Origin of the sequence: Rhizobium sp. C4 (assembly GCF_021026315.1) — a bacterium.
Lineage (GTDB): Bacteria > Pseudomonadota > Alphaproteobacteria > Rhizobiales > Rhizobiaceae > Ensifer_A.
The window spans coordinates 1-109,761 of record NZ_JAJNCX010000003.1; the positions used below are offsets into that span (position 1 = coordinate 1).

112 protein-coding genes, 1 tRNA gene and 1 other RNA gene (1 of these 114 only partly in view) are annotated in these 109,761 nt (G+C 61.9%); 62 read left to right on the plus strand and 52 right to left on the minus strand.

Going from position 1 to position 109,761, the window contains the following annotated elements:
* Window positions 1–305: 305 nt before the first annotated feature.
* Window positions 306–1,268, minus strand: coding sequence for an NAD(+) diphosphatase (gene nudC, locus LQK84_RS06335; RefSeq protein WP_230827857.1), 963 nt, complete (start codon window positions 1,266–1,268; stop codon window positions 306–308).
* Window positions 1,265–1,675, minus strand: a complete 411-nt coding sequence (locus tag LQK84_RS06340; protein ID WP_442966895.1) for an HIT family protein — start codon at window positions 1,673–1,675, stop codon at window positions 1,265–1,267. The genes nudC and LQK84_RS06340 overlap by 4 nt, the downstream gene beginning before the upstream one ends.
* 131 nt (window positions 1,676–1,806) lie before the next feature.
* Here LQK84_RS06340 and ffs point away from each other — a divergent pair.
* The 3 genes from ffs (at window position 1,807) to LQK84_RS06355 (ending at window position 4,194) form a co-directional block, all read left to right on the plus strand.
* An RNA gene (gene ffs / locus LQK84_RS06345) (signal recognition particle sRNA small type) lies at window positions 1,807–1,904 on the plus strand.
* A 53-nt stretch (window positions 1,905–1,957) separates the two neighbouring features.
* Window positions 1,958–3,841, plus strand: coding sequence for a DNA polymerase III subunit gamma/tau (locus tag LQK84_RS06350; protein WP_230827859.1), 1,884 nt, complete (start codon window positions 1,958–1,960; stop codon window positions 3,839–3,841).
* Between the two features lie 29 nt (window positions 3,842–3,870).
* Window positions 3,871–4,194 (plus strand): YbaB/EbfC family nucleoid-associated protein, encoded by a 324-nt coding sequence (locus LQK84_RS06355; protein WP_230827860.1) that lies wholly within the window; start codon window positions 3,871–3,873, stop codon window positions 4,192–4,194.
* Window positions 4,195–4,363: 169 nt separating this feature from the next.
* On the opposite strand, the gene LQK84_RS06360 is transcribed toward LQK84_RS06355, so the two are convergent.
* The 3 genes from LQK84_RS06360 to LQK84_RS06370 form a co-directional block, all read right to left on the minus strand.
* On the minus strand, window positions 4,364–4,777 hold the full coding sequence (locus LQK84_RS06360) for a hypothetical protein (RefSeq protein ID WP_230827861.1): 414 nt from the start codon (window positions 4,775–4,777) through the stop codon (window positions 4,364–4,366).
* 133 nt (window positions 4,778–4,910) lie between these two features.
* A complete protein-coding gene (locus LQK84_RS06365) occupies window positions 4,911–5,324 on the minus strand; it encodes an SRPBCC domain-containing protein (protein ID WP_230827862.1) in 414 nt (137 codons plus the stop codon).
* 38 nt (window positions 5,325–5,362) lie between these two features.
* Window positions 5,363–6,397 (minus strand): histone deacetylase family protein, encoded by a 1,035-nt coding sequence (locus tag LQK84_RS06370; RefSeq protein ID WP_230827863.1) that lies wholly within the window; start codon window positions 6,395–6,397, stop codon window positions 5,363–5,365.
* Between the two features lie 77 nt (window positions 6,398–6,474).
* Here LQK84_RS06370 and LQK84_RS06375 point away from each other — a divergent pair, with 77 nt between their 5' ends.
* Both LQK84_RS06375 and LQK84_RS06380 read left to right on the plus strand, forming a co-directional pair.
* Complete coding sequence (locus LQK84_RS06375) at window positions 6,475–6,741, plus strand: AbrB/MazE/SpoVT family DNA-binding domain-containing protein (RefSeq protein WP_230827864.1); 267 nt, start codon at window positions 6,475–6,477, stop codon at window positions 6,739–6,741.
* Window positions 6,738–7,190 carry a type II toxin-antitoxin system VapC family toxin gene (locus tag LQK84_RS06380; protein WP_230827865.1) on the plus strand — a complete coding sequence of 151 codons (453 nt, stop codon included), beginning with the start codon at window positions 6,738–6,740 and terminating at the stop codon, window positions 7,188–7,190. The genes LQK84_RS06375 and LQK84_RS06380 overlap by 4 nt, the downstream gene beginning before the upstream one ends.
* On the opposite strand, the gene pheT is transcribed toward LQK84_RS06380, so the two are convergent.
* The 6 genes from pheT to rpmI form a co-directional block, all read right to left on the minus strand.
* Window positions 7,187–9,616, minus strand: coding sequence for a phenylalanine--tRNA ligase subunit beta (gene pheT / locus LQK84_RS06385; protein WP_230827866.1), 2,430 nt, complete (start codon window positions 9,614–9,616; stop codon window positions 7,187–7,189). The genes LQK84_RS06380 and pheT overlap by 4 nt on opposite strands.
* Window positions 9,617–9,664: 48 nt before the next feature.
* Complete coding sequence (locus tag LQK84_RS06390) at window positions 9,665–9,940, minus strand: DUF2442 domain-containing protein (protein ID WP_230827867.1); 276 nt, start codon at window positions 9,938–9,940, stop codon at window positions 9,665–9,667.
* Window positions 9,921–10,157 (minus strand): DUF4160 domain-containing protein, encoded by a 237-nt coding sequence (locus LQK84_RS06395; protein ID WP_230827868.1) that lies wholly within the window; start codon window positions 10,155–10,157, stop codon window positions 9,921–9,923. Before LQK84_RS06395 ends, LQK84_RS06390 begins: the two co-directional genes overlap by 20 nt.
* Window positions 10,158–10,161: 4 nt before the next feature.
* Window positions 10,162–11,244, minus strand: a complete 1,083-nt coding sequence (gene pheS, locus LQK84_RS06400) for a phenylalanine--tRNA ligase subunit alpha (protein ID WP_230827869.1) — start codon at window positions 11,242–11,244, stop codon at window positions 10,162–10,164.
* A gap of 145 nt (window positions 11,245–11,389) precedes the next feature.
* Window positions 11,390–11,794 carry a 50S ribosomal protein L20 gene (gene rplT / locus LQK84_RS06405; protein ID WP_230827870.1) on the minus strand — a complete coding sequence of 135 codons (405 nt, stop codon included), beginning with the start codon at window positions 11,792–11,794 and terminating at the stop codon, window positions 11,390–11,392.
* 39 nt (window positions 11,795–11,833) lie between these two features.
* A complete protein-coding gene (gene rpmI / locus LQK84_RS06410) occupies window positions 11,834–12,037 on the minus strand; it encodes a 50S ribosomal protein L35 (RefSeq protein WP_230827871.1) in 204 nt (67 codons plus the stop codon).
* A gap of 247 nt (window positions 12,038–12,284) precedes the next feature.
* Between rpmI and recF the strand changes: the two genes are divergently transcribed.
* The 3 genes from recF (at window position 12,285) to mbfA (ending at window position 15,422) form a co-directional block, all read left to right on the plus strand.
* On the plus strand, window positions 12,285–13,427 hold the full coding sequence (gene recF, locus LQK84_RS06415) for a DNA replication/repair protein RecF (RefSeq protein WP_230827872.1): 1,143 nt from the start codon (window positions 12,285–12,287) through the stop codon (window positions 13,425–13,427).
* Window positions 13,424–14,233 carry a molybdopterin-synthase adenylyltransferase MoeB gene (gene moeB / locus LQK84_RS06420; RefSeq protein WP_230827873.1) on the plus strand — a complete coding sequence of 270 codons (810 nt, stop codon included), beginning with the start codon at window positions 13,424–13,426 and terminating at the stop codon, window positions 14,231–14,233. The genes recF and moeB overlap by 4 nt, the downstream gene beginning before the upstream one ends.
* A gap of 202 nt (window positions 14,234–14,435) precedes the next feature.
* Window positions 14,436–15,422: an iron exporter MbfA gene (gene mbfA / locus LQK84_RS06425; RefSeq protein ID WP_230827874.1), complete on the plus strand. Its 987-nt coding sequence runs from the start codon at window positions 14,436–14,438 to the stop codon at window positions 15,420–15,422.
* 26 nt (window positions 15,423–15,448) lie between these two features.
* Here the strand turns inward: mbfA and LQK84_RS06430 are convergent, their stop codons facing one another.
* Complete coding sequence (locus LQK84_RS06430) at window positions 15,449–16,339, minus strand: DMT family transporter (protein WP_230827875.1); 891 nt, start codon at window positions 16,337–16,339, stop codon at window positions 15,449–15,451.
* Window positions 16,340–16,455: 116 nt separating this feature from the next.
* Here LQK84_RS06430 and LQK84_RS06435 point away from each other — a divergent pair, with 116 nt between their 5' ends.
* Window positions 16,456–17,844, plus strand: a complete 1,389-nt coding sequence (locus LQK84_RS06435) for an aminotransferase-like domain-containing protein (protein ID WP_230827876.1) — start codon at window positions 16,456–16,458, stop codon at window positions 17,842–17,844.
* 75 nt (window positions 17,845–17,919) lie between these two features.
* Here LQK84_RS06435 and LQK84_RS06440 read toward each other — a convergent pair whose 3' ends face one another.
* Entirely contained in the window at window positions 17,920–18,525 is a 606-nt protein-coding gene (locus LQK84_RS06440) for a transglutaminase-like cysteine peptidase (protein ID WP_442966896.1), read from the minus strand.
* A gap of 116 nt (window positions 18,526–18,641) precedes the next feature.
* Window positions 18,642–19,433 (minus strand): alpha/beta hydrolase, encoded by a 792-nt coding sequence (locus LQK84_RS06445; protein WP_230827877.1) that lies wholly within the window; start codon window positions 19,431–19,433, stop codon window positions 18,642–18,644.
* 173 nt (window positions 19,434–19,606) lie between these two features.
* On the opposite strand from LQK84_RS06445, the gene infC reads away from it, so the two are divergent.
* Window positions 19,607–20,143, plus strand: a complete 537-nt coding sequence (infC, locus tag LQK84_RS06450) for a translation initiation factor IF-3 (protein WP_230828292.1) — start codon at window positions 19,607–19,609, stop codon at window positions 20,141–20,143.
* Between the two features lie 148 nt (window positions 20,144–20,291).
* Window positions 20,292–20,849 (plus strand): NADPH-dependent FMN reductase, encoded by a 558-nt coding sequence (locus LQK84_RS06455; protein ID WP_230827878.1) that lies wholly within the window; start codon window positions 20,292–20,294, stop codon window positions 20,847–20,849.
* Between the two features lie 280 nt (window positions 20,850–21,129).
* Here the strand turns inward: LQK84_RS06455 and LQK84_RS06460 are convergent, their stop codons facing one another.
* The 4 genes from LQK84_RS06460 to LQK84_RS06475 form a co-directional block, all read right to left on the minus strand.
* Complete coding sequence (locus LQK84_RS06460) at window positions 21,130–22,563, minus strand: NAD(P)(+) transhydrogenase (Re/Si-specific) subunit beta (RefSeq protein ID WP_230827879.1); 1,434 nt, start codon at window positions 22,561–22,563, stop codon at window positions 21,130–21,132.
* Window positions 22,564–22,580: 17 nt separating this feature from the next.
* Entirely contained in the window at window positions 22,581–24,155 is a 1,575-nt protein-coding gene (locus tag LQK84_RS06465; RefSeq protein WP_230827880.1) for a Re/Si-specific NAD(P)(+) transhydrogenase subunit alpha, read from the minus strand.
* A 367-nt stretch (window positions 24,156–24,522) separates the two neighbouring features.
* Window positions 24,523–25,050 (minus strand): GNAT family N-acetyltransferase, encoded by a 528-nt coding sequence (locus LQK84_RS06470; protein ID WP_442966898.1) that lies wholly within the window; start codon window positions 25,048–25,050, stop codon window positions 24,523–24,525.
* Window positions 25,051–25,052: 2 nt separating this feature from the next.
* Window positions 25,053–25,625: a helix-turn-helix domain-containing protein gene (locus tag LQK84_RS06475; RefSeq protein WP_230827881.1), complete on the minus strand. Its 573-nt coding sequence runs from the start codon at window positions 25,623–25,625 to the stop codon at window positions 25,053–25,055.
* Between the two features lie 67 nt (window positions 25,626–25,692).
* Between LQK84_RS06475 and LQK84_RS06480 the strand changes: the two genes are divergently transcribed.
* On the plus strand, window positions 25,693–26,127 hold the full coding sequence (locus tag LQK84_RS06480; protein ID WP_230827882.1) for a hypothetical protein: 435 nt from the start codon (window positions 25,693–25,695) through the stop codon (window positions 26,125–26,127).
* Between the two features lie 124 nt (window positions 26,128–26,251).
* Here the strand turns inward: LQK84_RS06480 and LQK84_RS06485 are convergent, their stop codons facing one another.
* From LQK84_RS06485 to LQK84_RS06520, 8 genes are all read right to left on the minus strand, one after another.
* The gene (locus LQK84_RS06485; protein ID WP_230827883.1) at window positions 26,252–27,109 is read right to left on the minus strand and encodes a hypothetical protein; all 858 of its coding nucleotides are present in this window, start codon (window positions 27,107–27,109) and stop codon (window positions 26,252–26,254) included.
* A gap of 190 nt (window positions 27,110–27,299) precedes the next feature.
* The gene (locus LQK84_RS06490) at window positions 27,300–28,166 is read right to left on the minus strand and encodes a hypothetical protein (protein ID WP_230827884.1); all 867 of its coding nucleotides are present in this window, start codon (window positions 28,164–28,166) and stop codon (window positions 27,300–27,302) included.
* Window positions 28,167–28,298: 132 nt separating this feature from the next.
* Complete coding sequence (scpA, locus tag LQK84_RS06495) at window positions 28,299–30,485, minus strand: methylmalonyl-CoA mutase (RefSeq protein ID WP_230827885.1); 2,187 nt, start codon at window positions 30,483–30,485, stop codon at window positions 28,299–28,301.
* Between the two features lie 191 nt (window positions 30,486–30,676).
* Window positions 30,677–31,051: an endonuclease domain-containing protein gene (locus LQK84_RS06500; RefSeq protein WP_330166399.1), complete on the minus strand. Its 375-nt coding sequence runs from the start codon at window positions 31,049–31,051 to the stop codon at window positions 30,677–30,679.
* Between the two features lie 56 nt (window positions 31,052–31,107).
* Window positions 31,108–33,111 (minus strand): acetyl-CoA carboxylase biotin carboxylase subunit, encoded by a 2,004-nt coding sequence (locus LQK84_RS06505; protein WP_230827887.1) that lies wholly within the window; start codon window positions 33,109–33,111, stop codon window positions 31,108–31,110.
* Window positions 33,112–33,116: 5 nt separating this feature from the next.
* Window positions 33,117–33,494 carry a hypothetical protein gene (locus LQK84_RS06510; protein WP_230827888.1) on the minus strand — a complete coding sequence of 126 codons (378 nt, stop codon included), beginning with the start codon at window positions 33,492–33,494 and terminating at the stop codon, window positions 33,117–33,119.
* A gap of 5 nt (window positions 33,495–33,499) precedes the next feature.
* Window positions 33,500–34,414 carry a glutathione-dependent disulfide-bond oxidoreductase gene (gene yghU / locus LQK84_RS06515; RefSeq protein ID WP_230827889.1) on the minus strand — a complete coding sequence of 305 codons (915 nt, stop codon included), beginning with the start codon at window positions 34,412–34,414 and terminating at the stop codon, window positions 33,500–33,502.
* 77 nt (window positions 34,415–34,491) lie between these two features.
* Entirely contained in the window at window positions 34,492–36,024 is a 1,533-nt protein-coding gene (locus tag LQK84_RS06520; RefSeq protein ID WP_230827890.1) for an acyl-CoA carboxylase subunit beta, read from the minus strand.
* Between the two features lie 298 nt (window positions 36,025–36,322).
* Between LQK84_RS06520 and LQK84_RS06525 the strand changes: the two genes are divergently transcribed.
* The 3 genes from LQK84_RS06525 (at window position 36,323) to LQK84_RS06535 (ending at window position 41,123) form a co-directional block, all read left to right on the plus strand.
* Entirely contained in the window at window positions 36,323–37,729 is a 1,407-nt protein-coding gene (locus LQK84_RS06525; protein ID WP_230827891.1) for a helix-turn-helix domain-containing protein, read from the plus strand.
* A 1,142-nt stretch (window positions 37,730–38,871) separates the two neighbouring features.
* Window positions 38,872–40,104, plus strand: coding sequence for an NAD(P)/FAD-dependent oxidoreductase (locus tag LQK84_RS06530; RefSeq protein ID WP_230827892.1), 1,233 nt, complete (start codon window positions 38,872–38,874; stop codon window positions 40,102–40,104).
* Between the two features lie 17 nt (window positions 40,105–40,121).
* Complete coding sequence (locus LQK84_RS06535; RefSeq protein ID WP_230827893.1) at window positions 40,122–41,123, plus strand: 4-hydroxyproline epimerase; 1,002 nt, start codon at window positions 40,122–40,124, stop codon at window positions 41,121–41,123.
* 178 nt (window positions 41,124–41,301) lie between these two features.
* On the opposite strand, the gene LQK84_RS06540 is transcribed toward LQK84_RS06535, so the two are convergent.
* Window positions 41,302–41,703, minus strand: a complete 402-nt coding sequence (locus tag LQK84_RS06540) for a ketosteroid isomerase-related protein (RefSeq protein WP_230827894.1) — start codon at window positions 41,701–41,703, stop codon at window positions 41,302–41,304.
* A 125-nt stretch (window positions 41,704–41,828) separates the two neighbouring features.
* Here LQK84_RS06540 and LQK84_RS06545 point away from each other — a divergent pair, with 125 nt between their 5' ends.
* Together LQK84_RS06545 and LQK84_RS06550 are read left to right on the plus strand one after the other, a co-directional pair.
* Complete coding sequence (locus LQK84_RS06545) at window positions 41,829–42,419, plus strand: GNAT family N-acetyltransferase (protein WP_230827895.1); 591 nt, start codon at window positions 41,829–41,831, stop codon at window positions 42,417–42,419.
* Window positions 42,420–42,475: 56 nt separating this feature from the next.
* On the plus strand, window positions 42,476–43,381 hold the full coding sequence (locus tag LQK84_RS06550; protein ID WP_230827896.1) for a carbon-nitrogen hydrolase family protein: 906 nt from the start codon (window positions 42,476–42,478) through the stop codon (window positions 43,379–43,381).
* On the opposite strand, the gene LQK84_RS06555 is transcribed toward LQK84_RS06550, so the two are convergent.
* Together LQK84_RS06555 and LQK84_RS06560 are read right to left on the minus strand one after the other, a co-directional pair.
* A complete protein-coding gene (locus tag LQK84_RS06555) occupies window positions 43,342–44,574 on the minus strand; it encodes an RNA polymerase sigma factor (protein WP_230827897.1) in 1,233 nt (410 codons plus the stop codon). The two genes, LQK84_RS06550 and LQK84_RS06555, sit on opposite strands and share 40 nt — an antisense overlap.
* Before the next feature lie 7 nt (window positions 44,575–44,581).
* On the minus strand, window positions 44,582–44,947 hold the full coding sequence (locus tag LQK84_RS06560) for a YciI family protein (RefSeq protein WP_230827898.1): 366 nt from the start codon (window positions 44,945–44,947) through the stop codon (window positions 44,582–44,584).
* Window positions 44,948–45,131: 184 nt separating this feature from the next.
* Between LQK84_RS06560 and LQK84_RS06565 the strand changes: the two genes are divergently transcribed.
* From LQK84_RS06565 to LQK84_RS06575, 3 genes are all read left to right on the plus strand, one after another.
* Complete coding sequence (locus LQK84_RS06565; protein WP_230827899.1) at window positions 45,132–45,536, plus strand: DoxX family protein; 405 nt, start codon at window positions 45,132–45,134, stop codon at window positions 45,534–45,536.
* Window positions 45,537–45,617: 81 nt separating this feature from the next.
* The gene (lepA, locus tag LQK84_RS06570; protein WP_230827900.1) at window positions 45,618–47,444 is read left to right on the plus strand and encodes a translation elongation factor 4; all 1,827 of its coding nucleotides are present in this window, start codon (window positions 45,618–45,620) and stop codon (window positions 47,442–47,444) included.
* A gap of 539 nt (window positions 47,445–47,983) precedes the next feature.
* Window positions 47,984–48,688, plus strand: a complete 705-nt coding sequence (locus LQK84_RS06575) for a sugar transferase (RefSeq protein WP_442966925.1) — start codon at window positions 47,984–47,986, stop codon at window positions 48,686–48,688.
* Window positions 48,689–48,726: 38 nt separating this feature from the next.
* Here the strand turns inward: LQK84_RS06575 and LQK84_RS06580 are convergent, their stop codons facing one another.
* Both LQK84_RS06580 and LQK84_RS06585 read right to left on the minus strand, forming a co-directional pair.
* Window positions 48,727–49,185: a YbaK/EbsC family protein gene (locus tag LQK84_RS06580; RefSeq protein WP_230827901.1), complete on the minus strand. Its 459-nt coding sequence runs from the start codon at window positions 49,183–49,185 to the stop codon at window positions 48,727–48,729.
* A gap of 671 nt (window positions 49,186–49,856) precedes the next feature.
* Window positions 49,857–49,946 (minus strand) — tRNA-Ser (locus LQK84_RS06585).
* 349 nt (window positions 49,947–50,295) lie between these two features.
* Between LQK84_RS06585 and LQK84_RS06590 the strand changes: the two genes are divergently transcribed.
* The 3 genes from LQK84_RS06590 (at window position 50,296) to LQK84_RS06600 (ending at window position 52,562) form a co-directional block, all read left to right on the plus strand.
* A complete protein-coding gene (locus LQK84_RS06590; protein WP_230827902.1) occupies window positions 50,296–50,613 on the plus strand; it encodes a hypothetical protein in 318 nt (105 codons plus the stop codon).
* 85 nt (window positions 50,614–50,698) lie between these two features.
* Window positions 50,699–51,349: a peptide-methionine (S)-S-oxide reductase MsrA gene (gene msrA, locus LQK84_RS06595; RefSeq protein WP_230827903.1), complete on the plus strand. Its 651-nt coding sequence runs from the start codon at window positions 50,699–50,701 to the stop codon at window positions 51,347–51,349.
* 220 nt (window positions 51,350–51,569) lie between these two features.
* On the plus strand, window positions 51,570–52,562 hold the full coding sequence (locus LQK84_RS06600; RefSeq protein ID WP_230827904.1) for a BMP family lipoprotein: 993 nt from the start codon (window positions 51,570–51,572) through the stop codon (window positions 52,560–52,562).
* A gap of 146 nt (window positions 52,563–52,708) precedes the next feature.
* Here LQK84_RS06600 and LQK84_RS06605 read toward each other — a convergent pair whose 3' ends face one another.
* Complete coding sequence (locus LQK84_RS06605; RefSeq protein ID WP_230827905.1) at window positions 52,709–52,921, minus strand: SlyX family protein; 213 nt, start codon at window positions 52,919–52,921, stop codon at window positions 52,709–52,711.
* A gap of 115 nt (window positions 52,922–53,036) precedes the next feature.
* On the opposite strand from LQK84_RS06605, the gene LQK84_RS06610 reads away from it, so the two are divergent.
* From LQK84_RS06610 to deoA, 7 genes are read left to right on the plus strand one after another with little or no spacing between them, the layout of a single operon-like run.
* A complete protein-coding gene (locus LQK84_RS06610) occupies window positions 53,037–54,572 on the plus strand; it encodes an ABC transporter ATP-binding protein (protein WP_230827906.1) in 1,536 nt (511 codons plus the stop codon).
* Window positions 54,569–55,696, plus strand: coding sequence for an ABC transporter permease (locus tag LQK84_RS06615; protein WP_230827907.1), 1,128 nt, complete (start codon window positions 54,569–54,571; stop codon window positions 55,694–55,696). The genes LQK84_RS06610 and LQK84_RS06615 overlap by 4 nt, the downstream gene beginning before the upstream one ends.
* 2 nt (window positions 55,697–55,698) lie before the next feature.
* On the plus strand, window positions 55,699–56,667 hold the full coding sequence (locus LQK84_RS06620) for an ABC transporter permease (RefSeq protein WP_230827908.1): 969 nt from the start codon (window positions 55,699–55,701) through the stop codon (window positions 56,665–56,667).
* A gap of 1 nt (window position 56,668) precedes the next feature.
* Entirely contained in the window at window positions 56,669–57,061 is a 393-nt protein-coding gene (locus LQK84_RS06625) for a cytidine deaminase (protein ID WP_109855817.1), read from the plus strand.
* On the plus strand, window positions 57,058–57,858 hold the full coding sequence (locus tag LQK84_RS06630) for a purine-nucleoside phosphorylase (RefSeq protein WP_230827909.1): 801 nt from the start codon (window positions 57,058–57,060) through the stop codon (window positions 57,856–57,858). The genes LQK84_RS06625 and LQK84_RS06630 overlap by 4 nt, the downstream gene beginning before the upstream one ends.
* A 1-nt stretch (window position 57,859) precedes the next feature.
* Window positions 57,860–58,633 (plus strand): deoxyribose-phosphate aldolase, encoded by a 774-nt coding sequence (deoC, locus tag LQK84_RS06635; RefSeq protein ID WP_230827910.1) that lies wholly within the window; start codon window positions 57,860–57,862, stop codon window positions 58,631–58,633.
* Between the two features lie 11 nt (window positions 58,634–58,644).
* On the plus strand, window positions 58,645–59,952 hold the full coding sequence (gene deoA, locus LQK84_RS06640) for a thymidine phosphorylase (RefSeq protein WP_230828295.1): 1,308 nt from the start codon (window positions 58,645–58,647) through the stop codon (window positions 59,950–59,952).
* 58 nt (window positions 59,953–60,010) lie between these two features.
* Here deoA and LQK84_RS06645 read toward each other — a convergent pair whose 3' ends face one another.
* From LQK84_RS06645 to LQK84_RS06675, 7 genes are all read right to left on the minus strand, one after another.
* A complete protein-coding gene (locus tag LQK84_RS06645) occupies window positions 60,011–60,541 on the minus strand; it encodes a TIGR02281 family clan AA aspartic protease (RefSeq protein ID WP_230827911.1) in 531 nt (176 codons plus the stop codon).
* 220 nt (window positions 60,542–60,761) lie between these two features.
* The gene (upp, locus tag LQK84_RS06650) at window positions 60,762–61,391 is read right to left on the minus strand and encodes a uracil phosphoribosyltransferase (protein WP_230827912.1); all 630 of its coding nucleotides are present in this window, start codon (window positions 61,389–61,391) and stop codon (window positions 60,762–60,764) included.
* A 142-nt stretch (window positions 61,392–61,533) separates the two neighbouring features.
* Window positions 61,534–62,502 (minus strand): adenosine deaminase, encoded by a 969-nt coding sequence (locus LQK84_RS06655; RefSeq protein ID WP_230827913.1) that lies wholly within the window; start codon window positions 62,500–62,502, stop codon window positions 61,534–61,536.
* Window positions 62,499–63,719: a phosphopentomutase gene (locus LQK84_RS06660; RefSeq protein ID WP_230827914.1), complete on the minus strand. Its 1,221-nt coding sequence runs from the start codon at window positions 63,717–63,719 to the stop codon at window positions 62,499–62,501. Before LQK84_RS06660 ends, LQK84_RS06655 begins: the two co-directional genes overlap by 4 nt.
* A 254-nt stretch (window positions 63,720–63,973) precedes the next feature.
* Window positions 63,974–64,570, minus strand: a complete 597-nt coding sequence (locus LQK84_RS06665) for a TadE/TadG family type IV pilus assembly protein (protein ID WP_230828296.1) — start codon at window positions 64,568–64,570, stop codon at window positions 63,974–63,976.
* A 5-nt stretch (window positions 64,571–64,575) separates the two neighbouring features.
* Window positions 64,576–65,208: a TadE/TadG family type IV pilus assembly protein gene (locus tag LQK84_RS06670; protein ID WP_442966900.1), complete on the minus strand. Its 633-nt coding sequence runs from the start codon at window positions 65,206–65,208 to the stop codon at window positions 64,576–64,578.
* Between the two features lie 94 nt (window positions 65,209–65,302).
* Window positions 65,303–65,764 carry a pilus assembly protein N-terminal domain-containing protein gene (locus LQK84_RS06675; protein WP_442966901.1) on the minus strand — a complete coding sequence of 154 codons (462 nt, stop codon included), beginning with the start codon at window positions 65,762–65,764 and terminating at the stop codon, window positions 65,303–65,305.
* A gap of 450 nt (window positions 65,765–66,214) precedes the next feature.
* Here LQK84_RS06675 and LQK84_RS06680 point away from each other — a divergent pair, with 450 nt between their 5' ends.
* The 9 genes from LQK84_RS06680 (at window position 66,215) to LQK84_RS06720 (ending at window position 75,652) form a co-directional block, all read left to right on the plus strand.
* Window positions 66,215–66,388, plus strand: a complete 174-nt coding sequence (locus LQK84_RS06680) for a Flp family type IVb pilin (protein ID WP_230827916.1) — start codon at window positions 66,215–66,217, stop codon at window positions 66,386–66,388.
* Window positions 66,389–66,646: 258 nt separating this feature from the next.
* The gene (locus LQK84_RS06685) at window positions 66,647–67,159 is read left to right on the plus strand and encodes an A24 family peptidase (protein ID WP_230827917.1); all 513 of its coding nucleotides are present in this window, start codon (window positions 66,647–66,649) and stop codon (window positions 67,157–67,159) included.
* Window positions 67,160–67,372: 213 nt separating this feature from the next.
* Entirely contained in the window at window positions 67,373–68,170 is a 798-nt protein-coding gene (gene cpaB, locus LQK84_RS06690; protein ID WP_230827918.1) for a Flp pilus assembly protein CpaB, read from the plus strand.
* A 31-nt stretch (window positions 68,171–68,201) separates the two neighbouring features.
* Window positions 68,202–69,800 (plus strand): type II and III secretion system protein family protein, encoded by a 1,599-nt coding sequence (locus LQK84_RS06695; RefSeq protein WP_230827919.1) that lies wholly within the window; start codon window positions 68,202–68,204, stop codon window positions 69,798–69,800.
* Between the two features lie 11 nt (window positions 69,801–69,811).
* Window positions 69,812–70,558, plus strand: coding sequence for a CpaD family pilus assembly protein (locus tag LQK84_RS06700; RefSeq protein WP_230827920.1), 747 nt, complete (start codon window positions 69,812–69,814; stop codon window positions 70,556–70,558).
* Between the two features lie 34 nt (window positions 70,559–70,592).
* Window positions 70,593–71,894 (plus strand): AAA family ATPase, encoded by a 1,302-nt coding sequence (locus tag LQK84_RS06705; protein ID WP_230827921.1) that lies wholly within the window; start codon window positions 70,593–70,595, stop codon window positions 71,892–71,894.
* A 19-nt stretch (window positions 71,895–71,913) separates the two neighbouring features.
* A complete protein-coding gene (locus LQK84_RS06710) occupies window positions 71,914–73,425 on the plus strand; it encodes a CpaF family protein (protein ID WP_230827922.1) in 1,512 nt (503 codons plus the stop codon).
* A 59-nt stretch (window positions 73,426–73,484) separates the two neighbouring features.
* Complete coding sequence (locus tag LQK84_RS06715) at window positions 73,485–74,540, plus strand: type II secretion system F family protein (RefSeq protein ID WP_230827923.1); 1,056 nt, start codon at window positions 73,485–73,487, stop codon at window positions 74,538–74,540.
* A gap of 98 nt (window positions 74,541–74,638) precedes the next feature.
* The gene (locus LQK84_RS06720; RefSeq protein WP_230827924.1) at window positions 74,639–75,652 is read left to right on the plus strand and encodes a type II secretion system F family protein; all 1,014 of its coding nucleotides are present in this window, start codon (window positions 74,639–74,641) and stop codon (window positions 75,650–75,652) included.
* A gap of 110 nt (window positions 75,653–75,762) precedes the next feature.
* On the opposite strand, the gene LQK84_RS06725 is transcribed toward LQK84_RS06720, so the two are convergent.
* Window positions 75,763–76,575, minus strand: coding sequence for a tetratricopeptide repeat protein (locus tag LQK84_RS06725; protein ID WP_230827925.1), 813 nt, complete (start codon window positions 76,573–76,575; stop codon window positions 75,763–75,765).
* A gap of 313 nt (window positions 76,576–76,888) precedes the next feature.
* Between LQK84_RS06725 and LQK84_RS06730 the strand changes: the two genes are divergently transcribed.
* Entirely contained in the window at window positions 76,889–78,280 is a 1,392-nt protein-coding gene (locus LQK84_RS06730) for a leucyl aminopeptidase family protein (RefSeq protein ID WP_230827926.1), read from the plus strand.
* 57 nt (window positions 78,281–78,337) lie between these two features.
* On the opposite strand, the gene LQK84_RS06735 is transcribed toward LQK84_RS06730, so the two are convergent.
* Window positions 78,338–78,952: a cytochrome b gene (locus LQK84_RS06735; protein WP_230827927.1), complete on the minus strand. Its 615-nt coding sequence runs from the start codon at window positions 78,950–78,952 to the stop codon at window positions 78,338–78,340.
* A gap of 208 nt (window positions 78,953–79,160) precedes the next feature.
* Here LQK84_RS06735 and LQK84_RS06740 point away from each other — a divergent pair, with 208 nt between their 5' ends.
* Both LQK84_RS06740 and LQK84_RS06745 read left to right on the plus strand, forming a co-directional pair.
* On the plus strand, window positions 79,161–79,511 hold the full coding sequence (locus tag LQK84_RS06740; protein WP_230827928.1) for a MarR family transcriptional regulator: 351 nt from the start codon (window positions 79,161–79,163) through the stop codon (window positions 79,509–79,511).
* 6 nt (window positions 79,512–79,517) lie between these two features.
* Window positions 79,518–80,372: a C40 family peptidase gene (locus LQK84_RS06745; RefSeq protein ID WP_230827929.1), complete on the plus strand. Its 855-nt coding sequence runs from the start codon at window positions 79,518–79,520 to the stop codon at window positions 80,370–80,372.
* A 6-nt stretch (window positions 80,373–80,378) separates the two neighbouring features.
* Here the strand turns inward: LQK84_RS06745 and LQK84_RS06750 are convergent, their stop codons facing one another.
* The 7 genes from LQK84_RS06750 to LQK84_RS06780 all read right to left on the minus strand — a co-directional run bounded on the left by LQK84_RS06750 (window position 80,379) and on the right by LQK84_RS06780 (window position 88,035).
* A complete protein-coding gene (locus tag LQK84_RS06750) occupies window positions 80,379–81,335 on the minus strand; it encodes a 2-hydroxyacid dehydrogenase (protein WP_230827930.1) in 957 nt (318 codons plus the stop codon).
* Window positions 81,336–81,343: 8 nt separating this feature from the next.
* Window positions 81,344–82,972: an ABC transporter ATP-binding protein gene (locus LQK84_RS06755; RefSeq protein ID WP_230827931.1), complete on the minus strand. Its 1,629-nt coding sequence runs from the start codon at window positions 82,970–82,972 to the stop codon at window positions 81,344–81,346.
* Window positions 82,969–83,475, minus strand: coding sequence for a type II toxin-antitoxin system VapC family toxin (locus LQK84_RS06760; RefSeq protein ID WP_230827932.1), 507 nt, complete (start codon window positions 83,473–83,475; stop codon window positions 82,969–82,971). The genes LQK84_RS06755 and LQK84_RS06760 overlap by 4 nt, the downstream gene beginning before the upstream one ends.
* Window positions 83,475–83,765, minus strand: a complete 291-nt coding sequence (locus tag LQK84_RS06765; protein ID WP_230827933.1) for a hypothetical protein — start codon at window positions 83,763–83,765, stop codon at window positions 83,475–83,477. The genes LQK84_RS06760 and LQK84_RS06765 overlap by 1 nt, the downstream gene beginning before the upstream one ends.
* Before the next feature lie 65 nt (window positions 83,766–83,830).
* Window positions 83,831–84,973, minus strand: a complete 1,143-nt coding sequence (locus tag LQK84_RS06770; protein WP_230827934.1) for an ABC transporter permease — start codon at window positions 84,971–84,973, stop codon at window positions 83,831–83,833.
* 1 nt (window position 84,974) lies between these two features.
* A complete protein-coding gene (locus LQK84_RS06775) occupies window positions 84,975–86,069 on the minus strand; it encodes a microcin C ABC transporter permease YejB (protein ID WP_230827935.1) in 1,095 nt (364 codons plus the stop codon).
* Window positions 86,070–86,172: 103 nt separating this feature from the next.
* Window positions 86,173–88,035, minus strand: a complete 1,863-nt coding sequence (locus tag LQK84_RS06780) for an extracellular solute-binding protein (RefSeq protein WP_230827936.1) — start codon at window positions 88,033–88,035, stop codon at window positions 86,173–86,175.
* Window positions 88,036–88,232: 197 nt separating this feature from the next.
* Between LQK84_RS06780 and mepA the strand changes: the two genes are divergently transcribed.
* The 5 genes from mepA to LQK84_RS06805 all read left to right on the plus strand — a co-directional run bounded on the left by mepA (window position 88,233) and on the right by LQK84_RS06805 (window position 92,490).
* Entirely contained in the window at window positions 88,233–89,372 is a 1,140-nt protein-coding gene (gene mepA, locus LQK84_RS06785; protein WP_442966903.1) for a penicillin-insensitive murein endopeptidase, read from the plus strand.
* Window positions 89,373–89,460: 88 nt separating this feature from the next.
* Window positions 89,461–89,835, plus strand: coding sequence for a methylglyoxal synthase (locus LQK84_RS06790; protein ID WP_230827937.1), 375 nt, complete (start codon window positions 89,461–89,463; stop codon window positions 89,833–89,835).
* Between the two features lie 34 nt (window positions 89,836–89,869).
* Window positions 89,870–90,898 carry a glucokinase gene (locus LQK84_RS06795; protein WP_230827938.1) on the plus strand — a complete coding sequence of 343 codons (1,029 nt, stop codon included), beginning with the start codon at window positions 89,870–89,872 and terminating at the stop codon, window positions 90,896–90,898.
* Window positions 90,899–90,991: 93 nt separating this feature from the next.
* Window positions 90,992–91,801, plus strand: coding sequence for a 4-hydroxy-tetrahydrodipicolinate reductase (gene dapB, locus LQK84_RS06800; protein ID WP_442966926.1), 810 nt, complete (start codon window positions 90,992–90,994; stop codon window positions 91,799–91,801).
* Window positions 91,802–91,854: 53 nt separating this feature from the next.
* Window positions 91,855–92,490 carry a 2,3-bisphosphoglycerate-dependent phosphoglycerate mutase gene (locus tag LQK84_RS06805; RefSeq protein ID WP_230827940.1) on the plus strand — a complete coding sequence of 212 codons (636 nt, stop codon included), beginning with the start codon at window positions 91,855–91,857 and terminating at the stop codon, window positions 92,488–92,490.
* 665 nt (window positions 92,491–93,155) lie between these two features.
* Here the strand turns inward: LQK84_RS06805 and LQK84_RS06810 are convergent.
* On the minus strand, window positions 93,156–94,037 hold the full coding sequence (locus tag LQK84_RS06810; protein WP_230827941.1) for a methylated-DNA--[protein]-cysteine S-methyltransferase: 882 nt from the start codon (window positions 94,035–94,037) through the stop codon (window positions 93,156–93,158).
* Window positions 94,038–94,266: 229 nt separating this feature from the next.
* Between LQK84_RS06810 and LQK84_RS06815 the strand changes: the two genes are divergently transcribed.
* Both LQK84_RS06815 and LQK84_RS06820 read left to right on the plus strand, forming a co-directional pair.
* Entirely contained in the window at window positions 94,267–94,689 is a 423-nt protein-coding gene (locus tag LQK84_RS06815; RefSeq protein WP_230827942.1) for a thiol-disulfide oxidoreductase DCC family protein, read from the plus strand.
* Between the two features lie 53 nt (window positions 94,690–94,742).
* A complete protein-coding gene (locus LQK84_RS06820) occupies window positions 94,743–96,476 on the plus strand; it encodes an SDR family oxidoreductase (RefSeq protein WP_230827943.1) in 1,734 nt (577 codons plus the stop codon).
* Here the strand turns inward: LQK84_RS06820 and LQK84_RS06825 are convergent.
* Complete coding sequence (locus LQK84_RS06825; RefSeq protein ID WP_230827944.1) at window positions 96,439–96,951, minus strand: DUF2244 domain-containing protein; 513 nt, start codon at window positions 96,949–96,951, stop codon at window positions 96,439–96,441. The genes LQK84_RS06820 and LQK84_RS06825 overlap by 38 nt on opposite strands.
* A 22-nt stretch (window positions 96,952–96,973) precedes the next feature.
* Between LQK84_RS06825 and nth the strand changes: the two genes are divergently transcribed.
* A complete protein-coding gene (gene nth, locus LQK84_RS06830; RefSeq protein WP_230827945.1) occupies window positions 96,974–97,735 on the plus strand; it encodes an endonuclease III in 762 nt (253 codons plus the stop codon).
* Here the strand turns inward: nth and LQK84_RS06835 are convergent.
* Both LQK84_RS06835 and spdA read right to left on the minus strand, forming a co-directional pair.
* Window positions 97,728–98,438: a sulfate transporter family protein gene (locus LQK84_RS06835; protein WP_230827946.1), complete on the minus strand. Its 711-nt coding sequence runs from the start codon at window positions 98,436–98,438 to the stop codon at window positions 97,728–97,730. The two genes, nth and LQK84_RS06835, sit on opposite strands and share 8 nt — an antisense overlap.
* Before the next feature lie 83 nt (window positions 98,439–98,521).
* Entirely contained in the window at window positions 98,522–99,340 is an 819-nt protein-coding gene (gene spdA, locus LQK84_RS06840; RefSeq protein WP_230827947.1) for a 2', 3'cyclic nucleotide phosphodiesterase SpdA, read from the minus strand.
* Between the two features lie 229 nt (window positions 99,341–99,569).
* On the opposite strand from spdA, the gene LQK84_RS06845 reads away from it, so the two are divergent.
* From LQK84_RS06845 to fliF, 12 genes are all read left to right on the plus strand, one after another.
* Window positions 99,570–100,241: a FecR family protein gene (locus tag LQK84_RS06845; protein WP_230827948.1), complete on the plus strand. Its 672-nt coding sequence runs from the start codon at window positions 99,570–99,572 to the stop codon at window positions 100,239–100,241.
* Window positions 100,242–100,614: 373 nt separating this feature from the next.
* A complete protein-coding gene (locus tag LQK84_RS06850) occupies window positions 100,615–102,270 on the plus strand; it encodes a methyl-accepting chemotaxis protein (protein WP_442966905.1) in 1,656 nt (551 codons plus the stop codon).
* 72 nt (window positions 102,271–102,342) lie between these two features.
* The gene (locus LQK84_RS06855; protein ID WP_230827950.1) at window positions 102,343–102,630 is read left to right on the plus strand and encodes an STAS domain-containing protein; all 288 of its coding nucleotides are present in this window, start codon (window positions 102,343–102,345) and stop codon (window positions 102,628–102,630) included.
* Window positions 102,631–102,643: 13 nt separating this feature from the next.
* Window positions 102,644–103,009 carry a chemotaxis response regulator CheY1 gene (gene cheY1, locus LQK84_RS06860; RefSeq protein ID WP_109855772.1) on the plus strand — a complete coding sequence of 122 codons (366 nt, stop codon included), beginning with the start codon at window positions 102,644–102,646 and terminating at the stop codon, window positions 103,007–103,009.
* A gap of 21 nt (window positions 103,010–103,030) precedes the next feature.
* Window positions 103,031–105,352 carry a chemotaxis protein CheA gene (locus tag LQK84_RS06865; RefSeq protein WP_230827951.1) on the plus strand — a complete coding sequence of 774 codons (2,322 nt, stop codon included), beginning with the start codon at window positions 103,031–103,033 and terminating at the stop codon, window positions 105,350–105,352.
* Between the two features lie 30 nt (window positions 105,353–105,382).
* Window positions 105,383–105,850 carry a chemotaxis protein CheW gene (locus tag LQK84_RS06870; protein WP_230827952.1) on the plus strand — a complete coding sequence of 156 codons (468 nt, stop codon included), beginning with the start codon at window positions 105,383–105,385 and terminating at the stop codon, window positions 105,848–105,850.
* Entirely contained in the window at window positions 105,847–106,755 is a 909-nt protein-coding gene (gene cheR / locus LQK84_RS06875) for a protein-glutamate O-methyltransferase (RefSeq protein WP_230827953.1), read from the plus strand. Before LQK84_RS06870 ends, cheR begins: the two co-directional genes overlap by 4 nt.
* A complete protein-coding gene (gene cheB, locus LQK84_RS06880; RefSeq protein WP_230827954.1) occupies window positions 106,752–107,810 on the plus strand; it encodes a protein-glutamate O-methylesterase CheB in 1,059 nt (352 codons plus the stop codon). Before cheR ends, cheB begins: the two co-directional genes overlap by 4 nt.
* Window positions 107,810–108,199 carry a response regulator gene (locus LQK84_RS06885; RefSeq protein WP_112628459.1) on the plus strand — a complete coding sequence of 130 codons (390 nt, stop codon included), beginning with the start codon at window positions 107,810–107,812 and terminating at the stop codon, window positions 108,197–108,199. Before cheB ends, LQK84_RS06885 begins: the two co-directional genes overlap by 1 nt.
* Window positions 108,196–108,756, plus strand: coding sequence for a chemoreceptor glutamine deamidase CheD (cheD, locus tag LQK84_RS06890; RefSeq protein ID WP_230827955.1), 561 nt, complete (start codon window positions 108,196–108,198; stop codon window positions 108,754–108,756). The genes LQK84_RS06885 and cheD overlap by 4 nt, the downstream gene beginning before the upstream one ends.
* A gap of 25 nt (window positions 108,757–108,781) precedes the next feature.
* Window positions 108,782–109,174 carry a chemotaxis protein CheT gene (gene cheT, locus LQK84_RS06895; RefSeq protein ID WP_230827956.1) on the plus strand — a complete coding sequence of 131 codons (393 nt, stop codon included), beginning with the start codon at window positions 108,782–108,784 and terminating at the stop codon, window positions 109,172–109,174.
* A 183-nt stretch (window positions 109,175–109,357) separates the two neighbouring features.
* Window positions 109,358–109,761 carry the beginning of a flagellar basal-body MS-ring/collar protein FliF gene (fliF, locus tag LQK84_RS06900; RefSeq protein WP_230827957.1) on the plus strand. It continues 1,318 nt past the right edge of the window, so the window shows 404 of its 1,722 coding nt (coding positions 1–404); it begins with the start codon at window positions 109,358–109,360; its stop codon lies off the right edge, out of view.

Here is a 109,761-nt window from a genome sequence, read left to right on the forward strand (position 1 = left end):
CGCCCAAAACCACCCAAAGCCGACAAAGAACAACCCAAAAGCCCGGAAAATCAACAACCGGGCTCGAAAAGCTGCGTCTTCAATCCTCAAAATCCCAACAAGTGCGAGTTATGCAATGGTCCCCTTGTGGGAGAGGATAGATCGCCCCAAGAGGCGAAGCCGATTGGTTCGGCGATCTTGGTGAGGGGTAGATTGCGGTAAATGCCAGTGCACGAAAACGAACCCCTCACCGGCGATTTCTAACACTTAGCTAAAGCTAAGATGTTGAAATCGCTTCCTCTCCCACAAGGGGAGAGGAGGGTCTCTCAAGCCTCCGGCCAGTCCAGCCAGTCGCGCATCAGCCGATGCGCAATCGCGCCCTTGGGCGGCGCCGAGCCCGGCTCGCCCATCGTGCGCTTCAGCATCGCCTCTGTTTCCTCGCGCGTGAACCAGCGGCAATCGGCCAGTTCCTTCTGGTCAAAGGTGATGTCGCGGCTTTCCGCCCGGCCGAAACAGCCGATCATCAGCGAATGCGGCACCGGCCAGGGCTGTGACGCATAGATGCGGATCTGCCCGACCTGGATGGCTGCCTCTTCGAAGGTTTCGCGACGCACGGCGTTCTCGATCGTTTCGCCGGGTTCGACAAAGCCCGCTAGGCAGGAATACATGCCCTCGGGAAACTGCACATTGCGCCCCAGCAGGCAGCGATCATTCTCCTCGTCGATCACCAGCATGATGACGACAGGATCCGTGCGCGGGAAAAGCATGTTGCCGCAGGCCTCGCAGGCGCGCTTGTAACCGCCCGCCTTGGCGACCGTCGCCCCGCCGCATTTGCCGCAGAAACGATGCGTCATGTTCCAGTGCACGAGCGAGAAGGCCTGTGCGGCTTCCCCCAGCATCGCGCCTTCGAGAATATTCTCGCGATAGATGCCGCGCGCCGTCGCCGCCTTGTAGAGGTCCGGCAGCTGATCGGGATTGATCTTCACCGGCATGGCGATGCGCGGCTCGCCGGTCTCGCGATGGCCGAGCAGCACGGCATTGTCCGGGTCGGGATCAAGCGCTGCAAGCTCATAAGGCGCAAACAGCGGATCGAGCACCTGCCGGTCATGTTTCAGGATCATGCGGCCGTCGACGATCGCATAGGCGTGCACGCCCTCCGTGGCGAAGGCTCTCTCAAGACAATCGTCGTCACGGTTCTCCGTGTCGCGGATCAGGGCGTTTTCTGCAAAGGCGGTCAGGCTTGACGGCTCCGCATGCGGGGCCGCGAGATCGAAGATCGGACTTTTCATGAACTCAGCGCTTTCAGAATGGTGTCGGCAAGGTGTTTGCGCGCCTCCTGCTCATAGGGTACGGCTTCGCCGAAGCCCCAGATCGGTCCCGGCCAGTTGGCGTCGCCTTCATTGCGCGCGAGAACATGGACGTGAAGCTGTCGCACGATATTGCCGATCGCCGCAACATTGATCTTCGTGCATCGGGTGACGCTTTTGAGCGCACTGGCGACCAGATTGGTCTCGAAGGTCAGCATGGTCTGGTCGAGCGGCGTCAGTTCGAAAATCTCCGAAATGTCAGGGCGCTGCGGGATCAGCGTCAGCCAGGTCCAGCGGCTGTCATCGACAAGGCGCAACTGACACAGGCCAAGATTGGCAACCAGCGTCGCGTTGCGCGTGAGCCGCGCATCGGGTTCGAATTTCTCCAAGGCTGCACTCCCGTCGAATTTTCTTTTGGCGCAAGTGTATGCGTGATTTGCCACTGCCATCAAGCACGCGATACGGGGATTTTTCGTCATTCTGCTTGCATTTCGAATGAAGATTGCCGATATGGAGGTCGGGAGGCTGGTGGTGGACGGACCACTCGCCAACCGGGTCAGGTCCGGAAGGAAGCAGCCCTAACGAGTTCAGGCACGGGTCATCGTGCTGGCCTCCCACCTCTCATCTTGATGAATGCCCGGTTGCCGGGCGAAATTAAAAGGCAACGGGCCATGAGCGGCGGCGAAAAGGACACTCAGGAGCAAACCGGCTACCGGGTCCTCGCGCGCAAATATCGTCCCAAGGATTTCAATGACTTGATGGTCGGCCAGGAGCCGATGGTCAAGACCTTGACCAATGCGTTCGAAAGCGGCCGCATTGCGCAGGCCTATATGCTGACCGGCGTTCGCGGGGTCGGCAAGACGACCACCGCCCGCATTCTCGCCCGCGCACTCAACTACAAGACCGACACGATCGACAAGCCGACGATCGAGCTGAAAGAGCTTGGCATCCATTGCCAGGCGATCATGGAAGGCCGCCATCTCGACGTCGTCGAAATGGACGCTGCCTCCCACACCGGCATCGACGATATCCGCGAGATCATCGAGCAGGTGCGCTATCGCCCGGTTTCGGCGCGCTACAAGGTCTATATCATCGACGAAGTCCACATGCTCTCCACGCAGGCCTTCAATGGCCTGCTGAAGACGCTCGAAGAGCCGCCGGAACATGTGAAATTCATCTTCGCGACGACTGAAATCCGTAAGGTTCCAATTACCGTTCTGTCGCGCTGCCAGCGCTTCGACCTGCGCCGCATTTCTGCGGCCGACCTCGTGCATCTCTTCTCGACCATCGCGGGCAAGGAAGGCATCGAGGCCGAACCTGAAGCACTGGCGATGATCGCGCGCGCGGCCGAAGGCTCGGCTCGCGACGGCCTGTCGCTGATGGATCAGGCGATTGCCCATGGCGGCGGCGCGGTGATTGCCGAGCAGGTCCGCACCATGCTCGGCCTTGCCGACCGAGCCCGCGTGGTCGATCTCTTCGACACATTGGCGCGCGGCGATGCAGCAGCCGCGCTCAATGAATTTGCCGGCCAGTATGAGGCGGGGGCAAACCCCGTTGCCGTGCTCAACGATCTGGCCGATTTCACCCATCTGGTCACGCGCTTCAAATTCGCCCCGGCCTCCGCTGAAGATCCGTCGCTGAGTGAAGCCGAGCGGACGCGCGGCGCGGAATTTTCCAGGACGCTCGCCGTCTCGACGCTGTCGCGCATCTGGCAAATGCTCTTGAAGGGCATTCCGGAAACTGAAAGTGCCGCTCGCCAGCAGGCGGCGGCCGAAATGGTGCTGATCCGCATCGCGCATGCCGCCAATCTTCCCTCGCCGGAAGACGCGGCGCGTCGCCTCGCCGAATACGCCAATGGCAGCGCCGTCGATACGCCATCCGCAACGCGCCCGAATGGCGGCGGTGGCGGGGCCTCCATGCAGGGCGGCGGCCATGTGAATGCCGTCGGCCAGTCGATGAGCCCGCGCGGCTCCACCGGCGGCCCGACCGCCATGCTGCGCGCCGTTCCGAAAGCCGATCCGGTCGCAACACCGCAAACGGCAGCCGAGACGCAACCCGTCGAGGCCCCGCGCGCTGAGCAGCGCGCCGCGCCCGAAATGCTGGTCAAGATCGGCTCGCTGAAGGACATCGTCGAGCTTTGCTCCAAGAACCGCGAACCGGTTCTGCGCACGCTGCTGCGCCAGCATGTGCATATGGTGGGCATCGAGCCCGGCAAGCTGGAAATCCGGCTGGGCGCCGACGCGCCGCGTTCGCTGGTCAACGATCTTCAGGCCCGGCTTGAAAAATGGACCGGCATTCGCTGGCTGGTCATCCTGTCGCGCGACGAGGGCGAGCCGACGCTGGTTCAGCAGGAGGCGATGGAGAAGGAAACCCGTCTCCTCGACGCCCGCGCCGATCCGGATATCGCCGCCATTCTCGAGCGCTTTCCGGGCGCCAAGATCATGGACGTGCGCGTGCGCAAGGACGAGACGGAAGACGAGGAAAACAAGCCGGCGCCCGCCGATGCCGTCACCGAAGAAGGTGACGTGCTTCCCGGCGACGACGTGGAATTCTGATTTCTATTCAATAACATAAGGAGTTGGCTATGCGCGACATCATGGGTATGATGGGCAAGGTCAAGGAAATGCAGTCCAAGATGGAGAAGGTCCAGGCCGAGATCGCTGCCATGGACATCGAAGGCCAGGCCGGTGGCGGCATGGTGACCGTCCATCTCGACGGCAAGGGCGTCATGACCTCGATCAAGATCGATCCGTCCATGTTCAAGGAAGACGACGTCGAAATCCTCGAAGACCTGATCGTCGCCGCCCACAAGGCTGCCAAGGACAAGGGCGAAGCCCAGGCTCAGGCCAAGCTCTCCGAACTCACCGCCGGCATGCCGCTGCCGCCGGGCATGAAGTTCCCGTTCTGAGGACGAGCGCCATGCGGATCGAGCTGGAGCTGGATGCTGCATCTATTTCTTAAATATTTCGTCGGCTAAGCAATCAGCAACGCGCCTGAGCCGCATTGAAAAATGCCGGCCAAAGATCATGGCCGGCAAGGGTCTGGATGATTGATGGTCGCCGCTTGCGGGCTTCGGTTTAGCCGAAGCTCTGCAGGCAGAGCGAGGCGGCCTGACGGGTCGAGTCGTCCTTGATGATGTCGATACCGGCGATCGTGCCATTGTTGACAGAGACCTGAATGGTGCAGCTCTTCCGCTCGGATTTCGCCTCGACCTTGTTCTTCAGCGGATCGCCGATCATGACGCCGCTGACGCCGATGCCGAAGGAGCGTTCGTGCGCAGGCGTGACCTCGTCGCGGGTCACGCTCCATGTGAGCTTGGTGCCGCTGGCGGAGGCGGGTTTGCCGAACCGGCGTTCGAATTCCGCAACCGGCTTGCCTTCCCAGCGCTTGCTTAAATGCCCCTCGGCCTTCGGGCTCTGCGCTGTCTGGCAGGAGGCCAGCAAGGCGATGCTGGCAATGGCGATGAAGGCTCTGTGCAAATGTGTCGGCATGTCCGGTTCCAATCCTGCTTGAAATCGGGAATGGGAAGTTCTCGGTTCCCGTTCCCCTCAGGCAGTAAACCAGATTCGCGGGCGATTTGATCCATCGTCCGCGCAAATCTTCGTCGAAAGCCGTTAGTTCGTGTCAGCCCCGGGGCTTTGCTTCCACATGCCGCTTGAAATTGTCGAGGATCGCCTGCCATCCGGCGCGCTGCATGTCTTCGGGGTACTCACCATCCGAATCAAAGGCGACAGTGACCGTCACCCCGTCGGCATCCTCGACGAAATCGACACGCGCCTTGCGCTCTCCAAACGCATATTCGATCACGGCATAGGGGACGATCCGCGTATAGGTGCCGGCAAAATCGAAGCCCTGCGAGCCGTCCTTTGCCTCCATGCGCGAGGAAAACTGCCCGCCCTCATGCAGTTCCACGGTCGCCTTGGTCGTATGCCAGTCGTCGGAGGCCGCATTCCAGGCCACGATGTCGTCGGGGGTCGTGTAGGCGTGCCAGACGGATGCTATGTCAGCAGCGACTTTCGTTTCGACGGTGATGGTCATGGGCTCTCTCCTCTTTTGTTGATATCAACCTAGAGGAGTTATGCGCCCCCGGCAACGCCCTTCAGGACGTTCGCGACGTTGAGCCCGATCTCCGGCACGCCATAGCCGCCTTCCATGAGCGTCAGCACCGGTACGCCATTGCCCGCAATCATCGCGCCCATCTTGATGAAGTCCGGGCTGGTCAGTTTGAAGAAGCTGATCGGGTCCTTCTCGAACGTATCGACGCCAAGAGACACGACAATCGCCTCTGCGCCATAGGCCTTGATGCGGGAAAGCGCATCGGCCAGCGCCTGCGACCAGACGCTCCAGGGGGTGCCCGGCGGCATCGGATAATTGGCGTTGAAGCCTTCGCCCGGCCCTTCGCCGGTTTCATCCGCATAGCCGAGAAAGTAAGGGAAGGCATCGACCGGATCGCCATGCAGCGAGGCAAAGAAAATGTCGTCGCGGCGATAGGTGATGTCCTGTGTGCCATTGCCATGATGGAAATCGACATCAAGGATGGCCACGCGCTTGGCACCGTGGTCTAGCAGCCGCTGCGCGGCGACGGCCGCATTGTTGATGAAGCAATAGCCGCCATAGGTGTCGATGCCGGCATGGTGGCCCGGCGGACGGCAAAGCGCAAAGCAGCTCTTGTTGCCCTTGTTCAGCCAGTCCGCGCCCTCGAGTGCCGAGGACTGCGACGACAGCGCCGCCTCATAGGAACCCTTGCTGATCGAGGTCTCGACCGAATTGGCATAGTAGCCGAGCGCGCCATCGATATTGCGCGGTACGCGCGCCATCTGGGTGCGCCGCACGGGCAGCGTCACCGGAATGGCCTCGCCGGCAAACCCTTCCGTCGCCCAGCGATCCCAGGCGGTCGCCAGAAATTCGAGATAGCCGCGATCATGCACCTTCATCGCGACGTCGAGATCATGATCGGCTGGCGCAGACACATCCTTGAAGCCGGCCGCCTGCACCGCCTCCAGGATCCACTCCGCCCGAAACGGCCCCTCAAAGGGTTTCACCAGCTCGCCGCCATGCAGTTCAGTCTTGGCGTCGCGCAGCTTGTGCTTCTCGGAATAGATGATCTTCATGGTGTCTCGCAGCTTTGATTGTGGCCGATTGAAGCAAAGGCATTTTCGCACTACCTTTAGGCTCAAAGAGGTTTGCCATGACCATACTCACAGTCAACCCGCAAGGCCAGATCATCGTTGATGAAGACGTGGTGAAGCATCTCGGCGCCAAGCCGGGCGACAGGGTGGAGTTGAACCTTCTGCCGGGCGGAAGGGCGGAGATTGCTGCGGCGGGTGAGCGTAAACTGACATTCAGGGATGTCGAGGGGATGCTTCACGACAGCGCTCAGGGCAAAGTCTTCACGATTGAAGAGATTGACGAGGCAATCGCCGATTCTTGGGCGCGTGCCGGAATTGGCGAATGAATATTGTCGCTGATACCAATGTTCTGGTCCGCGCCTATGTGGGTGACGATATTGAACAGCGCAACACAGCGGCGGCCGTGCTCGCTCAATCGCGGCGCGTTGTCATCACAAACGAAACCATGCTTGAATTCGTCTGGGTTCTTCTGCGGATGTACAAGATGCCCCGCACGAAAGTTCTCGAGGCCGTAAGGTCATTTTTGCATATCGACAACGTCGAAATTGATAGGACGGCGGTCGAGGTGGGTTTGTCATGCCTCCAGCAGGGTGGTGATTTCGCCGATGGCGTCATCGCGTATGAGGGCCGCAGGCAGGGCGGCGAAACCTTCGTTTCCTTCGATAGAAAAAGCTGTCCACCTGCTCGATCGCCAAGGTTACGCAACGCAGTTGCTGACGTGAAAAGGCCCGACCTTTCGGCCGGGCCTCGCATTCCGATTGATGCTGGGCGTTAAGCCCGCAGCGTCCCGCCCGTCGTCTTCTCGACATTGGCGATGATGCGCTTGGTCAGGCCGTCGAAATCCTCGTCCGTCAGCGTGCGTTCCGCCGGCTGGATCGTCACTTCGATGGCGACCGACTTCTTGTCGGCACCGAGCGATGCGCCTTCGAAAATGTCGAAGACATTGACCGCGCCGATCAGCTTGCGGTCGGCAGAGGCCGCGGCGCGGATGATCGCGCCGGCTTCCACCGACTTGTCGACCACGAAGGCGAAGTCGCGGCGCACAGCCTGGAAAGGCGAAAGTTCCAGCACAGGCTTGGTCTTGGTAGCCTTCTTCTTCGGCTCGGGGATCGCGTCGATATAGACCTCGAAGCCGCAAAGCGCGCCGCCAACGTCCAGTGCATCGAGCGCCTTCGGATGGAACTCGCCAAACGTGCCGAGGATCACCTTCGGACCCATCTTGATCGTGCCGGAGCGGCCGGGGTGATACCAGTCCGGTCCACCCTTTTCGATCTGCACGTTGCCCATCGGCATGCCGCAGGCTTCGAGCACCGCCAGCGCATCGGCCTTGGCATCGTAAACGTCGACAGCCTTGCCGCCGCCCGCCTTGCCGTTCGACCACATCCGGCCGGCCCCGGCGAGCGTTGCCGTGCCGCGACGCACGCCGCCGGCCACGCGACGCTGGCCTTCCGGCCGGTCGCTTTCATAGGTGCCCGACACTTCGAACAGCGCCACGTCGCCATAGCCACGCGCCGCATTGCGCTGCGCTGCCGAAAGCAGGCCGGGCAGGAGCGAGGGACGCATGTCCGACATGTCGGCGGCAATCGGGTTGGAAAGCTTCAGGGCAGCGCTGCCGCCGCCGAAAAGGGTGGCGTGTTCGGCCGGAATGAAGGACCAGGTGACAGCCTCGCCCATGCCGCGCGCGGCAAGAGCCCGCTTGGCCGCGCGGGTGCGGATCTGCAGCGTGGTCAGGATCTTGCCGTTGACCACGCCATGGCTGTCAAGCGGCTGTGCCTTGACCTGTTCGACGCCATGGATGCGCAGCACTTCTTCGACGAGATCGGCCTTGCCATCCACATCCGGACGCCAGGACGGGACCGAAACCTTCAGCTGTTCGCCCGAACCCTCAACGCCGAAGCCGAGCTTGACGAGAATGTCGCGCGATTCCTTTGCCGGCACATCGATGCCCGTCAGGCGCTTCACCTCGGAAACCGGGAAGTTGATCGACTTTGCCTTGTAGCCGGCATAGCCGACGACATTGGCCTCGGCTGCGACGCCGCCGCAAAGCTCCAGCACCAGTTCGGTCGCGCGCTCAAGGCCGGCCACCATATATTCCGGGTCGACGCCACGCTCGAAGCGATAGCGCGCATCGGTGATGATGCCATGTTCGCGACCGGACTTGGCGATGTTCAGCGGGTCCCAAAGCGCGGATTCGACCAGAACATCCACCGTGTTCTCATCGCAGCCCGAATGCTCGCCGCCCATGATGCCGGCGATGGATTCCACGCCCTTGTCATCGGCGATGACAACATTGGCCGGATTCAGCTCATATTCGCGCGTATCGAGCGCCAGCACCTTTTCGCCAGCCTTGGCGCGGCGAACGACGAGATTGCCGGCAACCTTGGCAGCGTCGAAGACGTGCAGCGGACGCGCCTGATCGAAGGTCATGTAATTGGTGATGTCGACCAGTGCATTGATCGGACGAAGGCCGATCGCGGTCAGCCGCTTCTGCATCCATTGGGGCGAGGGGCCGTTCTTGACACCGCGCACGAGGCGAAGCGCAAAGCCGGGGCAGAGATGCGTGTCGTCGGATGCGAAGTCGAGCTTGACCTCGACCGGCGTCTTGCCCTCGACCTTGAAAGCCGGCGCCTTGCGGGTCTTCAACGTGCCGAGACCGGCAGCGGCGAGATCGCGCGCAATGCCATAAACGCCCGTGCAATCCGGCCGGTTCGGCGTCAGGTTGATCTCGATGACCGGATCGTCAAGGCCTGCATAGGCGGCGTAAGAGGTCCCAAGCGGCGCATCCGCCGGCAGATCGATAATGCCGTTGTGATCGTCTGAAACCATCAGCTCCTTCTCGGAGCACATCATGCCGTGGCTCTCGACGCCCCGGATCTTGCCGACGCCGAGCGTGACATCGATGCCGGGAACGTAAGTGCCGGGTTCCGCAAGCGCGCCGATCAGGCCTGCCCGCGCATTCGGCGCGCCGCAGACGATCTGGATCAGCTTGCCATCGCCCTTGTCGACGCCAAGCACCTTCAGCCGATCGGCTTCGGGATGCTTTTCGGCGGTGACGATCTTGGCAATGGTGAAAGGCTTGAACGCCGCACGATCATCGACATCCTCGACCTCAAGGCCGATGGCCGTCAGCTTCTCGCAGATCTGATCCAGCGTGGCGTCGGTTTCAAGGTGATCCTTGAGCCAGGAGAGTGTGAATTTCATCGTCTTGCCTTCAAAATAATCGGATCGTCTGACGCTAAGCTTCTATGCTCACGCCACCTTCCTCGGTTCCGTTGCGCCGGGTGCTTTTGAGCCGAGAAACATGCTCTTGATCGAGATGCCTTCGTCAACAGCAGTCCACCAGATGCCCTCGAACATCAGTTCGATGTCGTTCAGCTGATCGTGGCTAAGCCCCTGCAGGAAGGGATACCACCAGAGCGGCGCGGAAATAGTCCTGCCGTCGAACAGGGTGACGTGCACATCATGCTCGTCGCACCATGCCTTCACCGGGCGCATTTCCTCGGTTTCAAATTCCAAAGAAGCCATTCCATGCCTCCATCCATTCCTTGCGATGTTCGGCAATCACTGCCAGCACACGCTCGATCTCGCGATCAGTGTAACCGACATTCCTTGACACTTCCATTCGCTCGAGCCAGACCTTCAGCGACTTGCCGTCCTTGACGACATGAACATGTGGCGGTTCTCCGCGATCGAGCGCGTAGAACCTGAATTTATAGCCGTGCCATATCAAAAGGGTCGGCATGGCCTCACGCGCTCAACCCCCCGAACAGCGTCGGCATGTCAAGCGGGCGGAAGCCATAGTGGTTGATCCAGCGGATATCGGCGTTGAAGAAGTCGCGAAGATCCGGCATGCCGTATTTCAGCATGGCGATGCGGTCGAGGCCCATGCCCCAGGCGAAGCCCTGATACTCGTCCGGATCGATGCCGCCGAAGCGCAGCACGTTCGGATGCACCATGCCGCAGCCGAGGATTTCCATCCAGTCCTTGCCTTCGCCGAACTTCACGACGGGGCCCGAACGGTCGCACTGGATATCGACCTCGAAGGACGGCTCCGTGAAGGGGAAGAAGGACGGGCGGAAGCGCATGGTCACGCTGTCGACTTCGAAGAAGCTCTTGCAGAACTCTTCCAGCACCCAGCGCAGGTTCGCCACATTCGCCTTCTTGTCGATGACAAGCCCTTCGACCTGATGGAACATCGGCGAATGCGTCGCGTCGCTATCCTGGCGATAGGTCTTGCCGGGAATGATGATGCGGATCGGCGGCTTCTGCGCTTCCATCGTCCGCACCTGCACGGGCGAGGTATGTGTTCGCAGAACCTTGCGCTCGCCATTCTCGTCGGCCGGGAAGAAGAACGTGTCGTGCATTTCGCGCGCCGGATGGCCGACGGGGAAATTCAGGGCGGTGAAGTTATAATAGTCGGTCTCGACATCCGGACCTTCGGCAATCGAGAAGCCCATGTCGCCGAAAATGGCGGAGATCTCGTCAACGATCTGCGTGATCGGATGGATGCGGCCAAGCTCTGCCGGCGAGGTGCGCACGGGCAGCGACACGTCGACGCTTTCGGCGGCAAGGCGCGCGGCAATGGCGGCGTCCTTAAGCGCGCTCTTGCGTTGCGTGATCCGCTCGGTGATCTCGTTCTTGAGCACGTTGATGGCGGCACCGCGCGTCTGGCGCTCTTCCGGGCTCATCGCGCCCAGCGTCTTCAGGAGCTCGGAAACCGAACCCTTCTTGCCCAGCGCATTGACGCGGACGGCTTCGATTGCCGCTTCGTCGGCCGCTGCCTCGATTTCGTTCAGCAGCGTGGATTTCAGACTTTCAAGATCGGACATGCATCTCACCGTCTTTGGATGTTGCGTCATGGAGAAAGCTGGTTAGCCCGCCTTCATGACGCCTGAAACAAGAAAAACCCGCGCTAGCCCTGCCAGCGCGGGTTTCCCAATATTTGTCTCAAATAAGCTTGGGAAGCGCTGGAACTTAACGTACCGCGCCTTCAAACTCACCGGTCGTGCCGGCAGTCTTGAGATATTCAAGAGCCTTCTTCGATGCGGCAACGAGGGCAGCAAATGCTTCCGGCTCATGGATTGCCATGTCGGACAGAACCTTGCGGTCAACTTCGATGCCAGCCTTGTGCAGGCCATCCATGAAGCGGCCATAGGTCAGGCCCTGTTCGCGGACAGCGGCGTTGATACGCTGGATCCACAGAGCGCGGAAATTGCGCTTGTTGATCTTGCGGTCCTTGTACGCCCACTGCTTGGAACGATCAACGGCAGCCTTTGCGGTGCGGATCGTGTTCTTGCGGCGGCCGTAGAAACCCTTGGCCTGCTTGAGTACTTTTTTGTGCTTGGCGTGCGAGGTGACGCCTCTCTTTACACGTGCCATGTCATGATCTCCTTAAAGCTTTGAAAACGCTGCTCAGTCTCAGAGACCGTTGGGCAGGTAATTCTTGATGACCTTCTTGCCATCCGGCTCCGCCAGCACCATCGTGCCGCGTGCGTCGCGGATGAACTTGTTGGTCCGCTTGATCATGCCATGGCGCTTGCCAGCGGCAGCCGCCTTGACCTTGCCCGTAGCGGTGATCTTGAACCGCTTCTTGGCAGACGATTTCGTCTTCATCTTGGGCATTTTGCTACTCCGTTCTTGGTGTGGTTTCGGAAATGGCTGATGAGGCCTTTTCACAAGCATTTAGAACGGCCACGGCATGCCCTGCCGGACCGTTCGGACGGGGGCTTATAACCGCGCTCCCGCAAATACGCAACCGCCCGCGCAAGGAATCTTCTGTGCGGCAAGGATTTGCGGCTGCAAGCGGGCTTTGCCTTGGCCTTGCCCACCTGCTATCCGTCGCAGCCGAGCCAATCAAGTCCCGTGAGACATGCCCGAAAAGACCGCAATCCATCGCCTGGCGCTGACCGACTTTCGAAACTATGCCTCGGCCGGGCTGCGTTTCGATGGCCGCCATGTCGTGCTGACCGGCGATAACGGCTCGGGCAAGACCAATCTCATGGAGGCGGTCTCCTTCCTGTCGCCCGGCCGGGGCTTCCGCCGTGCGGCCTATTCCGAAGTCGTGCGCAATGGTGCGGAGGCGGGCTTCACCGTCTTTGCCGCCGTCGAAGGCATGAATGGCGAGGCCGATATCGGCACTGGCACGGAAACGGGGCCGGAAGGCGCGGTTTCGCGCCGGCTGCGCGTCAACGGCGTCTCGGCCCCCGCCATCGATGACCTGCTCGACCACCTGCGCATCCTTTGGCTGACGCCATCCATGGATGGCCTCTTCACCGGCGGCTCCTCCGACCGCCGCCGCTTTCTGGACCGCCTCGTTCTCTCCATCGATCCGACCCACGGTCGCCGCGCCAGCGATTTCGAGCGCGCCATGAAAAGCCGCAACCGGCTGCTCTCGGAAAACCGCTGGGATACGACCTGGCTCGACGGGCTGGAAGAGCAGATGGCAGGCCTCGGCGTCGCCATCATGCTGGCGCGGCGCGAAATGCTGGGCCTGCTTGCGCGACTGGTGGAGGAGGGTGCACCGGAAACGGCCTTCCCGGTTCCCGCCCTGTCGCTCGCCGGCTTTATGGATGAAGATGGCGAAGGCCGTGTGGCTGCCGATCTCGAAGACGATTACCGCCTCGCGCTCGGCCGTGACCGCCCGCGTGATGCGGCAGCCGGCCGCACGCTGGAAGGCCCGCACAAGACCGATCTTCTCGTGCGCCATCGCGCCAAGGATATCGAGGCCGAACGCTGCTCGACCGGAGAGCAGAAAGCCCTGCTTGTCGGCCTCGTTCTCGCCCATGCCCGCCTTGCCGCCCGCATGACCGGCCATGCGCCGATCCTGTTGCTGGACGAGATTGCCGCACATCTGGATGAAAACCGCCGCGCCACGCTTTTCGATCTCGTCCACGATATCGGCGGACAGGCTTTCATGACCGGCACGGATGCGGCAATGTTCAAGAGCCTGGGCGAGCGCGCGGAATTCTTCCGCGTCAGCAACGGCACGGTCACGCGGGAGGATGCGCCATGAGCATGGGCGAAACTGTTGAACCGCTTTCGAAGGACGAGATCGGCCGCTATGCGCGCCATATCGTCCTGTCGGAAATCGGCGGGCCGGGTCAGCAGAAGCTGAAAGCCGCCCGCGTGCTGGTCATCGGCGCCGGCGGGCTCGGCGCGCCGCTCATCCAGTATCTCGCCGCCGCGGGCATAGGCACGATCGGCATTTGCGACGACGACACCGTGTCGCTCTCCAATCTCCAGCGTCAGGTCATCCACACGACGGATCGCATCGGCGAGGCAAAGACCGCCAGTGCCGCCGCCGCCGTTGCCGCCATCAATCCGCATGTCAAAGTCATCCGCCATGACCTGCGCCTGAGTGCCGAAAATGCGCCGGACCTGCTGGCCGGTTACGATCTCATGGCCGACGGCTCCGACAATTTCGCCACCCGCTATCTCTGCGCCGATATGGCCGAAAAGGCCGGCATTCCTTTGGTGACGGGCGCGGTCGGCCGTTTCGATGGCTCCGTCACTGTGCTGAAGCCCTATGAACAGGGTGCGGATGGCCGTTTGTTACCCGGCTATCGCGATCTCTTCCCCGAGCCGCCGCCGGAAGGCATGGTGCCCACCTGCGCCGAAGCCGGCGTTCTGGGCGCCGTCACCGGCGTCATCGGCACGCTGATGGCCATGGAAGTCATCAAGCTCGTCACCGGCGCGGGCGACCCGCTGGTTGGCCGGCTGCTGCTCTATGATGGGCTCTCCGCCCGCTTCGATACGGTGCGCTACAAGCGCCCGGCCTCCTCTCCCCTTGTGGGAGAGGAAGGAAAATCAGCATCTTAGCTTCAGCTAAGTGCTAGATTTTCCAGGTGAGGGGTCACGATTCAAACCCGGCATCTGCCACAATTCACCCCTCACCAAGCTCGCCAGACCAATCGGCTGTGCCTCTTGGGGCGAGCTATCCTCTCCCACAAGGGGAGAGGATAAGCGTTGACTGCGCGGGGATGAGTGTCTAGATTAGAATTATTCTAAAAAGGACCTCCCCATGATTGCCCGACTTTTTGACCGCTCCAAGAAGCGTGACTTTTCCAGCCTGAGCGAAGCTGAAATCCTCGCGCTTGCCATCTCGTCCGAAGAGGACGATGCGCGCATCTATCTGGCCTATGCCGACAAGCTGCGTGCGCAATATCCGCAATCGGCCAAGGTCTTTGATGACATGGCGGAGGTGGAGAATACCCATCGCCGCATGCTGATCGACATGTTCGAAAGCCGTTTCGGCACGCGCATTCCGCTGATCCGCCGCGATCATGTGCGCGGCTTCTACGAGCGCTCGCCGGACTGGCTGATGGAAACGAAGACGCTGGACGATATGCGCGAGGAGGCAGAGCGCATGGAGCAGGGCGCCTATCGCTTCTATCTCGAAGCGCAGAAGCTGGCGCAGGACACCGGCATCCGCAAGCTGCTGGGCGATCTGGCGCTTGCCGAACAGGGCCATAGCGATGTCGCCTCGATGCTGGAAGAAAAGCATCTGCCGGACGACGCCCGCTCGGAGGAGGACGAGACGGCCCGACGGCAGTTCGTGCTGACCTATGTGCAGCCTGGCCTTGCCGGCCTCATGGACGGTTCGGTCTCTACGCTCGCGCCGATCTTCGCGGCGGCCTTCGCGACGCAGGATACGACGCAGACCTTCCTCGTCGGCCTCTCGGCCTCTGTGGGCGCTGGCATTTCCATGGGCTTCACGGAAGCCGCCCATGACGACGGCAAGCTGTCCGGTCGCGGTTCGCCGATCAAGCGCGGTCTGGCTTCTGGCATCATGACGGCGCTCGGTGGTCTCGGCCATACGCTGCCCTACCTCATCCCGAACTTCCTGACGGCGACGATCACGGCCATTGCCATCGTGTTCATCGAACTCTGGGCGATTGCCTTCATCCAGAACAAATATATGGACACGCCGTTCCTCCGCGCCGCCCTTCAGGTCGTCGTTGGCGGCGGGCTGGTTCTGGCGGCGGGCATTCTCATCGGGAATGCATAAAGCGTGTTTGAACGCGGCGCCTGCTCTCAGGCGCTGCGTCTTGCCGCGACCACGCATGCCACGACGGCAACGGTGATCGCTATCATCGCGCCGGAAATTGCTTCCCCGAGAAACAGGAAGGCGATGACGAAGGAAAAGAACGGCTGCGTCAGCTGCAGCAGGCCGACCGAGGCTGTCCCGCCAAGCGCCAGCCCGCGATACCAGAACACAAAGCCGACCAGCATCGCCATCAGCCCGGCATAGATGAGCCCCAGCCAGGATGCGGCGTGCACGGCGTGAAAATCGGCGGGCGCATAGAAGAACGACAGCGCCAGCATCAGCGGCATGCCGAGCACCAGCGCCCACGAGATCGCCTGCCAGCCGCCCAGCCGCCGCGTCAGGTGCGCACCTTCCGCATAGCCATAGCCGCACACCGTCACGCCGATGAGCATGAAGAGATCCGGCACCGACAGGGCCAGTCCGTTGGAGAAAAACGCGTAGCCGACGACCAGCGCGCTTCCCGCCACAGCAAAGAGCCAGAAGCGCAGCTTTGGTCTCTCGCCGCCGCGCAAGACGCCGAAGATCGCGGTCATCAGCGGCAGCAGTCCGATGAACATCGTTCCATGCGCTGAGGGCACGATCTGTAGCGAAAAGGCGATCATCAGCGGCCAGATCACCACGACGCCCAAAGTGACGCCAAGGAGCGGCAGCAGATCGCGTCTCTCCGGTCGCTTCGCCTTCAGCGCGAAAAGCAGGATAGCCCCGAGGGCGCCGGCAATCACTGCTCGTGCGCCAGTGACAAAGACCGGATCGAAATCCGCGACCGCCGCGCGTGTGGCCGGCAATGAACCGGAAAAGACGAGAACGCCTAGAAAGCCGTAGATCAGGCCCTTCGTTTTGTCGCTGAGCGGTGGCGCGGTGATGGCAATATCGGTCATGTCCTGTCTCCTTGTCTCTCCGAAATGCCGCAAAGCCCAGCCGTCGAACAGACACAGTTGAAGACAGTTTTCAAAAACTGTACTGATACGAAGAACGGTACAGAGGAGCGAGCGCCATGGCATCGGGGCAATGCGAGAAGGTGATGACGCTGATCCGCGAGCGGATTTCCGCCCGCGCGCTTCTTCCGGGCGAGAAGCTGCCTTCCGTGCGCAGCCTTGCGGCAAGCACCGGCATTTCCAAATCGACAGTCGTCGAGGCCTATGACCGGCTGACGGCCAGCGGCCTCATCGAGCCGCGGCGCGGGGCGGGCTTCTATGTCGGCAATCAGCCCGTTCCCCATTCGCTCAAGACAGCGACTCGCCCGGCTGAGCGCGCCATCGATCCGCTCTGGATGTCGCGGCAGGCGCTGGAGCCGCGTCCCGGCATGGTCTCGCCCGGCTGCGGCTGGCTGCCGGAAAGCTGGATGCCGCAGGAGATCATTGCCCGTGCGCTACGCACGCTCGCCCGCAACGGCGGCGCGCAACTGACCGATTATTCCGAGCCGAAGGGTTTTGCGCCGCTCCGCCAACTCCTTGCCCGCCGTCTGGCGACGCGCGACATCAAGGCTGGGGCGGAGGAGGTCGTGCTGGCCGATTCCGCCTCGGCCGCGCTCGATCTCGTGCTGCGCTTCCTGACCGAGCCGGGCGATACGATCCTCGTCGACGACCCTTGCTATTTCAATTTTCTGGCGGGGCTGAGGGCCAACCGACTGCGGGTCGTTTCCGTCCCCTTCGGCGCCGGTGGGCCGGATGTCGCGGCCTTCGCGCATCTGGCAGAGACCGAGCGTCCGCGGCTTTATCTCACCAATGCCGGTGTCCAAAACCCGACCGGCTGGAAGCTCTCACCCGTCACCGCGCATAAGGTCCTGAAGCTCGCTGAGCGGCATGATCTTCTCATCGTCGAGGACGACATTTTCGGCGATCTCGAAGGCGAGCCCGCGCCGCGCTATGCCGCCATGGACGGGCTTGAGCGCGTCATTGTCATCGGCAGTTTTTCCAAGACGCTCTCGGCCGCCTTCCGCACCGGCTATGTCGCCATGAGACCCGACTGGGTGGAGGATTTCACCGATTTCCGCATCGCCAGCCGCTTTGGCGGCAACCAGATGACGGAGGCGCTGGTGCATGCGGTGCTTTCGGATAGCGCTTATCGTCGCCATCTCGATGGCCTGCGCAACCGGCTTGTCGCCAGCGGCGACGCGGTGGGGCGGCAATTGGAGGCGCTGGGCTTCGAGCGCGTCAATCCAACGCTCGGCGGCTTCTTCCTCTGGTGTCGGCTGCCGGATGGGCTGGGGGCGGTGGCTCTGTCAAAGGCGGCACTTGAACACGGTCTGGTGCTGGCGCCGGGCAATGTCTTCAGCCATTCCGGCAATGCGTCCGACATGATGCGCTTCAATGTCGCCCAATGCGACAACGCGCAGGTCTTCACGCTGCTTCAATCGACGCTCGGCGAGATCCGCAAAAAATGAGAGGGCCGCCATGTCCCCACAGGCGGCCCTCCATCACGTCCTTCCCCCTCCAGAAAAGGACGCTACATTTGACGTTTACTTCCGAAGCGCGCCGACGAGCACGTCGCCGCCATTCTCGATCGTGACCCACTGGCCCGAATTGGCCGTCGATTGACGCTTGAGGTAATGATAGGGCGTGTCCGTCCAGAGCTTCACTTCGTTGTCGAGATTGTCGAGAATGAAATCGCCCTGTGCGGTGCGGACCGTCAGCACGGCATGGCCTTCGCCATCCGGCTTGCGGACAACGGTGATCAGCAGCGTGTTGACCGGAAAGCCCTTCTCGATCAGCATCTTGCGCTTCAGGAGAACGAAATCCTCGCAGTCGCCGGCATCGACCGGATAGGCCCAGACTTCGTCGCGGCCATAAAGCTCCATGTCGGTCATCGGCACGATGGTCGAGTTGACGTGGTAGTTGATGTCGCGGATCGTCTGCCAGCCAAAGCTCGTGAGCTTCGGCGCGGTCTGGTCCGAAGACTTCACGCTGCACTCGTCCTGATGGCTCTGGCAGAATTCATAATGGCCGATCGGCTGCGACGTGACATTGCCCGTACGCATGGCAGCAGGCGCAGTGCCAACCGCATTGGCAGCCGACGCCAGCGATACTGCCAGGGCGAAAAACGCAAAACCAAGCCTGAATGCCATCACAGGAACCCTTCAATTCTTAACAAACAGTTAAGAACCTGAGGCCCGAAGAGTCAATTACAAGGCTTGGCAGCTCCCGGCATTCTTCCAGACATGGTTAAAATTGCAACGAATTGTTAACCATGTTCCGCCGGCAGAAGTGCCTTGAGCGCCCGCCGCATCAGCGCCAGATCCTCCGGCCGCGACAGCCGGTGGTCGCCATCCTTGACGAGGCTGATGACGACATCGTCGGCCGGCAGATGCTCGACCAGCTTCATCGCATGCCGCCACGGCACGTCTGGATCGTTCATGCCCTGCAGGATGTGCACGGGGCAGCCGGTCTCGATAATGCCCGTCAGCACCTGGTTTGCCCTGCCGTCTTCCATCAGCTTGGCGGTGAAGATGTTGGGCTCGGGCGAATACTCGGAATGCTCTTCGAAATATCCCTTCTCGGCGAGCTCCCTGCGCTCCTTCTCTCCCAGCGATGGCTCGATCAGGTCGATGGTGAAATCGGGAGCCGGCGCAATCAGCGCCATGCCCTCGACCGTCGCCGTCTTCGACTTGCGAAGCTCCGCCACTGCGCGTAGCGCGATCCAGCCGCCCATCGAGGAGCCGATCAGGATGAGACGCTTGAAGCCCGTGTGTGCAATCACGGCCAGCGCCTCGTCCAGCCAGCGTGAGATCGTCCCGTCGCGGAATTCTCCGCCCGACTCGCCATGGCCGGAATAGTCGAGGCGGAGACAGGCAAGCCCGTGGTCGCGGGCGAAGCTTTCAAGCTCCAGCGCCTTCGTTCCCTTCATGTCGGAGCGGTATCCGCCGAGCCAGACGAGAAGCGGCCTGTCCCTTGCTCCATCGCTCAGGCGCCAGGCAATATCGCGGGCTTCGCTGCCTGCTCCAACTGTCAGGAATTGAGGTTTTTCGTCCGCCATTGCGCCTCTCCGCTTGAAATTATGACTGCCATACAACAGATTCGAGGAAATAAGCACAGATGGTGATTTTTCCGGCGAACCATGCTATTGACTCGCGCACGTGAAAGCACACATTGCAGCGGACACAAAATCCCCGCACACGTTTTCGGAAACAATTTGAGGAGAATACGACCATTCGCAGACCATTCAAAGCCGACGCCCCCGTAAAGGACGGGCCTCGCGCTAACCGGGAAATTCGCCTGCCCCGCATTCAGCTCATCAATGAAGAAGGCGAGAACCTGGGCGTTGTGCCCACGGACGAGGCATTGAAGATGGCGGAAGAGGCGGGACTCGATCTCGTCGAAATCTCGCCAAATTCCGAACCGCCGGTCTGCAAGATCCTCGACCTCGGCAAGCTGAAATACGCCAACCAGAAGAAGGCGGCCGAAGCGCGCAAGAAGCAGAAGATTGTCGAGATCAAGGAAATCAAGATGCGTCCCAACATCGACACCCATGACTATGAGGTGAAGATGAAGGCCATGAACCGCTTCTTCGAAGAAGGTGACAAGGTCAAGGTGACGCTGCGTTTCCGTGGTCGCGAAATGGCGCATATGGAACTCGGCATGAAGCTGCTGATGCAGGTCAAGGAAGACACCGTCAACATCGCCAAGGTCGAAGCCGAGCCGAAGCTCGAAGGCCGCCAGATGATGATGGTCCTTGCTCCGAAGTGATCGACCGATCAGCGACCATGTGGGCCTAGCCGCCCGATGTTCGAAAGAAGCCGTCCATCCGGGCGGCTTTTTTGTTGTGATGCGTTGGCACAATCGACCGGGACGGCGTTATGCTGGGGTCGGATATTTCCAGACAGAGAGGACACACATGACGAAACTGATCGGTATTTCGGGCAGCCTGCGCAAGGGCTCGTTGAACTCGGCGCTGCTCCGCGCAGCCGTTGGCGTCATGCCGGAAGGCGCGGAACTGGAGATCGGCACGATCCGCGGCATCCCGCTCTATGACGGCGATCTCGAAGCCGAAAGCGGCATTCCCGAGGCCGTCACGGTTCTGAAGGAGAAGATCGTCGCGGCCGATGGCCTGCTGCTCGTCACGCCCGAATACAACAATTCCATCCCCGGCGTTTTCAAGAATGCCATCGACTGGCTCTCGCGCGGCCCCGGCGGCGCCAGCATCGCCTTCCGCAACAAGCCCATCGCCATCATCGGCGCCTCACCCGGCGGCTTCGGCACGATCCTGTCGCAAAACGCCTGGCTCCCCATCATGCGCACCTTCGGCGCGGATCTCTGGATGGGTGGTCGGCTCATGGTCTCGCATGCCGACAAGGTGTTCGACGGGGAGGGGAATATGGTCGATGACAAGGTGAAGGAACAGCTCGCCGGCTTCATGAAGGGCTTTGCTGAGCATATGGCGGGGCGGAAGTAACCGTTCGTCTCCGCTTCCTTCGTGGAAGAGGTCAGTCAGAGCTCCCCACACACCGTCATGCCGGACTTGATCCGGCATCCAGCGCGCGATGTCCATCGCGCAGGAGACTCTCAAGAGCCGCAGCGAGAGAAATAAAGAGTCCTTTCAGCCCGCAGACGCGGGCTGGCTGGATCCCGGATCAAGTCCGGGATGACGGAGAAGACGAGAGCGTCGCGTCCCCAAAAACAAAAAATCCCCGGTGTCGCCACCGGGGATCTGAAGCGTCACACGCTGCGGCAGATCAATTGATCAACGGCAGCAGCTTGTTGATCGAGTCCTTCGCGTCGCCGTAATACATGCGGGTATTGTCCTTGTAGAACAGCGGGTTCTCGATGCCGGAATAGCCCGTGCCCTGGCCGCGCTTGGAGACGAAGACCTGCTTGGCCTTCCAGACTTCCAGAACCGGCATGCCGGCGATCGGGGAGTTGGGGTCTTCCTGGGCGGCCGGGTTGACGATGTCGTTGGAGCCGATGACGATGACGACATCCGTGTTCGGGAAGTCATCGTTGATTTCGTCCATTTCCATCACGATGTCGTAAGGCACCTTGGCTTCGGCCAGCAGCACGTTCATGTGGCCCGGCAGACGGCCCGCGACCGGGTGGATCGCGAAGCGCACTTCCTTGCCGGCTGCGCGGAGCTTCCGGGTCAGTTCGGACACCGCCCCTTGCGCCTGCGCAACCGCCATGCCGTAGCCCGGCACGATGATGACGCTATCCGCATCGTTGAGCGCAGCAGCCACACCTTCCGTATCGATGGCGATCTGCTCGCCTTCGACCGCCATGGCCGGACCTGACGTTCCGCCAAAGCCGCCGAGGATGACGGAGACGAAGGAGCGGTTCATCGCCTTGCACATGATGTAGGAGAGGATCGCACCCGAGGAACCGACCAGCGCGCCGACGACGATCAGAAGGTCGTTCGACAGCGAGAAGCCGATGGCCGCCGCAGCCCAGCCCGAATAGGAATTGAGCATCGAGACGACGACCGGCATGTCGGCGCCGCCGATGCCCATGATCAGGTGATAGCCGATGAAGAGGGCGGCGAGCGTCATGATGACGATGGCAAGCGTCGAACCGGTCGACAGATAGACGAAGAGCAGGACGAGCGAGATGATCGCGGCAGAGGCGTTCAGCACATGGCCGCCCGGCAGCTTCTTCGCCTTGCCATCCAACTTGCCGGCCAGCTTGCCGAAGGCGATGACCGAGCCGGTAAAGGTCACGGCACCGATGAAGATGCCGAGGAAGGTCTCGACGCGGAGAATGTTGATCTCGACCGATGTCTTATGCGCAATCACGGCGGCAAATCCGGTCAGCGCGTGGCGCGCCGCCTCGTCCATGCCCGCGATGCGGATCAACTCGATATGCGTGTTGAAGCCGATCAGGACGGCTGCAAGACCGACGAGCGAATGCATGGCAGCCACCAGCTGCGGCATTTCGGTCATCTGCACGCGCTGCGCAACGACCCAGCCGATGCCGCCGCCTATGACGATCATGACCAGCGAAATCAGCCAGTTGCCGGCACCCGGACCATAAAGCGTCGCGAGAACCGCAAGCGCCATGCCGACAATGCCGTACCAGACCGCGCGCTTGGCGCTTTCCTGTCCCGAAAGCCCGCCCAGCGACTGAATGAAGAGGACGGCCGCGACCACATAGGCCGCCGTGGTAAATCCATATTCCATGGTTCAGTCTCCCCCGATCACGACTTCTGGAACATGGCGAGCATGCGCCGCGTGACCATGAACCCACCGAAAATATTGATCCCCGCCATGAAGACGGAGAGAGCGGCGAGCACCACGACCAGCACGCTTCCCGAGCCGATCTGCATCAGCGCGCCGAGAATGATGATGGACGAGATCGCGTTGGTAACGGCCATCAGCGGCGTGTGCAGCGAATGCGACACATTCCAGATGACCTGGAAACCGACGAAGCAGGAGAGCACGAAGACGATGAAATGCGACATGAAGCTTGCCGGCGCGAAATAGCCAGCCAAGAGGATCAGCGCCCCGCCGATGACCAGAAGGCCCACCTGCTGCTTCGTCTGCGCCTTGAAGGCGGCAACTTCGGCAGCCCGCTTTTCTTCCGGCGTCAGCTCCTTGACCTTTTCCTTCGGCTTCTGCGCCGCAATTGCCTTGATCTTCGGCGGCGGCGGCGGGAAGGTGATCTCGCCCTGATAGGCGACGGTTGCGCCGCGGATCACGTCGTCTTCCATATTGTGGAAGAGCGCGCCATCCTTCTTCGGCGTCAGGTCCGTCATCATGTGGCGGATATTGGTCGAATAAAGCGTCGAGGACTGCGCGGCCATGCGGCTCGGGAAGTCCGTGTAGCCGACGACGGTCACGCCATTCTCGGTGACGATCTTCTGGTCCGGAACCGTCAGGTCGCAATTGCCGCCGCGCTCAGCTGCAAGGTCGATGATCACCGAGCCCGGCTTCATCATGGCGACCATGTCGGCAAGCCAGAGCTTAGGCGCATCGCGGCCCGGAATGAGAGCCGTCGAGATGACGATGTCGATATCCGGTGCGATCTCGCGGAACTTCTTCAGCTGCGCCTCGCGGAATTCCGGCGAGGAGGGGGCCGCATAGCCGCCCGTCGCCGCGCCGTCCTGTGCGGGGCCGGCAAAATCGAGGAACACGAAATTCGCGCCCATGGATTCGATCTGTTCGGCCACTTCCGGGCGAACGTCGAAGGCATAGGTGATCGCGCCGAGCGATACGGACGTGCCGACGGCGGCAAGACCGGCAACGCCGGCGCCAATGACCAGAACCTTGGCCGGCGGGATCTTGCCGGCGGCCGTCACCTGGCCGGTGAAGAAGCGTCCGAAATTGTTACCGGCCTCGATCACGGCGCGATAGCCGGCGATATTGGCCATGGAGGAGAGCGCATCCATCTTCTGGGCGCGAGAAATGCGCGGCACCATGTCCATGGCGATCACATTCGCGCCCGTGCCCTTGGCCTGCTCCAGCAGGTCACTGTTCTGTGCGGGATAGAAGAAGGAGATGAGCGTCTTGCCGGGGGCGAGTTTGGAAACCTCGTCGGTAAGCGGCGGACGCACCTTGGCGATCACGTCGGCCTGCGCATAAAGCGCGTCGGCCGTGTCGACCACCGTCACGCCGGCGGCGCGATAGGCATCGTCGGAAAAGCCGGCAAGCTTGCCCGCACCCGCTTCGATGACACATTGATATCCGAGTTTCTGCAATTGGGTGGCGCTGTCTGGCGTCATCGCGACGCGCGCCTCACCCTCAAGCCGTTCCCGTGGCGAACCTATCAGCATCTTTCGTCCTCCTGCCCTGCGTCGGCACATATTATGAGACGGCGCCCCTGCCGTCTTTAAATTTTTGAACGCAGTTCATCCGTGTTTAAGCAGGGAACACAGGGACATGCAACTCCGCGTCAGGCGAATCCGGTACGCTGACTGCGTGTCGCAATCCTCGCGCCGAGTGCCGTCGAATGGCGGAGACATGGACGCGGTCATAAAATTATTTTAAGTTTGAAATATTTAGTCGATGGGGCAGTTTGCGCTGAGCCCCGTTTTGAACGCACCAAAATTTGTTGATGAATCGGCATAAAATTTTGAACCGAATACCGAAATTCGGAATTAATTCGATTTAAATTATAATTTCGAATTACATTGTTTTTGGTTATATCAAGGTCTGCAGCGCCTTGTAGTAGACCGTCGTGTCACAGGGGCGACCGTCCGGAAAGAGCGCATAGCCTGGAATAATTCCCGCCGCGGTCCAGCCCAGATGCTCATAGATCTTCTCCGCCGGCTCGCCGGTTGCCGTATCCAGCACCAGCAGGCTCCGCCCACGCGCCGCCGCCTCCCGTTCGGCCGCCTCCATAAGCCGCCGCGACAGGCCGCGCCCGCGCTGGTCGGGATGCACCATCAGCTTCTTGATGTCGGCGCGATGCGGCTGGTTGGGCGGCATGGCGATGCCGAGCTGCACGGAACCGACGATCCGCCCGGCATCCTCCAGCGCCATCAGCACGATGTCGCCGCGCTCCGCCGCCTCGGCGACACCGCGCCAATAGGCTTCCGCCTCGTCCGCCGGAAAGGGCAGCATGTAGCCCATGGAGGCGCCGCCGCGCACCGTTTCCGAGAAGAGTTCGATAAGGTCTGTCAGCGCGGCAAGGGTCGCGGCTTTGTCGAGAACGCGGATATCGGACATAGTCAGTTCTTTCTGAGGATCACGGCGTAGCGGCAGGCCTGCGAGCCGGGGTTTTCGAAAACGGTGCCCTGACTAAGCGTCATGTAGAGACAGTCGCCGGCTTCCATCGCGTGCCGGGCACCATCGCATTCCATGATCAGCCGGCCTTCGAGCAGCCAGACATATTGCGTCTGCTGCGGCTCGGAGACCACCGGCGGCATGGCCGCGCGCGCGCCCGGCGGCAGCGTCACGTCGACCAGATCGGTGGCAATCGCAAAGCCCGGCGGCGAAACGGCGCGGCGCACATAGCCCGTCTCCGGATCGCGCCACACCGGCTGTTCGCCAAGCCGCCGGAGCGGCGAGGGCGCCTCGGAGGCCGCCGCAAAGAAGCCGGACAGGGTCTCCTTCAATGGCGCCAGCAGCCGCGCCAGCAACACCGCCGTCGGACTTGCCTCGCCGCGCTCGATCTTCGAGATCATCGCGCGGCTGACGCCCGAGGCGGTGGCCAGCTGGTCAAGCGTCATCGCGCGCGCCATCCGCAGCGCTTTCAGCGACTGACCGATCGTCTTCTCAAATTCATCGTTCAAGATTTCCATTATAGGAGAATCATTGATTCCTATAGTGGAGTCAAGTGTCCCTTGTGCGGCGCGCGCCGCGCTGGCGTTGAACTGGCTGCAGGGCGGGCATATCCTCCGATGCGTCGAGCAGGACAAACCCGAGCGGGAGGAAGCCGGCATGCAGCAAGGCCCATTGTCGAGCCGGCAAACGAAGGCCGCACCTTCGCGTCGCAATCGGCTGTGCCTGCTCCTCGTCACCCTTTCGGCCATCGTGGCATGCCTGCCGCAACCGGGCCATGCCGAAGCGCGGGCACACCGGCCCGAAGCCGCCGGTCTTTCGCCGAACCTCATCGTTGCGACGAGCAGAAAGCCGAGGCCCGAGCCACGGCAGTGTCGTTTCAACAACCGAAGCTTCGCCACCGGGTCGACGGTTCAATGCTCGATGGATCCGAACGACAATCGGGGATGCGCGCTGGGCTTGCCCTTTGCCCGCTGGTCCTGCCGGGACGGGCGCTGGGTGCTTTCGGGCTCCGGCCGCTAGTGCCATCGGCAGCGATGCTGTCCGTCACGTTCATCGAAGGAAGCATGCCGCCATAAACGAAGAGAGCGTCCCCGGCGCTCGATGGCCGGAAACGCTCTCAGTCAGGTCGACGATCGCCGTCAGATCAGAAGGCGAAGCCGAGGCCAACCTTCAGCGCCACGGTCGAGGTCCGGCTGTCGGGCTCGAACGTCGAGTCGATCGGCGAAACGGCCGAACGTCCGTAGTTGAAATTCGTGTAGTCGACGGAGATGTTCGCATGCACGGTGTCGGTGATTGCGCGGTCGACAGAGGCGCCCACCATGTAGATCGCCGAATTGCCGAGCTTGTAGGTCTGCGGCGTGATGGCCGCGCCGCCAGCCGTGGCCGTCGTCTTCATGCTGGCGGAGAAGGTCGAACCGACCAGGCCATTGACGCCCAGCACCCAGCCGGGTGCCGGCGAATATTGTGCCAGCAGGCCTCCACCGACATAGCCGTGCGAATAGTCCTCGCGATAGCCGCCGGCGCCCGTGATGTCTCTGCGCCACTGGCGCGCGCCGAGACCGAGATAGGGCGTCAGCATCAGGGCGTCATTGACTTCAAAGCCTTTACCGATGCGGAAATCCTCGTTGTAGATCTCGGCATTGTCGCGCTGGCGCACGTCGCCATAATTGCCGCCGATGAACGAGCCGACATAGTCGCTATTGCCCTTGCTCCAGGAGAGGTTGCCATAGAGGTAGAGGTTCGAGAGACCGATATCGGTCATCACCGAGCCGGAGAGCGAAAGCCCGGGCTGCCAGCCCCGCTCGCTGTCGAGCGGTGTCGAGCCGCTCGATTCCAGATAGTCGAGATAGGAGCCGCTGACATTGAGGCTGACCTGGTTGTTGGCCCTGACAATGTCGCTATGCGTCGGACGCAGCGCCAGATCGTCTGCCGCATGTGCGGACGCCACGGCCGCGCCGCAGAACACACCCGCCGTCAAAAGAATTTCAATAAGCCGTTTCATATGACAACCCCAAGTCGACTCGGCGAACCACCCACCGAAGATGGGGTTCATCGTCGAAGGTTATGGTGAATGAAATCCTAACGGTCCATCGGTGCCGAAAGATTTAATGTTCCTGTAATGAAAGCGTATTCTTATGGACACGCCCTTGTCTCGTTTGCCGAGAGGCAAGGGGAAGGAAGCCATCCAGCGCTCAATTCAAAATTGAACGCTCAGGTCGAGTTTCTGTAGCCGATCCACATTGGTCTCCATGCGGCCCGACAGGCGCATCCGGACCCCTGAGCCCGCAGGCGGTACTGATCAGGGCCGGGTAGTCTTCGTTTGCCCCCACGCCACTGCGGGCGAAGGCCACAAGCATGGGCCCTTGCCGTTCCGCCATCTGTCGCGCTGTTTCTCCGCCATTGTCGAAGACGGTCCAGACCGCTGCCATATGTGGCTCGATCAGGATGGCTGATGTGCAAAACGAGTTTGCCGAGGAGACTTTACTGTCGCAGACAATGGAGACCCGCCCCGTTTCAAGCGTCATTTGCCTGAGCTGGTCCGACATCCGCTCTCCGCCCACGGTGAGATGGTTGAACCCGGCAAACTGTCTGTCGTCGGCGAGATAGAATGTTTTTGGCAAGGCCTGCCGCAGGGGAGCCCAGGGGGCATTGCAAACTGACTTAGCCCATTGGCGCTTCAACAGAGAGCAAAGCCGGAGTTTGCCCGTTTGGAAGTCGTCCGAGCCATAGCTGCCGATCGTGATCTCCACCCTGTCGAGCGCAGGAGCCGTGTCCGGCCTGCTGGCAAGTACCCTGAACGTGTCCCGCCGAGTCTTGGCCTCCAGTCGATCCTGCGCCTTGTTCAGCGAGAAGGATGCCGTCACACCGGAAAACTCGCTCAAAGCGACGAATGGAATTGTCAGCGGAACATCACCCACGATCACATGAGCATCGGACGCCAGAAAATCCAGCTGGTCCTGCGAATAGGATGAGCGTGTCGGCGTCATATACCAGGTGAAGGCCGCGATGAGCCCGAACCACAAGCATACAACGGCGAGCGTCAAAGAGCGGCGTGTCATGGCGTGACATTAATGCTCAAGGGTTGCGGAAATGTTATGGCTCGCGCGCCGCTTCGCCGCCGTCATTCCTGCCTTGCGCTCGCATGATAGGGGCGGGTGTCGCATACCCGCCCTGATGGCCGCGCGTTCCGTTCACCGGTTCCGTCTCAACCCCACGATGTCGCCCAGCACGGCATTGGCCGCCGCCATGACGTTCGAGCCCGGTCCGAAGATTTCGGCGACGCCGGCATCGCGCAGGAACTGGTAGTCCTGTTCCGGGATGACACCGCCGGCGACGATGATGATGTCGTCGGCGCCCTTTTCCTTGAGCCTGGCAATCAGTTCCGGGATCAGCGTCTTGTGGCCGGCTGCGAGCGAGGAGACGCCGATGACATCGACCTTTTTGCCGACCGCCTTGTCGGCCACTTCCGCCGGCGTTTCGAACATGTCGGTGAGCTCAACGCGGAAGCCCATATCGGCAAAGGCAGTGGCGATCACCTTGGCGCCGCGATCATGGCCGTCCTGGCCCATCTTTGCGACGAGGATCGAGGGATCGGTGCCGCGCTCGGCCTTGAAGGCCTCGATCTTGGCGCGGATCGCCTTGTATTCCGCATCTTCCTGATAGGCATCGGCATAGATGCCGGAGATGACGCGGGTGGAGGCGTGGTGGCGCGAGAAGGCGCGTTCCATCGCATCGGAAATTTCGCCGAGCGAGGCGCGGGCGCGGGCCGCATCCACGGCCGCCGACAGGAGATTGCCCTGACCGCTGGCCGCAACCTTTTCCAGCGCCTTCAGGGCTGCCTCGACGGCCTTCGGATCGCGGGTTTCGCGGATGCGGGTAAGCCGCGCGACCTGGCTGATGCGCACCTTGGCATTGTCGATTTCGAGAATGTCGACCGAGGGCTCGTTTTCCAGCCGGAACTTGTTGACGCCGACAATGATGTCCTCGCCCCGGTCGATGCGGGCCTGCTTGCGGGTGGCCGCCTCTTCGATGCGCATTTTCGGCAGGCCCTGTTCGACCGCCTTGGTCATGCCGCCAAGGCTTTCGACCTCCTGGATCATTGACCACGCCTCTTCGGCGAGCTCAGCCGTCAGCGCCTCGACGTAATAGGAGCCGCCGAGCGGATCGACGACATTGGTCACGCCGGTTTCATGTTGCAGGATCAGCTGCGTGTTGCGGGCGATGCGGGCGGAAAATTCCGTCGGCAGCGCAATCGCCTCATCGAAGGAATTGGTGTGCAGCGACTGCGTGCCGCCGAGCACCGCGGCCAGCGCCTCATAGGCCGTGCGGACCACGTTGTTATAGGGATCCTGTTCGGTCAGCGACACGCCCGACGTCTGGCAATGGGTGCGCAGCATCTTGGAGCGCTCGGACTTGGCGCCGAAATCCGTCATGATGCGCGACCAGAGCTGGCGCGCGGCGCGCAGCTTTGCCGCTTCCATGAAGATATTCATGCCGATGCAGAAGAAGAAGGAGAGCCGGCCGGCGAAATCATCGACATCGAGGCCCTTCTTCATCGCGGCGCGCACATATTCCATGCCATCGGCCAGCGTATAGGCCAGCTCCTGGGAAAGCGTCGCGCCGGCTTCCTGCATGTGATAGCCGGAAATGGAGATGGAGTTGAACTTCGGCATCTCCTTCGCCGTAAACTCGATGATATCGGCGACGATCCGCATCGAGGGTTCCGGAGGGTAGATATAGGTGTTGCGGACCATGAACTCCTTGAGAATGTCGTTCTGCACCGTTCCCGTCAGCTTGGCGCGCGGCACGCCCTGCTCTTCGCCGGCGACGATGAACATGGCGAGCACGGGAATGATCGCGCCGTTCATGGTCATGGACACGCTCATTTCGCCGAGCGGAATGCCGTCGAACAGGATCTTCATGTCCTCGACACTATCGATCGCCACGCCCGCCTTGCCGACATCGCCAACGACGCGAGGATGGTCGCTGTCATAGCCGCGGTGGGTGGCCAGATCGAAGGCGACCGAGAGGCCCTTCTGCCCAGCCGCAAGGTTGCGGCGATAGAAGGCGTTCGACTCTTCCGCAGTCGAGAAGCCCGCATATTGCCGGATTGTCCACGGCTGGCCCGCATACATGGTGGCGCGCACGCCGCGCGTGAACGGAGCAACACCCGGAAGCGCCGTTGCCGCCTCGGCGGGCAGGTCATCGGCCGTGTAGAGCGGCTTGATGGTAATGCCCTCCGGCATGTCCTTGTTGAGCGTGGACGGGTCCGCGCCCTTCAGTTCCTTGGCGGCGAGAGGGAGCCAGTCGCGGGTCGTCACTCTCTCCCCCTGGGGGAGAGATGTCGGCGCAGCCGACAGAGAGGGGTTCTTAGACATGTCTGCGTCCTTTCCCTGTTCGCCCCTTGGGGCGGAAATCAATTCTGAGGGTGGGTGGAACACCCCCCTCTGCCCTGCCGGGCATCTCCCCCTCAAGGGGGGAGATTGGAATGTTGCGAGCGCCGCACCTTCACTCTCTCCCCTTGGGGGAGAGATGTCGGCGCAGCCGACAGAGAGGGGTTCGTCACCCTCTACACATCGTTTCCCTGTTCACGAATGACTGCGAGAATGTGATCGCAGACACCGTTCAAATCTTTCATCACGTCGTCATTCCAGAAACGAACGACAGTCCACCCGATTTCCTTCAGTCGTCGCGTTCGCACCAAGTCCGCATCCGGCACGTCGCCCATCGCATGTTGCGAGCCATCCAGCTCGACAATCAGCTTGTGTTCGGCACAGGCAAAGTCGGCAATGTAGCCGGCGATCGGCAATTGCCTCCGAAACTTCAGGCCCATCAGCCGATGCGCCCTGAGTTGCCCCCAAAGCCGCGCCTCGGCTTCGGTCATGTCACGCCGAAGCCTCTTGGCGTTTGCTCTCAGCTTCGGCGAGATTGTGCGACTTGGCACCGTACCCCCCTCTGTCGGCTACGCCGACATCTCCCCCTCAAGGGGGGAGAGTGACATCAAGCAACAAACTCCATGATCACATCATCCACCGCCAGGCTCGCGCCCGGCTCTGCCAGAACCTTCGAGACCTTGGCGCGCTTTTCCGCGCGCAGCATGTTTTCCATCTTCATGGCTTCGACAATCGCAAGCGCCTGGCCTTCCTGCACTTCGTCGCCCTCCTTCACCAGAACGGAGGTGATGAGGCCGGGCATGGGGCAGAGCAGCAGGTTGGACGTGTCCGGCGGGGCCTTTGCGGGCATCAGCGCCGCCAGTTCCGCCACGCGGGGCGAGAGAACCTGCACCTTCACATCCATGCCGCGCCGGCGCATGCGGAAGCCGCCCGGGGCCGGCTGGACCTTGAAGGCGATCGACTTGCCCTCGATCAGCACTTCGGCAAGCGGATGGCCCGGTTGCCATGTCGTCTCGACCTGCAGCACCGGCCCGCCTTCGAGGCTCACCCCGAAGCCGGTGGAGAGATGCGAGATCTCGGCCTTGACCGTATGACCGGCGACCAGCACAACCTTCTCACGGCCATTGCCGACGCCGACCGAAAAGCGGCTGCCGGAAATCTTCGCGGCGCGCTCGCTGGCGATCCGCGCGAGCACGAGGGCGGCGGCGGCGAAGCGGTGGACGCTTTCGGCATCGGGTGCCACCGGGCCGAAGCCTTCCGGATACTCTTCCGCGATGAAGCCCGTCGACAGCCGGCCTTCGCGCCAGCGCGGATGCTGCATGAGGGCGGAGAGGAAGGGCAGGTTATGGCCGATGCCTTCGACCTCGAAGCGATCCAGCGCATCCGCCATGGCGTCCACCGCCTCAAGGCGGGTCGGCGCATGGGTGCAGAGCTTGGCAATCATCGGGTCGTAATACATCGAGATTTCCGAACCCTCGGTGACGCCCGTGTCGTTGCGCACGGTGATGCCGCCATGCGTCTCTTCCTGCGGCGGGCGATAGCGCGTCAGCCGGCCGATCGAGGGCAGGAAGTTGCGATAGGGGTCTTCGGCATAGAGCCGGCTTTCCACCGCCCAGCCGTTGATCTTCACATCCTTCTGCGCAAAGGCCAGCTTTTCGCCGGCGGCAACGCGGATCATCTGCTCCACCAGATCGAGCCCGGTGATCAGTTCGGTGACGGGATGTTCCACCTGCAGGCGGGTGTTCATTTCGAGGAAGTAGAAATTGCGGTCCTTGTCGACGATGAATTCGACCGTGCCGGCGCTCTGGTACTCCACCGCCTTGGCCAGCGCCACGGACTGCTCGCCCATGGCTTTGCGGGTCTTCTCGTCCAGGAAGGGCGACGGCGCCTCTTCCACGACCTTCTGGTTTCGCCGCTGCACCGAGCATTCGCGCTCGTTGAGATAAAGCACATTGCCATGCGCGTCGCCGAGCAGCTGGATTTCGATATGGCGCGGCTCGACGATGAACTTCTCGATGAAGATGCGGTCGTCGCCGAAGGAGGAGGCCGCTTCCGACTTGGAGCGGGCGAAGCCTTCGCGGGCCTCGTCATCGTTCCAGGCGATGCGCATGCCCTTGCCGCCGCCGCCGGCCGACGCCTTGATCATCACCGGATAGCCGATTTCCTTGGAGATCTTCACCGCATGTTCGGCATCGTCGATCAGGCCCATATAGCCGGGCACGGTCGATACGCCGGCTTCCGCCGCGATCTTCTTCGAGGTGATCTTGTCACCCATGGCTTCGATCGCCTTCACCTTCGGGCCGATGAAGATGATGCCTTCTTTCTCCAGCGCCTCGCAGAAGGAGGCGCGTTCGGAGAGGAAGCCATAACCGGGGTGGACGGCTTCCGCCCCGGTCTGCTTGCAGGCCTCGATGATCTTGTCGGCCAGAAGATAGCTTTGGGCTGCCGGCGGCGGGCCGATGTAGATTGCCTCATCTGCCAACTTGACGTGCTCGGCCTCGCGGTCGGCGTCGGAATAGACCGCCACCGTCGCAATGCCCATCTTCTTAGCCGTCTTCATCACGCGACAAGCGATTTCGCCGCGGTTGGCGATGAGGATCTTTTTAAACATCGGGATCACACCTCAAGGTCGTCTTGAAACGACTGCGGGAAATTCGCCCGCGCGACGTTCAGGTTTATTTTTAAGAGCGCGGTATAGGATTCCGGATCGAACGGGTGCTCGGCCGGCACGATCTCGCGCTTGAACAGGCGCGAAATCCGGCCGGCATCGAGATTGCCGCGCTCGAAGGGCTCTGCCCCGAAATGGTGCCAGAGCGCATGGAGAAAGGCGGCGTCGGCCAAAGGCTCCGTCTTGTCGGCCGTCATCGGGCGCGGCTTTTCAAAGAGCTTGGTGACACCGCGCGGATTGGCGCGGCGGATGGTGAATTGCCAGCCGGTTCCCGTCAGGCCTGACGGGAAACCGCGATGCTTTGTCATTTCAGGAAGCTTGCCCATGATTATTAAGCCTTCCCGATCTTGTCTTGCGTCTTCAGCTCGAAGTCCGAGGCGTCGTGGCGCTCGTGAAGCTGCTTCGACGGCTCGCCGAAGGCCCGGTTGACCATCGAGCCGCGATCAACGGCGGGGCGGGCGAAGAGCTGCTTGCGCCAGCGCTGGACATGTTCGTATTCGTCCACCGACAGGAAATCGCCGGCATCGCTATAGGCGGCCTTGGCGGCGAGACGGCCATACCAGGGCAGGATCGCCATGTCGGCGATGGAGTATTCGTCGCCGGCAATGAATTCATGGTTGGCGAGCTGACGGTTCAGCACATCGAGCTGGCGCTTCACCTCCATGGCATAGCGGTCGATGGCATACTGGATCTTGATCGGCGCATATTCGTAGAAATGGCCGAAACCACCGCCGAGGAAGGGCGCGGAACCCATCTGCCAGAACAGCCAGTTCATCACTTCGGCGCGCTTGCGCGCATCCTTCGGCAGGAAGGCACCGAACTTGTCGGCCAGATAGGTCATCATCGAGGCGGACTCGAAAAGCCGGATCGGCGCGCCGCCGTCAACGGGCGCATGGTCCATCATCGCCGGGATCTTGGAATTCGGGTTCACTTCGACGAAGCCGGACCCGAACTGGTCGCCATCGTTGATCCTGATCAGCCAGGCATCGTATTCTGCGCCGCTGTGCCCTGCGGCCAGCAGCTCTTCCAAGAGGATTGTCACCTTGACGCCATTCGGCGTGCCGAGCGAATAAAGCTGGATCGGATGCTTGCCGACCGGCAGAACCTTCTCATGCGTCGGCCCGGCAATCGGCCTGTTGATGCTGGCAAACGCGCCGCCATTGCCCTTCTCCCAGGTCCAGACCTTGGGCGGCTGGTAGCCGGCGGGAAAGTTCTTCTCGGGCGGAAATTTGGTTTCGTCGGTCATGGCATCATTCCTTTTAACGGGGATTCGTCCCTGCAAAGTTAGGGGCTGGCACCTGAAATAGCAGCCCCTGCCTTTCGTTAAAGCGGAATATTGTCGTGCTTCCTCTTCGGCTGCTGCACGTCCTTCGTCTTCAGCATTTCAAATGCCCTAATCACGCGGCGCCGGGTCGAATGCGGCATGATGACCTCGTCGATGAAGCCGCGTTCTGCTGCCTTGAAGGGGTTGGCGAAGTTGTCTTCGTATTCCTTCGTGCGGGCGGCGATCTTGTCCGGGTCGCCCAGTTCCGAGCGATAGAGGATTTCGGTCGCGCCCTTGGCGCCCATGACGGCGATCTGGGCGGTTGGCCAGGCATAGTTGACGTCGGCGCGGATATGCTTGGACGACATCACGTCATAGGCCCCGCCATAGGCCTTACGGGTGATGACCGTGACTTTCGGCACGGTGGCTTCGGCATAGGCAAAGAGCAGTTTCGCGCCATGCTTGATGATGCCGCCATATTCCTGGGCCGTGCCGGGCAGGAAGCCTGGAACGTCGACCAGCGTCAGGATCGGAATGTTGAACGCGTCGCAGAAGCGGACGAAACGGCCGGCCTTCTTGGCGCTGTCGATATCGAGGCAGCCGGCCAGAACCATGGGTTGGTTGGCGACGATGCCGACGGTCGAGCCATTGAGACGGACAAAGCCGCAGAGAATATTCTTGGCGTGATCCTTCTGCACCTCGAAGAAATCGGCCTCGTCGGCAATCCGAGCGATGACCTCGTGCATGTCATAGGGCTTGTTCGGATTGTCCGGAATGATCGTGTCGAGCGCCATTTCAAGGCGGTCCGGCTTGTCGGCGGTCGGCAGAACCGGCGGCTTTTCGCGGCTCGACAGCGGCAGGAAATCGAACATGCGGCGGATTTCGATCAGCGCCTCGACATCGTTTTCAAACGCGCCATCGGCAACGGAGGATTTCTTCGTATGCGTCGAGGCACCGCCGAGCTCTTCGGCCGAGACGATTTCGTTGGTGACGGTTTTCACCACATCCGGGCCGGTCACGAACATGTAGGACGTATCCTTGACCATATAAATGAAGTCGGTCATCGCCGGGGAATAGACCGCGCCGCCGGCGCAGGGGCCCATGATGACGGAAATCTGCGGGATGACGCCGGAGGCCTGCACATTGCGCCAGAACACTTCCGCATAGCCGCCGAGCGAGGCGACGCCTTCCTGAATGCGCGCGCCGCCTGAATCGTTCAGGCCGATGACCGGCGCGCCGTTCTGCACGGCCAGATCCATGATCTTGCAGATCTTTTCGGCATGCGTTTCGGAGAGCGAGCCGCCGAAGACGGTGAAATCCTGGGAGAAAACGTAAGTTGGGCGGCCGTTGATCGTGCCCCAGCCGGTGATGACGCCATCGCCGGGGAAGGTCTGCTCCGCCATGCCGAAATCGGTGCAGCGATGCGCCTTGTACATGTCGTATTCTTCGAAGGAGCCTTCGTCGAGCAGCACATCAATGCGCTCGCGCGCCGTCAGCTTGCCCTTGCCATGCTGCGCATCGATCCGCTTCTGGCCGCCGCCAAGCCGGGCTTCCGCACGCCGCGCCTCGAGCTTTTCAAGGATGTCCTGCATGGCTGTTCTCGCTCCCTGTTCTCTCCGCCGTCATCCCGGCCTTGAGCCGGGATCCAGCCAGCCGGCGTCTGCGGGCTGAAAAGATGCATTGAGCAGGAGCCCTTTCGCGCGATGGACATCGCGCGGCTGGATGCCGGATCAAGTCCGGCATGACGGAGTGGACGGGGCGCACCCGCACAACTCCTCCCCTCCCGCATTCCCTTATTGCTAGCGGTAAATTACTCCTATCGGAAGGATTGAAAAGGTGGCGTTGTGAAAGTATCAAATTAAAAATCTGAAAATTGCGAAATTGCGAACCATGCGTGCTCAAAAACTCTTCATCGGCCGGAAACTGCGCGATATCCGCCAGGAAGCGGGGCTGACCCAGGCGGGCTTTGCCGGCAAGCTCGGCATTTCGGTGAGTTACCTGTCGCAGCTGGAAACGAACCAGCGGCATGTGACCGCGCCGGTGCTGCTGGCGCTCGCCTCGCAATTCGCGCTGGATATCGCCAGTCTCTCGCAGGATGACAGCGACCGGCTGATTGCCGATCTCGGCGAGGCCTTTGCCGATCCGTTGTTTTCCGGCGCCCAGCCCTCGGTGCAGGACCTGAAACTCGTCATCCAGAGCGCACCGGATGTGGCGCATGCCTTTCTCTCCATGCATCGCGCGCTGCGTCGCGCGGGCGAGCAATTGGCGGAACTGGACGACACGATTGCGCGCGCCGCTGCCACCGAGCCGACGCCCTACGAAGAGGTGCGCGACTTCTTCCACTATATCGACAACTATATCCACGAACTGGACGTCGCCGCCGAGAAGCTTGCGAGCGGCATGGGCGAAAGCCCGCGCAACCGCGTGCGCCAGATGGCCGATACGATCGAGAAGAAGCATCGCGTCCGCGTCGTCATGAGCGGGGATGGAACGGCGGTGCGCCGCTACGATCCCATCGGTCGCGTGCTGACGCTGAACCCGCGCGCCGACAATGCGACGAACGCGTTCCAGATTGCCCACCAGATCGCGCTGATCGAGCACCAGAAGATCATCGATGCGATCATCGCCAAGGCGGAATTCCGCTCAAGCGACGCCGGCGCGATCTGTCGCATCGGTCTTGCCAATTATTTCGCCGGCGCAGTCATGCTGCCCTATGGGGCGTTTGCGGCGGCGGCGAAGGAATTGCGCTACGATCTCGAACTGCTCTGCGACCGCTTCGGCGCGAGCCTTGAGCAGGTCTGCCATCGGCTCTCCACGCTGCAGCGGCCGGGGGCCAAGGGCGTGCCCTTCTTCTTCGCCCGTGTGGATCAGGCTGGCACGATTACCAAGCGCCACAGCGCCACGCGGCTGCAATTTGCCCGCTTCGGCTCCGCCTGCCCCTTGTGGAATGTCCACCGCGCCTTCGAGACGCCCGACCGCATCATCCGCCAATTGGCCGAAACGCCGGATGGCGCGCGCTATCTCTGCCTCGCCATGACCGTCTCCAAACGCTCCGGCGGCTTCCGCGCGCCGGTGCAGCGCCACGCTTTGGCGCTCGGTTGCCAGATCGAATATGCCGGCGAACTCGTCTATGCCGACGATCTCGACATCGCCCGCGCCGAGGCCTTCGAGCCCATCGGCATTTCCTGCCGCATCTGCGAACGCCGCGACTGCCACCAGCGGGCGGTCCCGCCGCTCAAGCGCAAGCTGATCATCGAGCCGCACGAGCGCGGGTTCATTCCCTATGATTTTTTGTGAGGCGCGTCCTCTCCAAACGGGGATGGGGTAGGCCCAGGGATGGCGGAGCGCGTGGCACAACGGCGCGGCACCTCCTTTGCCTATCGGGGCTGCGCCAAGGGTGCCTCAAGACGTCACGACGGAAAAATTTCATCCCACAATTTCCCCACTCTTTGCTCTCCGCTTATCCTGTGGCTCTCCCGGCACCGGATGGACCAGCGACGACTGGTTCAGGCGGGAGGAGAGCCTGGTGGCGTCCCTCGTAACGTGCGGAGGATGTCATCAGGGGACGCGGGCGGCATTGAGACAAAAACCTCAATGAAACGTTTCCCCCGATGGGCCGCGAATGGCTCGGCGGCTTGGCTGCGCCAAAGAACCCGTCTGCCTCCGCAGACGGCTTAGCGAGGCGGCCCGCGTTTGAGGATCAGGGTCGGATGAGGCCCTGCCTTGCAGATCTCGACGGGTCGCGCTGGCGCTCCGCCGTTTTTATACCAATCAATCAGGGCGGCGCGTCAGCGTGGCTCTCCGGAAGTTTGCGCCCAAAGATAGGGGCAAGAGCGATAGACCGGAGTGGAACTCGGGAGAGGTTTTTTCCGGGGATTTCGGCGTGCCCACCCGTGGGACCTCACCCTGAGGCGCCTGCGCAAAGCGCAGGCCTCGAAGGGTCCTGTGCCACACACTCAAGGGTCTTCCGTGCCACAAGCGGATCCTTCGAGGCCGCCCTGCGGGCGGCACCTCAGGATGAGGGTGGAGCAAGCGGCACGACGCCAATCTCCCCCCTTGCGGGGGAGATGTCAGCGAAGCTGACAGAGGGGGGGGTGTGGCGAGGCAGGACGATCAATGAAAGCGGAATATGAAGAACGGTTAGGCACCCCCCCCCCCCCCCTCTGCCCTGCCGGGCATCTCCCCCGCAAGGGGGGAGATCGGCTAGAGGCACCGTCTCAACCTCACCCTGAGGCGCCTGCGCAAAGCGCAGGCCTCGAAGGGTCCCAGCCACACACTCAAGGGCCCCGTGCCACAAGCGCATCCTTCGGGGCCACCCTCCGGGCAGCACCTCAGGAGGAGGGGGAGGGCGAGGGGCGCATCCCCAGGTTCACCCCCTTGAAAACGTTGTCGACAAAAAATATACAGAAGCTTCATCGGAATTTCACAAGCAGGCAGTCATGAAAATCGCGATCATCGGAGCGGGCGTTATTGGGGTCTCGGTGGGCCTGCAGCTGGCGGTGCGCGGGCATGATGTGACGATCTTCGATCGCGAGGGCGTGGCCTCAGCCACCTCGCAGGGCAATGCCGGCGCTTTCGCCTTTACCGATGTCGCACCGCTCGCCACGCCCGGCGTCATGAGCAAGGCGCCCAGATGGCTGCTCGATCCGCTGGGCCCGCTGTCCATTCCGCCGGCTTATGCGCTGAATATCGCGCCCTGGCTCCTGCGCTTCTGGCGCGCCAGCTGGGCCGACCGCTACGAGGCCGCCCTGGAAGCCCAGGTCTCGCTGATGACGCAATCGCGCAACGCGCTGGAGCGGCTGGCGAAGGATCACGGCATGGAAGCCTTCCTCCGCCGCGAGGGGCAGCTGCAGCTCTATGAGGGTGCCGCCCAGTTCGAGGCCTCGCAGGCGGAATGGCGCGAACGCGAGCGCCACGGCGTGCGCTTCCGCCTGCTTCGGAGCCCCGGCGAGATTGCCGAAATCCAGCCCGGCATTGCGCCGCGCTTCACCCATGCCGGCTTCACGCCCGACTGGTCCAACGTCACTGATCCCAAATGCTGGGTCGAGGAACTGGCCACCCGTTTCCGGGCCGCAGGCGGGCGCATCGAGATCGCCACAGTTCAGGCAGTTCGCCCGGCAGAAGGCGGCGTCTGGATCGAAGGTGGCCGCATCGACGGCATCTATGAACGCGCGGTCATTGCCGGTGGCGCCTGGTCGAAGGCGCTCACCCGCGAACTCGGCGATGCCGTTCCGCTCGAAACCGAGCGCGGCTACAATACGACCCTGCCGGCCGGCGCCTTCGATCTGAAGACCCATGTCACCTTCTCCAACCACGCCTTCGTGGTGAGCCGCATCGGCGAGCGCGTGCGCGTCGGCGGTGCCGTGGAACTGGGCGGGCTGAAGCTTGCGCCCAACATGAAGCGTGCCGAATTCCTGTTGTCGAAGGCGAAAGCCTTCCTGCCCGGACTGAAGACCGAAGGCGGGGTGCAGTGGATGGGCTTCCGGCCCTCCATGCCCGACAGCCTGCCGGTCATCTCGCCCTCATCGGCCACGCCTGCTATCGTCTATGCCTTCGGTCACGGCCATCTGGGCCTCACCCAGTCGGCCGGCACGGCGGAACTGGTCGCCGACCTTGTCGATGGCAGGACGCCGGCCATCGACGTCAAACCCTTCCGCGCCCAGCGCTTCTGAAACGCATCGAGGACACCATGGCCAATCACACGTTCCAATGCATCGACGGCCACACCTGCGGCAATCCGGTCCGTCTGGTGGCCGGCGGCGGCCCGCGCCTCGAAGGCGCCAACATGATCGAGAAGCGCGCGCATTTCCTCGCCGAATACGACTGGATCCGCACCGGCCTCATGTTCGAGCCGCGCGGCCATGACATGATGTCCGGCTCGATCCTCTATCCGCCGACGCGGCCCGATTGCGATGTCGCCGTGCTCTTCATCGAAACCTCCGGCTGCCTGCCCATGTGCGGCCATGGCACGATCGGCACGGTGACGATGGCGATCGAAAACGGCCTCGTGACGCCGAAGGAACCGGGCGTGCTGCGCCTTGATACGCCCGCCGGCCTCGTGGTTGCGACCTACAGGCAGGAAGGCCGTTTCGTCGAGGAAGTGCGCCTCACCAACGTCGCCTCCTTCCTCTATGAAGAAGGGCTCACCGCCGAGGTCGAGGGCTTGGGCGAGGTGAAGGTGGACGTCGCCTATGGCGGCAATTTCTACGCCATCGTCGACCCGCAGGACTGCTTCCGCGACATCGCCGATTACACCGCCGGCGAGCTGGTCGGCTTCTCGCCGAAGCTGCGCAAGGCGCTGAACGAGAAGTATAAATTCGTCCACCCGGAAAACCCGGAAATCAACGGCCTGCGCCACATCCTGTGGGCCGGTGCGCCGAAGCATCCGGAAGCGACCGCCCGCAACGCCGTGTTCTACGGTGAAAAGGCCATCGACCGTTCACCCTGCGGCACCGGCACGTCTGCCCGCATGGCGCAATGGGCCGCCAAGGGCAAGCTGAAGGTCGGCGACGATTTCATCCATGAAAGCATCATCGGCTCGCTCTTCAAGGGCCGGGTCGAGGCGGCCGTCAAGGTCGGCAACCGCGACGGCATCATCCCCTCCGTCGGCGGCTGGGCCCGCCAGACCGGCTTCAACACCATCTTCATCGACGACCGCGACCCTTATGCGCATGGGTTCACGGTGATCTGAGGGGACGGCGTTCCCATACGCTCCGTCATGCCGGACTTGATCCGGCATCCAGCGCGCGATGTCCATCGCGCAAGGGACTCATGGACGATAGAGACGCGAAACAAGAGTCTTCTCAGCCCGCAGACGCGGGCTGGCTGGATACCGGCTCAAGGCCGGTATGACGGAGGAGAGTGAAGCCTCACCCACCCACCTGCGCAATCCAGTCATTGAGATTGTAGTAGTTCGTCACGCGGGCCACCTTGCCGTCGCGGATGTCGAAAAAGGCGCCGGCCGGCAGCCTGTAGGTCTGGCCGTTTGCCTCGGGCAGGCCCTCGTCGGTAGCAAGATACTCACCATTGACCACGAATTCTGCTGAGGCCCGCTTGCCATCGGCGCTTGTCATGATCACCATGTCCGTCAGGTGTTCCTTGTAGCAGCGGTTCATGTGCGCCATGAAGGCGGAAAAGGCTTGTCTGCCGACCTGCCGTTCGCCCTGGTTGATGTCATGGGCGACGTCGTCGGAAAGCAGCGACAGGAAGCGATCCATGTCGCCGGCGTTGAAGGCGTCGTAATAGGCGGCGATCAGCTCTGCTGCTGGCATGAAGGGAACTCCGGTTGCTCTGTGAGCTTGGGATATAGAGCAATTCCGGTGAAGCTGGGAACCGCTTTCCCCACCGGACTTGTGGGAAACATAAGGGAATGAACCGTTCGGGAAGAGGAAACGCCATGACGCTGACGATCAAGACTTTCTCCGGTCCTGCGGCAGTGCCGTATTTCGACGATGTGGCGCGGCTGCGCATCGAGGTCTTCCGCGCCTTCCCCTATCTCTACGAGGGCTCGAAGGAATACGAGCGCAAATATCTCTCCACCTATGCCCGCTCGCCGGGCTCGGTCTTCGTGCTCGCCTTCGATGGAAACGAGATCGTGGGTGCCGCGACCGGCACGCCGATGAAGGGGGAAACCCGCGAGGTCAAGGCGCCCTTCGTCGTCGGGGGCTTCAATACAGACGCGATCTTCTATTTCGGCGAATCCATTCTCCGCTCGAGCTATCGGGGCAGGGGCATCGGTGTGCGCTTCATCGAGGAGCGCGAAAATCATGCGAGGAACCTCGGCGGCATGACGCATTGCACCTTCTGCGCCGTCGAACGCCCGGACGACCATCCGCGCCGGCCCGACAACTACGTGCCGCTCGACGAATTCTGGCGCAACCGCGGCTATCTTCCCCGCCCTGATCTGCGCACCACGTTCAACTGGCAGGATCTCGACGAGACGGAAGAAAGCCCCAAGCCCATGTCCTTCTGGATCAAGGAACTCTGAGTTCCTTCGGCTCAGCACAGCAAAGACGGCCTGAAATACAAGGAAGACTGCCCGCGATGGTGAAACTCGCCGCCTGCCAATATTCGATCGACCTCATCGAAACCTGGGACGAATACGCCCACCACCTGACGACACTGGTCGGCGAAGCGGCGCGGCAGGGTGCGGAACTGGCGCTGCTGCCCGAATATGCCGCCATGGTTCTGGCCGGCCAGCTGGATGCCGAAACCCGCTCTGACCTCCATGGCTCGATTGCCGGCATCCAGCCGCTGATCCCGCGCTGGGTCGAGCTCTGCGCCGAGATTGCCGCCAACCACAACATCCTCTTCTCGCCCGGCTCCGCCCCGGTTCTGGATGCGGACGGACAATACCGCAACCGCGCCTTGCTCTTCGGCCCGCAAGGCCTGATTGGCGTGCAGGACAAGCAGATCATGACCCGCTTCGAGCGCGAAAAGTGGTTCATCGCGGCCGGCGCTCATGGGCTGAAGACCTTCGAAACGCCGATCGGCAGGCTCGGCATCCTCATCTGCTACGACAACGAATTCCCGATTCTCGCCCGCAAGCTCGCGGAAGCGGGCGCCGACCTGATCCTCGCGCCCTCCTGCACCGACACGCTCGCCGGCAGCTATCGCGTCCGCATTGGCGCACAGGCCAGAGCACTCGAAAACCAGATCGCCGTGCTCGCCTCGCCAACCGCCGGCAACGCGCCTTGGTCCCCCGCCATGGACGAAAACAAGGGCCGCGCCGCCCTCTATGTCCCCCCGGATTACGGCATGCCGCCCTCCGGCGTCTTCGCCGAAAGCCCGGAGGAAGAGGTTGCAAGCTCAAGCTGGCTGGTGACGGAAATCGACCTCGCCGAAGTCATCCGGCTCCGCAAGGAGGGCCAGGTCGCCACCCGGCGCGACTGGCCGGAACAGTTCCTGGATCACGCGCCGGAGAGTGCTTCCCGCCGCGCAGCGATATAAAGCGCTTCCGCCTCGCCGGGGCCGAGCGCCAGCGCGCGGTCGAAGGCGGCGCGGGCACCCTCAACGTCGCCGGTGCGGGCGAGTAGATCGCCGACCAGCGCCTGATAGGGCAGGAAGGTCGCAAAGCGGGCGGGTTCAAGCCCGGCAATGGCGGCAAGCGCCGCCTCCGGTCCCTCGACCTCCGCCAGCGCCACGGCACGGTTGATCGTGACGATCGGATTGTCCTGCAGCCCGGCCAGCAGATCATAGGCCGAAAGCACTGCCTTCCACGGCGGCGGCTCCTCAAGGCTCCTGCGGCCACACCACAGCGCATGGATCATCATGTTGAGAATGCGCGGCGCCGGCGAGCCGATGGAAAGCGCCCGTCCGCAATAGCGCCGCGCCTCGGCAATCAGCTCTGCCGACCACCGCGCCGGGTCTTGCTCCGACAGCGGGATCATGGCGCCATCGGCAGCGCGCCGCGCCGGCCTTCGCGCCTCGGCGAAACGGACGATGGCGGCCAGCGCCTGCACCTCCGCTTCGTCCGGCATCATGGTGGCGAGAAGGGCGGTCAGTGCCAGCATCTCGGCGGCAAAGCCGGCATGGCGGCCTGATCCCGCCGCATCCTCATGCGCCTTCGAATAGGCGACCTCCAGCGTCGAAAGCACCGCCCCCAGCCGCTCCGGCCAATGCTCCGGGCCTGGCACCTCGAAACTGACGCCTGCCTCGCGGATCTTGCGCTTGGCGCGCACCAGCCGCTGCTGCAGTGCGATGTCGTTGGTCAGAAACGCCCGCGCAATTTCGGCAATTTCCAGTCCGCAGACGAGCCGGAGCGTCAGCGCTGCGCGACTGTCCGGCGCCACCGCCGGGTGGCAGCAGACGAAGATCAGCCGCAGCCGTTCTTCCGGAATGATGGCGCTGTCGGCACTCATCAGCTCCTCCGCTGTTGGCTCCGGCTCGGGTGGATCGGGAACGAGGGTCTGGCGAACCTGCCGCCGCCGGACCAGATCGAGAGCGGCCCGCTCGGCGGTGCGGTAGAGCCATGCGGACGGCGCATCCGGCGGGCCGGAGACCGGCCAGGCCTTGGCCGCCCGAGAGCAGGCCTCGGCAAAGGCCTCCTCGGCAATGTCGAGATCGCGGAACCGGGCGGCAAGCGCGGCGACAATCCGTCCGCCTGCCTCCCGGAATGCGTCTTCAAGCGCCTTCTGGCTCATCTTGGACCTAGCGGGTCATGCCCGGCGGCATCGGGATCAGCGGCCGGATCTCGATCGCCCCATCACGCCCCAGCGGCACCTTCCGGGCGAGCGCAATCGCCGCGTCGAGATCGGGAACATCGATGAGATAGTAGCCGCCGAGCTGTTCCTTGGTCTCGGCGAAGGGGCCGTCATGGATCGTCTGCTGACCGCTCTCCGTCCGCACGGTGGTGGCAAAGGCGGTGCCCTTCAGGCCCGCACCGCCGAGGCGTGCAGCACCCATTTCGCCGATGAAGGCGAAGTGCTTGGGTCCGACTTCGGCCATGATTGGCCCGCTCTTCTCCGGCCCGCCGAAAATCTCCTCATTCTCGTAAATCAGAAGCATGTACTGCATGAAATCCGCCCCTCCTTGAGGCTGGCTCCCGGCCCCGCCCATCGACGCCGTCGACAAAGAGACGCGCCACCCAATCCGGAATCGACATCAGCTTAGAAAAAAATGCAATCGCGCCTATGGCACTTGCCGAAGTGAGGTCACTCCGATTAGGGTTGATATCAACCAGTCGGGCGAGGGGGAGCTTATGGACAGCAGGCCGTGGATGATCTGGACGGGGCGGGCTTTGAGCGCACTCTTCGTGCTCTTCATGATGGGGGCATCTGTTGCGCCCAAGCTTCTCGGCATGCCCGTGGCGCAAGAAACGCTCGCAGCCCTCGGCTGGCCGCACGGCTACGCGCTGATGATCGGGCTGATCGAGCTTGCCGGCACTGTCCTCTATGTCATCCCGGCGACCAGTCTGCTCGGCGCCATCGTGATGACGGGTCTGTTCGGCGGCGCGATTGCCACGCAGGTGAGGGCCGAAAGCCCGCTCTTCTCGCACATCCTCTTCAGCCTCTACCTCGCTGCCTTCATGTGGGGCGGGCTCTGGCTGCGTGATGCCCGCATCCGCTCCATTCTGCCCTTCCGGCGGACGACGGGCGAAAATTGAGGGTGCCTCGCGGTCATTAACCACGCAAAGCCTTATGATTCCGCTTTTCCGGGGATGGAGCCACTGCTATATGCCCCGGTCATGAGCACAGATTCGACCCGCATCCCTCTCGACCATATCCGCAACTTTTCCATCGTCGCGCATATCGACCATGGTAAATCGACGCTGGCCGACCGCCTGATCCAGACCTGCGGCGGTCTGGAACTGCGCGAGATGTCGGAACAGGTTCTCGATAACATGGATATCGAGAAGGAGCGCGGCATCACCATCAAGGCCCAGACCGTGCGTCTGAAATACAAGGCCAACAATGGTGAAGACTATATCCTCAACCTCATCGACACGCCCGGCCACGTCGACTTCACCTATGAAGTCTCGCGCTCGCTGTCGGCCTGCGAAGGCTCGCTTCTGGTGGTCGATGCATCGCAGGGCGTCGAAGCCCAGACGCTGGCCAACGTCTACCAGGCGATCGACAACAATCACGAGATCGTCACCGTCCTCAACAAGGTCGACCTGCCGGCGGCAGAGCCGGACCGCGTGAAGGAGCAGATCGAGGAAGTGATCGGCATCGACGCCTCCGAGGCCGTGCTGATTTCGGCCAAGACGGGCCTCGGCATTCCCGATGTTCTCGAAGCCATCGTCCACAAGCTGCCCGCGCCGAAGAGCGAGAAGGGCGCGGATGCACCGCTCAAGGCCCTGCTGGTTGATAGCTGGTACGACACCTATCTCGGCGTCATCGTTCTGGTCCGCATTCTCGACGGCGTGCTGCGCAAGGGCATGACCATCCGCATGATGGGCACGGATGCGAAATACGGCATTGAGCGCGTCGGCGTCATCACGCCCAAGATGGTCAATGTCGAAGAACTCGGCCCCGGCGAGATCGGCTTCATCACCGCCTCGATCAAGGAAGTGGCCGACACCCGCGTCGGCGATACGATCACCGAGGACAAGCGCCCGACCGACAAGGCCCTGCCGGGCTTCAAGCCGGCCCAACCGGTGGTCTTCTGCGGCCTCTTCCCCGTCGATGCGGCCGACTTCGAGGACCTGCGCGCTGCCATGGGCAAGCTGCGCCTCAACGATGCGTCCTTCTCCTTCGAAATGGAATCGTCGGCGGCACTCGGCTTCGGCTTCCGCTGCGGCTTCCTCGGCCTGCTGCATCTGGAAATCATCCAGGAACGGCTGGAACGCGAATTCAATCTCGACCTCGTCGCCACGGCACCTTCGGTGGTCTACAAGATCCGGCTGACCGACGGCACGGAGCGCGAGCTGCACAATCCGGCCGACATGCCGGATGTCGTCAAGATCGACGAGATCCACGAGCCCTGGATCAAGGCAACGATCATGACGCCGGACGAATATCTCGGCTCGATCCTCAAGCTCTGCCAGGACCGTCGCGGCATCCAGACCGACCTGTCCTATATCGGCAGCCGCGCCATGGTATCCTATGAACTGCCGCTCAACGAAGTCGTCTTCGACTTCTATGACCGCCTGAAGTCGATCTCCAAGGGCTATGCGTCCTTCGACTACAATCTGGCCGACTATCGCGAAGGCGATCTCGTCAAGCTCAACATTCTCGTCAATGGCGATCCGGTTGATGCGCTGTCCATCCTCGTTCACCGCTCGGCGGCTGACCGTCGTGGCCGCGCCATGTGCGAGAAGCTGAAGGAACTGATCCCGCCGCACATGTTCCAGATCCCGATCCAGGCCGCCATTGGCGGCAAGGTCATCGCGCGTGAAACGGTCCGCGCGCTCCGCAAGGACGTGACGGCCAAGTGCTACGGCGGCGACGCCACCCGCAAGCGCAAGCTTCTGGAAAAGCAGAAGGAAGGCAAGAAGCGCATGCGGCAGTTCGGCAAGGTCGAAATTCCGCAGGAAGCGTTCATTGCGGCGCTCAAGATGAACGAAGACTGATAGGTATCTCGCTGAGCGACGCTCAGCGAGCATGCTAGGGCGGTAGGGTTTTAGCCCTTCCTGCCCTCTTCGGAAGTCCTCCTGGCTGCCTGCGTGATCTGGTTCAATTCGGCAAGAACTTGCTTTATATATAACTATATTGCAGTTTTGTTTTTATTTTTTGTCATCCGAGGTGTATTATTGTGTTCATAAGGTGCGGTATTTAAATATATATAATTATAGGTAATTCAAATAATAAAATATTGTGAATTGTTGCTATATTATAGAAGATTTGGCTTTTTATTTTCCAAATTTATATTGCTCAATTTGAATTGAGCATTGTGTGGAATTGATTTTTGGAAATTTATTTTATTTTTAAAATGTTCTTTTTTAGTTATTGTGAAAATTAGGTTCAGAAATAAGGTAAATGAAGCGTAAAAATATTTGCGCTTCGAGATGGCTTTCCGCTATGGACATCCAACTCGGCGTGAAATTTGGCCGAGTGAATTGTGATTAATGTCGTTTTCAATCCTGGGGTTTTGCGTATGGCGGTCACCGACATGGGTTTTGCTCGTCACGAACCGGTAGGGCAGGCAATTAGCCCGCTGCCCGCAAATGGAGTTCGATCGGATCGTCGCCCGGCCAAGCACATCGACGAAAAGTCGCTGCAGCTGGCAATCAAGCGCGCGATGGATATTGTAGTCTCGTTGTCGGCGCTCATTGTGCTACTGCCTGCACTTCTATTGATAGCACTAATGATCAGGGTGACGAGCCCCGGACCGGCCTTGTTCTCGCAGCTGCGCTGGGGCAAGGGCTGCAAGATCCGGGTCTACAAATTCCGTACTATGTATTCGGATCGGGGAGACCAGTCGGGCGTCGCGCAGACCCGCGTCGGCGACAGCCGCATCACGCCGCTTGGCGCGATCCTTCGCAAGACCAATCTCGACGAACTGCCGCAGCTGCTGAACGTGCTGAAGGGCGACATGTCGCTCGTCGGCCCGCGCCCGCATGCCATCGGCATGCATGCCGCCGGCATGCTCTATGAGGATCTGGTTCCTGAATATCACAAGCGCCATCGCATGCGTCCCGGCATCACCGGTCTGGCGCAGATGCGCGGCCTTCGCGGTCCGACGGTCATGGCCAGCAAGTCGCGCGCCCGCGCCGCTTCCGACCTCTACTATGTCGACAACTATTCCCTGATGCTGGATATCAGCATCATCATGGGCACGCTTCGCAACGAAGCATTTGGCGGTTCCGGCTTCTGAGCCGGGTCTGCCCTGTCGTCTTCTTCAGATAATTCGGATCACTGGCACACATCGACCCACTGTGCCGATGTCAGCTCCGCCATGCGCTGCGGCGCGATCCTGACGGCTGCGTTGATCGCGCCGGCAGCGGGGACGACCTCGTCATAGGCCTGCAGCGACACGTCGCAATAGACCGGCAGAGGACGCGGCAGCCCGAAGGGGCAGACGCCGCCGACGGGATGCGAGGTTTCTGCCTCAACCTCTTCCAGCGGCAGCATTCGCGGCTTGCCGCCAAAGATCGCCTTGAACTTCTTGTTGTCGATCCGGGCATCGCCGCGGGCCACGACCAGGATCACGCTGTCATCGGTCCGGAAAGCCAGCGTCTTGGCGATCTGCCCCGGTTCGACGCCGTGGCCCTCCGCCGCAAGCGCGACGGTGGCCGTGCTGGTTTCAAGCTCGATGACGGAAATGTCGGGTGCGTGGCTTGCGAAGAAGTCTTTGACGGACTGGATGCTCATGGGGAATGCGATCTTGACCTTGCCTGTGTTGCAGGCTCGCAGTCTTTGCTGCCGACAGGCGTGAAGTCAATGGCCGGTCTCGGCCAAGGCGATGCGCCAATCGCTGAACCGGCGCATCGCATTTGCGTCGGTTCATGATCCGTGTCTGCCGGTTAGCGCGGCAGGTGCAGGACTGCAGGACCGCGGTGCACCGCCGGCCGCGCGATCGAAAGAGATCGTGCCACTCTCCGGGATGTCCCTCCTCGATGGGGGTGATCAGAACACTGGGTCTACCGGTGCCTCTCTGCCGCTATCGATGGAAACAAGAAGGGAGAACGCTGCCAGGGTGAAGGTGGCGATAAGCGTTGCGCTCATTCCAAGAACAATCATTGCTCATTCCTTTGATGACATCATCGTCATTTTGCACCCCGACAATATTTCAGGTCGCTTGTCTGTAGCTTGCGCAATTACGGGCCCGTAATACACGGGGAGTGCCTGTTTTAACTTGTTAACAAAGAGTTAATGCAGGTCGAAGCGCGCCGCGCGCCCAGTTCTTCCTGCGTACCGAAGAACAGCCGCAGTGGGGCGATGTAGTGTTGTTTGAAGTAGCAGCGAGGCGCGTACGAACGCTGTCCTAAGGGATCGATCGGGGCCGGAAGATGACGGGAGAGGTGAAGTCTCAGGGGGGGAGATGGCGGACAGAGAGGGATTCGAACCCTCGGTACGCTTTCACGTACACACGCGTTCCAGGCGTGCGCCTTAAACCACTCGGCCACCTGTCCTTGCCTTGAACCGCCGTGGTTAAGTCGGCGGGTGCGGGGAGATTGCCTTGGCGGTAATTCCCTTGCTCTTTGCGCCGTCGACATCAATGACGTCGGCAGGCCGGGCGGATATATACCGATAGAATTGAAAGGATCAACTGCTTTCTTCCGAAAAAGTGGAAGCTTGTGAAGGCTTGATGACGAAGACGTGATGAGGCGGCCATTGTCGTTGGCAGGCCGGCTTTCTATTTAGGGCTCATGTCGATAAGGTGGACCGACTTGAACGCGTGACTCGCGGTTGTTTCAACCGCTCCGGACGCGACAGGTCGGGATGAGACGTCAACAGACATTGTAGATGAGATAGAAGGTCATGCGCTTTTTGCTGCGCCTGTTCAGTGTGTTCTTTCTGGCTGCTGCCGTTGTTGCCGGCACGGCGGACACGATCCAGTCGTTTGCGGCGGACACGCCGGTCATGACGCCGGGCCTGACGGTGGTGGAATTCGTCGCCCCCAAGGCCCTTGAAAAGGCGGAGGCCTATGTTGTTGGCCTGCCGGACGGCACGCAGTTGCAGGACATGCTTCTGCGCCTGTTCAGCCAGCCGGCCTTTGCGCTGTTCCTGGGGCTCGCGCTGATTTTCTGGATCCTCGGCTACAAGCGGAAGAAGCCGGCCGGTCGCTTCACGGCCTGAGACGTTTGAAAGGCCACCTTGTCGCGTCTCGCATGCCGCCTTCGCCTGAAGGCGTGTCCCGATTTCTCGTGTAAAGGAGATGACCATGTTCCTGACCGATCTGATGAACAAGAAGACTGTCATGCCCGATCCTACGCGCGCGCTGCCCGGCCGCCCGGAGCCGATCCCGACATCGAAAACCCATTTCGTCAACGGCCGCCCTCTCGCCGGTCCCTATCCGGACGGCATGAAGCGCATCCTGTTCGGCATGGGCTGCTTCTGGGGCGCCGAGCGTCATTACTGGAAGATCCCCGGCGTATGGGTGACGGCATCCGGCTATGCCGGCGGCTTCACGCCCAATCCGACCTACCAGGAAACGGTGACGGGCCTGACCGGACATGCCGAAGTCGTGCTGGTGATCTACGATCCGAAGGTCGTGAGCCTGAATGCATTGCTCAAGTCCTTCTTCGAGGTGCATGATCCCACCCAGGGCATGCGCCAGGGCAACGATGTCGGCACGACCTATCGTTCGACGATCTACACCTATGACGACGCCGACCTGAAGGCGGCCTTTGCCGCACGCGATGCCTTCCAGCAGGCGCTGAAGGGCAGTGGCGTGCGCGCGGAGATCACCACCGAGATCGCGCCGGCCGGCCCGCTCTATTTCGCCGAGGACTATCACCAGCAGTATCTGGCGAAGAATCCGGGCGGCTACTGCGGCCTGCGCGGCACGGGCGTAACCTGCGCTATTGATTGATGCTTTGCTAAACTGAACAGGGGTATGGGAGCGGCTTTCATGGGGCCGCACCCGTACCCAATTTTTTTGACCGGTTGAGAAATTTTTGGTGAATTTTCTTTTCCGGCATGCAAGGATGCCGCGAGCTTGGTCCTTCTAGAGGGGAGGCCGGCGTTCCGCGGCCTTGAAGTGGAGGGGCGGCGGAAAGACCCGAAAACATCAGAAAACAGGGCTTTCAAAAATGAAGAAATTCGTTCTCAGTCTCCTGGCCACGGCGGCCATGGCCGCACCCGTGCTGGCCGCAGACGCCAAGCCGGCCATCATCTACGACCTCGGCGGCAAGTTCGACAAGTCGTTCAACGAAGCTGCCTTCCATGGCGCTGAGAAGTTCACCAAGGAAACCGGCACCAAGTTCCGCGAGTTCGAAATTTCCAACGATGCCCAGCGCGAACAGGCGCTTCGCAAGTTCGCCAAGGATGGCGACAACCCGATCGTAACGGCCGGCTTCAGCTGGACCGAAGCCATCACCAAGGTCGCTGCCGAATTCCCGAAGACGCAGTTCGTCGTCATCGACACGGTCGTCAAGGCGCCGAACGTCAAGTCGATCGTCTTCAAGGAACAGGAAGGCTCCTACCTCGCCGGCGTCATGGCTGCCATGGCTGCCAAGTCCGGCACTGTCGGCTTCGTCGGCGGCATGGACATCCCGCTCATCCACCGTTTCGCCTGCGGCTATGCCGGCGGCGTGAAGTCGGTCAAGGCTGACGCCAAGGTTCTCCAGGCCTACACGGGCTCCGACCCGTCTGCATGGAACGACCCGGTCAAGGGCGGCGAAATCACCAAGTCGCAGATATCGCAGGGCGCTGACGTGGTTTACCACGCTGCCGGCGGCACGGGCGTTGGCGTTCTCCAGGCTGCCGCAGACGCCGGCAAGCTCGGCATCGGCGTTGACTCGAACCAGAACGGCCTGCAGCCGGGCAAGGTTCTCACCTCGATGATGAAGCGCGTTGACGTTGCCGTCTATGATGCCTTCAAGGCTGGCAAGGACGGCACCTTCAAGGCTGGCATCGACGTGCTCGGCCTGAAGGAAAAGGGTGTTGATGTTGCCATGGACGACAACAACAAGAAGCTCGTGACCCCGGAAATGGAAGCCGCCGTCAAGAAGGCGCGCGCCGACATCGAATCCGGCAAGGTGCAGGTCCACGACTACATGTCGGACGAAAAGTGCCCCTATTGATCGGTTGACGATATCAGGACCGCTCCCGGCTCATCCGGGAGCGGTCTTTTTTTGCCGGATAAGAAAAGCAAGACGGCTGGGGAATGCGGATTTTGCGCTCATTGGCGGGCGCAGGCCATTGGCGGTGAGGCGAAGCCTCGATCCGGTCAGAAATGCGGTGGGCGGCTCACCGGATGGGCCTCGATGGATGCCTCTTCCAGCGCCATGAAGCGCTCGGCCAGGCGGTCGAGTTTCACCTGCATCGCATTGATGATTTTCCACTGGCGGGCCACTTCGCCTGACAGCTCCTCGATCATTCTTGCCTGATGTGCCGCATGTTCCTCAAGTCGGGCAATGCGGTCGTCTTCTGTCTGGCTCATCTTTGTCGTCCTCCAGAGTGCCCGGGTTTCGGGCCGGGCTTTACAAGCGGCAATTTGCCAGTCAACGTTGACAGCAATGCCGTTGGGGCCGGTCATCATCTGAAAACGGTTTGACATGAGCGATTTCGCGATAGAACTCAAGGGCATCGACAAGCGTTTCGGCGCGGTCCATGCCAACAAGAACATCAATCTCAAGGTCGCCAAGGGGACGATCCACGGCATTATCGGCGAAAATGGCGCCGGCAAGTCGACGTTGATGTCCATCCTCTACGGCTTCTACCAGGCCGATAGCGGCGAGATTTTCATTTCCGGCCAGAAGGCCAATATCAAGGATTCCAAGGCTGCGATCTCCGCCGGCATCGGCATGGTCCACCAGCATTTCATGCTCGTCGAGAATTTCTCCGTGCTCGAAAACATCATGCTGGGCGCCGAGGAAAGCGCGATCCTGACCAAGGGCATCACCAAGGCGCGGGCCGAACTCAAGCGGCTCGAAGAGCAGTACGAGATGGAAGTCGATCCCGATGCGATCATCGAGGAGCTTCCCGTCGGCGTGCAGCAGCGTGTCGAAATCCTGAAAGCCATCTATCGCAAGGCCGATATCCTCATCCTCGACGAGCCGACGGGCGTGCTCACGCCTCCCGAGGCCGATCACCTGTTCCGCATCCTGGCGCAGCTGAAGGAGCAGGGAAAGACGGTGATCCTCATCACCCACAAGCTCCGCGAGATCATGGCGATCACCGACGAGGTTTCCGTCATGCGCCGCGGCGAAATGGTCGCCACCCGCAAGACGTCCGAGACGAGTGTTGAAGAGCTGGCCGAGCTGATGGTCGGCCGCCGCGTTCTCCTGCATGTCGAAAAGGGCGAGGCAAAGCCGGGCGAGGTCAAGCTTTCCGTCCGCAACCTCACCGTCCGCGACAGCCGCGGCGTGACCATGGTCGACAATGTGTCCTTCGATGTGCGGGCTGGCGAGATCGTCGGGATTGCCGGCGTCGCGGGCAACGGCCAGTCCGAACTTCTCGAAGCCATTGCCGGCATGCGCCCGGCAACCAGCGGCACGGTGACGCTCAACGGCCAGCCGGTGGACATCACCGGACCCGGCGACCCGGCCGACATGCGCCGCCGCGGCCTCGCCCATGTGCCGGAAGACCGCCATCACACCGGCCTCGTGCTGAAATTCGAGGAAGCCGAGAACGCCATGCTCGGCTACCACGGCGACAGGAAATTTGGCCAATCCTTCCTTCTCGATGTCGAGTCCGTCCGCAAGGATGCGATGGACAAGATCGAGCAATACGACATCCGCCCGCCGAACCCGCGTCTCAAGACGGCGAACTTCTCCGGCGGCAACCAGCAGAAGATCGTTCTCGCGCGCGAAATGGAACGCAATCCCGATGTGCTGATCATCGGCCAACCGACGCGCGGCGTCGACGTGGGCGCGATCGAATTCATCCACAAGCGCATCATCGAGATGCGTGATCAGGGCAAGGCCATCCTGCTCGTTTCGGTGGAGCTCGATGAAATCCGCTCGCTGGCCGACCGTATCATCGTCATGTTTGCCGGCCGCATTGCCGGCGAGCGCAATCCGGATGCCTCCGAAGGCGAGATCGGCCTGTTGATGGCCGGCGTGGAACAGAAGCTGGAGGCCGCCGAATGAGCACCCCTTTCGCGAAACTGCCGGTCTGGGTGGAATATGCCCTCATTCCGCTGGTCAACCTTGCCGTCGCCTTCCTCGTCGCCGGTATCGTCGTGGTCTTCGTCGGTGAAAACCCGCTGGAAGCCGCCCGCATCATGATCACCGGCGCCTTCGGCTCGGGCGAGGGCATCGGCTTCACGCTCTATTACGCCACCTATTTCATCTTCACCGGCCTTGCCGTGGCCGTCGCCTTTCATGCCGGCCTGTTCAATATCGGCGCGGAAGGTCAGGCCTATGTCGGCGGCATCGGCGTTGCGGCAGCCTGTCTGACCTTCGACCACACCATGCCCTGGTATCTCGTCTTCGTGCTGGCAAGCCTCGGTGCCATGGCCTTTGGCGCGCTCTGGGCGCTGATCCCGGCCTGGCTGCAGGCCTATCGCGGCAGCCATATCGTGATCACCACGATCATGTTCAACTATATCGCATCGAACCTGATGCTCTACATGCTGCTCAACGTCTTCAAGCCGCTCGGCCAGATGGCGGCGCAGTCGCGCACCTTCGAGCCCGGCGGGCAATTGCCGAAGCTCGATTGGCTGCTTTCGATCTTCGGGCTCGACATCGGTGGCGCGCCGTTCAACTTCTCTTTCCTCGTCGCGCTGGTGGCCGCCTTCGTCGTCTGGGTGCTGATCTGGCGCACCCGCCTTGGCTATGAAATGCGCACCATGGGCTTCCAGCCGCATGCCGCGCGCTTCGCCGGCATGAAGAGCAAGCGCATCGTCGTCATCGCCATGCTGATTTCCGGCGCGCTGGCCGGTCTGATGGCGCTGAACCCGATCATGGGCGACCAGTATCGCATCCAGCAGGATTTCGTCACCGGCGCCGGCTTCGTCGGCATCGCGGTCGCGCTCATGGGCCGCTCGCATCCGGTCGGCATCGTGCTAGCCGCCATCCTCTTCGGCATGCTCTATCAGGGCGGTGCCGAGCTTTCCTTCGACATGCCGGAAATCACCCGCGACATGATCGTCGTCATCCAGGGTCTCGTCATCCTGTTTGCCGGCGCGCTTGAACATATGTTCCGTCCCGCCATCACCGCGTTCTTCGCGAGGGCAAGCAAATCCCGCAGCGAAGCGGCAGCAGGGGCCTGACCATGGATCACAACACGATTATCGTTCTCCTTCAGTCCACCATCCGCGTCTCGGTGCCGCTGATCCTGACGGCACTCGCCGGCCTTTATGCCGAGCGTTCCGGCGTGGTCGATATCGGCCTTGAGGGCAAGATGCTCGCCGCCGCCTTTGCAGGTGCTGCAACCGCCGCCGTCACCGGCTCGGCGCTGACCGGCATCGGGGCTGCCATGCTGGTCTCCGTCGCGCTCTCGCTCGTTCACGGCTATGCCTCGATCAGCCAGCGCGGCGACCAGATCGTTTCGGGCACGGCGATCAACTTCATCGCGGCTGGTGCCACCGTCATTCTCGGTCAGGCCTGGTTCGCGCAAGGCGGACGAACGCCGGCGCTTTCCGCCGATGCGCGGCTTGCGACCTACAAGCTGCCGGGGGCAGATGCCGTGCGCGATGTGCCGGTTCTCGGGCCGATCTACTCGGATCTCCTGTCCGGCCATTATCTCCTGACCTATTTCGCCTTCGCCATGGTGCCGATCACCTGGTGGGTGCTCTACCGCACGCGCTTTGGCCTCAGGCTCCGCGCCGTCGGTGAAAATCCGGGTGCGGTCGACACGGCCGGCATCTCGGTCGTGCGCATGCGCTATCTCGCCGTCATCTGCGGCGGCATGCTCTGCGGTCTCGCCGGGGCCTATCTCTCCATGGCGCTGGCCAATGGTTTCGTGAAGAACATGTCGGCCGGCCGCGGCTTCATCGCGCTCGCCGCCCTCGTCTTCGCCAACTGGAAGCCGAAGAACATTCTTCTCACCTGCCTCCTGTTCGGCTTCCTCGACGCATTGTCGATTTACAGCCAGAACGTGGAACTTCCGATCATGAGCAGCATTCCCGATCAGGCCATCCAGGCGCTGCCCTACATCCTGACCGTGGTTCTGCTGGCCGGCTTCATCGGCAAGGCCTCGCCGCCCAAGGCCTCGGGCGTGCCTTATGTGAAGGAGCGTTGATATGTCGGCAGACCTTTATGAAGCCGCGAAAAAGGCCATGGCGCTCTGCCATGCGCCCTACTCGAAATTCCCCGTCGGTGCGGCCATCCGCGCCGAGGACGGCAAGATCTATGCCGGCGCCAATATCGAGAACCTCGCCTTCCCGGAAGGCTGGTGCGCGGAGACAACCGCGATCAGCCACATGGTCATGGGCGGGGCGAAACAGATCGTCGAGATCGCCGTGATTGCCGAAAAGCTGGCGCTCTGCCCGCCCTGCGGCGGCTGCCGCCAGCGCATCAAGGAGTTCGCGAGCGTCAACACGCGCATCTATCTCTGCGACGAGACGGGCGTGAAGAAGACGATGACGATGAACGAGCTGCTGCCGCACAGCTTCGAAACCGAGGTGATCGGATGAGGGCGACGATCGACCTTCTGGTCTCGAAGCTCGATGGCCTCTTGCCGCGCCACGGCATCGTGCTCGGCTCCGGTCTCGGCTCTCTGGTCGAGGCCGTCGATGTCGTCACCCGCATTCCCTATTCCGAACTCGATGCCTTCCCTGTCAGCGCCGTTTCCGGCCATGCCGGTGAACTGGTGGCGGGCAGGCTGAACGGCGTGCCTGTCATTATGCTTTCAGGCCGCGTGCACTACTATGAAAAGGGCGATGCCGCAGCGATGCGCCGGCCGCTGGAAGTGCTGAAGGGCATCGGCGTTACGCATCTGATCCTGACCAATTCGGCAGGCTCGCTCCGCGAAGACATGCCGCCGGGTTCGGTGATGCGCATTTCCGATCACATCAACTTCACGGGCCGCAACCCGCTGATCGGCGAGGAGACGGACGACCGCTTCGTCGGACTGACCAATGCCTATGACGCCGACATGGCCGTCGACATGGAACGTGCGGCGATGAAGACCGGCGTGCCGCTCAAGAACGGCGTCTACATGTGGTTCTCCGGCCCGAGCTTCGAGACGCCGGCGGAAATCCGCATGGCCCGCATCATGGGGGCGGATGCGGTCGGCATGTCGACCGTGCCGGAAGTGATCCTTGCCCGCTTCCTCGGGCTCAAGGTGGCGGCCGCCTCCGTCATCACCAATTACGCCGCCGGCATGACCGGCAATGAACTGTCGCATCATGAAACCAAGGACATGGCTCCTGTCGGCGGAAGCCGGCTGGCGACGATCCTGAAAGACATGATCGCGGGTGGAGAAAACTGACATGACATCGACCGACCTCAAGGCCGTCGCCAGGCAGGCGCTCGCCTGCCTCGACCTCACCAACCTCAACGACGACTGCACGCCGGAAGCGATCGAAAAGCTCTGTGCCGATGCACAGACGAAGTTCGGCAACACCGCCGCCATCTGCATCTGGCCGCGCTTCATTGCGCAGGCACGCGGAATCCTCGGTGCAGGCAGCCCGATCAAGATCGCAACCGTCGTGAACTTCCCCTCCGGCGAATTGTCGCTTGAGACCGTGATCGGCGAAACCGAGCAGGCGATTGCCGATGGCGCGGACGAGATCGATCTCGTCATCCCCTACAAGGAATTCATGATCGGCCAGAAGGCCTCCGCCCGGCTGATGATCGCGGCGATCCGCGAGCGCTGCAAGGCGCCGGTCAAGCTCAAGACGATCCTCGAAACCGGCATTATGGAGGATGGCGCCCTGATCCGCGAGGCATCCGCCATCGCGCTCAAGGAAGGCGCCGATTTCATCAAGACCTCGACCGGCAAGGTCCGCGTCAACGCAACGCCGGAAGCCGCGCGCATCATGCTGGAGGAGATCAAGGCCTCCGGAAAGCCCGCCGGCTTCAAGCCCGCCGGTGGCGTTCGCACGGTGGCCGATGCCGCGATCTATCTCGGCATGGCCGATGAGATCATGGGTGCCGGCTGGGCGAGCGCCCAAACATTCCGCTTCGGCGCATCCGGCCTGCTCGGCGATATCCTCGCCGTGCTGGGCGATACGCCGGCCGCGCCGAACACGGCGGCCTATTGAGGCGCGATCCGGTGCTGCCGCAGGAGACCATCCGCCGCAAGCGCAATGGAGAGACGCTGTCGGGCGAGGAGATCGCCCGCTTCGTTGAGGGCTTCACGGCGGGCGCAATTTCCGAAGGCCAGGTCGCGGCCTTCGCCATGGCCGTCTGGTTCAAGGGCATGGCGCGCGACGAGACGGTGGCGCTAACGCTGGCCATGCGCGACAGCGGCGACGTGCTCGACTGGTCCGACATCGGCAGCCCGATTGCCGACAAGCATTCGACCGGCGGCGTCGGCGACAATGTCTCGCTGATGCTCGCCCCGATCGTGGCCTCACTCGGCCTTGCCGTGCCCATGATCTCGGGTCGTGGGCTTGGCCATACCGGCGGCACGCTCGACAAGCTGGAATCCATTGCCGGCTACAACATCATGCCCGACGAGGCGCTGTTCCGCAAAACCGTGCGCGAGACCGGCTGCGCCATCATCGGCCAGACAGGCGATCTGGCACCTGCCGACAAGCGGCTTTACGCTATCCGCGACGTGACGGCGACGGTGGACAGCGTGCCGCTCATCACCGCCTCGATCCTCTCCAAGAAACTCGCCGCCGGGCTCGAAACGCTGGTGCTGGACGTCAAGGTCGGCAGCGGCGCCTTCATGACAGATCTGGAAGAGGCGCGGACACTGGCCCGCTCGCTGGTCGAGGTGGCGAACGGCGCGGGCGTGAAGACCTCGGCGCTGATCACCGACATGAACGAACCGCTGGCCGACTGCGCCGGCAATGCGCTGGAAGTCATCCACGCGCTCGATTTCCTCAAAGGCCTTAAACAAGGCAGCCGGAGCGAGGCGGTGACGCTGGCGTTGGCGGCTGAAATGCTGCTCTCCGCCTGCGTTGTCGCAACGGCCGAAGAGGGCAGGGGACAAGCGGAGGCGGCAATTGCCTCGGGTCGCGCACTGGAGACATTCGGCCGGATGATTTCAAGCCTCGGCGGGCCGGCGGATTTCGTTGATCGGCCATGGGCTCATATGCCGAAGGCGGCCGTCGAGGTCGTGGTGGAAGCGCCGCAGGCGGGCGTGTTGACTTCCTGCAAGGCTCGCGAGGTCGGCATGGCCGTGATCGGTCTCGGCGGCGGGCGCATCCTGCCCAGCGACGCGGTCGATCATTCCGTGGGCTTCACGGGATTGCTCCCGCTCGGAACGCGGGTCGAGAAGGGCGATGTCATCGCCCGCATCCATGCCCGCGACGAAGGCTCCGCTGCAAAGGCGCGCGCGGAGCTGCTGGCAAGCTACACGATCGACGAGGGCGGGCAGGGGCCGCGCATCTCCATTGTCGAGAAGATCTGAACCTGTTGGTGTCGTGCCGGCTTAGGGACAAGCCGGCTTCCGCTTCTTCGTCCGGCGCTCAGTTCTTGAGATAGAGCACGCCGTCCTGCACCTTGTAGGACTTGAGCTTGCTCATGAAGCTCATTCCGACCAGCATGCCGGAGAGAGACTTGTCCTTCAGCACATAGGCGTCGACATTGCGCACGCGCACCGAGCCGACCTCAAGACGGTCGAGCGTCACATGGGCGGCCTGCGTCGTGCCGTTGGCGGTGGTGACTGCGTAGCGGTAGTCGAGGCTGGAGCCGCTGATGCCGATGCGCTTGGCGGTCTGCTCGTTGATGGCAACGAAGGTGGCGCCCGTATCGACCAGACCGTCGACGTCGCGACCATTGACCCGGAAGCTGGCGTTGAAATGTCCGCCGGCACCGGCCTTGATGGCCTCCTCGCCGGGGGCGGCAACGGAGACCGGGGTGGTCGCCGCGGTCGTGGCCTGCATGTCCACGCCGGGGGCCTGAACGGTCGCCACGCTGTCTTCCAGCGTCTTGTGGGCGTGACTGAAATAGACGGCAGACAGCGCTGCCGCTGCTGCTACAAACAGAAAGCGGTTCATGATCTTCTTATCCCTGTTTTGCGCGGCAGCTTCCTTGTCCGCCTTCGCAATGGGACCACTATTCCTGACAGAAGTTATGAATTTCAAAAAATCGCCCGCCGGCACGGGGTGCGGGCGGGCCATTTTGAATTGGCTGGTTAATGCCGGGTGAAATGCGGCGAAACTTCGGCTTTTCGGTGGCCGGCTGCGCCGGTTGCCCGGCGCCTGTTCAGGGAGCCGCTTACTTGGTTCCGTACATGCGGTCGCCGGCATCGCCGAGACCGGGTACGATATAGCCGAGTTCGTTGAGATGGTCGTCGATCGCGGCGGTGAAAACCGGAACGTCCGGATGGGCTTCCGTGAAGTTCTTGATGCCTTCGGGGGCTGCCAGCAGGCAGAGGAAGCGGATGTTGGTCGCGCCGCGTTCCTTGAGCTTGTCGACGGCGGCGATCGAGGAATTGCCGGTCGCGAGCATCGGGTCGACGACGATGACGAGGCGGGCATCGAGATCGCTCGGCGCCTTGAAGTAATATTCGACCGGCTTCAGGGTCTCGTGGTCGCGGTAAACGCCGATATGCGAGACGCGGGCGGCGGGAACCAGTTCCAGCATGCCTTCGAGCAGGCCGTTGCCGGCGCGCAGGATCGAGGCGAAGACCAGCTTCTTGCCTTCGAGCAGCGGTGCATCCATTTCCATCAGCGGCGTTTCGATCCGCTCGGTGGTGAGTTCGAGGTCGCGCGTGACCTCATAGCAGAGCAGCGTCGAGATTTCCCTCAGCAGCCGGCGGAAGCTGGCCGTCGAGGTTTCCTTCTTGCGCATGATCGTCAGCTTGTGCTGCACGAGGGGATGGGAAATAACCGTGACGCCGTTCATCTGTGCCTTCCAGTCTGCTTGGAAGCAATTCCAGGAAAAGTGGAAACCGGTTTTCCGTCCGGAATTGCGTATGGATAGAATATAGTCTTAGCGTAATGTCGGCTTCCCGCAAGGCGCGTGCCTTCGTCAGCGGTCGTAATCCTCAAATCATTGCAAGAAGACGTGCCCGGGTGGGCTCGTCGACGAAGGCGGCTTCGATCGCGGTGCGGGTCATCAGCGTGAGGTCCTGATCCGAAAAGCCCATCCGGGACTTCGCGATCTCGTATTCCTTCGCCAGCGATGTATTGAAGAAGGGCGGATCGTCGGAGTTCAGCGTCACCTTCACGCCCATGTCGAAGAACGTCCTGAGCGGATGGCTTTCGAAATCGGGGAAGACCTTGAGCGCGATGTTCGAGCCGGGGCAGACCTCCAGCACAATGCCAAGATCGGCAATGCGGCGGACGAGATCCAGATCCTCGATGGCGCGCACGCCGTGGCCGATGCGCGTCGGGCGGACGAGGTCAATCGCGTCGCGCACGCTCTCGGCGCCCGCAAGTTCGCCGGCATGGATGGTGATGCCGAGCCCGGCGTCGCGGGCGATGTCGAAGGCGCGGGTGAAATCGGCAACCCTGCCGAAGCGCTCCTCGCCCGCCATGTTGAAGCCGGTGATCAGCGGATCGGGCCGCTCGGCGGCAAACTTCGCCGCGGCCTCGACGCGCTCGGCACCCAGATGCCGCACGCCGATGACCACCATGCGGCTCTCGATGCCGGTCTTTTCCCTGGCCCGCTTCATGCCTTCCGAAATCCCGGCAATATAGGCGCTGGCGCTCAGCCCCGCCGAAACGCCATGGTCGGGCGAGACGAAAAGCTCCCCGTACACGGCGCCGGCTGCGGCGATTTCGGCGAGATAGCTTTCCGCCAGAAGTGCGAAATCCTCTTCCGTCCTGAAGAGAGCCGCCGCCGCGTCATAGCAGCCGATGAAGGTGGTGAAGTCGTGCCAGACATAGGCGCCATCGCGAATGAAGCCCGTCATGTCGGCCCCGTATTTCGCTGCCTGCGAAAGCACGAGGTCGATCGGCGCGCCGGCTTCCAGATGCAGGTGCAGTTCCGCCTTCTTCAGCCTCGACGTCACAGGAAGCTCCGTCCGTGGCGACCGGGTTCGATGCCGAGATGGGCAGCAATGGTCTCGCCAATATCGGCATAGGTGGGCAGTACGCCGACGTCCCGCGCCTTGATGCCGGGGCCGTAGACCAGAACCGGCACGCGCTCGCGCGTGTGGTCCGAACCGCGCCATGTCGGGTCGCAGCCATGGTCGGCGGTGATCACCACGATGTCGCCGCGCTGGAGCTTGCGGTTGATCTCCGGCAGGCGGCGGTCGAACTCTTCGAGGGCTGCCGCATAGCCGGCGACATCGCGGCGATGGCCGTAGAGCATGTCGAAATCGACGAAATTGGTGAAGACAAGATCGCCGTCTCCGGCCTCGTCCATGGCATCCAGCGTTGCGTCGAAGAGCGCCATGTTGCCGCTTGCCTTCCAGAGCTTCGAAACGCCCTGATGCGCAAAGATGTCGGCGATCTTGCCGACGGCGTGTACCTGGCGTCCGGCATTCTTCAGCCGGTCGAGCAGCGTCGGCTCCGGCGGCAGCACCGAATAGTCGCGGCGGTTGCCGGTGCGTTCGAAGGTCTCGGCGGTCTCGCCGAGGAAGGGGCGGGCAATGACCCGTCCGATATTGTAGTCGTCCACCAGCTTGCGCACCGTCTCGCAGAGGCTGAGCAGCCTCTCAAGGCCGAAATGCGTCTCGTGGGCTGCAATCTGGAAGACGGAATCCGAGGACGTGTAACAGATCGGCTTGCCGGTGCGGATGTGCTCCTCGCCATACTGCTTGATGATGTCGGTGCCGGAGGCGTGGCAATTGCCGAGGATGCCGGGAATGTCGGCGGCCTTGCAGATGCGGTTGACGAGCTTCTCGGGGAATGCGTCGCCCTCCGGGGGGAAATAGCCCCAGTCGAACATGACCGGCGTGCCGGCAATCTCCCAATGGCCCGACGGCGTATCCTTGCCGCGCGAGATTTCGCTGGCGGCACCGCGGACGCCATAGGTCTTCTCGGGCACGGGCATGCCGGTGGGGAATTTCCCCGTGGCGGCCTTTGCCGCATGCAGCAGGCCGAAGATGGAAAGGTTGGGCAGTTCGAGCGGGCCGTCGCGCAGCCCCTTGCGATCGGCACAGCCATGGGCGCAGAACTCGGCAATGTGGCCCAGCGTGTCGGCGCCGATGTCGCCGTAGATCTCCGCGTCCGGCGCGCCGCCTATGCCGAAGGAATCGAGAACGAAGAGGAATGCGCGAGCCATGATCACCAGACGTCCAGTGCAAATTCAATGAGCGGTTTTCGCCCGGAATTGCAGATAAATAAAGAGCAGGACGGTGGACGATGGTCGTCTGTTCACCGGAAATGCTCGGGGCAGGGCTGGCCAACGCTTTCGCAGGCCCGCCAATAGGCCGCCTCGCATCGCGCGGCAGTCCGTCTGCCCGCTTCAGCGGCTCGTTTGACGTTTTAGGATCTGATGCGGTTCAAGGCCAGCGAAATCGCGCGGGTGCCGCGATGTCAGCAGTCGGAACAGGTGATGTTGTTGCCGACGCGCTGGCGATAGTAGAAGTCTTTCTTGATCGTGAAGTTCTGCATCTGCGTGCCGCTCATGCCGGGAAGGTAGAGCAGCAGGGAATAGGGCAGGCTCAGTTCGGAGCGCACGACGAAAGAGTTCGCGATCGCAAGATCGGACGGGATCGTGGCGGTGGAGCCGACGGCGTAGGGCACGCCACCCGTCGACTGCCAGGACCAGGCAATTCTAGCAACCGAGGCCGCATCGATGGTGATGCCGCTGATCTTGAGAGCCACGCCGGTGGAGGCATAGGGCGCGATCGTTGCCTTGGCGACATTCGGCATGGTCGACAGGAATGCCTTGTCGACGGAGGTCTTCTGCGTGACAAGATCGGCAATGTCGGAAGATGCATGCGTGGTCTTGCGCGTGATGCTGATCGCAACCGTGATTTCAAACGACATCAGGTAGATGATGAGCAGGATCGGCACGATCAGCGCAAACTCGACCGCGCCGACGCCGTCCCTTGCCCGCAGGAGGCGAGACAGTGCTGAGGGCTTCGCCAGTTGGCGCGCCGCAGTCTTCAGTCTTGCAATCAAGGCCATGGCGCTCACGGGTAATTCTCGTTCTGGAAGGCGCTGGTGGCCACGATCAGGAAATCGCCCTTCGTGGTCCCTTCGCGTTGGATGTTCGAGATATAGGGGCGCACGAGGTCCGTCGTGATCGGCCAGCGGTAATAGGCGCGGAACATGTTGATCTTGCCCGCACCCCCCGGCGTGAATTTCAGCTTCGTCACGTCGATGTCCCGCGTCTTGCCGCCATTCGTCGCGACCAGCGGAATGCCGACCGGAATATCGGCGAAATTCGTGACCTGCTGCAGGTCGATATAGAGCTTGTAGGGCACGGCGGGCTCGGTCTGCGAGCAGGTAATCATCACCGAGATCTGCTTGCAGAATTCCTGCCGGAACTGGGTCTGCGTCATGTATGTCGTTGTGCGGGTCGGGTCGCTGAAAGTGATCTGCCCCGTGCGCACGCGCCGCGCCATCGTATCGACGGCGTTGGAAACCAGCTGCTCCCCTGTGAAGGCGATGAATGTCTCGAACGTGGCGAAGACGATCATCATGAACGGGATTGCCAGGATTGCAAACTCGATGGCAGTTGCGCCTTCGCTCGACTTGAAAAGCCGGCGCAGCCGCGATGCCCGTTTTGCCTTTCCTTCAGTGGCCAAATGCTTCACTCCCATTGTCGCCAGCCGGACGAGCCGTCGATCGGTCTCTGAAGCATCCGCTTGAATGCGCCGATCGTCTCCCGTTTCGCACGCCTCGCCGGATCACCTCTTACTGCGCCATGGAGGCAGAGGGTGCTGCGGTGGCCGTCGCGCTTGCAGCGGCGCCGGTCGGCGCCGAATTCTTTTCGCAGTTCGGGGTGCAGGAATAGACGCTGCGCTCCGTCTGCCGGAAGACCCGCACCGTGTTGCCCTCGTCGATGGAAACAAGCACGCGTTCGTCGAGGATCGCGTTGCCGGTCGAATCGAGCAGCACAAGATTGGTGGTGCCGAAGCTGCGGCCCGTCAGCACGATGGTCTTGGAATCAGCCACCGTTGCGTCCGCCACGTCCGAGTTTCCGATGATGACCTTCGCAACCGAGCGATCAAGCTTCAGCACGCGTGCGTGATTCATGAAGACGCGGATCAGGTCGCCATTGGCATCGGCGGCAGCGGACGCGCCAGCCGACATCAGCAGCGCAACGAAACCGCTCGCAAGCATCTTCATCTTAGAGGAGGAATTCAAAACAGGCATGGTTATGTCCCGATGGATTTTGAGACACTGTCATCTGGAAATGTAAAATTCGCGTTAAGCATGACTGCCTATCTTCCAGATCGCGGTCGCCGCAGGGCCTGTCACATGATGCGACGGAAGCGCCTGCCGATGTGTTAACGCCGCCATTTTGCTCCGATGGCAAGGCTCGCCCGCTGTTGTTATTCGGGAGATAGTAGGGCCAGGCAATCCCGCAATATATAACGGCTTCAACAGCGCGGGCGTGTTCTCTCGAAAGCTTAATATTGAAAATTGTCTGTTTTCAATTGCGTTACTATTTACCAATCTTACTGCAAACGCCGATTAACCTGTCGTTAAGTATATGCGTTAAGTCGATTTCAAGGAAGCCGGGATAGTCTCATCGCATCCGATCAACGGGAACGGTTGGCGGTACTGCCGAAAATTTTAAGAGATGTGACTCAGGAGACCCAAATGACCAAGCTTCTTACCCGTCTTATGAAGGACGAATCTGGTGCAACCGCCATCGAATACGGTCTGATCGCTGCCCTCATCGGCGTAGCAATCATCACCGGCGCACGTTCGCTCGGCGGCGCTCTGAACAACAAGTTTTCGAACATTGCTACGACGGTCAACAGCACGAACTAATCGGTTCGCGCCAATGCGCCTCATTCCAAACCTGCCTTCGGACGCCGAAGGCAGGTTTGTATATTTTTAAGCGGTTTGCTGCAAAGTGGCGCGAGTCGCGATCGATACATCCTTCGATCCGGCCTGAACACGAATGAACGCAATGCCTTGCCGCACTCTTGCCCTTGAGGTCGGGACATCGGTTCGCAAGGCCCGGATTTGTCCCGTGAAGCCATCAAGCTCATTGTCCAAGCCGGATCACCAGGAAACCGCCAGGTCATGATCCAAGCCGCCATCCTTGTCATCTTTCCGCTTTGCATGGCCGTCGCGGCCTTCTCAGACCTTTTCACGATGACAATCCCGAACCGCGTTTCGCTGATCCTTCTGGCGTCCTTCTTCATTGTTGCACCGCTGGCGGGGCTCGGCCTCGTCGAGATCGGCTGGCATCTGCTGGCGGGCCTGTGCGTCTTCGCCGTTGTCTTTGTTCTCTTCGCGATGAACACAATGGGCGGCGGCGATGCCAAGGTGCTGACGGCAAGCGCCGTCTGGTTCGGCTTCAACGACAGCCTGATCGTCTACATGGGCGACGTTGCCGTGATGGGGGGCGCCCTCACCATTCTCATCCTGCTGATCCGCAGCCAGAGAAACCTGATCGCCGTCATGGGCCTGCCGATACCGCGACCGCTGCTGCAGGAAAAGAAGATCCCTTATGGCATCGCCATCGGCATCGGCGGCTTCATGGCCTATCCCTCGTCGCCCCTGATGGAAATGGTGCTTAAAGGCGCCTTCTAGCGCCACCGGAAGCTTCGGCCAGATCAGGCAGCGCTCGCGCCCTTCCGCGGCCACCCTCCCGCTTCGCAGACCTTCTTGACCATCGCGCTCAACGCACCCCTGCCTGCGCTGGTTTAGATTGGGTTAACCTTATCGCTAAGAAATTCATTAACCATAATTACACCAATTCCTGATCAATTGAGGTCACTTCGTTGGATTCTCCAGGAATTGATCATGAAACCAGCACGTCTGATTATTTTATCCGTTGCCGCGGTGGCGGCCGGTCTTGCCGGTTACCTGGCGCTCAACATGGGGGGGCAGCAGGTCGTCGAGATTCAGGCGGCGCAACCGAAAATGGTCAAGGAAGCGACTGTCGACGTGCTGGTGGCGAAGGTCAACCTGGCGACCGGCGCCCGGCTGAACGCCGACAGCATGACCTGGATTGCCTGGCCTGAAACGGCGATTGCCCCTGGCTTCATCACCAAGAAGAACCGCGAGTCTGCCATGGCGGATCTGAACGGCGCCATCGTCCGGCTGCCGATCTTCGCCAACGAGCCGGTTCGCCTCGAAAAGATCGTCGATGCCAGCAACCGCACGATGTCGTCGATCCTTCCGGCCGGCAAGCGCGCAATCGCGACGGAAATCAGCGTTTCGACCAGCGCCGGCGGCTTCATCCTGCCGAACGACCGCGTCGACGTCATCATGGTCCGAAAGGGCACGCAGCAGACATCCTTCCAGACGGAAACGATCCTCAGCAACATTCGCGTTCTGGCGATCGACCAGCAGCTTCAGCAGGGCCCGGATGGCAAGCAGACGGCAGTCGGCTCCACGGCGACGCTGGAACTGACCCCCGACCAGGCGCGCGTGATCGCGGTCGCCCAGCAGATTGCCGACCGCCTGACGCTGGCGCTTCGTTCGGTCGCCGATTCCAGCGAGCCCGACACCTCGGCTTCCGAACATCTTCTGGGCAACGGCGATGGCTCGCCGGGCATCCAGGTCATCAAATCCGGCGCTATCTCGACCAGCCAGTAAGAACGAGCGGGAGCATACAGTGAGACCCATCATGCAAGACATCCGCAAGACCACGATTGGCGGGCTGTGCTTCACTCTCGCGCTGACCGGGATCCTTCCGATCCCGCTCGCCGGCGTGCAGGGATCGGCGGCTTTCGCTGCCAGTGAATCCATGGTGACGATTTCCCAGGCAGGCCCGGGGGTCAAGAAGAACCTCAAGCTCGGCCTGAACAAGGCGCTGGTGGTCGAACTTCCCGCCGACGCGCACGATATTCTCGTTGCCGACCCGTCGCTGGCGGACGCCGTCACGCGCACCTCGCGCCGTCTCTATCTCTTCGGCAAGGCCGTCGGCCAGACCAACGTCTTCGTCTTCGGCGCAGACGGCAAGGAACTCGTGAGCCTGGACATCCAGGTGGAGCGCGACATTTCGCAGCTCGAGACCAACCTGCGCCGCTTCCTGCCCGACTCCGACATCAAGGTCGAAATCATTTCGGACAACATCGTGCTCACCGGCTCCGTCCGCACCCCGCAGGACGCGGCCCAGGCCTCCAAGCTTGCCGAAATCTTCGTCAAGGGCGGTGAAGCCACGACCCGCAACCAGACGGCATCCGGCACCGGCTCGGCATCGAGCGTCGCCATCTTCGCCGAAGACCGCCAGCAGTCGCAGATCGTCAACCTGCTGACCATTCAGGGCGAAGACCAGGTTACGCTCAAGGTCACGGTCGCCGAAGTCAGCCGCCAGGTTGTCAAGCAGCTCGGCCTGAACTCTTCCATCAGCGGTTCATTTGGCACGTTCAACTTTATCAATCCGACAAACTTTGGCGGAACGGCGAACGGCATTGGAGCCTTGGGCAAGGTTGCCGGCACTGCAGTGGGTGCGATGAGTGGCACCCTGGGTGGCGCCGTGGGTCTTGCTTCTTACGTCAACGCCATGGAACAGGCCGGGGTCATGCGGACGCTTGCCGAGCCAAGCCTGACTGCGATTTCGGGCGAGGTTGCGAAATTTTACGTCGGCGGTTCGTTCAACATGACGACCGGCCAGACCGTGACTTCCGGCTCGCAATCAATCGCGCCCAACGGGGCGGTCATCAACACCCCCGGCACAATTTCGAGAGACAAGGAGACGAGCCAATATGGTATTTCGCTCAACTTCCTGCCTGTCGTCATGTCTGCGGGTCGGATCAGCCTGAAGCTTGAGACCGAAGTGTCCGAGCCGACCTACGAAGGTTCGGTGAGCTCATTGGGCTACCCGAACAACACAGGCGTGACTCAGCTCGGCATTCGCCGTCGCCAGGCATCCACGACAGTCGAACTGCCCTCGGGTGGTTCCATCATGATCGCCGGCCTCGTCAGCGACGACGTTCGCCAGGCCTTCAGCGGCAACCCGGCGCTTGCCAAGGTTCCGATCCTCGGCACAATGTTCCGCTCGAAGGATTTCCAGCGCAACGAGACCGAACTTGTCATCATTGCAACGCCCTATCTTGTGCGCGCGGTCTCGGCCGACAAGCTCGCCCGTCCGGATGACAATTTCATACCCGAGAACGATGGGGCGACCTTCTTCCTGAACAGCGTCAACAAGGTCTACGGCACGAAGGCCGATACGGCCGGCGGCCAGCGCTACCACGGCAATGTCGGGTTCATCTACAAGTGAGGAGCGGGACGATGGACCAGTTGAACGAAGAACGCCTCCACACGATCAAAAGGGAAGCTCTGGTGATGCCTGCGCTCAGAACACTGACATTCGTCGCCCTTGCGGCCTCGACGGTAGCGCTGGCCGGTTGCGGCAATCTGCGCCCGGACAGCGACCTCAAGACGGCCTCGATCGAGAACGACTACCGCGTTCGCCATCCCATCAAGCTGGCGGAAGCCGAGCACTCGATCGACATCCCGGTTGCCACCGGCGACGTCAAGCTTGGCCACGGCATCGAGGACACGATCCGGGGCTTCGGACAGAGCTACAAGAACAACTCCTCAGGCGTCATCCAGATTGCCGTACCGTCCGGGTCGATCAATTCCCGTGCCGCACGCGCCGTCGTCCCGCAGGTGCGCAAGCAGCTGGCCGCCGAGGGCGTCGAGCAGCGCCGCATCATCGTGACGGGCTATCAGGCCGAGCCCGGCGTCTCGGCGCCGATCAAGATCAGCTTCGTCGCGCTCACCGCCATGACCGACCAGTGCGGACAGTGGCCGGAAGACCTGATGGAAAACTCCTACGGCAACAAGAACTGGTACAATTTCGGCTGCGCCAGCCAGAACAATCTGGCCGCCCAGGTCGCCAATCCGAAGGACCTCTTCGATCCGCGCGCCTCGACCCCGATCGACGCGCAGCGCCGCGCCAACGTCATTGATAAGTATCGCACCACTGGCTCTGATCTTGGCAAGGATACGAGCATCACAATCCCGAGCCAATGATCGGTCGTGATCGGTTACCGGAGAGACAGGACCCATGAGTACAGTTGAATACGGAATCGAGCCCGTCGCGATCGACGAACAGCTTGAAGAGCGTGCGACCGAAAGCATCGAGATCGACCAGATCCGGCCGCTGCCGCGCATCTCGATTCATGCCTTCTGCGAGAGCGAGGAAGCGCTGCGCCTGATGGATCGCTGCAGCCGCGACCGTCGCATGGCGAAGGTGACGTTCAAGATCAATCACGGCAGCATCGCCGCTGCGGCAGGCATGTTTGCCAGCGCCGCGACGCCGAACCTGATCATCCTGGAAACCGCGCTCGGTGCCGACCGGCTGTTCGAGGAGCTGGGGCCGCTCGCCGAGGTCTGCGATCCGTCGACCAAGGTCATCATTCTCGGGCGCCAGAACGACATCAGCCTCTATCGCGAGCTGATGCGCAACGGCATTTCCGAATATCTGGTCTATCCGGTCAGCCTGCCCGACATGCTCTCCTCGGTCGCTTCGATCTTCGTCGATCCCGAGGCTGAACCGCTTGGCCGCAGCATCGCCTTCATCGGTGCGAAGGGTGGCGTGGGCTCATCCACGATCGCTCACAACGCCGCGTTCGGCATTTCCAGCCTGTTTGCCACCGAGACGATCCTGGCCGACCTCGACCTTGCCTTCGGCACGGCGAACATCAACTTCGACCAGGATCCGGCGATGGGGATGGCGGAAGCCGTCTATTCGCCCGACCGTCTCGACGAGATCTTCCTCGATCGCCTCTTGGCGAAATGCACCGACAATCTCTCGCTTCTGGCCGCACCCTCGATGCTCGACCGGGCCTATGACTTCGGTCGCGATTCCTTCCAGCCGGTGCTGGAAGTCCTGTCGCGCTCGGCGCCCGTCACGGTGCTCGATGTTCCGCATGCCTGGAACGACTGGACGCGCATGCTGCTTTCCGGCGTCGACGAGGTGGTCATCACGGCCGTGCCGGATCTCGCCAACCTGCGCAACGCCAAGAACATGTTCGACGCGCTGAAGAAGCTGCGTCCCAACGACAAGCTGCCCCACCTGATCCTCAACCAGGCGGGCATGCCCAAGCGTGCCGAGATCTCGCCGGCCGACTTTGTCGATCCGCTGGGCATTCAGCCGATTGCCGTCATCCCCTTCGAGGTGCAGCTCTTCGGCAACGCCGCCAACAGCGGGCGCATGATCGCCGAGATCGATCCCAAGGCCCCGGTTGCCGAGACCTTCTCGCAGATCGCCCATGTTGTCACCGGCCGCACCACCGTCAAACGGCAGAAGGGCGGCAGCCTTGCCAAGATGCTCGCACTGCTCAACCGCGCCAAAAGCAAAGCATGAAAAAGACTGGATCTGATTGATGTTCGGCAAAAAGGGAAATGACGGCTTCGGAAAATCCGGTGTCTCGGGAGGGTCCGCCCCTCCCGCGCCGAGACCCCATGCGCCTGCCGCAGCCGAGCCTCAGGCAATGGTTGCGACACTCGAGCCGGCGATGAAGGCTCAAGAGCCGGCACCGTCGCGCGCCGCCACAACGCCGCCGCCTCTTGCTCCCGAACCGCCGGCCCGCCGCCGGACCACCCGGAACTCCGAATATTACGATACCAAGAGCCAGGTCTTCTCGGCCCTCATCGACACCATTGACCTGTCGCAGCTTGCCAAGCTCGACAGCGAGAGCGCGCGTGAGGAAATCCGCGATATCGTCAACGATATCATCACCATCAAGAACTTCGCCATGTCGATCGCCGAGCAGGAGGAACTGCTCGAGGACATCTGCAACGACGTTCTGGGCTTCGGTCCGCTCGAGCCGCTTCTGGCCCGCGACGACATCGCCGACATCATGGTCAACGGGGCCGGCCAGACCTTCATCGAAGTCGACGGCAAGGTCCAGGAATCCGAAATCCGCTTCCGCGACAACAGCCAGCTTCTGTCGGTCTGCCAGCGCATCGTCAGCCAGGTCGGCCGCCGCGTCGACGAATCGAGCCCGATCTGCGACGCGCGCCTGCCCGACGGTTCGCGCGTCAACGTCATTGCGCCGCCGCTCGCCATTGATGGTCCGGCACTCACCATTCGTAAGTTCAAGAAGGACAAGCTGACGCTCGACCAGCTGGTGCGCTTCGGCTCGATCACGCCGGAAGGCGCGACGGTCCTGCAGATCATCGGCCGCGTCCGCTGCAACATCGTCGTCTCCGGCGGCACGGGTTCCGGCAAAACGACGCTGCTGAACTGCCTCACGCGCTATATCGACACGCATGAGCGCATCATCACCTGCGAAGACTCCGCCGAACTTCAGCTGCAGCAGCCGCATGTCGTGCGCCTTGAAACCCGCCCGCCGAACATCGAAGGCGAGGGCGAGATCACCATGCGCGACCTCGTCAAGAACTGCCTGCGCATGCGTCCCGAACGCATCATCGTCGGCGAAGTGCGCGGACCGGAAGTCTTCGACCTTCTGCAGGCCATGAACACCGGCCACGACGGCTCGATGGGCACAATCCACGCCAACACGCCGCGCGAATGCCTGAACCGCATCGAGTCCATGATTGCCATGGGCGGCTTCACGCTGCCGGCGAAGACCGTGCGCGAAATCGTTGCCGGCTCGGTCGACATCATCATCCAGGCGGCCCGTCTGCGCGACGGCTCGCGCCGCATCACCCACATCACCGAAGTGGTCGGCATGGAAGGCGATGTGATCGTGACGCAGGATCTGGTGCGCTACGACATGGAGGGCGAGGATGCCAATGGCAAGATCATCGGCAAGCATCGCTCCACCGGTATCGGCCGTCCGAATTTCTGGGATCGCGCCCGCTATTACGGCGAAGAGAAGCGCCTGGCGGCGGCGCTCGACGCCATGGAAGACAAGGGCGGCGGCGTCTGAACAGCAGGCGCCGACCGACAGGGAAGCAAGATGAAGAGTGACAACCGGGAGCACGCGTAATGTTCGGTTTTGACCCCATGGTCCTGGCGATCATTGGCCTTGCCGCCATTGCGGCAGCGGCCGTTGCCTATGGCGTCCTCTTCTCCGAAATCGAGAACCAGCAGAAGACGACCAGCCGCTACAAGAAGGTCAAGGCCGCCGAGACCGATACGGTCAAGGTGAAGGCCGCCCGCGACCGCATGCAGGAAGCGACCAAGCGCCGCAAGTCCATCCAGGATTCGCTGAGCGAACTGGAGAAGAAGCAGGAGCAGAACAAGAAGGTCGATACCCCGACCCTGAAGGTTCGCCTGCTGCAGGCCGGCCTGGCCATCACGGAATCGCAGTTCTATATCGGCAGTGCCATCATGGCCTTCGGCACGCTGGTGGTCGGCTTCATCATGACCGCCGACATGTCCGGCACGCCCGCAATCGATTTTCTGCCCTTCTCCAATGCACAGCTTGGCGTCTTCGCGATTGCCTTCGTCATGGGCGTCGGCGCACCGCGTTTCGTGGTCGGCTTCCTGTACAAGCGGCGCATGAAGAGGTTTCTGAACGAGTTTCCGAATTCGCTCGACATCATGGTGCGGTCGATCAAGTCAGGCCTGCCGCTCAACGACGCCGTGCGCCTGATCGCCATGGAAGGCCAGGAACCCGTCAAGAGCGAGTTCCGCCGGGTCGTCGAGGCGCAGCAGATGGGCATGTCGATCGCCGATGCCTGCGCCCGCATGAACGCGACCATCCCGCTGCAGGAAGTCAAGTTCTTCGCCATCGTGATCGGCATCCAGGCCCAGGCGGGCGGTAACCTGTCGGAAGCGCTGGGCAATCTCAGCCGTGTTCTGCGCGACCGCAAGAAGATGCTCGGCAAGGTGCAGGCGCTCTCCATGGAAGCCAAGGCGTCGGCCGCCATCATCGGCGCCCTGCCGTTCATCGTCGCCACGCTGGTTTCGATCACGTCGCCCGACTACATCAAGCCGCTTTTCACCGATCCACGTGGTCATCTCATCCTGCTCGGCTCCGCGGTCTGGATGTCGATCGGGGTGCTGGTCATGCGCAAGATGATCAATTTCGATATCTAGTTCTCTGCTGAAGCAAATGCCGGTCGAACAACAGCGACACATGTCTTCCGGAATTGCTTGAACCGACGGGCGCAGGATCCGCCACAAGGACGATCAGGATGCTTTACGATCTCGCTGCGACAGCCACCAACCCGGGTTTCATCTTCGCCGTGCTGATTGGCCTGGCGGTCTTCGGGACGCTTTACGTGGTGGCCGAACCCTATTTCGAGCGCGGCGACCTGCAGAAGCGGATGAAGTCAGTGGCGACCGAGCGCGAGCAGCTGCGCGCCCGCGAACGCGCCCGCATGAACGCGGCCCTGCAATCCAAGGCGAGCCTGCGCGGCAAGGACAACAAGAATGTCCGCAACATCGTCGAGCGTCTGAACCTGCGCAAGGCGCTGGTCGACGACGCCACCATCAACAAGCTGCGCGCCGCAGGCTACCGGTCGCAGAATGCCCTCAACACCTATCTCTTTGCCCGCCTGATCCTGCCCTTCGTCTTCGGGGTCGCCGGTGCGATCTGGATCTTCGTTCTCGACAATCTGTCCGACCAGCCGTTGACCATGCGGCTTCTGGCCAACCTCGTCATTGCCTATCTCGGTTTCTATTCGCCGATCATCTTCATCAGCAACAAGATGGGAAAGCGGCAGTCATCCATCCGCAAGGCCTGGCCGGACGCGCTGGACCTCCTGCTGATCTGTGTCGAATCCGGTGTCTCTGTCGAGGCCTCGATGCGCCGCGTGGCCGACGAAATCGGTGTGCAGTCTCCGGAACTGGCGGAAGAAATCGTGCTGACAACCGCCGAGCTCTCCTATCTGCAGGATCGTCGCAGCGCCTATGAAAACCTCGCCAACCGCACCCAGCTGGACGCGGTGAAATCGACGACGCAGGCGCTGATCCAGGCCGAACGCTACGGTACGCCGGTGGCGCAGGCCCTGCGCACGCTCGCCCAGGAAAGCCGCGACACCCGTATGAACGAGGCCGAAAAGAAGGCCGCTGCCCTGCCTCCGAAGCTGACCGTGCCGATGATCCTGTTCTTCCTGCCGGTGCTCATCGCCGTCATCCTCGGACCGGCCGGCATCCGCGTCAGCGACCAGATGAGCGGCGGCACGCAGGAACAGACGACGCGCTGACGGACATAGATCCGGACATTGGACAACGAAAAAGGCGCTCCGGTTTCCGGGGCGCCTTTCTGGTCTTGGGAGCAGGAATGTGCGGGAAGGGGGATCGGACCCGGGCTGGTTCAGCCCTGGCTCTTCAGCGCCTTCCAGGTCGGCTGCTGGCTCATCATCGAGCGCAGATACTTGACGTTGGCCTCGGCCTGCGTCGGCGAAAGCTCCTGGCGGGCGATCTTTTCGGCTTCCGGGTAGCGACCCTGCAGGCCGACGACGAGCGCCAGGTTCTGGCGCACGGAACTGTCGGCGGCCGGCTGCGCTGCGGCCTGGCGAAGATAGGTCTCGGCCGATTTCAGATCCTTTGTCAGCACATAGGACATGCCGAGATTGGAGAGAACGGACGGGTCGTTCGGCTTCAGGTCGAGTGCTTCGCGGTAGCGCATGCGCGCCTCCGTCGAGCGGCCGAGCTGGTCAAGGATCGCACCCTGCGCCGACTTCAGGCGCCAGTCCGGCAGGTCCGGGCGTTCGGCGCGGGAGATCGTTTCAAGGGCTGCATCAAGCTGGCCGGCGGCGGCCTGCGCCTTGCCATAGGCGGCAAGCACTTCCGTGTCGCTGGGGTGGCGGATGACGACCTGCTGCATGACGGCGAGCGCCTGGTCATTCTTGCCGGTCATCCGCAGGAGGTTTGCATAGTTCAGGCCGGCTTCGCGGTCGTTCGGGTTCTTGGCATAGGCGTCGCCAATCCGGTTGGCGGCCGAACTCAGCTCGGTGGCGTTCATTTCGGTCACGGGCTTGGAAAGCCCGGTCGGGATCGAGCCGGTCTTGATGTTGTCGGTCGAACTGGACGTCTGGCAGGACTGCAGCGATAGCGCTGCCGCAAACAGGCAGGCACCCGCCAGCAACTTGCTGCTGCGGACCCGGATATGGGTGGATGTGGTCATGGCGCTGCCCCGAATTCTGGTTTCTTGCACCGGCCGGTGGGCATACTGAAAACTGCGGCGCAACCTTGACACCAGCAATAGTCTGTTAACCCTAACAGAGCGTTAACGACTCTGATTCCCATGCCTTCGAAGTCATCCGGAGGACATGGCGGACAACCGGCCTGTGCGGGCCGAGCAACGCATGTTTGGGGCAATTCCGGAGCAAGGGCGGCGCGCGACCGTCGGGAATTGTGTGTGAGATCGAGAAGGAGCATCTCGGCGATCCGCGGTCGCTGAAATTGCTCCCGGCAATCGGGAAGAAAGACGAGAACAGATGGCCCCCTTTCAATTCATCAAGCGCCACAGCCCCTTCAACAGCAAGCTTGGCAAGACCCTGCCGGTCTTTGCCGTGACCCCAGCGCATATCGAGATCGGCGCCATCGAGGCGACCGCGCTGGAATGGGCGCGGAAATCCGGCTTCAAGGCGGATAACGGCTCTGTGCTTCTCGTTCCTTCGGCGGACGGTGCGCTCGGCGGGGCGCTCTTCGGCCTCGGCAAGAACCCGGCGGTCAACCCGTTCATGACCGGACATCTCGCGCGCACCCTGCCCGAGGGCGAGTGGCATGTGGAGACCGCGCCGCTGACGGCCAACCGCATCGCGCTCGGCTTCGGCCTCGGCAGCTACCGTTTCGAGACCTATCTGAAGCCGAAGCCGCACGGCGCAACGCTTCTCATTCCCAAGGATGCGAACGCCACCGACATCAAGCGCCAGATTGCAGGCGTCTTCCTAGCCCGCGATCTCATCAACACCCCGACGAACGACATGGGGCCGAACGCGCTGGAAAAGGTCTTCCGCGATCTCGCCGAACACTACGAGGCCAAGGTCTCGGTGATCTCCGGCGACGATCTCCTGAAGAAGAATTTCCCGCTCATCCATGCGGTGGGCCGCGCGGCCGCCGAAGCGCCGCGGCTTCTGGAAATGCGCTGGGGCGAGAAGGGCGCGCCCAAGGTGACGCTCGTCGGCAAGGGTGTCTGCTTCGACACCGGCGGTCTCGACATCAAGCCGTCTTCTTCCATGCTGCTGATGAAGAAGGACATGGGCGGTGCCGCCAACGTGCTCGGCCTCGCGCTGATGATCATGGATGCGCATCTGAAGGTCGACCTGCGCGTTCTCGTCCCCGTCGTCGAGAATTCCATCGCCGGCAACGCCTTCCGTCCGGGCGACATCTACCGCAGCCGCAAGGGCCTGACGGTGCAGATCGACAACACGGACGCCGAGGGTCGTCTGATCCTGGCTGACGCGCTGGCCTATGCCGACGAGGACAAGCCCGATCTGCTGATCGACATGGCGACGCTGACGGGGGCCGCCCGCGTGGCGCTCGGTCCCGACCTGCCGCCCTTCTTCACCGATGACGAAGACCTCGCCCACGAACTGGCGGATTCGGCGCTGGAGAATGACGACCCGCTGTGGCGGCTGCCGCTCTATGCCGGCTACGAGACCGACCTTTCCACCAAGATTGCCGATCTCACCAATGCCCCTTCGGGCGGCATGGCGGGCGCGATCACCGCGGCGCTCTTCCTGAAGCGCTTCGTGACCGAGACCGACAGCTGGGTGCATTTCGACATCTTCGGCTGGTCGCCGAAAGATCGCCCGCATGCGCCGCTCGGTGGCGAAGCGCAGGCTATCCGGGCGATCTATCATCACATCCGCAAGCGGGTGAAGTGACGGCAATTCCAGGAAAACCGCATTGCGGTTTTCCGTTCGGAAATGCGCGTCTCAAAGTCAGTTCTGCTTGATGGCGTGGCCGGTGACGGCCGAGCCGCCGAGCCGTCTATCATCCTGGTAGCCGCGCGTCATGCGGCCGAGAATGTCTTCCCGCCACAGATACTTGTGCACGAAGACCATCAGGATATGTCCGGCAACCAGCGCCAGAAGCACCCATCCGGCCGGTCCGTGAAGGAGCTGGCCTGGTGCCATCAGCGCTTCGTCGCGCGTGCCGGGCTGGAAGATCTGGACGCCGAAGGCAATGAAACCCCTGCCGCCGGCATAGGCGCGCAGAAGGCCGATTGCCGGCACGAAGAGCATCAGGGCATAGAGCGCAAGATGACCGCCGAGCGAGGCAAGGCCCATCAGGCCCTTGCCATGCGGCGGGCGGGTGCGCAGGTTCAGCAATCCCCAGACGGCGCGGACGGCAACGAGGACCAGCAGGGCGAAGCCCAGCGTGTAGTGGATACCCCAGACCGTTTTGGTCATCGGCAGCTCGCGGTCAATCAGGCGCAAGATTGCCGACAGGAACTGGGCGGCGAAGAGGACAGCCATCAGCCAGTGCAGCACCCGGCTGACGATGCCGTAACCTTGCGGGCGATCCCAGATGGAAGGGGTGGGTTCGGGGGACATGGAAACTCCTGAATTCATGAAGCTTTCAACGGGTTCTCGATTGCACCCGAAGGAAGCGGGGTTCCCCTCCCGGCGCGATGTGTGGTGTCGCATTGCGGAAAACTTGTGGCAGACGGGGGAGCAGTTTTGGCGACACACCGTGCGTACTTGCAAAACAGCCGCATTGGTTCCACAATGATACGGAGCCGAAACGTTCACGGAGCCGATCTTGCCGCTGGAAATGACCCCGTCACAGGCCCTGGGCCTCTGGCATGCCGTGTCCCTCTCGCAGGTGCGGTCGGAGGCACACGACCTGACGCTGCGGCAGATGGCGATCCTCTTGCAGATCTATCTCGTGCCGCCGCCGCATACGGTGCGGGGCCTTGCTGCGACGCTCAACGTCACCAAACCGGTCATCACCCGCGCGCTCGACACGATGGGCGCGATGGGTCTTGTCGATCGCGTTCGCGACGACAAGGATCGACGCAATGTCATTATCAAGCGCACGGTGGCCGGTGCGCTCTATCTGGAAAAGCTCGGTGACGTCGTCATCGCCGAAGCCCGCCAACTGCCTTACTGAATGGAAATGCCCGTGACACTGGATAAACGGCTCAACGCCTATCGCCCGGATCTCGCTGACGCCCGGCTTGAAGGCAAGGTCGAGGCTTCGCGTTTCGTAAAAGGGGAGGCGGGCATGGTCACCGCTCCTGTCGCCGACCTGCGACCAAGGCCTGACCTGAGCGCCGGCATCGACACACAACTGCTTTTTGGCGAGCCTCTGCGCATTTTCGAGCGCCACGGCGGCTGGGCCTGGGTGCAGGCCGAGGTCGACGGCTATGTCGGCTATATGGCGGAAGCGGACCTTGTTTCGCCGGCTCAGCAGACGACATTCTGGATCATCCAACCCCGCACCTTTCTTTATCCCGAACCAGACATGAAGCGCCCGCGTGGGGCGCCGCTATCGCTCGGTAGCCGGATATTCCCCGTGGTGCAGGTTGAGACACGCGGCACGCGATACCTGACGCTGGCCGGAGGTGGTTCAGTCATCGCCGCGCATTGCGCGCCGTTGGGCGCGCCTGTCTCTGACGATTATGTCGCCATCGCCGCCCGGCTTCTGGAAACGCCCTATCTCTGGGGTGGCAAATCCGCCTTCGGCATCGATTGCTCCGGCCTTGTGCAGCTCTCGATGATGATGGCGGGAAAGTCTGCGCCACGCGACAGCGATATGCAGGCCGCCGGCCTGGGCACGGAAATCGGGTTCGATGAACTGCGCCGCGGCGATCTCGTCTTCTGGAAGGGCCATGTCGCCATCATGGAAGATGAAGAGACCATGATCCACGCCAACGGCCACACGATGAGCGTTGCCCGAGAAGGCCTGAAGGCGGCGGTGGAGCGCATCGGCTATCTCTACGGCAAGCCGACGGTGTGCCGGCGTCCTTGAAAGGCGTCAGTACCCCAGGGTGCGATCCACCACATGCTCCAGCGAAAGGCCGGACTCGTGCCGCGCGATCTGCCCCTCGACATGACGCATCAGCGCCACGACATCGGACGCCGCCGCCGCATGCGGCGTCACGATGACATTCGGCTCGGCCCAGAGCGGGCTTTCCGAGGCGAGCGGTTCCGTCTCGAACACATCGAGCGAGACCCCACCGAGGATGCCTTCGTGGAGTACGAACAGAATATCCGCCTCGACCTGGCTGCCGCCACGCCCGGCATTGATGAAGACCGGCTTGCCGAGCGCGCCACCCTGCCGGAGTTTGGCAAACAGTGCCTTGTTGTAAATCCCGCGCGTCTCCGCCGTCAGCGGTAAAAGCCCGACGAGAATGTCGGTCTGGGCGAGGAAGTCATCCAGCCCATCGCCATCGAAGGTCTGCATGCCCTCGATCGCCTTAGCACTGCGCGACCAGCCGACGACATGAAAGCCCATGACCTTCAGCTTGCGCGCCGCATCCTGACCCAGCACGCCAAGCCCCATGACGCCAACGGTGACATCGCGCGCTTCCGGCTGCGCCAGCTCTTCCCAGTGGTGATCCGACTGCGCCTTCAGATAGGCCGGCATCTGGCGCAAATGCAGCAGACATTGCAGCACGACCCATTCGCTCATCCGGTCCGTCAGGCTGCGGTCGACAAAGCGCACCAGCGGCACGTCTTCGGGCAATCCCCCGACCCGCAGGATATGATCCACCCCGGCGCCACCGGAAAAGATCGCCTTCACGTCCTTCGCCCGCTCGAAAAGCGTCGGGTCCTGCTTCCACACCAGCGCATAGTCGATGCCGGAAAGGTCGCGGCCGGCATGGGCAGGGTCCGCCATGTTTATGACTTCGCGCCCCGGAAAGGCGCCGGCCAGCGCCTTGGCAACAGCATCCGGCGGGAACTTCAGATCGATGATGATGGGGCTTTTCATGCGGGCACTCACTGTCCGACCGCTTCGGTGCGGATCGCTTTCAGATCGAAGGCGGCGGCCATCAGCGCCTTCGTATATTCCTCGGCGGGCGCGCCGATCACCTGCTCGGCCGTGCCCTGTTCCACCACCTTGCCGGCGCGCATGACGATGATGTCATTGGCAAGCGCGCGGACGACCTTCAGGTCATGGCTGATGAAGAGATAGGCGAGGTTGTGGTCCTTCTGCAGCTTGCGCAAAAGCTCGACCACCTGTGCCTGCACGCTCATGTCCAGCGCCGAGGTCGGCTCGTCCAGCATGACGAAGCGCGGCTTCAGGATCATGGCGCGGGCAATGGCAATGCGCTGCCGCTGGCCCCCGGAAAACTCATGCGGATAGCGCCAGCGGGTTGAGGCATCGAGGCCGACTTCTTCCAGCACCTCAGCCACGCGGCGATCGCGCTCTTCGAATGACAGGCCTGGCTCATGGATCGCCAACCCTTCCGCCACGATATCGGCAATGTTCATGCGCGGCGACAGCGACCCATAGGGGTCCTGGAAGACCACCTGCATGCGATTGCGCAAGGGCTTCATCGACTTGAACGAATAGGCGGCAATATCCTGCCCGATAAAGCTGATCCGTCCTTTGGACGAGATCAGCCGCGTCAGCGCCAGCCCCAGCGTCGTCTTGCCCGAGCCGGATTCGCCGACGACGCCGAGCGTCTGCCCGGCACGCAGCGTCACATTGATCCCGTCCACCGCCTTCACATGATCCGTGACCTTGCGGAGAAAGCCGGTCTTGATCGGGAACCAGACGCGCACGTCTTCAGCCTCCATCACGATCGGCTGGCTCAGATCCGCCTTCGGCGGCCGGCCCTTCGGCTCGGCGGCCAGCAGATGTTTCGTATAGTCATGCTGCGGATCGGCAAAGATCGTCGCCGTCGGCCCGGCTTCCACGATCTCGCCGTGGCGCATGACGCAAACCTTGTCAGCAAAGCGCCGGACAATGCCGAGATCGTGGGTGATGAAGAGCATGGCCATGCCATGGTCGTGCTTGAGCTTGGCGAGCAGTTCGAGGATCTGTGCCTGCACGGTCACGTCCAGCGCTGTCGTCGGCTCGTCGGCAATCAGGATATCCGGTCGGTTGGCAAGCGCCATGGCGATCATCACGCGCTGCCGCTGGCCGCCCGAAAGCTCATGCGGAAACGCCTTCAACCGCTTTTCCGGCTCGCGAATGCCGACCTGATGCAGGAGCTCCAGCGTGCGCGCCCGCGCCTTGTCGCCGCGCATCCCTTGATGCAGCTCGAGGATTTCGCCGATCTGCCGCTCGATGGAATGCAGCGGATTGAGTGAGGTCATCGGCTCCTGGAAGATCATCGTGATGTCGTTGCCACGCACGCCGCGCAGCTCCGCATCGCTCGCCTTCATCAGGTCGCGCCCCTTGAAGACGATCTCGCCGGACGGATGGCTCGCGGCCGGATAGGGCAGGAGCTTCAGCACCGAATTCGCCGTCACCGACTTGCCGGACCCGGATTCGCCCACCAGCGCCACGACCTCGCCGGGATGGATGTCGAAGGACACGCCCTTGACGGCCAGCGACGTCACCCCGCCCTGGTGAAAGGCTACCTGCAGATTGCGGACGGAGAGGAGGGGATCAGTCATGGGGAAAGGCTACTTATGATTTCTCGGATAGAGCGAATGCTCGGGCGAACGACTTTCATGTGATCTATTGCGAGGGTTTCCCCCGCAAACTTAGGATGGCGGCCGCAGCCTTCCTTAATTCCAAGATCAGCCGTCAGGAAAACGGAGCATCCCAACAGGAGGGCAGTCGCCAGATGAATTGCGTCCGGCAACTTCAGGCCCAGGTTTTGAGCACGCAAAATAGCTGCGGTCTGCAAAATGCGGAAATCGACAGGGATGTTCTGTAACCAGGGACTGTCAAGCAACGTGCGCTCATACTGATCGATGAGGTCGGCATGAGCCAGCCTGTAGGGTCTGACCAGGCCCTCGGAAACAGTGATGAGGCTGGTGACGAACCGGATTTCGTTTTTTTGGGGCGCTATGCTGAAGAGCTCTGCCAAAACCATTCGCAGTTCGGCATCTTCTCCTTCCAGCGCGAAAATAAATATGTTCGTATCTAGATAGATTCGCGCATTCGGCGGCATCAATAATCCCACTCGTCGCGCAGTTCGCGAATGCTTGCAACAGCTTCATCAAGGCTCACAGGGGAAACGTTCTTTGCGCGGAAGCTTCTTATTGCCTCAAGGCTTTCTTCCAATGACATCGGCTTGCGTGGCGGTGGTAAGGCACTCTTAAGGGCGGAAAGGCCGCTGGTTGCGATTTCTTCGATTGGCGTTTCCAAAACGATGCGCACGGAATCGATGCCTTCCAGCCCCTCGCGCAAATCCGCCGGCAGGTTTTCGACTGGATAATGCTCTCGTACAATCTTGTTCATCGGGCCGTCGCTCCATCGATCTCGGCGCATACTATCCCACAACGCGGACTATTGCATCCTCGGCGTTACACCGCCTTGCGCGGATCGAACGCGTCGCGCACCGCCTCGCCGATGAAGATCAGCAGTGACAGCATCAGCGACATGGTGATGAAGGCCATGATGCCGAGCCAGGGGGCCTGCAAGTTGTTCTTGCCCTGCGCGATCATTTCACCGAGCGAGGGCGAGCCGGGCGGCATGCCGAAGCCAAGGAAGTCGAGCGAGGTCAGCGTCGAGATCGAGCCCGACAGGATGAAGGGCAGGAAGGTCAGCGTCGCCACCATGGCGTTGGGCAGCAGATGGCGGAACATGATCGTGCCATTGCCCACGCCAAGCGCGCGGGCGGCGCGCACATATTCGAAATTGCGGGCGCGCAGGAATTCCGCCCGCACCACGCCGACAAAGGCGGTCCAGGAAAAGAGCAGCATGATGCCGAGCAGCACGAAGAAGCCGGGCGGCAGGATCGCCGCGATGATCAGCAGAATGTAGAGCACCGGCATCGAAGACCAGATCTCGATGAAGCGCTGCATCAGAAGATCGGTCCAGCCGCCGAAATAGCCCTGCACCGCGCCCGCGGTGACGCCAATGACGGCGGATGCAATCGTCAGCGCCAGGCCGAAGAGCACCGAGATGCGGAAGCCATAGATCAGCCGCGACAGCACGTCACGCGCCTGATCGTCGGTGCCGAGCCAGTTCATGTTGCCGATGATGCAGCCGGGATCGGCAACACCTTGCGGATAGGCCGAGCAACGCTCTTCCTTGCTCATCAGCCAGAACGGGGCGGTCGGGGCGGAGTGCGGCACATAGGAATTGACCGAATTGTAGGAGTAGCGGATCACCGGCCAGATCATCCAGCCATGCGCATCAATCTCGCCGGCAATATCGGTCGATTTGTAATCGGTCGTGGCGAGAAACCCGCCGAACTTCTCTTCCGGATAGTTCACCAGAACCGGAAACAGGATCTCGCCCTTGTAGGAGACGATCAGCGGCTTGTCGTTGGCGATCAGTTCTGCCCCGAGGCTGAGGATGAAGATCACCATGAAGATCCAGAACGACCAGTAGCCGCGCCGGTTGGCCTTGAAATTCAGCCAGCGCCGCTTGTTGGCGGGCGAGAGAAACGGCCGCTTCGGCGGGGCGGCGACGATGGCGATCTCTGCGGGCGTGTCGACCATATCAGACATCCCTCTTGTCGAAGTCGATGCGCGGATCAACCCAGGTATAGAGCAGGTCGGAAATGAGCCCGACGACAAGGCCGATCAGCGAGAAGATGAAGAGTGTTGCGAAAACAATCGGATAGTCTCGCTTGACGATGGCGAAATAGCCGAGCCGGCCGAGCCCGTCGAGCGAGAAGATATTCTCGATCAAAAGCGAACCGGTGAAAAAGGCCGAGATGAAGGCGCCCGGAAAACCGGCAATGATGATCAGCATCGCATTGCGGAAGACATGGCGGTAGAGCACCTGCCGGTCGGTCAGCCCCTTGGCGCGCGCCGTCACCACATATTGCTTGCGGATTTCGTCGATGAACGAATTCTTCGTCAGCAGCGTCGTCGTGGCAAAGGCCGAAAGCGCCAGCGAGATCAGCGGCAGGGTCAGGTGCCAGAAATAGTCGCCGATCTTCTGATACCAGGTGAGGTCGGCAAAATTGTCGGAGACGAGGCCGCGCAACGGAAACCAGTCATAGAAGGACCCGCCGGCGAACAGCACGATCAGCAGGATGCCGAAGAGAAAGCTCGGCACGGCATAGCCGATGATGATCACGCCCGATGTCCAGACGTCGAAGGCCGAGCCGTCGGAAATCGCCTTCTTGATGCCAAGCGGGATGGAAATCATATAGGAGAAGATCAGGATCCAGACGCCGAGCGAGGCCGAGACGGGCAGGCGATCCTTGATCAGGTCCAGCACTTTCTCGTTGGAAAAGAAGCTCTCGCCGAAATCGAAGCGGATATAGTCCCACATCATCTTGCCGAAGCGCTCGAGCGGCGGCTTGTCGAAGCCGAACTGCTTTTCCAGCCGCTTGACGAGATCCGGGTCGAGCCCCTGCGCGCCGCGATATTTGGAATCGAGATCGGCGCCCGCCATGTTCTGGCTGCCGAAATCGCCGCCGCCGGAAAGCCGGTCTTCCGCGCCCTTGCCCTGACCCGTCAGGTCGGCAATCGCCTGCTCGATCGGCCCGCCGGGGGCAAACTGCACGACGGCAAAGGAAATCGCCATGATGCCGACGATGGTCGGTATGATCAGGAGGAGGCGGCGTAGGATATAGGCGCCCATACTATCGGCGATCTCCGTGCGTCATTAAGTGTTTCAGGCCGTCCGTCGCGCTCGAATCGCGACATTGGCAGTTGGAATCCCTGTGGGACCGAAACGCAAGCACCTATTTCTTGGCCGCGTCCACCGACCACCAGATGGTCGGGAAACCACTGCTGTAGGTCGGCAGGTCCTTCGGGTGCGCCATCTTCTTCCAATAGGCAAACTTCTCCTCGCCCGAATAGAAGAGCGGCACGACATAATGGTTGGCGAGCAGAACGCGATCCATTGCATGGATCGCCGCGACCTGCTCGTCGCGATCCTTGGCGCTCGTGATCATGTCGATCAGCTGGTCGACGGCGGGGTCAGCGATGCCGGCGTAGTTCTGCGAGCCGGGCGTGTTGGCGGACTCGGAGCCCCAATAGCCGCGCTGTTCATTGCCGGGGTTCATGGACTCGCCCCAGACATTCCAGATCATGTCGTAGTCGAAGCTGCGGACGCGGTTGATATATTGGGACGTGTCGACGGTGCGCAGCGTCGCGGTAATGCCGATCTTGGCAAGACTGTTGACGAAGGGCTGGATGGAACGCACCAGCGACGGGCTGCTCAGGAGGATTTCAAAGCCGAAGGGCTGGCCGGTCTTGACGTTGACCATGCGGTTGCCCTTGAGCTCGTAGCCGGCGGCCTTGAAAAGCGCGATGGCTTTCTTGAGATTGTCGCGCACCTTCTGCGGATCGCCATTCACCGGATTGGTATAGGGCGTGGTGAAGACCTCCGGCGGAACCTTGTCCTTGAGACCGTTGAGGATTTCGAGTTCCCGGCCCTGCGGCAGGCCGGAAGAGGCAAGCTCCGTACCCCAGAAGAAGCTGTCGACGCGCTTCAACCCGCCATAGGCGAGGTTCTTGTTCATATCCTCGAAGTCGAAGGCATAGTTCAGTGCGTCACGAACGCGCGCATCCTTGAACAGGTCGCGGCGCATGTTGGGCACCAGCGCCTGCATGATGCCGGTGGCGCGGAACCGGTTCGGCAATGCCTCGCGGATGATCCGCCCGTCCTTCACGGCTTCGAAATCGTAGCGGGTGGCCCAGCGGCTGGCGCTCTTCTCCTGATAGAAATCAATGTCGCCGGCCTTGAAGGCCTGGAACTCGGCTTCCGGGTCGGTGAAGTAAACGTAGGTCACCGTGCCGAAATTGTTCGAGCCGACATTGGTCGGCATGGTCGCGCCCCAATAGTCCTTGCGCAATTCATAGCGGATGGTCGAGCCCGGCTGCATGGAGGCAACCTTGTAGGGGCCGGAGCCCATGGGCAGTTCCAGCGTGCTCTTGGCAATGTCGCGCGGATTGCCATTGGCATCCTTGCCCTGCCACCAATGCTTGGGAAGGATGGACAGCTGGCCGACAATCTCCGGCAATTCACGATTGCCCTTCTGGTCGAAGGTGAAGGTCACTTCGCGTTCGCCGGTCTTCTCGGCGGATTTGACATGGCGGTAGTAGTTCGCAAGCCGCACGCTATTGGCCTTGGCGCTGTCGAAACTGAAGATCACGTCTTCGGGCGTGACCGGTTCGCCATCGGCCCATTTCGCTTCCGGCCGCAGCTTGAAGCTCACGGATGAGTAATCGTCCGGATAGGAAATCGCCTCTGCCAGCAGACCATAGGAGGTCATGACCTCGTCCATCGAAGGCGTCAGCAGCGTTTCATAAATGCGCTCCATGCCATCGGCCGGTGCGCCCTTGTCGATCAGCGGATTGAAACTGTCGAACGTGCCCTCGTTGGAAAGGCGCAGCTCGCCGCCCTTCGGCGCATCGACGTTCACATAGTCGAAATGCTTGAAATCGGCCCCGTATTTCGGCGTGCCGAACAGGGTGAGCGCATGCCGCCAGACTTTATCGGGAGCCTTGTCCTGGGCCTGAACGGGCGGTGGCGAAAACGCCGCGATGGCCAGCAGACCAGCCAGACCGAGGATTGCGCGCTTCAAGCCGCCATTGAGCATTCATTCGTCTCCCTGAATCGTCATGCCCCACAAACATAAATGAAATCAGGTCAAAATATAGGCCCGCTGCCATCCTTGGCGACGACGGCTTGGCGCAAGGGGATTCCCGTTATGCTTCCGCATCGGTAGAATTGCCGCAAATCAATTTCATGGGTAGCGGCCGGAAACCTTCTGACAGCCGCCACGGGATAGCCTTCATGATGCAGTTTCGCAAAGTCGCTCTCGTTGTCGCAGCCCTCATGCCGACCTTGGCCGACTTGGTGGAAGCCGCCGACAACCGGCCGGCCAAGGCGACATTCGGGGCGATGACGCTTGGTTCTTCGCAGGAACCGCAGCCCATCGGCTTCTACGCCAAGGGCTGCCAGGCGGGCGCGGTGCAATTGCCCTATGACGGGCCGAGCTGGCAGGTCATGCGGCTGGAGCGCAACCGCCGCTGGGGCCAGCCGCAGATGATCTCCTTCATCCAGCAATTCTCCCGCGATGCCACGCGGGATGGCTGGCCGGGTCTGCTGATCGGCGACATTTCCCAGCCGCGCGGCGGGCCGATGGTCAATGGCCATGCCTCGCACCAGATCGGGCTCGATGCGGATATCTGGCTTTCGCCGATGCCGCGTCAGCGCCTCTCGGGAGAAGAGCGCGAGAAACTCGCCGCCGTCTCCATGCTGAAGAAGGGCGAATATCTGACCATCGACAATCGCAACTGGAGCAGCGGTCAGGCCCGGCTGATCATGCGCGCGGCAAGCTATCCGCAGGTGCAGCGCGTCTTCGTCAATCCGGCGATCAAGAAAAAGCTCTGCGAAACATGGACCGGCGACCGCTCCTTCATGGGCAAGGTCCGCCCCATTGGCGGCCATGATTCCCATTTCCATGTCCGGCTCTTCTGCCCGCCGGGCGTTGCCAATTGCAAGGCGCAGCCCGAGGTCCAGCCGGGCGATGGCTGCGGCAAGGATCTCGACGCCTGGTTCGCGCCACGCACCGTCAAGAAACCGACCTCGCCGATCAAGCCGCCGCCGAAGCCGCGCATCATCACGGTGGGCGATCTCCCGCCCGCCTGCCAGGCCGTGCTCGCCTCATCGGCACGGCGTGGCGACGACAACATGGGCATGCCCTATGCGCCGCTGGCTTCCGCCGACTCCAGCGTCGGCACGCCGATCACCACACTTGCCGCCTACCGCGAGAAGATGACCGGCCCCGCCGCCATGGCAACCGCCGCCATGCCCGAAAACCCGTCCACTGTGGCAACGGCCGCCGATCCGGCCCCGACGAGCGCCGCCGCTGCACCGTGGATCGCCCTGCCGGAAAAGGTGCCGGTGCCGCGGGTTCGCCCGGTGCATTGAGCGGATCGTGCGGCCCCGGGGCTTTTCAACGGCGCAGCGTTCCTGTAATGCCTAAACCGATTTAAATTCCGATCCTGCAGGAGTTTCCATGGCGGAAGACCGGGCAATCGCGCTCATTGCGCATGACCAGAAAAAGGCCGAGATGGCGGATTTCGCCGCCCGCCATGTCGAGATTTTGCAGCGTCACCGGCTGGTCGCGACCGGAACGACGGGCGGCCGCATCCTGGAAGTGTGCCCCAATCTCGACCTGACGCGGCTGAAAAGCGGACCGCTCGGTGGCGACCAGCAGATCGGCGCATTGATCGCGACTGGCGAGATTTCCATGCTGATTTTCTTCACCGATCCTTTGACGCCCCTGCCGCATGATGTAGATGTCAAGGCACTGACGCGTCTTGCGACCGTTTACGACGTTCCGATGGCGCTGAACCGCGCCACGGCGGAACTGCTGATCGACAAAATCTGACCCGCGCTCTCGGGCGCTGACGAGACTTGATGACATGGCCAGAGCGAACGACCACGACGCCACCCTTCCGTTCCCGATCCTGATTGGCGATATCGGCGGCACCAATGCCCGCTTCGCGCTTCTGGTCGATGCCTATGAACAGCCGAAGTTCTTCCCGAACGTCCACACGGCCGATTTCGCAACGATGAACGAGGCAATCCAGGCGAGCGTGCTGGACAAGACCTCGGTGCAGCCGCGATCGGCCATCCTTGCAATTGCCGGCCCCATTCAGGGCGATGAAATTCCGCTGACCAATTGTCCCTGGGTGGTCAAGCCGAAGGAAATGATTTCAGACCTCGGCTTCAGCGATGTCCTCGTCATCAACGATTTCGAAGCGCAGGCGCTGGCGATTGCATCGCTGGGCGCGACAGACCGCGAGCAGATCGGCGGCGGCGCAAGCCTCGCATCCGCCTCGCGCGCGGTTCTTGGGCCGGGCACCGGCCTCGGCGTTGCCGGCCTTGTCTATGCCCAGCATGCCTGGATCCCGGTTCCGGGCGAGGGTGGTCATATCGATGTTGGCCCGCGCACGGACCGCGATTATCAGCTCTTCCCGCATTACGAGCCGATCGAGGGGCGCATCTCCGCCGAGCAGCTGCTCTGCGGCCGTGGCCTCGTGAACATCTATCACGCCGTCTGCACGGTCGATGGCATCGAGCCCGTGCTGAAGACGCCGGCGGATGTCTCCACCGCTGCCCTGTCGGCCACGCCGGACAAGGCGGCAGCCGAAACGCTGACGCTGTTCTCCACCTATCTCGGCCGCGTTGCGGGCGATTTCGCGCTGACCTTCATGGCCAAGGGCGGCGTGTTCCTGGCGGGTGGCATCTCGCAGAAGATCATCCCGGCGCTCAAGGGCCCTGCCTTCCGCGCCGGCTTCGAGGACAAGGCGCCCCACACGGCCGTCATGCGCCAGATCCCGACCTATGTCGTGACCCATCCGCAGGCAGCCCTTTCCGGGCTTGCCGATTACGCCCGCACGCCGGCCCGTTTCGGGCTCGCCTCCGAAGGACGCCGCTGGCGCGGCTGAACGACCAAGGGACGGGTGGCCAAGGCGCATTCGTCCGGTTATAGAACTGGGAAAAATGTAAGGGACGGAAACGCCATGGACGATGGAATGGATATGCGGCTGGTGGTTGTCGGTGCGGCAGGACGCATGGGACAGACGCTGGTCAAAGCCATTCATGCCATGCCGGGCGTCACGCTCTCGGGCGCCATCGAGCGCCCCGGTTCCTTCGCCCTTGGTCGCGATATCGGCGAGATCGCCGGTCTCGGGCATCTCGGAATTCCCGTAACCGACGATCCGCTCAAGGCCTTTGTCGCTGCCGATGGCGTCATCGATTTCACCTCGCCCGCCGCCACCTGCGACTTCGCCGAACTAACCGCCCAGGCGCGCATCGTCCACATCATCGGCACGACCGGCCTTTCCGAAGACGACGAGAAGAAGATTGCGGCCGCCGCCCGCCACGCCCGCATCGTCAAGTCCGGCAATATGAGCCTTGGCGTCAACCTGCTCGGCGTTCTCGTGCGCCAGGCGGCGAAGGCGCTCGACGCTGCCGGCTGGGATATCGAGGTGCTGGAAATGCACCACAAGCACAAGGTCGATGCACCCTCCGGCACCGCCTATCTGCTCGGCCGCGAGGCTGCCAAGGGCAGGGGCGTGGACCTGAAGGACAAGGCCGTGAAGGTGCGCGACGGCGTCACCGGCCCGCGCGAGGACGGCACGATCGGCTTTGCGACGCTCCGCGGCGGCGGCGTCATCGGCGACCATTCGGTGATGTTTGCCAGCGAAAGCGAGATGATCACGCTGTCGCACCGTGCCACCGATCGTTCGCTCTTCGCCTCCGGCGCGCTGAAATCCGCGCTTTGGGCACGCGACAAGAAGCCCGGCCTTTATTCGACGCTCGACGTGCTCGGGTTGTCCGCAGACTGATTTTTTAAAAACGGCTCGCTTTCGCGGGCCGAACTTTTGTGAGGAAGACGACGATGAGTGGAACGCTTGTACTGGTCCGTCACGGCCAGAGCGAATGGAACCTGAAGAACCTCTTCACCGGCTGGCGCGACCCGGACCTGACCGAACTCGGTGTCCAGGAAGCCACCGCCGGCGCCAAGGCGCTTGCCGATTACGGCATCAAGTTCGACATCGCGTTTACCTCGGACCTGACCCGCGCGCAGAAGACCTGCAAGATCATCCTCGACGGCGTCGGCCAGCCGAACCTCGAGGTCATCAAGGATCAGGCGCTCAACGAACGCGACTACGGCGACCTTTCCGGCCTCAACAAGGACGACGCCCGCGCCAAATGGGGCGAAGAGCAGGTCCATATCTGGCGCCGCTCCTATGACGTTCCCCCGCCGGGCGGCGAAAGCCTGAAGGACACCGGCGCCCGCGTCTGGCCCTATTACATGACCGAAATTCTCCCCCGCGTGCTACGCGGCGAAAAGGTACTGGTCGCCGCCCACGGCAATTCGCTCCGCTCCCTCCTCATGGTCCTCGACCGCCTCGACTCGACCAAGATCCTCGGCGTCAACCTCGCGACAGGTGTCCCGATGGTCTACAAGCTGAACGCGGACTCGACGGTCGCTTCGAAGGAAGTGCTCGGGGATATGTCCGGGGCGCATTGAGGCGAAAACGAACCTCATTCGAAACCACGCTTGAACTCGGAAGTTTCTGAGAGCAAGGCGTGGTTTTTTGTATCAGTGGGGCTAGTATCAGGCCGTGTACTGCCAGTCCATGCAGAACCATGACCACGCGTTTATCAGTGTAGCAAACCGCCTCGGTAGCTCGGAGCCGTCAAGAGCCCGATCCATGTTCTTCTTGTATTGCTTCACATAGCTGATGAATTGATGAATGACAGGGTATGCAAGCAGCGTACTTCCGCAGAAGCCTACGGCGGCGTCCTCACGGGGCAGCGGGAATACCTTCTGACATACGTCGATGTTACCGCCACCCGACAATCGGCTGTCTGAGCAGAATACAAGCTCAGAACCTCCTGGCAATCGACGCTCCCATGCAATCGTTATCGTCATCGGTCACCAGGTTGGTGAGAATATCAATCAGAGCGAGTACGCTCAATGTACCTCAGACATTGATTTACTGCCAGAGCCGAAAATCAAGTCAAAAACTTCGCTGTGGCCACGGTGAGATAAAGAGGCCGCAGCGACAGAGGCTTGCTTCGCCACCGCGTAGCGAAATTGCCCGACTGAAATGTTATCTAAGCGAACTGTCAGCTTGCGGATAACCAACTGGGTAGAGCGTGCGGAGGAATCGAGGGCTCAAAGCCGCCCCCTCAAGCCTTCCCCGCCTCCCAGCCCAGCATGGCGCGCTTGCGCGTCAGTCCCCAGTGATAGCCCGTCAGCGCGCCGGATTTGCCGAGCGCACGATGACACGGCACCACGAACGAGATCGGGTTGGCGCCCACCGCCGCCCCGACGGCGCGGCTGGCGGTCGGCTGGCCGATATGGCCGGCGATCGAGGAATAGGTGACGGCGCGGCCCATCGGGATCTTGAGCAGCTGCTCCCAGACCCGGATCTGGAAATCCGTCCCGATGAGCACCACGCGCAAAGGCTCTTCCTGCCGCCAGCGCTGAGCATCGAAAATGCGCGCCGCATAGGGTGCCGTTGCCGCACTGTCTTCGACATAGCGGGCATTCGGCCAGCGCCGCGCCATGTCCTCAAAGGCGGCGCGCTCGCCGCCCTCGTCGGAAAAGGCAAGGCCGGAAAGCCCGCGCGGCGTCACCATGACAAGCGCAATCCCGAACGGCGAGGGGTGGAAGCCATAGCGGATTTCCAGCCCCGCGCCCTTCGCCTTCCATTCGCCCGGCGACATGGCCTCATGCGTGACGAAAAGATCATGCAGCCGGCTCGGCCCGGACAAGCCCACCTCCAGCGAGGTGTCGAGCAGGGGCATGCCCTCGCGGCCAAGCAGCCGCTTGGCATGATCCAGCGTCACGGCCTGCAGGAAGGCCTTGGGCGAAAGCCCGGCCCAGCGGGTAAAGGTTTTCTGCAATTGCGTCGGCGACTGGCCAAGTTCACCGGCAAGCCGTTCCAGGGACGGCTGCGCCTGATAATCCTCGGTCAGCAGTTCGATCACCCGGCAGACCGTGTTGTAGTCGGAATCCTCCGGCGTGATGTCGCGGGCAAGAGCGGGATCGAAATGGGCAAGTGTCATGGCAAGTCTCCTTGGCCCTATCGATACCGCCGCCTGCGGTGCTCCTCCACCCGTTTCTTGCGTCGGCGCACCTGGAAAAGCGCTCTGCGGCTTTTTGTCAGGCATTTCGTAACGAGTTGCGGGTGTAAGGTTCTGTAAGTTGTGTTGAAGGCGCGGGCAATTTTGGGCAGTGTCTTTCTTGATCGAAGCCAGCCTCTGATGCTGGTGATCGCCGCCTTGGGAAAAACAGATGGCAGCAGACTTGTCTCAATCTCGGCCTGATGGCCCGATCATCCTCTTCGATGCGGAATGCGTCCTGTGCTCGGCCAATGCCCAATTCATCCTCAAGCATGACAGAACCGGGCATTTCCGGCTCGCCTCCATGCAGGGCAGTGTCGGTGACGCGCTTTACCGTACGTATGGCATGGACCCGAGCGATCCCGTCAGCATCTTGGTCGTCGATGGCGACAGGGTGCGGCAGGATAGCGACGCGGTTCTGAGCATTTACGAGGGGCTTGGCTATCCCTGGCGTCTGTTTTCCGTGTTTCGCCTCGTGCCGGCAGTCCTGCGCGACCCCGTCTATCGCTGGGTGGCGCGCAATCGCTATCGCCTGTTTGGCAAGCGCGAGGAATGCTGGATCGCGCCGCCGGCCTATCGGGACCGGATATTGTGAGCGGCGCGGCGAGAGGGTGACGCTCTTGCCGGCCATGAGGGAGCGGTTCCATCATGAAGATCATGATCTTGGGTGGCTATGGCGTTTTTGGCGGGCGGCTGGCCCAGCTGCTGGCCGATCTGCCTGAGCTTGAACTGCTGATCTGCGGGCGAAGCCTGCCACGCGCCGAAGCCTTCTGCGCCAGCTATCGTGGGTCGGCCCGGGTGTCTCCGCTGGCAGCCGATCGCCGCAACATTACCGCTGTGTTGCGCGCCCAGGCGCCTGATCTCCTCGTCGACGCCTCGGGGCCGTTCCAGGATTATGGAGCGGATCTATATGGCGTCATCGAGGCCTGCATCGCAGCGGGCGTCAACTATCTCGATTTCGCCGATGCGGCCGATTTTGTCTTTGGCGTCGACCAGTTCGATGATGCGGCCAAAGCGGCGGGTGTCTTTGTCCTTTCCGGTGTCAGCAGTTTTCCCGTGCTGACGGCCGCAGTGTTGCGGCACATGGCACAGTCGATGGAGATCCAGACCGTCGAGGGCGGCATCGCGCCGTCGCCCTATGCCGGAATAGGTCTCAATGTCATGCGCGCGGTGGTCGGCTATGCCGGTGCGCCGGTGAAGCTCAGGCGAAACGGCAAGTCGGGCCATGGTATCGGCCTTGCGGAAAGCAGGCGCTTCACGGTCGCCATTCCGGGCCGGATGCCGCTTCGCAACATTCATTTCTCGTTGGTCGATGTGCCGGATTTGCAGGTTCTGCCGCCCGAACATCCGACCATGACGGACATCTGGATGGGGGCTGGGCCCGTGCCGGAATTCCTTCATCGCATGCTCAATCTTCTGGCAAAGGCCCGGGCGCGCTGGTCGCTTCCTTCGCTCGAACCGCTGTCGCCCTTGTTTTATGCCGTGCTGAACCGCCTGCGCTTTGGCGAGCATCGCGGCGGCATGTATGTCAGGGCCACCGGCGTGGCTGACGGTCAACCGAGGCAAATGAGCTGGCACCTTCTGGCGGAAGGTGACGACGGTCCGTTTATCCCCTCCATGGCCATCGAGGCGCTCATTCGCCGGCTGCTGGCCGACAAGCGGCCGGAGGTCGGAGCCCGCCCGGCGACGCGAGCGCTGGAGCTCGAAGATTATGATCGCCTGTTCCATGATCGGACCATCTTTACGGGTATCCGCCACGAGATGCCCGATGCGCCCATCTATCGGCAGCTGCTCGGTTCTGCATTCGATGCGCTGCCGCCGCGCCTGAAGGAAATCCACGATTCAGGCCGTCAGCAGACCTGGGAGGGCGTTGCCTCCGTGCGTCGAGGCGGCGGCTTGCTCGCCCGTGCCCTGGCGGCCCTCTATGGTTTCCCCAAGGCAGCGGCGCAGGTCCCGGTGAGCGTGTCCTATGTCGCCGCCCATGGTGTCGAACACTGGACGCGCAGCTTTGGCGGCAAGCGCTTTTCGTCCGCCCAGTTCCTCGGCACCGGCAAGGAGCAATATCTGCTCATCGAGCGCTTCGGCTTGGTCTCCGTCGCGCTCTCACTGGTCAAGGAGGGCGACTGCCTCTATTTCGTGCCGCGGCGATGGTCCATGGCGGGCCTGCCCTTGCCGGCTTTCCTTCTGCCGTCGGGCAAGAGCTTTGAAACCGAGAGCGAAGGCCGTTTCTGCTTCGACGTCGAAATTTCAGCGCCGCTGATCGGCACAGTCGTGGCCTATCGCGGAACGCTGCTGCCGGCAGGTCATGAGGAAAAACCGCATCCTGCGGTCGCGGCCGAGGAGACTAAATCCGCTGCTTCACCGTTGCCAGCGCGCGGGTGAGGTCGCTCGCCAATTGCTCGCGGGCTTCCGGATAAAGGAAGTCGCCGAGCGGCGTTTCGCGGCCCTGTCCGGCAACGCACATCGAGGTGATGCCAATTTCGGGGTGGCGGGCGATCTTCAGCTTGGCCCAGAATGGATTGTAGCGCGCCTCGCGCACGATACCGTTGGGGGCGATCTTGCGGATGGTGAGGTCGAGGCGGGAGAGGCGGATCTGTTCACGGGCGCGGGCGGAGCGATAGTTCAGCCAGAAGGCGCCATAGAGCAAGACGAAATCGAGGCCGAAGAAGAGCATGATCGGCCAGGCGCCCACCGTCATGAAGAAGAGCACATGCACGAGGCTCAACACGCCGGTGATCGCGAAGAGAATGCGGAAGCCTTTGCGCCCGAGCGAGCGATGCGGGACAAGCTCGGTTTCATAAACCGGGCGCTCGCTCATATGCTCGTTGAGGCCAATCGTGCCGTTGCCATCGCTCATGGGGCTCGATTATAGGGGAAGCATGAAAAACGGAAAGCAGATTTCGCAAATATCAAGCCGGACAAAGGGTCGCGCCAAACGGGTGAAGACGGCCTATACGCAGGACGAATTGCGCGAGATCTTCCGCCGCTTCTCCGTCCAGCGGCCGGAGCCGAAGGGCGAGCTGGAACATGTGAACCCGTTCACGCTCGTCGTGGCGGTTGCGCTCTCCGCGCAGGCCACCGATGTCGGCGTCAACAAGGCGACGCGCGCGCTGTTCAAGGTCGCCGATACGCCGCAGAAGATGCTCGATCTGGGTGAAGAGACCGTCCGCGATTACATCAAGACGATCGGGCTCTATCGCAACAAGGCGAAGAACGTGATTGCGCTGTCGCAGAAGCTGATCGACGATTTTGGTGGCGAAGTGCCGAAGACGCGGGAAGAGCTGATCACGCTGCCGGGCGTTGGCCGCAAGACGGCCAATGTCGTCATGTCCATGGCTTTCGGCATTCCGACCATGGCGGTCGATACCCATGTTTTCCGCATCGCCAATCGCTTGGGGCTTGCCCCCGGCAAGACGCCGGATGAGGTCGAGGAAAACCTCTTGAAGGTGATCCCGGAAGACTATCTCTTCCATGCGCACCACTGGCTGATCCTGCATGGGCGCTATACCTGCAAGGCCCGCAAGCCCGAATGTCAGGTCTGCGTCATTGCCGATATCTGCAAGTCGGCGGAAAAGACCAATGCGGTCCCGGCGGAGCTGAAAGAGCTGCCGCCGCAATTCTCCGACGAAGCGATTATTTGAACGCCGGATCGCGCGCCGACAGCATCTTGTGCAGATGAACCATCAGTCCGGCCGCAAAGAGTGGCGTCAAAAGGTTGAGGATCGGGATCGCCAGGAAAAGCGCGATGGCAAAACCGCCCATCAGCACGGTCTGCCAGTGCTTGGAGCGGAAGTCGCGCGCGGCCTGCGGCGAACGGAAGCGCATGGCGGCGAATTCGAAGAATTCCCGGCCCAGCAGGTAGCCGTTGACGATGAAGAAGGCGATGAGGTTCACGCCCGGCACCAGCAGCAGAAACAGCGCGAAGATATTGCCGACGATGACGATGCCGAGAAAACGCACGGCCGAGGCGAGCGATTCCCCGAGCGGCATGGCAACGCCCGGCGCATCATTCGGATAGTCGCGCTTTTCGACGACCTCGGCGACGTCATCGAGAAAGAAGCCGGCAATCACGGCGGTCACGGGCGAGATCAGCAGGGCAAGCCCCAGAGCCAGCCCGATGCTGGCCAGAATGCCGAAGACGAAACCGAGCCAGCCGGCCCAGTCGGGAATGCCGGGCAGCAGCTGGTCAAGCCATGGCAGGGCGAGCCAGATGAAGAGGTTACGCAGCAGGATCCAAAGCACGGCCAGCGCCAGAAGCGTCAGGCCCAGCACCTTCCAGAAGACGCTGCGCGTCTCCTGCGCAAAGAGATTTGCGAGCGCCAGTCGGGCAGCGTCCATCACCATGTCTGTCTCCATGCCGAGATATTCGGCTGGAAGAATGTAGGCACTGATGCCCTGACCGCCAAGTGCTGCGGTGCAGCAGAGCCTCAGTATTTCGCCGGTGCCGGATCGCGCTTGGCGATCTCGTAGTCCTCGTTATGCACCTGCAGCCCGTGTTCCGTCGTCACGACGATGCCGTAGGCGGCAGGTTCATCGACAGACAGCGAGGCATCCGGCATGTCGAAGGGCATCGGCTGCTGGTGAACCGGGCTTTTCAGGATCGAATACGGGATGCCACGATGCGAGCCGTTGATCGTGCGGTGGACATGGCCCGCGAAGATGTGGCGGACATTACCATAACTCTCGACGAGATCGTAGAAATCGCCTTCGTTGATCAGCTTGATCAGGTCCATTCCTGTGAAGCCGGTCTTGTGCGGCGGATGGTGCAGGAAGATGAGAACCGGCTTGCCGGCCTCCCTGGCCGCTTTCAGTTCCGCCTCGAGCCACCGCATCCGCTTGTTGCAGAGAAAGCCCGCATGGGTGATCGGATAGTCGTAAGGCGGCGCGAAGAGGGAATCGAGGATCAATGCGCGGCAATCGGCAAAGTCGAGCGCGCGCTGCACGAAGCCATGGTCGTCGGTCGCCGTGTCGGTGAAGACCGAGAGAAAATTCTCGCGGTTGTCGTGATTGCCGACGGCGAGATAGAGCGGCGGCGTCAGCTGGTCGAGCAGCGTCTTCAGGCGGGCGTAGGAGACGACATCGCCATGGTGGGCGAGGTCGCCCGTCACGATCACGCCATCGGCATCCGGGTGGTAGGCATTGACATGGGCAATGCCCGTTTCCAGCCGCTTGAACGGGTCGAGCCCGATGATGGTTTCGCCTTCCGGCACCATGTGGAGGTCGGTGAAAACTATCAGTTTCGTCATGAAATCAACTCGTTCGATGGGTTGCGCCGATTGCGGACCGACGGCAGGAATTGGGCTGGACTGTTGCTGTCCGCAGCCGCTTCGTCAAGCCATGCAAGGAAACATCTGTTACCGAAGAAACAGCGTTGACGATCTGATGCTGCCACACTTGCGGCACGTGCCGGCATCTCTATTCTGGGGGCGGGGAGCGAGAGGGAAGATGGCCATGCCAGTCGCATCGGAGACGAGAATGCCGCGCCTTTCACGCCGAGCCTTTGTCGGCGGGATCGCCGGAGGCGTCGTCCTCGGCGTCGTCGGCCCGGCTGTGGGCGATGTCGCGCTCGGCAGGGTGCTCTCGATCGATGGCGAACTCACCCGCAACAATCCGGCACGCATGGAAGCCCTGACGGTGGGCGCAAGCCTCATGGAAAGCGACCTGCTGGCCACGGGGCGGGAGAGTTTTGCGCGGCTGAAGCTCGGCGCGGACACCGACATCCTTCTCGGTCCAGAGACCGAACTGCTCATCGACCGCTATCTCGCCGGACAGGGTGGCGAACTGCAGCTGATGTCGGGGAAGATGCTGTTCGACCGGCCGGAGGGCTTGCCCAAGATCGATCTCACGGTGAAGACCACCTTCGGCATGATCGGCGTGCGCGGGACGAAGTTCTATGCCGGGCCCCTCAAGGGCATCTTCTCCGTCTATGTCGAACATGGCCGGATCGACGTTTCCAACGCCGGTGTTTCACGGCGGGTCACGGCCGGCGAGGGGCTGGACATTCCGCCGCCGAAAGGCGACGTTCGGTCGCTTGGAAACAACGCCAAGGATGCGGCCGCCATCGCGCGTCTTGCCGTCCCGAGCCTGCCCTCGCGATGGGCTGAGGCGAAGGTAAAGGACGCCTACGCGAGCGTCGGGCTGCGTTAACCTCCCTTAATTTCCCACCACTAGTTCTAGCGAGGCGCCGGTCTCCGGAAGCCCAATTTCAGAGTTTGCCGGGCCGAATTAACCTTCAGGCAAGGAATTAACCATAAGGATTAAGACGGGCCGGAGTGGGACAACTGTTTGGGTCGGACAAGGGACAAGAACCTTGGCGATCGGAAGCCTGAAAATTCAGCGGACGCGCATGGCGCTCCTGCTGGAGGACGAGGCGGATGGGGGTTCCAGGCATGATGCTTTTCCGCTGCGCCGGGATTTGTCCGGCATGTGATTGGGGTTGATTGGCAGTAGTTGTGTCGCCAGCCGGATGCGCGGATCTCAGGTTCGCCGCCGACCGGTTGAGGGCAGGTCCCTCGGGATCATGACGGTCGGTCGCCTCGCCTGGTGTTCAGTGGGACGTGATTTGGAAAACGGGGCTCAAAACGATCGGACGCAGCGGCAGCAGGCAGGCAGCTTGTTCGAACGGCTGCGCTTTGCCGGTCTCGAGGCCGAGCAGACCGATTTTCTCCGCAAGCACCGCGACAGTCTCATTCCCGAGATCGAAAAGGGTCTCAAGGCGCTGTTCGAGCGCTACCAGTCCTCCACCGAGGCCTCCGCACAATTCGAAAGCGACCGCCAGCTCGACCGGCTGCACAGCCTGATGTCGTCGCACTGGGCGGTCCTGTCCGACGCCCGTTTCGACAGTCTCTATGCAGAGCGCGTCAAGGTTCTGTCCGATGCCGAAGGCCGCATGGGGCTCGACCCGCGCTGGCACATCGCCGGCCACTCCGTCGTTCTGGAACACATGATCACCGGTGCGCTCGCCGCCCGCTGGCCGAAAAAGTGGTTCGGCCGCAAGCATGCCAGCGCTCAGGAAGCCGAGGCACTGGTCAAGTCGATCGTCCGCCTGGTCATGGTCGATCTGGAAATTGCCGTCTCGCTGCGCTTCAACGAGCTGCGCATCGGCCACAAGCAGGCCCTCAAGGAACAGCGCGAGGAGATCGAAACCGCGAACGTCGAACTGTTTGCCGACACGGTCGAGGCGCTCGCCAACAAGGACCTGACCGTGCGCCTGCGCACCGACGGGCCGGAGAACTATGCGGACCTGACGCAGCGCTTCAACGAGGCACTGGATCGGCTGCGCGAGGAAATCGACGCGACGAATGCCCGCAACCGCCAGGGCCATGAACTGGCCGAAAACGTCACGTCGCTGTCGAAGCAGGCTGCCGATGTCGCCGCCGATTGCGCCCGCCGCATCGACCTCGGCGTTACCGGCCTGAAGGATCTGACCGAAGGCGTGAACCGCAACGCGGTGCGCTCCGTCGAAGCGGAGCGGCATGTGGGCGAAACCCGCGTTGCCGTCGAACGCAGCGGCGAGATCGTCGGCGAGGCGATTGCCGCCATGGCCGACATCGAGGCGTCGGCTGAAAAGATCGGCGAGATCATCGGCGTCATCGACGACATCGCCTTCCAGACCAATCTTCTCGCGCTGAATGCCGGCATTGAAGCTGCCCGCGCCGGGGATTCCGGCCGCGGCTTTGCCGTTGTCGCACAGGAAGTCCGCGCACTTGCGCAGCGCTCCGCGGATGCGGCGCGCCAGATCAAGACGCTTGTCAGCGAAACCAAATCCCAGGTCGACTCCGGCGTGCAGATGGTTGGCCGCACCCAGTCCGCCATCGGCGACATCGTGCGTCAGGTCCAGGACATCAGCGCTGCCGTGACCGGCATTGCCCGCGATTCCGGCGAGCACGCCCGCGGCCTCGACCATTCCATGGCTGCCTTCTCCGAGATCCGGCGCGAAGCCTCGCGCGGCGCCGAGATTGCACTGAGCTCGCGTGCAAAGTCCGACGATCTGCACACTGTGATCCTTGAACTCGGCGACACCATCCGCTCGTTCCGCGTCGCATCGCGCGAGCCGGAGCGTCGGCCAGCCGCTCAGGTCAGGCGTCAGCCCGCTGTCGAGCTCGACAGCCGCGACGACGATCGCGCCTATCTGCCGCAGCCTTCCCACCTCGCAGGTCTGGGGGGTGGGCGATGAGCGACACCATCACATCACTCGGGCTCCGGGCCGAGGCAACCAACATATCGTTGCGCAATGAGGGACAACCGAATGGCTAGCAAGAAACCGGCCGCCGCAAAAAGTCTGAACCTGGCCCCGGTCCTCGATCTGAACGAGGCCACGGCTCTGCACGGCAAGTTGATGGCGCTGCGTGGCAGCGACCTGATGATCGATGCGTCGGGTGTTGAACGTGTCGGCGCCCAGTGCGTCCAGGTTCTCATGGCCGCAAAGAAGAACTGGGACGAAGATAAATTGACTTTCAAATTTTCGAAGGTCTCCGACACATTCAATAAGACGATGCAACTCATTGGCATCAATATCGAGCCCCTGCTGGCATAGGAGAATACCTAAAATGAAAAAGAAAGTACTTACGGTTGATGATTCCAGAACGATCCGGAACATGCTTCTCGTGACGCTGAACAACGCCGGATTTGAAACGATCCAGGCCGAGGACGGCATCGAAGGGCTCGAAGTCCTTGAAGACGCCAATCCGGACGTGATCGTGACGGACATCAACATGCCGCGTCTCGATGGCTTCGGCTTCATCGAAGGCGTGCGCAAGAACGACAAGTTTCGGGCGATCCCGATCCTCGTTCTGACGACCGAAAGCGACGCGGAAAAGAAGAACCGCGCCCGCCAGGCCGGTGCGACCGGCTGGATCGTAAAACCGTTCGACCCGACCAAGCTGATCGATGCAATTGAGCGCGTAACGGCCTGACCGCCTACCCGGGATACTCCAATGGATATGAACGAAATCAAAGAGATCTTTTTCCAGGAGTGCGAGGAACAGCTCGCGGAACTGGAATCTGGTCTTCTTAAGCTGAATGACGGTGATCGCGATCCGGAAACAGTCAACGCTGTGTTCCGAGCCGTTCACTCGATCAAGGGCGGCGCCGGCGCATTTGGTCTGGACGACCTGGTGGCCTTCGCGCACGTCTTCGAGACCACGCTCGATTGCGTTCGATCCAACAAGCTCGATCCCGGGCCGGAAGTGCTCAAGACGATGCTGAAGTCGGCCGACGTTCTCGCCGACCTCACCGCAGCATCCCGCGATGGCGGAACGGTGGATCCCTCCAGGACCAGCGTTCTGGTGAAGGAGCTCGAAGCTTTGGCAAGCGGTCAGGTGCCAGCCCCGACCGCCGAAGCTCCCGCGCCCGTCGCCCCGCCCGCACCGAAGCCCGCAGCCGCCGCAGCGCCGAAGCCCGCCGCTGCAGCGCCCGCCGACGAAAGCGGTTTCCAGCCGATCCCGTTCTCCTTCGACGATTTCGGCGGCGACGAAGCCGAGGCTCCGGCCATGGAGATCCCGCTTTGCGACGTGATCTTCAAGCCGCGTCCGGAACTCTATTCCAAGGGCAATGAAGCGGCCCTCCTGCTGCGCGACCTGTCGCGCATCGGCGAGATGAGCATCTATTGCGACATGGAAGCACTGCCGCCGCTCGATCAGATGGATCCGGAAGGCGCCTATTTCTTCTGGAAGATCGCGATCCGCACGGAGAAAGGCGAAGAGGGCGTCCGCTCGGTCTTTGAATTCGCCGAGTGGGATTGCGACCTCGAAGTGAAGGTCCATGAAGTCGCCGCCGAAGGCAGCGATGAAGAAGAGCTGCCGATGCAGCCGGTGCCCTTCGATCTGTCCGCGCTCGACGATGTCGATGCGGACCATGACCACCACGACGATCATGGCGATCACCACCAGGAAGACGTTGCCGCGGCCATCGAAGCCGCAAAGGTCGCCGCTTCGGTTGTCACCATGACTGCCAAGACCGAACAGGCAGCGCCCGTGCAGGCCGCCGCCGCGAAGCCTGCCGCCGCGGCCGCTGCTGCCGGCAACGCCGAATCAGGCGGTTCTGCCGGTGCCAACCCGACGATCCGTGTCGATCTCGACCGCGTCGATCGCCTGATCAACCTCGTCGGCGAGCTCGTCATCAACCAGGCGATGCTCTCGCAGAGCGTCATCGCCAACGAGACCTCCGGCGCCAGCACCATCAACACGGGCCTGGAAGAGCTGCAGCAGCTCACCCGCGAAATCCAGGACAGCGTGATGGCCATCCGCGCGCAGCCTGTGAAGCCGGTCTTCCAGCGCATGTCGCGTATCGTCCGCGAAGTGGCCGACATGGTCGGCAAGTCGGTTCGTCTGGTCACCGAGGGTGAAAACACCGAAGTGGACAAGACCGTCATCGACAAGCTCGCCGAGCCGCTGACGCACATGATCCGCAATGCCGTCGACCATGGCCTGGAAATGCCGGAAAAGCGCCTGGCGCTCGGCAAGAACCCGGAAGGCACGGTCAAGCTCTCGGCCAAGCATCGTTCGGGCCGCATCGTCATCGAACTGTCTGACGACGGCGCCGGCATCAACCGCGAGAAGGTCCGCCAGAAGGCGATCGACAACGATCTCATCACGTCGGAAACCAACCTTTCGGATGAAGAGATCGACAACCTGATCTTCCATCCGGGCTTCTCCACCGCCGACAAGATCACCGACGTGTCGGGTCGCGGCGTGGGCATGGACGTGGTCAAGCGCTCGATCCAGGCGCTCGGCGGCCGCATCAACATCTCCTCGCGCCCCGGTCAGGGTTCGACCTTCACGATGAGCCTGCCGCTGACGCTCGCCGTTCTCGACGGCATGGTGGTCACGGTCGCCGGCCAGACGCTGGTCGTTCCGTTGACGGCTATCGTCGAGACGCTGCAGCCGGAAGCTTCGGCGATCCACTCCTTCGGCGCCAGCCAGCGCCTGATCTCGATCCGCGACAGCTTCTGCCCGCTGGTCGATGTCGGCCGCATCCTGAACTTCCGGTCCGCTCAGGCCAACCCGACCGACGGCGTGGCGCTGCTGGTCGAATCCGAAAGCGGCGGTCAGCGCGCCCTCATGGTCGATGCGATCCAGGGCCAGCGCCAGGTGGTCATCAAGAGCCTTGAAGCCAACTATACCCACGTTCCGGGTATCGCTGCCGCAACCATCCTTGGCGATGGCCGCGTGGCGCTCATTCTGGACGTGGATGCGGTGGTCGCAGCTTCGCGCGGACAGGCGCTGGGCGGTGACGGCGCATTGGCGGCGGCAAGCTAAAGTTCGAGTGTGTGAGAGACGAGTTCTGACATGACGATTGGTGCAAAGAATCTGATGAGGGGTGCAAGAGAGCTGATCGCTTTCCGCATTGGCGATCAGGAATTTTGCGTGAACATCATGATCGTTCGCGAAATCCGTGGCTGGACGAAGGCGACACCGATGCCGCATTCGCCGCACTACATGATGGGCGTGATCAACCTTCGCGGTGCGGTCCTGCCGATCATAGATCTCTCTCTTCGCCTCGGTATGAAACCGGCGGAGCCGAACCCTCGGCACGTCATTATCGTGGTGCAGATTGGCGACAAGATCGTCGGTCTGCTCGTCGATGCTGTCTCGGACATCCTGAGCATCACCGACGACAATATTCAGCCGATACCCGAGGTCTCCGCGGAGTTCGTGCGTGCCTTTGCACGCGGGATCATCGCCGTGGAAGGCCGCATGATTTGCCTGCTCGAGCTCGATGCGCTTGTCCAGGGTAACGAAAGCGAAGCTGCATGACGAGTACCCTTGCGATAGATCCGAAACTGCCGGGCGACGAGTTTCTCGCGAACGGAGAGTTTCCGCTGACCCGGCGGGACCTCGCCGACATTGCGGCGATGATCTACGCCGACGCCGGCATTTTCCTGAACGAGACCAAGGCCTCGCTCGTCTATTCGCGTCTGTCGAAACACATCCGCAAGCTGGGCCTGAGAAGCTTCCGCGAATATTGCGCCCTCGTCGCATCGCCGGAAGGTGCCGGCGAGCGCCGCGAGATGCTCTCCTATCTCACGACCAATTTCACGCGCTTCTTCCGCGAGAACCATCACTTCGAGCATCTGCGCGACGAGGTCCTGCCGGAACTTTTCGCCCGCGCCAAGTCTGGCGGTCGCGTGCGCATCTGGTCGGCCGCCTGCTCGGACGGGCAGGAGCCCTATTCGATCGCGCTGACGATTCTCTCGCAACTGCCGAATGCGGCGGACTACGACATCAAGATCCTGGCAACCGATATCGATCCCAAGATCCTCGCCATCGCCCGCGAAGGCGCCTACGATCAGAACGCGCTGGAAACCGTCAGCGCCGACATGCGCCGGCAGTGGTTCAAGCCCGTGGACAGCGGCGCGCGCCAGAAATGGCGGATCGACGATCGGGTCAAGCGCCTGATCACCTTCAACGAGCTGAACCTGATGACGGACTGGCCGTTCAAGGGCAAGTTCGACGTCATCTTCTGCCGCAACGTCGTCATCTATTTCGACGAGCCGACGCAGACGCGCATCTGGTCGCGCTTCTCCGAGCAGCTTCCGCCCGGTGGTCACCTCTATATCGGTCACTCCGAACGGGTAACCGGCGAAGCGAAGAACCGCTTCGACAATATCGGCATCACCACCTATCGCCTGCATGGCCCTGCTGTCAGGAGGCCTGCATGAGCGCGCCCGCAAGAGTCCTCGTCGTCGATGATTCACCCACCATGCGTGGGCTGATCTCGGCCATCCTGAGCTCCGATCCCGATGTCGATGTCGTTGGCCAGGCCGGCGACGCCATGGAAGCGCGCGAAGCGATCAAGCGTCTCAATCCCGACGTCGTCACGCTGGATATCGAGATGCCCAACATGAACGGGCTCGATTTCCTCGAGAAGATCATGACGCTCCGGCCTATGCCGGTCATCATGGTGTCCTCGCTCACCCATCGCGGCGCGGATGCGACGCTGGCCGCGCTTGAAATCGGCGCGTTCGACTGCATCGGCAAGCCGGTTCCCGGCGAGCCGCGTCCGTTCCATGATCTGGCCGAGAAGGTGAAGGCGGCTGCGCGCTCGAAGTATCGCCACGGTGGACCCGTAGCAGCGCCTGCCCGCCAGCAGCCCGCCAACATCAACAGCGAGAATGCCTATCGCGTCGGCCGCAAGATCGTTGCGATCGGTTCTTCGACCGGTGGCGTCGAGGCGCTCATCACGGTTCTCCAGAACTTCCCGGTGAATTGTCCGCCGACCGTGATCACGCAGCACATGCCACCCACCTTCACCAAGAGTTTTGCCGACCGGCTGAACCGTCTCTGCGCCCCCGCTGTCGAGGAGGCCCGTGACGGTGCCCGCCTCGAGATCGGCAAGATCTATCTTGCACCCGGCGGAGAACGGCATCTTCAGGTCGTCAATGCCAGTGCGCCGGCGTGCCGGCTGCTGGAAAGTACGCCCGTCAATGGACATCGTCCCTCCGTCGATGTCCTGTTCGACTCCGTGGCCGAACTGGCCGGGCGCAATGCCGTTGGCGTCATTCTGACAGGCATGGGCCGCGATGGTGCGGCAGGCCTTCTGAAAATGCGCTACGCCGGGGCGAGAACGATCGGCCAGGACGAAAAATCCTGCGTCGTTTACGGAATGCCAAGAGTTGCCCACGAATTAGGGGCGGTAGAACGTCAACTGCCGCTCGGGCACATCGGCGAAGAAATCTTGAAAATGACAGCAGCCCGGAAAGAAGGAAGCGAATAATGTCCATAGCCGAGAAGATCAAAGTTCTGATCGTGGATGATCAGGTCACGAGCCGTCTGCTCCTGAGCGATGCGCTCACGCAGCTTGGCTTCAAGCAGATTACTGTCGCCGGTGACGGCGAGCAGGGCTACAAGATCATGTCCCAGGCACCGCATCACCTGGTGATCTCCGACTTCAACATGCCCAAGATGGACGGCCTCGGCTTCCTCCAGGCCGTGCGCACCAATCCTGCCACGAAGAAGGCGGCGTTCATCATGCTGACAGCGCAGGGCGACCGCGCTCTCGTGCAGAAGGCGGCGCAGCTGGGCGCGAACAACGTCCTCGCCAAACCGTTCACCATTGAAAAGATGAAGGCCGCCATCGAGGCCGTATTTGGATCGCTGAAATGAATCTTGAGCTCCCGCCGCGTCGGATCAATATTATCCAGGGTGAATACAAGGTCTCCAACGACCCGAACGTCGTCATCACGACGATCCTCGGGTCTTGTGTAGCGGCCTGCATTCGCGACCCTTCCGTGGGCGTCGGGGGCATGAATCATTTTCTCCTGCCGGGCAGCACGGAAGCGCTGGCCGCAGGCGGGGATGCGACGCGCTACGGCGTGCACCTGATGGAGCTTCTGATCAACGGGCTGTTGAAACAGGGTGCGCGCAAGGATCGCATGGAAGCCAAGATCTTTGGCGGGGCAAAGACCATTGCAAGTTTCTCCAACGTGGGAGCGCAGAACGCCGAATTCGCGGCGCGCTTCCTCAGGGATGAAGGTATTAGCGTTGTCGGTTCGTCGACGGGGGGCGAACACGGACGCAAGCTGGAATTCTGGCCGGTCTCTGGCCGGGCACGCCAGCACGCGCTGACGGGGGTCGAAACTCAGCGCACGGTTGCACTCGAAACGCGTCCGGTCGCACCGGCGCCGAAGCCTGCAGTCGATACGTCGGTCGAATTCTTTTAAGAAATCAAGGTTGGGGGGGCGGCGTATGCGTCTCGATAAGGAAATGGCCCAGATGCAAGTAGACGAAGCCCTTCCGGAGGTCCTGATGCGGATCGTGTCGGAGCTCCATGACGTCGCCTATCTGATCGAACGCATCGAGCCGACGATCTCCAATACCGAGCACCCGGGCGTGCTCAACGAGGCCGATCGCATCAAGGTGCTGCAGGGTATCGATCTTGCGGTGCAAAAGACGCGGGGGCTCGCCGAATTCATCGACACCATCACCTCCGGAATCCCGGAAAACTGGCTGGTCGACACCACGGTTGCTCTCAGCCTCGTCAAGCTGGCAGACATGCAGAAGGCATTGAGCAATGCCGCGGCTCGCCACGGTCATTCGCAGCCGATCAACAAGGCTTCGGGCGACTTCGAATTCTTCTGAGTCGCTAGTACTCGGGATGCCTTCGGCCACCCGACAAGTTCGCGCAAGTTTCGATTCCTACTCTTGAACCACGGCTAAATGCTGCGGTGCGAATCCCTTTCGCGCGGCAGCAGGGGAAATCCGCACCGGCCCTGCCGGTCGATGCTCTCCTGCCCGAAGTTCATGATGACGGTGCGGAACAGAATGAATCTGTTGAATCAGCTTTTGGCGATCGGCAAGAACCTTGCGGGGCTGGGCCCCGGGCGGCTTGCGGCGCTCGCCGGTGTCGGCGTACTCACGATCGCACTGATCCTCGGCGCAACCTATTACCTCAACAGACCGTCCATGGAGACGCTCTACGTCGGCCTCGACGCCAGCGACGTGAGCCAGATCAGCCTGGCGCTTGCCGGTGCCGGCATTGCCTTCGAACAGGGCACGGATGGCACGAGCATCAAGGTCAAGGTCGGCCAGACCGCGCAGGCGCGTCTGATGCTCGCCGAGCAGGGCCTGCCCAACAGCGCCAATTCCGGCTACGAGCTGTTCGACAAGGTCGGCTCGCTCGGCCTCACCTCCTTCATGCAGCAAATCACCAAGGTTCGCGCGCTCGA

What these genes read in the sequence shown, in the direction of transcription:
- LQK84_RS06435 (WP_230827876.1), top strand. Translation starts at nt 16,456, where the DNA reads ATGGCATCGGGGCAATGCGAGAAGGTGATGACGCTGATCCGCGAGCGG.
- LQK84_RS06625 (WP_109855817.1), top strand. Translation starts at nt 56,669, where the DNA reads ATGTCGGCAGACCTTTATGAAGCCGCGAAAAAGGCCATGGCGCTCTGC.
- lepA (WP_230827900.1), top strand. Translation starts at nt 45,618, where the DNA reads ATGAGCACAGATTCGACCCGCATCCCTCTCGACCATATCCGCAACTTT.
- LQK84_RS06705 (WP_230827921.1), top strand. Translation starts at nt 70,593, where the DNA reads ATGAGTACAGTTGAATACGGAATCGAGCCCGTCGCGATCGACGAACAG.
- LQK84_RS06670 (WP_442966900.1), bottom strand. Translation starts at nt 65,208, where the DNA reads ATGGGAGTGAAGCATTTGGCCACTGAAGGAAAGGCAAAACGGGCATCG.
- LQK84_RS06600 (WP_230827904.1), top strand. Translation starts at nt 51,570, where the DNA reads ATGAAGAAATTCGTTCTCAGTCTCCTGGCCACGGCGGCCATGGCCGCA.
- LQK84_RS06845 (WP_230827948.1), top strand. Translation starts at nt 99,570, where the DNA reads ATGCCGCGCCTTTCACGCCGAGCCTTTGTCGGCGGGATCGCCGGAGGC.
- LQK84_RS06665 (WP_230828296.1), bottom strand. Translation starts at nt 64,570, where the DNA reads ATGGCCTTGATTGCAAGACTGAAGACTGCGGCGCGCCAACTGGCGAAG.
- pheT (WP_230827866.1), bottom strand. Translation starts at nt 9,616, where the DNA reads ATGAAATTCACACTCTCCTGGCTCAAGGATCACCTTGAAACCGACGCC.
- LQK84_RS06510 (WP_230827888.1), bottom strand. Translation starts at nt 33,494, where the DNA reads ATGGGCAAGCTTCCTGAAATGACAAAGCATCGCGGTTTCCCGTCAGGC.
- LQK84_RS06540 (WP_230827894.1), bottom strand. Translation starts at nt 41,703, where the DNA reads ATGCCAGCAGCAGAGCTGATCGCCGCCTATTACGACGCCTTCAACGCC.
- LQK84_RS06715 (WP_230827923.1), top strand. Translation starts at nt 73,485, where the DNA reads ATGTTCGGTTTTGACCCCATGGTCCTGGCGATCATTGGCCTTGCCGCC.
- pheS (WP_230827869.1), bottom strand. Translation starts at nt 11,244, where the DNA reads ATGTCCGATCTTGAAAGTCTGAAATCCACGCTGCTGAACGAAATCGAG.
- LQK84_RS06630 (WP_230827909.1), top strand. Translation starts at nt 57,058, where the DNA reads ATGAGGGCGACGATCGACCTTCTGGTCTCGAAGCTCGATGGCCTCTTG.
- LQK84_RS06645 (WP_230827911.1), bottom strand. Translation starts at nt 60,541, where the DNA reads ATGAACCGCTTTCTGTTTGTAGCAGCAGCGGCAGCGCTGTCTGCCGTC.
- LQK84_RS06455 (WP_230827878.1), top strand. Translation starts at nt 20,292, where the DNA reads ATGACGAAACTGATCGGTATTTCGGGCAGCCTGCGCAAGGGCTCGTTG.
- LQK84_RS06535 (WP_230827893.1), top strand. Translation starts at nt 40,122, where the DNA reads ATGGCCAATCACACGTTCCAATGCATCGACGGCCACACCTGCGGCAAT.
- LQK84_RS06465 (WP_230827880.1), bottom strand. Translation starts at nt 24,155, where the DNA reads ATGCTGATAGGTTCGCCACGGGAACGGCTTGAGGGTGAGGCGCGCGTC.
- LQK84_RS06835 (WP_230827946.1), bottom strand. Translation starts at nt 98,438, where the DNA reads ATGGTGATGGACGCTGCCCGACTGGCGCTCGCAAATCTCTTTGCGCAG.
- LQK84_RS06730 (WP_230827926.1), top strand. Translation starts at nt 76,889, where the DNA reads ATGGCCCCCTTTCAATTCATCAAGCGCCACAGCCCCTTCAACAGCAAG.
- LQK84_RS06440 (WP_442966896.1), bottom strand. Translation starts at nt 18,525, where the DNA reads ATGGCATTCAGGCTTGGTTTTGCGTTTTTCGCCCTGGCAGTATCGCTG.
- LQK84_RS06615 (WP_230827907.1), top strand. Translation starts at nt 54,569, where the DNA reads ATGAGCACCCCTTTCGCGAAACTGCCGGTCTGGGTGGAATATGCCCTC.
- cpaB (WP_230827918.1), top strand. Translation starts at nt 67,373, where the DNA reads ATGAAACCAGCACGTCTGATTATTTTATCCGTTGCCGCGGTGGCGGCC.
- LQK84_RS06590 (WP_230827902.1), top strand. Translation starts at nt 50,296, where the DNA reads ATGCGCTTTTTGCTGCGCCTGTTCAGTGTGTTCTTTCTGGCTGCTGCC.
- LQK84_RS06520 (WP_230827890.1), bottom strand. Translation starts at nt 36,024, where the DNA reads ATGCAGGACATCCTTGAAAAGCTCGAGGCGCGGCGTGCGGAAGCCCGG.
- cheR (WP_230827953.1), top strand. Translation starts at nt 105,847, where the DNA reads ATGACGAGTACCCTTGCGATAGATCCGAAACTGCCGGGCGACGAGTTT.
- LQK84_RS06695 (WP_230827919.1), top strand. Translation starts at nt 68,202, where the DNA reads ATGCAAGACATCCGCAAGACCACGATTGGCGGGCTGTGCTTCACTCTC.
- LQK84_RS06810 (WP_230827941.1), bottom strand. Translation starts at nt 94,037, where the DNA reads ATGACACTTGCCCATTTCGATCCCGCTCTTGCCCGCGACATCACGCCG.
- LQK84_RS06760 (WP_230827932.1), bottom strand. Translation starts at nt 83,475, where the DNA reads ATGCCGCCGAATGCGCGAATCTATCTAGATACGAACATATTTATTTTC.
- LQK84_RS06805 (WP_230827940.1), top strand. Translation starts at nt 91,855, where the DNA reads ATGAGTGGAACGCTTGTACTGGTCCGTCACGGCCAGAGCGAATGGAAC.
- LQK84_RS06675 (WP_442966901.1), bottom strand. Translation starts at nt 65,764, where the DNA reads ATGCCTGTTTTGAATTCCTCCTCTAAGATGAAGATGCTTGCGAGCGGT.
- LQK84_RS06360 (WP_230827861.1), bottom strand. Translation starts at nt 4,777, where the DNA reads ATGCCGACACATTTGCACAGAGCCTTCATCGCCATTGCCAGCATCGCC.
- cheD (WP_230827955.1), top strand. Translation starts at nt 108,196, where the DNA reads ATGAATCTTGAGCTCCCGCCGCGTCGGATCAATATTATCCAGGGTGAA.
- rplT (WP_230827870.1), bottom strand. Translation starts at nt 11,794, where the DNA reads ATGGCACGTGTAAAGAGAGGCGTCACCTCGCACGCCAAGCACAAAAAA.
- cheB (WP_230827954.1), top strand. Translation starts at nt 106,752, where the DNA reads ATGAGCGCGCCCGCAAGAGTCCTCGTCGTCGATGATTCACCCACCATG.
- LQK84_RS06575 (WP_442966925.1), top strand. Translation starts at nt 47,984, where the DNA reads ATGGGTTTTGCTCGTCACGAACCGGTAGGGCAGGCAATTAGCCCGCTG.
- LQK84_RS06765 (WP_230827933.1), bottom strand. Translation starts at nt 83,765, where the DNA reads ATGAACAAGATTGTACGAGAGCATTATCCAGTCGAAAACCTGCCGGCG.
- LQK84_RS06725 (WP_230827925.1), bottom strand. Translation starts at nt 76,575, where the DNA reads ATGACCACATCCACCCATATCCGGGTCCGCAGCAGCAAGTTGCTGGCG.
- cheT (WP_230827956.1), top strand. Translation starts at nt 108,782, where the DNA reads ATGCGTCTCGATAAGGAAATGGCCCAGATGCAAGTAGACGAAGCCCTT.
- mepA (WP_442966903.1), top strand. Translation starts at nt 88,233, where the DNA reads ATGATGCAGTTTCGCAAAGTCGCTCTCGTTGTCGCAGCCCTCATGCCG.
- mbfA (WP_230827874.1), top strand. Translation starts at nt 14,436, where the DNA reads ATGATTGCCCGACTTTTTGACCGCTCCAAGAAGCGTGACTTTTCCAGC.
- LQK84_RS06475 (WP_230827881.1), bottom strand. Translation starts at nt 25,625, where the DNA reads ATGGAAATCTTGAACGATGAATTTGAGAAGACGATCGGTCAGTCGCTG.
- LQK84_RS06610 (WP_230827906.1), top strand. Translation starts at nt 53,037, where the DNA reads ATGAGCGATTTCGCGATAGAACTCAAGGGCATCGACAAGCGTTTCGGC.
- nudC (WP_230827857.1), bottom strand. Translation starts at nt 1,268, where the DNA reads ATGAAAAGTCCGATCTTCGATCTCGCGGCCCCGCATGCGGAGCCGTCA.
- upp (WP_230827912.1), bottom strand. Translation starts at nt 61,391, where the DNA reads ATGAACGGCGTCACGGTTATTTCCCATCCCCTCGTGCAGCACAAGCTG.
- LQK84_RS06545 (WP_230827895.1), top strand. Translation starts at nt 41,829, where the DNA reads ATGACGCTGACGATCAAGACTTTCTCCGGTCCTGCGGCAGTGCCGTAT.
- dapB (WP_442966926.1), top strand. Translation starts at nt 90,992, where the DNA reads ATGCGGCTGGTGGTTGTCGGTGCGGCAGGACGCATGGGACAGACGCTG.
- LQK84_RS06505 (WP_230827887.1), bottom strand. Translation starts at nt 33,111, where the DNA reads ATGTTTAAAAAGATCCTCATCGCCAACCGCGGCGAAATCGCTTGTCGC.
- msrA (WP_230827903.1), top strand. Translation starts at nt 50,699, where the DNA reads ATGTTCCTGACCGATCTGATGAACAAGAAGACTGTCATGCCCGATCCT.
- LQK84_RS06710 (WP_230827922.1), top strand. Translation starts at nt 71,914, where the DNA reads ATGTTCGGCAAAAAGGGAAATGACGGCTTCGGAAAATCCGGTGTCTCG.
- LQK84_RS06790 (WP_230827937.1), top strand. Translation starts at nt 89,461, where the DNA reads ATGGCGGAAGACCGGGCAATCGCGCTCATTGCGCATGACCAGAAAAAG.
- LQK84_RS06825 (WP_230827944.1), bottom strand. Translation starts at nt 96,951, where the DNA reads ATGAGCGATGGCAACGGCACGATTGGCCTCAACGAGCATATGAGCGAG.
- LQK84_RS06815 (WP_230827942.1), top strand. Translation starts at nt 94,267, where the DNA reads ATGGCAGCAGACTTGTCTCAATCTCGGCCTGATGGCCCGATCATCCTC.
- LQK84_RS06745 (WP_230827929.1), top strand. Translation starts at nt 79,518, where the DNA reads ATGCCCGTGACACTGGATAAACGGCTCAACGCCTATCGCCCGGATCTC.
- LQK84_RS06530 (WP_230827892.1), top strand. Translation starts at nt 38,872, where the DNA reads ATGAAAATCGCGATCATCGGAGCGGGCGTTATTGGGGTCTCGGTGGGC.
- LQK84_RS06775 (WP_230827935.1), bottom strand. Translation starts at nt 86,069, where the DNA reads ATGGGCGCCTATATCCTACGCCGCCTCCTCCTGATCATACCGACCATC.
- LQK84_RS06555 (WP_230827897.1), bottom strand. Translation starts at nt 44,574, where the DNA reads ATGAGCCAGAAGGCGCTTGAAGACGCATTCCGGGAGGCAGGCGGACGG.
- LQK84_RS06365 (WP_230827862.1), bottom strand. Translation starts at nt 5,324, where the DNA reads ATGACCATCACCGTCGAAACGAAAGTCGCTGCTGACATAGCATCCGTC.
- LQK84_RS06700 (WP_230827920.1), top strand. Translation starts at nt 69,812, where the DNA reads ATGGACCAGTTGAACGAAGAACGCCTCCACACGATCAAAAGGGAAGCT.
- LQK84_RS06430 (WP_230827875.1), bottom strand. Translation starts at nt 16,339, where the DNA reads ATGACCGATATTGCCATCACCGCGCCACCGCTCAGCGACAAAACGAAG.
- LQK84_RS06395 (WP_230827868.1), bottom strand. Translation starts at nt 10,157, where the DNA reads ATGCCGACCCTTTTGATATGGCACGGCTATAAATTCAGGTTCTACGCG.
- LQK84_RS06380 (WP_230827865.1), top strand. Translation starts at nt 6,738, where the DNA reads ATGAATATTGTCGCTGATACCAATGTTCTGGTCCGCGCCTATGTGGGT.
- LQK84_RS06445 (WP_230827877.1), bottom strand. Translation starts at nt 19,433, where the DNA reads ATGGCGGACGAAAAACCTCAATTCCTGACAGTTGGAGCAGGCAGCGAA.
- LQK84_RS06350 (WP_230827859.1), top strand. Translation starts at nt 1,958, where the DNA reads ATGAGCGGCGGCGAAAAGGACACTCAGGAGCAAACCGGCTACCGGGTC.
- LQK84_RS06685 (WP_230827917.1), top strand. Translation starts at nt 66,647, where the DNA reads ATGATCCAAGCCGCCATCCTTGTCATCTTTCCGCTTTGCATGGCCGTC.
- LQK84_RS06720 (WP_230827924.1), top strand. Translation starts at nt 74,639, where the DNA reads ATGCTTTACGATCTCGCTGCGACAGCCACCAACCCGGGTTTCATCTTC.
- LQK84_RS06750 (WP_230827930.1), bottom strand. Translation starts at nt 81,335, where the DNA reads ATGAAAAGCCCCATCATCATCGATCTGAAGTTCCCGCCGGATGCTGTT.
- LQK84_RS06680 (WP_230827916.1), top strand. Translation starts at nt 66,215, where the DNA reads ATGACCAAGCTTCTTACCCGTCTTATGAAGGACGAATCTGGTGCAACC.
- LQK84_RS06865 (WP_230827951.1), top strand. Translation starts at nt 103,031, where the DNA reads ATGGATATGAACGAAATCAAAGAGATCTTTTTCCAGGAGTGCGAGGAA.
- LQK84_RS06735 (WP_230827927.1), bottom strand. Translation starts at nt 78,952, where the DNA reads ATGTCCCCCGAACCCACCCCTTCCATCTGGGATCGCCCGCAAGGTTAC.
- LQK84_RS06820 (WP_230827943.1), top strand. Translation starts at nt 94,743, where the DNA reads ATGAAGATCATGATCTTGGGTGGCTATGGCGTTTTTGGCGGGCGGCTG.
- LQK84_RS06485 (WP_230827883.1), bottom strand. Translation starts at nt 27,109, where the DNA reads ATGAAACGGCTTATTGAAATTCTTTTGACGGCGGGTGTGTTCTGCGGC.
- LQK84_RS06490 (WP_230827884.1), bottom strand. Translation starts at nt 28,166, where the DNA reads ATGACACGCCGCTCTTTGACGCTCGCCGTTGTATGCTTGTGGTTCGGG.
- LQK84_RS06470 (WP_442966898.1), bottom strand. Translation starts at nt 25,050, where the DNA reads ATGTCCGATATCCGCGTTCTCGACAAAGCCGCGACCCTTGCCGCGCTG.
- LQK84_RS06870 (WP_230827952.1), top strand. Translation starts at nt 105,383, where the DNA reads ATGACGATTGGTGCAAAGAATCTGATGAGGGGTGCAAGAGAGCTGATC.
- LQK84_RS06375 (WP_230827864.1), top strand. Translation starts at nt 6,475, where the DNA reads ATGACCATACTCACAGTCAACCCGCAAGGCCAGATCATCGTTGATGAA.
- LQK84_RS06660 (WP_230827914.1), bottom strand. Translation starts at nt 63,719, where the DNA reads ATGGCTCGCGCATTCCTCTTCGTTCTCGATTCCTTCGGCATAGGCGGC.
- LQK84_RS06460 (WP_230827879.1), bottom strand. Translation starts at nt 22,563, where the DNA reads ATGGAATATGGATTTACCACGGCGGCCTATGTGGTCGCGGCCGTCCTC.
- LQK84_RS06850 (WP_442966905.1), top strand. Translation starts at nt 100,615, where the DNA reads ATGACGGTCGGTCGCCTCGCCTGGTGTTCAGTGGGACGTGATTTGGAA.
- LQK84_RS06770 (WP_230827934.1), bottom strand. Translation starts at nt 84,973, where the DNA reads ATGGTCGACACGCCCGCAGAGATCGCCATCGTCGCCGCCCCGCCGAAG.
- moeB (WP_230827873.1), top strand. Translation starts at nt 13,424, where the DNA reads ATGAGCATGGGCGAAACTGTTGAACCGCTTTCGAAGGACGAGATCGGC.
- LQK84_RS06355 (WP_230827860.1), top strand. Translation starts at nt 3,871, where the DNA reads ATGCGCGACATCATGGGTATGATGGGCAAGGTCAAGGAAATGCAGTCC.
- LQK84_RS06780 (WP_230827936.1), bottom strand. Translation starts at nt 88,035, where the DNA reads ATGCTCAATGGCGGCTTGAAGCGCGCAATCCTCGGTCTGGCTGGTCTG.
- LQK84_RS06370 (WP_230827863.1), bottom strand. Translation starts at nt 6,397, where the DNA reads ATGAAGATCATCTATTCCGAGAAGCACAAGCTGCGCGACGCCAAGACT.
- deoC (WP_230827910.1), top strand. Translation starts at nt 57,860, where the DNA reads ATGACATCGACCGACCTCAAGGCCGTCGCCAGGCAGGCGCTCGCCTGC.
- LQK84_RS06605 (WP_230827905.1), bottom strand. Translation starts at nt 52,921, where the DNA reads ATGAGCCAGACAGAAGACGACCGCATTGCCCGACTTGAGGAACATGCG.
- LQK84_RS06620 (WP_230827908.1), top strand. Translation starts at nt 55,699, where the DNA reads ATGGATCACAACACGATTATCGTTCTCCTTCAGTCCACCATCCGCGTC.
- scpA (WP_230827885.1), bottom strand. Translation starts at nt 30,485, where the DNA reads ATGTCTAAGAACCCCTCTCTGTCGGCTGCGCCGACATCTCTCCCCCAG.
- nth (WP_230827945.1), top strand. Translation starts at nt 96,974, where the DNA reads ATGAAAAACGGAAAGCAGATTTCGCAAATATCAAGCCGGACAAAGGGT.
- LQK84_RS06560 (WP_230827898.1), bottom strand. Translation starts at nt 44,947, where the DNA reads ATGCAGTACATGCTTCTGATTTACGAGAATGAGGAGATTTTCGGCGGG.
- yghU (WP_230827889.1), bottom strand. Translation starts at nt 34,414, where the DNA reads ATGACCGACGAAACCAAATTTCCGCCCGAGAAGAACTTTCCCGCCGGC.
- LQK84_RS06855 (WP_230827950.1), top strand. Translation starts at nt 102,343, where the DNA reads ATGGCTAGCAAGAAACCGGCCGCCGCAAAAAGTCTGAACCTGGCCCCG.
- LQK84_RS06885 (WP_112628459.1), top strand. Translation starts at nt 107,810, where the DNA reads ATGTCCATAGCCGAGAAGATCAAAGTTCTGATCGTGGATGATCAGGTC.
- LQK84_RS06390 (WP_230827867.1), bottom strand. Translation starts at nt 9,940, where the DNA reads ATGGCTTCTTTGGAATTTGAAACCGAGGAAATGCGCCCGGTGAAGGCA.
- cheY1 (WP_109855772.1), top strand. Translation starts at nt 102,644, where the DNA reads ATGAAAAAGAAAGTACTTACGGTTGATGATTCCAGAACGATCCGGAAC.
- LQK84_RS06580 (WP_230827901.1), bottom strand. Translation starts at nt 49,185, where the DNA reads ATGAGCATCCAGTCCGTCAAAGACTTCTTCGCAAGCCACGCACCCGAC.
- recF (WP_230827872.1), top strand. Translation starts at nt 12,285, where the DNA reads ATGCCCGAAAAGACCGCAATCCATCGCCTGGCGCTGACCGACTTTCGA.
- rpmI (WP_230827871.1), bottom strand. Translation starts at nt 12,037, where the DNA reads ATGCCCAAGATGAAGACGAAATCGTCTGCCAAGAAGCGGTTCAAGATC.
- LQK84_RS06755 (WP_230827931.1), bottom strand. Translation starts at nt 82,972, where the DNA reads ATGACTGATCCCCTCCTCTCCGTCCGCAATCTGCAGGTAGCCTTTCAC.
- LQK84_RS06550 (WP_230827896.1), top strand. Translation starts at nt 42,476, where the DNA reads ATGGTGAAACTCGCCGCCTGCCAATATTCGATCGACCTCATCGAAACC.
- LQK84_RS06525 (WP_230827891.1), top strand. Translation starts at nt 36,323, where the DNA reads ATGCGTGCTCAAAAACTCTTCATCGGCCGGAAACTGCGCGATATCCGC.
- LQK84_RS06795 (WP_230827938.1), top strand. Translation starts at nt 89,870, where the DNA reads ATGGCCAGAGCGAACGACCACGACGCCACCCTTCCGTTCCCGATCCTG.
- spdA (WP_230827947.1), bottom strand. Translation starts at nt 99,340, where the DNA reads ATGACGAAACTGATAGTTTTCACCGACCTCCACATGGTGCCGGAAGGC.
- LQK84_RS06565 (WP_230827899.1), top strand. Translation starts at nt 45,132, where the DNA reads ATGGACAGCAGGCCGTGGATGATCTGGACGGGGCGGGCTTTGAGCGCA.